Below are 113,315 nucleotides of genomic sequence, written 5' to 3'. Positions count from 1 at the left end.
CCGCACCCCCGTTCGCGCCCTTGCGGGCGCGCTGGTCACGCTGCCAGAGCTTGTACGCCAGCATGGTGAGCGCGGTGGAGATCAGCACCCAGAGCATCTGGTACCAGTAGAAGAACGGGATCCCGATGAACGCGGGGTCCGTCTTGGCGTACGAGCCGACCCACAGCATCGCCACGAAGGGCGCGACGAGACACAGGGCGATGATCACCCGGGCCGGTGTCACCACCGGTGGTCTCACTTCAGGCGTTTCGGACATGCCACGGCTCCGTCCCCTCGCTGATCACCTGTAATGCGCAGGCAATCTAGGTGACGGTGTCGTGACAGTGGAAGACCTCGTCCGCATATCGGTATATCGATTCAGCGAACGTGCCGGGCCCTCGGGCGGCCGGCGCCCTCGCTGCGCTACTCCGCGGGCCGCTTCAGCCGGGCCACGAACTTGTACCGGTCCCCGCGGTACACCGAGCGCACCCACTCCACCGGCTTGCCCTCGCGGTCCAGCGAGTGACGGGAGAGCATCAGCATCGGCAGGCCCACGTCGGTGCCGAGCAGGCCCGCCTCGCGCGGGGTCGCCAGGGAGGTCTCGATGGTCTCCTCGGCCTCGGCGAGGCGGACGTCGTAGACCTCGGCGAGCGCGGTGTACAGGGAGGTGTACTTCACCAGCGAGCGCCTGAGGGCCGGGAAGCGCTTGGCCGACAGGTGGGTGGTCTCGATCGCCATCGGCTCGCCGTTGGCCATGCGCAGCCGCTCGATGCGCAGCACGCGCCCGCCGGCGGTGATGTCGAGCAGCTCGGCGAGCCGGTCGTCCGCGGTGATGTACCCGATGTCCAGCAGCTGCGAGGTCGGCTCCAGGCCCTGGGCGCGCATGTCCTCGGTGTAGGAGGTGAGCTGCAGGGCCTGGGAGACCTTGGGCTTGGCCACGAAGGTGCCCTTGCCCTGGATGCGTTCCAGCCGGCCCTCCACCACCAGTTCCTGCAGGGCCTGGCGCACCGTGGTGCGGGAGGTGTCGAACTCGGCGGCCAGCGTGCGCTCGGGCGGGACCGGTGTGCCCGGCGCCTGGGTCTCCGTCATGTCGAGCAGGTGCTTCTTCAAGCGGTAGTACTTGGGCACGCGCGCGGTACGGGTTGTGCCGGCCTCGTTCTCCGCACTGCTGACGTCGGTGCTCATGCTCTGCCTTCCCGGCTCCGGTGCCGAAAGCGACCGACATCCCATCGGCCACGGTCACATCGTGGCACGGGTTGCCGTGTCAGCACTCCACCCGCACGCTCCGTGATCTCCTCTATATACCGTTGCACCCGCTGTTGGTCTAGTCCACAGGAGGGTGAGGGAGGGCGCGGGAGGGGTGCGGAGACCGGATCCCGGGATCGGTTCCCGAGATCAGATCCCCTGCCACTCCGGCTTGTTGGCATAGGTGTGCCGGAAGTAGTCGACCAGCTTGAGCTTGGACGCGGCAGCCTCATCGACGACCACCGTGGCGTGCGGGTGGAGCTGGAGCGCCGAGGCGGGGCAGACGGCGGCGACCGGACCCTCGACGGTCGCGGCGACCGCGTCCGCCTTTCCCTCGCCGGTGGCGAGCAGCACCAGGTGCCGCGCCTCCAGGATCGTCCCGATGCCCTGGGTGATGACGTGGTGCGGGACCTGCTCGATGTCCCCGTCGAAGAAGCGGGCGTTGTCGATCCGCGTCTGCTCGGTCAGCGTCTTGATCCGGGTGCGCGAGGCGAGCGAGGAGCACGGCTCGTTGAACCCGATGTGCCCGTCGGTCCCGATGCCGAGCAGTTGCAGGTCCACCCCGCCGGCCTCGGCGAGCGCGCGGTCGTACGCCTCGCACGCCGCCTGGACGTCCTGGGCCGTGCCGTCCGGGCCCATGAACGCGTCCATGCCTATGCCGAGCGGCTCCAGCACCTCACGGCGCAGCACCGAGCGGTAGGACTCGGGGTGGTCCGCGGGCAGCCCCACGTACTCGTCGAGCTGGGCTATCCGCGCCCGGGAGGCGTCCACGGCGCCGGAGCGGACCTTGGCGGTCAGCGCTTTGTAGATGGGCAGCGGGGTGGAGCCGGTGGCCACGCCGAGCAGGGCGTCGGGCTTGCGTCGCAGCAGCTGGGCCATGGCCTCGGCGATCAGCTCGCCGCCCGCCGCGGCGTCCGGAACGATGACAACTTCCACGCTGGGCCTGCCTTCTGAGAGGGCTCTGTGCGTCTCTATGTGGTTTAGACCAATCTAACAGAATCGGCGTTCGAGGGCGCGTGCGAGGACCCGGGGAGAGGCCGGGGAAGTCGGGGAGACGGTGGGGGAGAAGCTCGGGAAGGGCGGGGGAGAGCTTCAGGTGAGGGAGCCTCCCGTCGCGTCCAGCCAGTGACCGGTCACCCAGCGGCCGTCCTCCGAGACCAGGAAGGCCACCACGTCCGCGATGTCCGCCGGCGTGCCCACCCGGCCCAGCGCCGAGTGAGCGGCGGCCTGCTGCCACGCCTCGTCGCTCGCGCGCAGCCACGAGGCGTTGACGTCGGTGTCCACGATGCCGGGCGCCACCGAGTTCACCGTGATCCCGCGGGGGCCGAGCACCTTGGACAGGTCCCGGGTGAAGACGTCCAGGGCCGCCTTCGTCATCGAGTACGCCATCAGGTCGGGCATCGCGGCGGTCCGGGACAGGCCGGACGATATGGTGACCACCCGCCCGCCGTCCCGCAGTCGCTCCGCCCCGAGCCGGGTGAGGAGGAACGGGGCCTTCACGTTCACCGCGAAGAGCCGGTCGTACTCCTCCTCCTCGATCTCCGCGAACGGGCGGGAGGTGCCGATGCCCGCGTTGTGCACGAGGATGTCCAGCCCGTCCGCGTGCCGGTCGAACTCCGCCCACAGCCGCTCGGCGTCCCCGGGCGTGCCCAGCTCCACCCCGACCGGGAACGCCGAGCCGCCGGCCTCCTCGATCGCCGCGACCGTCTCCTTCGCGGCGCTCTCGTTGCTCCCGTAGTGCACCGCCACCCGCGCCCCGTCGCGCCCCAGCCGCTCGGCGATCCCCCGCCCGATGCCCCGGCTCGCGCCCGTGACCAGCGCTGTCTTCCCCGTGAGCGCACCCATGTCTGTCCCTCTCATTTGTCTAGCGGTCGCTACAAAAAAACCGTACACCACCCCGCCGACAGTTTTCTAGGGCTCGCTATAAAATGGTCCGCATGGCGACGCGTCAGGACACACCAGCGAAGGGGCGGGGCCGGCCGCGCTCCTTCGACCGGGCCACGGCACTGGAGAAGGCGCTGATGACCTTCTGGGAGCACGGGTACGAGGCCACCTCGGTCTCCGACCTCACCCGGATCATGGGCATCGGCGCCCCCAGTCTGTACGCGGCCTTCGGGGACAAGCGCACCCTGTTCGACGAGGTCGTCCGCGTCTACACCAGCACGCACGGAGCCTTCACCGACCGCGCCCTCGCCGAGGAACCGACGGCCCGTGCGGGCGTCGCGCGCATGCTCCGCGAGGCCGCCGCCGAGTACACCGACCCCGCCCACCCGCACGGCTGCCTGATCGTCCACGCCGCCACCAACTGCACCAACCCCGAGGTCGAGGCGCTGCTGCGCGAGCTGCGCAACGCCAACATCGCCCGGCTGGAAGCCCGGATCCGGGCCGACATCGCGGCCGGCCTGCTGCCCGCCGGCACCGACGCCGCCGCCCTCGCCCGGCACGCCGGTGCGATGATCCAGGGCATGTCCCAGCAGGCCCGCGACGGCGCACGCCGGGAGGAACTGGAAGCACTCGCGGAAATTGCCATGACCATCTGGCCCCACGACTGACCCGGGCGGGCTAGGCTGCGTGGCATCGCGTGCCGGTGCCCTCGCGGCGGGACGCCTCCGCACCATGGACACGCCCTCGTGGTCTAGTCCACAATCGAGTAGAACAAGCCTCCGTCTTCCCCGCACAGGAAGGCGGACAGAGGAACCGGCGCTCTCTGCCCTGACTGCACCGGCTCCTCGACTTCGGCCGACCGGGACCGCACACCCCACGGCCGATGATGCTCCGGGCTGCGGTGCCGGGAGGGTTGAGGGTCCCTTCCAGGCGCCGCGGCCCGCGGGTGTTTTTTCGGCCATCCACGAGGCCCCGGGTACGCTCGCAGACGTGCCCTCCATGAACGAACTCGTACGCCAGCACACCGCCCTCGACGACTCCGACCTCGAGTGGCTCCACCTGCTGGTCTCGGAGTGGCAGCTGCTCTCCGACCTCTCCTTCGCCGACCTGGTGCTGTGGGTCCCCACCCGGGACGGCACCCGGTACGTCTCGGTCGCCCAGATGCGGCCCAACACCGGCCCCACCTCCTACCAGGACGACATGGTCGGCCACCTGGTCCCGCGCGGCCGGCGGCCCATGCTGGACGCCGCCCTGGACGAGGGCCGGATCGTGCGCGAGGGCGACCCGGAGTGGCGCGAGGAGGTCCCCGTACGGGTCGAGTCCATTCCCGTACGGCGTGAGGGCCGGGTCCTCGGCGTGATCGCCCGGAACACCAACCTGCTCACCGTGCGCACCCCGAGCCGGCTGGAGCTGACCTATCTCCAGAGCGCCTCCGACCTGGCGCAGATGATCGCGGCCGGCTCCTTCCCCTTCCCCGACCAGCAGGTCGACATGGACGCCTCCCCGCGCGTCGGCGACGGCCTGATCCGGCTGGACGCGGACGGTATCGTCCAGTACGCCTCGCCGAACGCCCTGTCCGCCTACCACCGGCTCGGCCTCGCCGCCGACCTGGTCGGCCACCACCTCGGGCAGACCACCGCCGAACTCGCCCCGACCCGGGGGCCGGTGGACGAGGCGCTGGCCAAGGTGGCCAGCGGCTGGGCGCCACGCGAGTTCGAGATCGAGTCGGGCGACGGCGTCATCCAGTTCCGGGCCATTCCGCTCAAACCCAAGGGGACGCGCATCGGTTCGCTGGTGCTGCTGCGGGACGTCACCGAACTGCGGCGCCGCGAACGCGAGTTGATCACCAAGGACGCCACCATCCGGGAGATCCACCACCGGGTGAAGAACAACCTCCAGACGGTGGCCGCGCTGCTCCGGCTCCAGGCCCGGCGCATCGAGTCCGAGCGCGGCCGGGAGGCGCTGGAGGAGGCGGTCCGCCGGGTCGGCTCCATCGCCATCGTCCATGAGACGCTGTCTCAGAACCTGGATGAGCGGGTGGAGTTCGACGACATCGCCGACCGGGTGCTCGCCATGGTGGCCGAGATCTCGCCGGGCAAGGTGACCGGCCGGCGCAGCGGACGGTTCGGGATACTCGACGCCGAGGTCGCCACCCCGCTGTCCATGGTGCTCACCGAGGTCCTGCAGAACGCCCTGGAGCACGGCTTCCGTGAGGGCGACACCGGCACGGTCGAGGTCTCGGCGGTGCGGGGCGGCACCACCAAGGAGGCCCGGCTGCTGGTCACCGTCCAGGACGACGGGGTCGGCCTGCCCGAGGGCTTCGACCCGCACCGCTCGGGCAACCTCGGCCTGCAGATCGTACGGACCCTGGTGGAGGGCGAGTTGGGCGGAACGTTCGACATGCTGCCGGCACCGGAGCGGGGGACCCGGGTGATCCTCGACATTCCGGTGCGGGCGCAGAAGTAAGCCCGCCGGCTGCCGACGACCCGGTTGAACGGCATCCCGGCCCCGAACAGCATTGAGCCCCGGGCCACTTGGTGTGAACCGGGGCTAAAGCTCGAAGCTATGCGCATCGGGGGATACTGCGCGCTGCGGCTCGGGGGCGGGAGATGCGTACGTGCTGTGCGCGCCGCCAAGCTCAGGCTGTCAGCAGGGGTGGGTATGTCAGGCGGAGGCCTGACGAGCCCGGTTGCGGGCGGCGCGGCGCTTCATGGCGCGGCGCTCGTCCTCGCTGAGACCACCCCAGACGCCGGAGTCCTGGCCGGACTCAAGCGCCCACTGCAGACACTGCTCGATCACCGGGCAGCGACGGCAGACGGCCTTGGCTTCCTCGATCTGCAGCAGCGCAGGACCGGTGTTGCCGATGGGGAAGAAGAGCTCGGGGTCTTCCTCGCGGCAAACGGCGTTGTGACGCCAGTCCATGGCTGCTACCTCTCCTTGGTATTACGTGCAAGTTGCTTGTGAATGTGAACGCTTTCACGAATCCCTCAACAAGTGAAGGGCCGACCGTCGGGTCTTCACCCGGCGTGGTCCTGTGTTTGAAGAGGGGTTCCGGTGATCAGTGGAGGCCGGTGTTGCGGGCCGTCCCGATCGCCACGTAGAGACTCGCAAACCTCAGCGACGGATACAACCCCTTCCGGAAAGTTTTTTTTGATTCCTCGGTGTCGACTAGGTCACAGCCGTACTTCCATGGGGTGGATCCTGGCCTAAACGTTCGAGTGAAAGGACTTTCGCCCGTTCCGCTCACACAATCACACGCAGTGCACGGCGTACGCCTGTGAACGTCACGCTCGTACGCAGCCCCAGGTGGTCACCGTCCATCTGCAGGGGCAGAGGCACCTTCGAATGCAAGGTGAACTGGTCCAGATCGTGCAGCGAGAGGGCGTGCTTTCCCTGTGGTCCCCGCTCGGGGGACGAAGTGAGCAACTGGGTGCCATACCGGGCAACCGCGGCGGTCGACAGGCGGCTGAGACCGAGTACGTCGATGCCGGTGTCGAACGAGGCCTTAGGCGACGTATACATGGGGCGATTGCCGAGATACGTCCACGGGGACGTGTTCGAGACTATGGCGACGACCAGATCCTGGACCGGGTCCGCGCCGGGCCGCTCCAGTGTGATCGTGCCGTGCCGGCGGTTCGGCTCGCCGAGGAACTGCCGGACCACCTGACGGACGTAGAGCGCGTGCGTCGACTTCTTCCCGCGTTCGCGCTGCTGCTCGACCCGGCCCACCACGCCCGCGTCGAACCCGAGCCCGGCGTTGAAGGTGAACCAGCGGGCCGGCACCGCCTCGTCCTCGGTGCCCGGCGTGCCCGAGGTCAGCCCGAGGCCGACGACCCGCTCGCTGCCCTCGCGCAGCGCGTCCAGCAGTGCGCCGGTGGCCTCGACGGGGTCGTTGGGCAGGCCCAGGGCGCGGGCGAAGACGTTCGTGGAACCGCCGGGGACGACGGCCAGACCGGGCAGGCGGTCCGGGGCGGGGCCGGCGTGCAGGAGGCCGTTGACGACCTCGTTCACCGTGCCGTCGCCGCCGAGGGCCACCACCAGGTCGATGTCGTCGCTCTCCGCCGCCTGCCGGCCGAGGTCGCGGGCGTGGCCGCGGTACTCGGTGGTGACCGCCTCCAGCTTCATCTCGCTCGCCAGCGCGTGGATCAGCACATCACGTCTGCGTGCGCTTGTGGTGGTAGCCGCCGGATTGACCACGAGAAGTGCACGCATGCATGGCAGCGTACCTACTGGGGGGTACCCGGCCCAGACCGAGGTAGGGATCCGGTAAGAGACCGGGGCGTGAGCCTGGACACTCGGGGGCGCGGGGCGCGGCCGGGCGCCGGAGGGGGAGGGCTACCCTGCTGGGGTGAGCAGTCAGCAGAACCCCGCCCCGGACACCGCCGAAGCCGCCGCAGCCGACCCGGCGGCCGAGCCGCGCCCGCGCCGGCTGACGTACGCGGCGGCGCTGGCCGGGCTGGAGGGCGTCGCCCTCCTGGCGGGCGGCCTGTGGGTGCTCGTCCTCGGACTCTCCGGCGACCCGGACGACCGGCAGCAGGCCGTGACCCTCGGGATCACCCTGGCCGCCCTCGCGCTGCTGCCGCTGCTCGCCGCGCGCGGTCTGCTGCTGCGGCGCGGCTGGAGCCGGGGCCCCGCGGTGATCACCCAGGTCATGGCCCTTCCGGTGGCCTACAACCTGCTCCACTCCGACGGCGTGGCCGTCCCCGTGGGTATCGCCGTCACGGCGGTCGCCGTGGCGGCGCTGGTGCTCCTCGTCAACGGCGAGACGACCCGGGCCCTCGGGATCAAGGGACCGGGCCGGTCCGAGTAACGCCCGCCGAGCGGGCCTACTCCTCGACGAGGAGCTTCTCCCGCAGCTGGGCCAGTGTGCGGGCCAGCAGCCGGGAGACGTGCATCTGGGAGATGCCGACCTCCTGCGCGATCTGCGACTGGGTCATGTTCCCGAAGAAGCGCAGCAGCAGGATCCGCTTCTCGCGCGGCGGCAGGTCCTCCAGCAGCGGCTTGAGGGACTCGCGGTACTCCACGCCCTCCAGCGCCTCGTCCTCGGCGCCCAGGGTGTCGGCGACCGCCGGCGACTCGTCGTCCGTGTCGGGGACGTCCAGGGACAGCGTGGAGTACGCGTTGGCGGACTCCAGGCCCTCCAGGACCTCCTCCTCGGAGATGGCGAGTTTCTCGGCCAGCTCGTGGACCGTCGGGGAGCGGCCGTGCAGCTGGGACAGCTCGGCCGTCGCGGTGGTCAGCGCGAGCCGCAGCTCCTGCAGCCGGCGCGGCACCCGGACCGCCCAGCCCTTGTCGCGGAAGTGCCGCTTGATCTCGCCGACGACGGTCGGGGTGGCGTACGTGGAGAACTCCACGCCGCGCTCGGGATCGAAGCGGTCGACGGACTTGATCAGCCCGATCGTGGCGACCTGGGTGAGGTCGTCCAGCGGCTCGCCGCGGTTGCGGAAGCGGCGCGCCAGGTGCTCCACGAGCGGCAGGTGCATACGGACCAGCTGGTTGCGCAGCTCCGCGTACTCCGCGCTGCCCTCCCGCAGGGTGCGCAGCTCGATGAACATCGCCCGCGCCCCGCTGCGGTCCTGGGCGTCGTGCTGCACGGCCTGTACGGCCTCCGTGCCCGGCGCGTCGTCCTCGGCGTTTCGCTCGTGCTCGCTCATCGTCCCGCCCGTAGCCCTTCCCCGAGCCCTCGCCCCCGCGCGGACCCCGGTTCCGGCGCCGTCGCGTGCCTGGGGTGGCGTGCCCTCTGCGGCATCGTCACCGCCGGCCCGCGCGGAGTCGTCCTCCGGGTGCGGCCTGGCCTGCTCGGGGATGCCGTCGATGCCGTCCGCCATGCGCCGGGAACCGTCCCGGGGGCTCGCCCCGGAGGTCTCGGCGTTGGTCGACCAGGGGGCACCCCCGTCCCCGGTCGGCAGCTCCCGTGTGCCGCGCTCTTCGTCCCGCACCGGCCCGTCCCCGTTCCTCACGCCGGCCCGGGGCCGGCGCCGCGCTGTTTGTAGAGGCTGATCGAGACCGTCTTGTCCTCGTCCACGGCGGAGGAGACCTTGCCCGCGAGGGCCGACAGCACGGTCCAGGCGAAGGTGTCCCGCGAAGGGGCGTGGCCGTCCGTGGTCGGCGCGGACACCGTGACCTCCAGCGAGTCGTCCACGAGCCGGAAGACACAGCTGAGCACCGAGCCGGGCACGGCTTGCTGGAGCAGGATCGCGCACGCCTCGTCCACGGCGATGCGCAGATCCTCGATCTCGTCCAGGGTGAAGTCCAAGCGGGCCGCCAGACCGGCCGTGGCCGTCCGCAGCACCGACAGGTAGGCACCCGCAGCCGGCAGCCGGACTTCCACGAAGTCCTGGTTCGCCGCGGGCTCGCCTGCGATCTGGGACACCCTCACCTCCATGGTGGTACAAGCTTTACGGGGCCGAGGGTCGCCCCCCGGGGTAACGCGTACGTGGTTCAAGCGGTGACGCTATCGCGCTCCGAACGTTGCTGTCCCCGGGACCCCAACCCCCTGGCGTCACTCACAGTAAAGCTGTGGATACGCTCCGTGTCTAGAGGGTTTGCGGGCCCAAAAGGGAAGAGCGCGCGCCGGGTTGACGTACCCAGACGTCAGACGCTCGAACCGTCGTGCGGCAGCCGCCGCATGCAGTGTCACACGAGAAGGCGGTCAGGCGGGACGGTCTCGCTCACACGAGCGCATCCCACCAGGTCACACGAGCACGTGGTCGACGAAACACCACCGCCAGTCCTCGCCGGGTTCGAAGGTCCGCATCACCGGGTGACCGGACTTCTCGTGGTGCTCCGTCGCGTGCCGTCCCGGCGAGGAGTCGCAGCAGCCGACGTGGCCGCAGGTGAGGCACAGCCGCAGCTGGACGGGGTGGGTGCCGTCCCGCAGGCACTCGGGACAGGTCGGTTCGAGGGGTTCCGGTTCCGGGTGCGGCAGCGCGGCGGCGTGCGTGCACTGTTTCATGATTGCCAGATTACGACGGGTGTGCGGGTGGCCGCGCGAAGACGAGGGTGGGCGAGGACCATGGACGTGATGCCGCTGCTGTTGCTGGTGGCGGGCAGTGCCGCGGTGGCCGCGGCGGCCCGGCGCACGCCCGCGCCGGCGCCCCTGCTGCTGGTCGCGGTGGGACTGGCGGTCTCGTACATCCCCGGGGTGCCGTCCTACACCCTCGATCCGCACATCGTCCTGCCGCTGCTGCTGCCCCCGCTGCTGTACACCTCGGCGAGCGACAGCTCCTACCTCGACCTGCGGGCGCAGCTGCGGCCGGTGGCGCTGCTCTCGGTGGGCTATGTGCTCTTCGCGACCGTCGTCGTCGGCTGGGCCGCCTATCTGCTCGTCCCCGGTCTGTCGCTGACCGCCGCGCTGGTCCTCGGCGCGGTGGTGGCACCGCCGGACGCGGTGGCCGCGACGGCGGTCGCGCGCCGGGTCGGCCTGCCCTCCCGGATCACCACCATCCTCCAGGGCGAGTCCCTGCTGAACGACGCCACGGCGATCACCGCCTACAAGGTCGCGCTCGGCGCCGCCGTCGGCGAGGGGGCCACCTGGGCCGGCGGTATCGGCGAGTTCGCGCTCGCCGCGGTCGGCGGTGTCGGCGTCGGCCTCGTCCTCATGGCGCCCCTGCACTGGCTGCGCACGCACCTGACCGAGCCCCTGCTGCAGAACACCCTCTCGCTGCTGATCCCGTTCGTCGCCTACGGGGCCGCCGAGGGGGTGCACGCCTCCGGGGTGCTCGCGGTCGTGGTCGTCGCCCTGTACCTCGGCCACCGCGCGTGGGAGGTCGACTTCGCCACCCGGCTCCAGGAGGAGGCGGTGTGGAAGATGGTCGCCTTCGTGCTGGAGTCCGCGGTCTTCGCCCTGATCGGCCTGCAGCTGCCGATCGTCCTCAAGCGGCTCGGTGAGTACGAGGGCACCTCCGCCGCCTGGTACGCGCTCGCCGTCTTCGCGGTCGTGGTGGTGGCCCGGTTCGTCTGGGTCTACCCGGCCACCTTCCTGCCCCGGCTGCTGTCCGCGCGCATCAGGGAGCGCGAGGAGAACCCCACCTGGCGGGGTGCGATGGTCACCTCGTGGGCCGGCATGCGCGGGGTCGTCTCCCTGGCCATCGCCTTCGCGATCCCGCCGACCATGCCCGACGGTCCCCGCAACCTGATCCTCTTCCTGACCTTCACCACCGTCATCGGCACCCTCGTCGTCCAGGGCGTGACGCTGCCGCCCCTGATCCGGCTGCTGCGGTTCCCCGGCCGCGACCGGCAGGCCGAGACGCTCGCCGAGGCCAATGCCCAGGCGCAGGCCTCCCGGGCCGCCGAGGCCCGGCTGGACGACCTCCTCTCCGACGAGCGCAACGCCCTGCCGCCGCCGCTCGCCGACCGGCTGCGCATGGTCCTGGAGCGCCGCCGCAACGCCGTCTGGGAGCGGCTCGGCCAGGTCAACCCGATCACCGGCGAGTCCGTGGACGACACCTACCGCCGGCTGTCCCGCGAGATGATCGGTGCCGAACGCGAGGTCTTCGTCAAGCTCCGTGACCTGCGCTACATCGACGACGAGATGCTGCGCGCGCTGCTGAGACGCCTGGACCTGGAGGAGGCGGCGGCCTTCAGGGAGGCCCACTAGCGTTCCGGGGCGGCCGACCAGGGGGCGGCCCGGGGCTCCGGGAACGGCCGTCCCGTGACGACGGCGGCGATCGCCGTCCCGCGCGCGAAGGCGCCCTCCTCCGCCAGGGTGACGAGTCCGTACAGCAACTTGGCGACATAGAGACGTTCCACGGGCAGTCCGTGCCGCTGCTCGAAGTCCTGTGCGAACGCCTCCAGTTCCGGTGTCGTCCGGGCGTAACCGCCACAGTGGAAGCGGTCGTCCAGGGACCAGGTGCCGCTGCGGGCACCGAAGGCACGTTCCTGCAGGGTCTGTACGTCGGCTTCCAGGAAGCCGCCCTTCAGGACCGGCATGCCGAGCGCCCGCTGGCCGACCGCCAGCCCGGCGGCGAGTCCGGCGAGGGTGCCGCCGGTGCCGCAGGCGACCGCGACGACCTCGGCGTGGCCCCGCAGCTCCGCACCGAGGTCACGGCAGCCGCGCACCGCCTCCGCGTTGCTCCCGCCCTCGGGCACGACGTACGCGCCCTCGGCGCCGGCCGCGCGCAGGATCGCGGCCAGGGTCTCCGGCTCCGACTTGCGGCGGTACGTCGACCTGTCCACGAAGTGCAGCCGCATGCCGTCGGCCGCGCACCGGGCCAGGGACGGGTTGAGCGGGCGGTCCGCCAGCTCCTGCCCGCGGACCACACCCGTGGTGGGCAGGCCCAGCAGGCGGCCCGCCGCGGCGGTGGCCCGCAGGTGGTTGGAGTAGGCCCCGCCGAAGGTGACCAGCGCGCGGCCGTGCGCCGCCGCGATGTTCGGCATGAGCTTGCGCCACTTGTTGCCGATGACGTGGGGGTGGATGAGGTCGTCCCGCTTGAGCAGCAGCCGGATGCCGTGCCGCTCGAACCGGCTGTCCCGCACTTCCCGGAGGGGGGAGGGGAGACGGGGGCTGAGGGAGTCCGGGCTGGTCACGGTCTCATTGTCGCCCGGTGCGGGGGCTGGGCGGGACGGGGCGCCCGCCCGCGCCGGCCCCACCCCCTAGTCCTTCAGCCGCTCCCGCACCCGCTCCCTCAGCCACGACATCGTGAAGCCCCGCGGATCCACCTTCCCCGGCTGCCACTCCCGGTGGCCGATGACCGATCTCTCGGTCCAGCCGTGGGCGCGGCACAGCGCCGCGGCGACCCGCTCGATCGCGTCCAGCTGTTCCACCGGCCACGGGTCCTCCCCGTCGCCGAGGTTCTCGCACTCGAAGCCGTAGAAGTGCCGGTTGCCGTCGGTGTTCGCCTCGTTGTCCGGCGGCAGCCCCTTCTCGGCGATCACCGCGCGCAGCACCTCGTCGTCACCGAGCCCGGCGTGGTTGGCGCGGCCGTAGCCGACCAGGTGGACCGTGCCGTCCTTCGTGATCACACCGTGGCACAGCGGCCCCGGCAGATCGTCGTAGCCGTCGCGGCACAGCTCCACCGTGTGCTCGCTGCCCCGGGTCACCGAGTGGTGGATCATCACACCGTGGACGGGCCCCCAGGGGCCCTTGTGATTGCGGTTGTGGTGCTGCCAGTCGCCGACCTCGACGACCGTGACGCCCTCCGCCCGGAGCGCGTCCAGAAACCCGCTCGCCGACATGGGTGGGGCCATGCCCGACTCCTTCGTGCCGTGCCCGTCCGGCCGCCGATCGCGGCCGGATGTCCTGCCTGCTTCTACCGAAACCGGACGTCCCGGTACACATCGTTCGCATGGTGTGCGAGCCGATCCGGACAGCCGGCGCAGGCCGGGCGGGGGGGCGGACGGGCCGGGGCCGGTCTGGGCGGGCCTGGGCGAGGTCCCTCTTTGTGCCCGGTAATCCGATGATCCATTCCCGCTCTTTCGGGTAATGGCGCCACCACAGTCCGTGCTGGAAGGCTCGGACGCGAGACCGGTGCTCGTGCGCATCGGCACCGGGCATGACATGGGAGGCATTTCTTTATGTCGGTAGGCGAAGAGGTCCGCACGGATCAGGGCAGGCCGCAGCAGTCCCTCGGGACAGCGGCAGCGCGGAACCTGGCCACCACCACCAAGTCCGTTCCGCAGATGCAGGAGATCAGCTCCCGCTGGCTGCTGCGCACACTCCCCTGGGTCGACGTCCAGGGCGGCACCTACCGGGTGAACAGGCGGCTGACCTACGCCGTCGGCGACGGCCGCATCACCTTCGTGAAGACCGGCGACCAGGTCGAGGTCATCCCGAACGAACTGGGCGAGCTGCCGGCCCTGCGGGCGTACGAGGACGAGGAGGTGCTGACGGAGCTGGCCCGGCGCTGCCGTCAGCGCGACTTCGCTCCCGGCGAGGTGATCGCCGACTTCGGCAACCAGACGGACGAGGTCTACCTGCTCGCCCACGGCCGCGTGGAGAAGGTCGGCACGGGCCCCTACGGCGACGACGCCGTGCTCGGCGTGCTCGCCGACGGCGCCTACTTCGGCGACCAGGCGCTGCTCGACCCGGAGGCGATCTGGGAGTACACCGTCCGCGCGGACACCCCGACCACGGTGCTGATCCTCAGCCGCCAGGACTTCGAACAGGTCGCGGAGCGCTCCGACTCGCTGCGCGCGCACCTCGAACGCCTGCGCTCGATCCCCGAGCAGCGGACCAACAAGTACGGCGAGAAGGAGGTCGAGCTGGCGGCCGGCCACTCCGGCGAGCCCGACATCCCGCACACCTTCGTGGACTACGAGCCACGGCCCCGCGAGTACGAACTGAGCATCGCCCAGACCGTGCTGCGCATCCACTCGCGTGTGGCCGACCTCTACAACCAGCCGATGAACCAGACCGAGCAGCAGCTGCGGCTCACGGTCGAGGCGCTGAAGGAGCGCCAGGAGCACGAGCTGGTCAACAACCCGGAGTTCGGCCTGCTCAGCAACTGCGAGTACGACCAGCGGATCCAGCCGCACGACGGCGTGCCCAGCCCGGACGACCTGGACGAGCTGCTCAGCCGCCGCCGGGGCACCAAGCTCCTCCTGGCCCACCCGCGCGCGATCGCCGCGATCGGACGTGAGCTGAACAAGCGGGGACTGGTCCCGGAGACCATCGACATCGCCGGCAACCGCATCCCCACCTGGCGCGGGGTGCCGATCTACCCGTGCAACAAGATCCCGATCAGCGCGGCCCGTACGACCTCCGTCATCGCCATGCGTACCGGCGAGGCCGAGCAGGGTGTCATCGGCCTGAGGCAGTCCGGCATCCCGGACGAGATCGAGCCGAGCCTGTCGGTCCGGTTCATGGGCATCAACGAGCAGGCCATCATCAAGTACCTGGTGACGGCGTACTACTCGGCCGCCGTGCTGGTGCCCGACGCGCTCGGCGTGCTGGAGAACGTCGAGATCGGCCGGTGGAGGTGACGTCTCCGCACGTCGCGGCCGTGTCCCCGCCCGCCGGGGCGGGTAGGCCCTCCGGGTATGCGTCCGGCAAGGCCGGTGACGCCGGCCTGCGCGGACCTGACGAGGGGGAGGCATGGCCGAGTTCATGACGGAGACCGAAGAGCGTTCCTCCGGTGTGCCGCGTCCCGGCACAGCGGGGGAGCCGCCGGAGAAGACCGGGGAAGGCGCCGGCCCGGCCGACCCGCAGGAGGCGGCGGCACAGCTGGAGCGCACCCGTGCCCTGGTCGACCCGGAGCTGCGCGCGGCCGTGGAGTCGCTGCCCGGCTCCATGCGCCGGATCGGGCTGTACCACTTCGGCTGGCAGCACGCCGACGGCAGCCCGGCGGCGGGCAACGCGGGCAAGGCGATCAGACCGGCGCTCGTGCTGGCGGCCGCCGCCGCGCTCGGCGGACCGGCGGCCCGGACGGCGGCGGTCCGGGCCGCGGCGGCGGTCGAACTGGTCCACAACTTCACGCTGTTGCACGACGACGTGATGGACCGGGACACCACCCGCCGGCACCGGCCGACGGCCTGGGCCGTGTTCGGTGACACCGACGCGATCCTCGCCGGGGACGCCCTCCAGGCGCTGGCCCTGCGGCTGCTCGCCGAGGACCCGCACCCGGCCTCCGTCCCGGCCGCGGCCCGGCTCGCGGCCTGTGTCGTGGAGCTGTGCGAGGGCCAGCACGCCGACACCGACCTGGAGCGGCGCGCACCGGACGCGGTCGGCCTGGACGAGGTGCTCGCCATGGCCGAGGCCAAGACCGGCGCTCTGCTGGGCTGTGCCTGCGCGCTCGGCGCGCTGTACGCGGGCGCCGACGACGAGGACGTGGCCGCGCTGGACGGCTTCGGCCGTCAGGCCGGGCTCGCCTTCCAGCTGATCGACGACGTCATCGGCATATGGGGTGACCCGCGGCACACCGGCAAGCCGGCCGGCGCGGATCTCGCCGCCCGCAAGAAGTCCCTGCCGGTGGTGGCGGCGCTCACCTCCGGCACCCCGGCGGCGGCCGAACTCGCCGAGCTGTACGGCAGGCCGTACCGCGCGGAGGAGGCGGAGGCCGGGGAGATCGCGCGCACCGCGCTGGCGGTGGAGCGGGCCGGCGGCCGGGACTGGGCGCAGGCCGAGGCGGCCGACCGGATGGCCCGGGCCATGCAGGAGCTGGCCCGCGCGATCCCCGATCCCGAGGCGGCGGGCGGACTGCTGGCGCTCGCCGAGTTCGTGACCCGCCGCACCAGCTGACGGCCGCCCGTTCCGGCGGCCGGGAAGAACCCGGAGTCCCCGGCCCGTGCGGCTCCTGACCCCGCACGGTCACCGGGGACTCCGGCCTGTCCCCGCAAACCCCTTGCGTCACGACAAATGAAGTACTACAAATGAACCACTACAGTTGGAGCGAATGAAAAGAGACCCGCTTGCGCAAGCTCTCGTACGTCGTCGCCTGTTCGATCGACGGATTCATCGGCGACGAGCACGGTGACGGCTCCGCGATGTACCGCTTCCTGGACGAGGAGTTCCTGGACTACCTCAGGACGGAGTTGCCGGACGCCCTGCCCACCCACGTCCGCAAGGCGTTCGGCATCGATCACCTGGGGAACAAGCGTTTCGACACGGTCGTCCAGGGCCGGGGCAGCTACGACCTGGCCCTGCGGGAGGGCATCACCAGCCCCTACGGCCACCTGCGCGAATACGTCGCCTCCCGCACCCTCGGCGCCTCGCCCGACCCGAACGTCGAGATCGTCGCCGACGACCTGACCGGCCGCGTCCGCGCGCTGAAGGCGGAGGACGGCGGGCTCGACATCTGGCTGTGCGGCGGCTCGCGGATCGCCGGAGCCCTGCTCGAGGAGATCGACGAACTCGTCATCAAGACCTACCCGCTCGTCTACGGCAAGGGCATGCCGATGTTCGGCGCCGGTCTGGACCTCACGGAGTTCACCCTGGAGTCCCTGCGCACTTTCGGCAGCGGCGCGCTGGTGCGGACGTACGGCAGGAAGCGCTGAGGCCCGCGCCGACCTACCCTGAGGACATGGACAGCGAGGGACACGTCTGTCCCGTGTGCGGACAGCCCGTCGAGACGGTCGTCAAGCGGCACAAGACCCTGGGCGCCTGGGTGCCGGTCTGGGTCGCCGGTCCGTGCCGCAACCCCGACTGCGCGGCGTACGCCGAGCCCGGCCGGCCCAGCGACTCGGCCCGGGCCGCCGACTCCGCCCGGCCTGCCGGTTCCGAGCGGGCCGGCTCCGACCGACCTGCCGACTCCGACCCTGCCGGCGCCGACGCTCCCGCCGGAGCGCCGGTCCGGCCGGGTGACGGTGGTCCGGAAGACCCGTCGGCGGCGGGCGCGGAGAACCGCGCCCTCTGAAAACCGTTCAGGGGCCGTCGGGGGACGCCGTAGCGTGGGCCCATGCCGAAGCTGCCGTACATCGTCCACATCACCGAGCGCTCCCTGTGGGAGGCGGCGCGCGAACGCGGCGCGTACGAGATGTCCACCCGGGGCCGCACCCTTCAGGAGGAGGGCTTCATCCACTTCTCCACCCGCGACCAGCTCCCGCGCATCGCCGAGTTCCTCTACGGCGGTTACGACGGCCCGGACCAGCTGGTCGTCCTGGTCGTGGACCCGGCCCGGGTCGGGGCGCCGGTGAAGTACGAGGCCGCCGAGCCGGGCGGGGAGGAGTTCCCGCACGTGTACGGCCCCGTGCCGGTCGAGGCCGTGGTGGACGTGGAGAACTGGGGGTGACCTGGGGCTGACCTGGGGCTGACCCGAGGGGAAGCGGCTCTATCCGACGCCGGCCGGCAGGCCGCCCGTCTCCGGGTCGCGGCCGGTCAGGCAGTACGTGCCGCCGGCCGGGTCGCGCATCACCGTCCAGTGGGTGCCCTCCCGTACGGCGACGGCGCCCAGTTCCTCGTGCCGGGCGCGGACCGCGGCGGTGTCCGCGCAGGCGAGGTCCAGGTGAGCGGAGGCCGGGCGTTCCCCGTCCAGCCGCTGGAGCAGCAGCCGGTGCGGGAGGCCCGCCGGCGGGCGCAGCACGGCGAACTCCGGCCGGGAGCCCGCCAGCAGGTCCCAGCCGGTCAACCCGGCCCAGAACGCGGACTCGGCGTCGTACCGGGACGGCGGGATGTCGAGGCACACCTGGTCCAGGCGGCTGCCGGACACCACCGGTGGCCGTACCGTCTCGCCGTGCCAGGGCACGGCGCAGAACAACTGACCGCCGGGGGAGCGCAGTACGGCCCAGTCACCGTGGTCCGCCACCGGATCCGCGCCCAGTCGCCGGGCGAGCGCGATCAACTCCCGTACGTCCTCGGTGCACAGGTCGACATGGGCGCCGCCGTCGCCCTCGGTGACGCCCTGGAGCTTCACGCCCGGGTCCGTCCCCTCGGGCAGCAGCGTCACGAACTCGCCGTCGTCGCCCCGGAACGCGGACAGCCGGGTGCCGGTGGCGGCCGTCCAGAAGGCGCACGCGTCGGCGAGGCGCGCGGCGGGGCGGTCGGCGAAGGCGTAGGTCCAGCGGATCGTCATCCGGGGAGTGTAGGCGGGAAGTCCCCGGCGGACTCGGGGATTTCAGTCCGCGGGCCGCTCCAGGAAACGGAGCTGGTTGCCCGCCGGGTCCCGGAAGGCGCAGTCGCGGACCCCGTACGGCTGGTCCATCGGCTCCTGGAGGACGTCGGCGCCGGACTCCCGTACCCGCTCGTAGAGCGCGTCGCAGTCGGGCGTGGTGAAGATGACCCCGCGCAGCAGGCCCTTGGCGAGGAGTTCGTTGAGCGCCTGCTTGTCCGCGGGGGAGGCGTCCGGGCTCGCGTCCGGCGGCTCCAGGACGATCTCCACGTCCGGCTGGAGCGGGGAGCCCATGGTCACCCAGCGCATCCCCTCGAAGCCCACGTCGTTGCGGATCTCCAGACCGAGCACATCGCGGTAGAAGGCGATGGCCTTGTCGTGGTCGTCCACGGCGATGAAACATTGCGCGAGTTTCACGTCCATGGACTCACCCTAGAACCGGCGGGCGCACGGCGCTTCAGTACGGGCGGCGGCGGGGCCGGGTCAGCCGGCGGGCCACGCAGGGCGGGATCGCGGCGCTCTCCTCGTGGTCGCGGGCGCGGTAGGCGCTCGGCGTCTCGCCGACCAGCTCGGTGAACCGGGAGCTGAAGGAACCGAGCGAGGTACAGCCGACGGCCAGGCACACCTCGGTCACGGTGAGATCGCCCCGGCGCAGCAGCGTCTTGGCCCGCTCGATCCGTCGGGTCATCAGATAGCTGTACGGCGTCTCCCCGAACGCCTTGCGGAAGCTGCGCTGGAAGTGGCCCGGGGACATCAGCGCGTCACGGGCCAGCACGGTCATGTCGAGCGGCTCGGCGTACTCCCGGTCCATCCGGTCGCGCACCCGGCGCAGCCGTCTCAGGTCCTCCAGGGCGGTCATTGCCCCAGCTTCGCACAGGACCGGTCAGCCTCGACCGCGTCGCTGCGGCCGGCGACCCGGGCCCCACGACGACCACCCTCGCCCCGGACTGGCTCGCGGCCGACCCCACCCACTCCTCCGCCGGGGGCTGACGCGTCGGCCGGGCCGCTGCGGCCGGGCGGAAAAGACCGCACCCGGTCCGTCATGGACGCCGTGTGCGGCGGCCTGGGGACCGGGTGCGGGGAGGGAGACGCCGCGGTCAAAGCAACCGCGGGTCAGAAGGCGTGAGAAAGATCAGGCCTTCTTGGTCTCCCAGAAGATCTTGTCGATCTGGGCGATGTAGTCCAGCGCCTTCTGGCCCGTCGCCGGGTCGGTGGACGCCTTGGCGGCCGAGAGGGCCTTCAGGGCGTCGTTGACCAGCTGGTGCAGCTCCGGGTACTTCTCGAAGTGCGGGGCCTTGAAGTAGTCGCTCCAGAGCACGGAGACGTGGTGCTTGGCCAGCTCCGCGCGCTGCTCCTTGATGACGGTGGCGCGTGCCTGGAAGTGAGGGTCGTCGTTACCGGCCATCTTCTCCTGGACGGCCTTCACCGACTCCGCCTCGATGCGGGCCTGGGCCGGGTCGTACACGCCGCAGGGCAGGTCGCAGTGGGCGCTGACCTTGACCTTGGGGGCAAACAGGCGGGAAAGCATGGAGCATTCCTTCCTCGTGATCGTCTTCTCAGGTGCGACATTACTCCCTGGGGAAGGCGATTTCTCGGGTGCCCCCTAGGGCTTAGGACAAAAGTCCAGGGTGAGACTGAGACTGGTGGAGGAACGGACCGGGGAGGTGCCGGGGATGCCGGAGCTGTCGCAGGAGACCGAACGGGGGAGGGCCGGGGCGCCCTTCGGGATCGCCGAGGTGACGGGGCCGTCCATGGTGCCCACGCTGCACCACGGGGACCAGCTGCTGGTGCGGTACGGGGGTGTGGTCAGGCCCGGTGACGTCGTGGTGCTGCGCCATCCGTTCCAGCAGGACCTGCTGGTGGTCAAGCGTGCCGTGGAGCGGCGCGAGGGCGGCTGGTGGGTGCTCGGCGACAACCCGTACGCGGGCGGGGACAGCACGGACTACGGGGTGGTGCCCGAGGAGCTGATCCTCGGGAAGGCCTTGTTCCGGTTCCGGCCGGTCAAGACCGGTCAGCGGTCGCCGCTCGCGCTGCTGCGCTGGGCGCTCTCGGCGGCGAGGCCGCTGCTGCCCGACCGGTCGGCCTCCAGGCGCTTGCGGGCCCGGTAGGCGGCCACGTTGGCGCGGGTGGCGCAGCGGTCCGAGCAGTAGCGGCGGGAGCGGTTGGTGGAGGTGTCCAGGTAGGCGTTGCGGCAGGGGGCGGCCTCGCACAGGCCGAGGCGGTCGACGCCGTACTCGGTGAGGTGGAAGGCCAGGCCCATCGCCGCGATCGCCGCGTAGCCGGCGGTGGCGTTGGACGGGTGGTCGGCCAGGTGCATGTGCCACAGGGGGCGGCCGTCCTCGTCGCGGTGGTCGTGCCCGGAGATCTGCGGGCTGACCGGGAACTCCAGCAGCAGGGAGTTCAGCAGGTCCACGGCCAGCGTCTCGTCGCCCTTGTCGGCGGCCTCGAAGACCCCACGCAGCCTGGCCCGGACCGAGCGGAAGCGCGTGACGTCCGCGTCGGTGGCGCGGCGGGCCGCCGACGAGTTGTCGCCGAAGAGATCGCGGACGGCCTCGACCGTGGTCAGGGTGTCCTTCCCCCGGGCCGGTTCCTCGCTGTTCACGAGACGTACGGCGTAATCCGAGTAATAGGCCAGTTCCACTTGTAGTCCTTACGGGCGCGCATTATCGTCGGGTCTGCGGTCGGTAACAGCCGGTCGTGCTTCCAGGGTATTACGCGAACCGAGGGGAGTCGGAGTTCCATGACCACGAGTGCCGGAACCGACTGGGCAGCCTGGCAGGAGAGCTGGGACCGGCAGCAGGAGTGGTACATGCCGGACCGCGAGGAACGCTTCCGGATCATGCTCGACATGGTCGAGGCGTTCGTCGGTACGGCCCCGCGCGTGCTCGACCTCGCCTGCGGCACCGGCAGTATCACCGTCCGGCTGCTCCGCCGCTTCCCCGAGGCCACCAGCACCGGCGTCGACCTCGACCCGGCGCTGCTCGCCATCGCGCAGGGCACCTTCGAGGGCGACGACCGGGTCTCCCTCGTGACCGCCGACCTCAAGGACCCGGACTGGCCGGCGAAGCTGCCGTACGACTCGTACGACGCCGTACTGACCGCAACGGCCCTTCACTGGCTGCACAGCGAACCCCTCGCGGCCCTCTACGGTCAGGTCGCGGAGCTGGTCCGCGACGGCGGTGTCTTCATGAACGCGGACCACATGATCGACGACACCACGCCCCGGATCAACGCGGCCGAACGCGCCCAGCGCCGCGCCCGCATGGATCAGGCCAAGCGGGACGGCGCCCTGGACTGGGCCGACTGGTGGCAGCTGGCCGCCCAGGACCCGGTCCTCGGCGAGCCGACCGCCCGCCGCTTCGAGATCTACGGCGAGCACGCCGACGGGGACACGCCGCCGGCCGCCTGGCACGCGCGCGTCCTGCGCGACAAGGGGTTCGCCGAGGCTCGCCCGGTGTGGTGCTCGCCCTCCGACACGCTGCTGCTCGCCCTCAAGTAGGACCTCAAGCGGAGAGGGCGGTACGGGAAGCCCGTACCGCCCCTCTCTGTGTCGAGTCTCAGAGCACCTTAGACAGGAACGACTGCGTCCGCTCGTGCTGCGGGTTCGTCAGGACGTCCCGCGGGTTGCCGGACTCCACCACCACACCGTCGTCCATGAACACCAGGCTGTCGCCCACCTCGCGGGCGAAGCCCATCTCGTGGGTGACGACGACCATGGTCATCCCGGACTCGGCGAGGTCGCGCATGACGTCCAGGACGTCACCGACCAGCTCCGGGTCCAGGGCCGAGGTCGGCTCGTCGAACAGCATCAGCTTCGGGTCCATGGCCAGCGCCCGGGCGATCGCCACGCGCTGCTGCTGGCCGCCGGAGAGCTGCGAGGGGTAGTGCCCGGCCCGGTCGGCCAGGCCCACGCGCTCCAGCAGCTGCATGGCGCGTTCCCTGGCCTGCGTCCGGTTCACGCCCTTGACCTGCACCGGCGCCTCGATGACGTTCTCGACGGCCGTCATGTGCGGGAACAGGTTGAAGCGCTGGAAGACCATGCCGATGTCCCGGCGCTTCATGGCGACCTCGCGGTCACGCAGCTCGTACAGCTTGTCGCCCTGCTGGCGGTAGCCGACCAGCTCGCCGTCGACGTACAGCCGACCGGCGTTGATCTTCTCCAGGTGGTTGATGCACCGCAGGAAGGTCGACTTGCCGGAACCGGAGGGGCCGATGAGGCAGAACACCTCGCCCGGCTTCACCTCCAGGTCGATGCCCTTGAGCACCTCCACCTGGCCGAAGGACTTGTGGACGCCCTCGGCCTTGACCATCGGGACGGTGCTCTGCGGCGCCGCGTCCTGGGTCTTGCTCAGCTTGTCGGTCATGCCATGCCTCCCTTGGGCCGGCCCAGGGACAGCATGTTCGTCTTCACTTTCTGCCACGGCGTCGGCGGGAGCTGACGGCTGGAGCCGCGTGCGTAGTACCGCTCGATGTAGTACTGGCCCACGCTCAGCACCGAGGTCATGATCAGGTACCAGGCCGCCGCGAGGAAGTACATCTCCACCGGGGCACCGGAGTTCTGGCCGATGTCCTGGGCGTAGCGGAAGAGTTCGGGATACTGGACGGCCGCCACGAGCGAGGTCGTCTTCAGCATGTTGATCACTTCGTTGCCCGTCGGCGGCACGATCACGCGCATCGCCTGCGGGATGACCACCCGGCGCAGCGTCTTGCTGTGGCTCATGCCGAGCGCGTGGGCCGCCTCGGTCTGGCCCTCGTCCACCGCGAGCAGGCCGGCCCGGCAGATCTCGGCCATGTACGCCGCCTCGTTCAGACCCAGGCCGAGCAACGCCGTCAGCAGCGGCGTCATGAAGTTCGACCAGTAGTCCTTGTAGAACGGCATCAGGTTGATGTACTCGAAGACCAGGCCCAGGTTGAACCAGAGGAACAGCTGGACCAGGACCGGGGTGCCGCGGAAGAACCAGATGTAGAACCACGCGATGGACGAGGTCACCGGGTTCTTCGACAGCCGCATCACGGCGAGCAGGATGCCGCCGACGATGCCGATCAGCATCGACAGCACCGTCAGCAGGAGGGTCTTGCCGACACCGGTCATGATCCGGTCGTCGAAGAAGTAGTCCGGTACCGCGTTCCAGTTGATCCTGCCCTGGCCGAACGCGTAGATGATCGCGACGAAGATCGCGATGGCGATGACGGCGGAGACGTACCGCCCGTAGTGCCGGACCGGGATGGCCTTGATGGCCTCCGCGCCGGCCGGGGGCGTGTCCTTCGGCCCCGCCGTCTTGTCGATGTCAGTCACGGGTATTGCCTCTCAGTGGCCGCTGGCTGCCGCGGGTCACTTGCCGCCGTTGATCGCGGACTCCTTGACGGCGCCGTCCTGGGCGCCCCACTTCTCGAGGATCTTCTGGTACTCGCCGTTCTTGATGATCGCGTTCATCGCGGCCTGGAGGGCGTCCCGCAGCTGCGTCTCCGTCTTGGAGACCGCGATGCCGTACGGGGCCGCCTCGACCTGGTCGCCGACGACCTCGAAGTCCTTGCCGCCGCCGGAGGTCTTCACCGCGTACGCGGCCACCGGGAAGTCGGCGGACACGGCGTCCGCGCCGCCCGAGCGCAGCCGGGTCTGGGCCTGCTGGTTGTCGTCGAAGGCCTCGATGGCGAGCTTCTTGCCGCTCGGACACTTCTTGGCCTGCTGCTTGGCCAGGTCCTCCGAGGTGGTGCCGCGCTGCACGGCGAGCTTCTTGCCGCACAGGTCGTCCCAGGTGGTGATGCCCTTGGTGTCGCCCTTGCGGGTGTAGATCGACACACCGGCGGTCAGGTAGTCGACGAAGTCGACGCCCTCGCCGACCTTCTTGCCGGTGTCGGGGTCGACGCCCTCCTGACGGTTCTTGTTGTCCGTCATCGCCGACATCGCGATGTCGTAGCGGTCCGAGCGCAGACCGGTGAGCAGGGCGTCGAAGGTGCCGTTCTGGAACTCGAACGTCACCCCGAGCTGCTTGCCCAGCGCCGCCGCCAGGTCCGGGTCCAGGCCGACGACCTTGCCGGTGGAGTCCTTGTACTCCACGGGGGCGTAGGCGATGTCCGAGCCGACCCGGATCTTGCCCTTGCTGCGGATCTCCTGGGGGAGCTTGTCGGCGAGCGGTGCGCTGCTGGTGGACGCGCTGCCGGAGTCGTTGTTCTTGTCCTTGGTCTGGTCACCGCAGCCGGTGATCAGCAGGGCCCCTGCGACCGCGATCGCACCGGCCGCGGCCAGACGGGAGCGCGCTGCGGTCGTACGACGGGTGGAGCTTGCGGTCATCGTGGTTCCTCCGGCGGAAGCGAAGAGTTGCCGATGGGTCGACGGAAACACACACCTTCGGGTGTCGCGACCTCGTGGGTTTACGGCATCTTGCCATTCGGACTACGCCATTCAGGGGAGTCGCTATGTCAAAATCGGATAACGGGTGACCCCCCGAACCGGATCAGGTCGGTACATCCTTGGTCCCCACCGGCGAACATCTGCGGGAATCCAGCGCTCCGGCCGGAAAATCTTCGGCGCGTCTCACCATGTGATCACCCGCCCTCCGGGCCCCATCGGTCGGCCTTGGGCGTTTTCGCGCCGTTCCGGTCCGTCGGCCGCGCGTCACCTGCGTGTCGCTTTGCGGTTCCGGGATGTGACCTTGCACCTAATGGACTCGTCCTGGGCACCGTCCGTCCGGTAAGAAGGTTCTTTACACCCCTCATCCGGGGCTCAGGGCGCGTGTGCGGCGCGCCCGTCGCGTATGAGCTCGTACGTATCCGCAATCGAGCCGTACGCGGTGCCCGCCCACCCCTCACCAGGAGTGGTCGACCCTCAAACCATGCATACCTAAGGGGTAAAACAAAGTGGCAGCGGAGATCGTCAATCCTCGCAGCGACGGCACAACGGATCAGGACGGCGGGGCCGAGCCCCTCGATTCCTTCGATCCGGTGTTCGCGCTGCACCGCGGCGGCAAAATGGCCGTGCAGGCCACCGTGCCGGTCCGTGACAAGGACGACCTTTCCCTCGCGTACACGCCCGGCGTCGCTCGCGTGTGCACCGCGATCGCGGAACAGCCGGAGCTGGTCAACGATTACACATGGAAGTCGAGCGTGGTCGCCGTCGTCACCGACGGTACGGCCGTGCTCGGACTCGGGGACATCGGTCCCCAGGCCTCCCTCCCCGTCATGGAGGGCAAGGCGATCCTCTTCAAGCAGTTCGGCGGCGTCGACGCGGTGCCGATCGCGCTCGACTGCACCGACGTGGACGACATCGTCGAGACCGTCGTCCGGCTCGCTCCCTCCTTCGGCGGAGTGAACCTGGAGGACATCTCGGCACCCCGGTGCTTCGAGATCGAGCGCCGGCTCCAGGAGCGCCTGGACATCCCGGTCTTCCACGACGACCAGCACGGTACGGCCGTCGTGACGCTCGCGGCGCTGCGGAACGCGGCCCGGCTGAGCGGGCGCGAGATCGGGCAGCTGCGGGCCGTCATCTCGGGCGCCGGCGCGGCCGGTGTCGCCATCGCCAAGATGCTGGTCGAGGCCGGCATCGGGGACGTGGCGGTCGCGGACCGCAAGGGTGTCGTGTCGGCCGACCGCGAGGACCTGACCCCGGTCAAGCGCGAGCTGGCCGGCTTCACGAACAAGGCCGGCCTCACCGGCTCGCTGGAGGACGCCCTCGCGGGCGCGGACGTCTTCATCGGCGTCTCCGGCGGTACGGTCCCGGAGGAGGCCGTGGCCTCCATGGCCGAGGGCGCCTTCGTGTTCGCGATGGCCAACCCGAACCCCGAGGTGCACCCGGAGGTCGCGCACAAGTACGCGGCCGTCGTCGCCACCGGGCGCTCGGACTTCCCGAACCAGATCAACAACGTGCTGGCCTTCCCCGGGATCTTCGCGGGCGCGCTGCAGGTGCGGGCCACGCGGATCACGGAGGGCATGAAGATCGCCGCCGCGGAGGCGCTGGCCGCGGTGGTCGGCGACGATCTCGCCGCCGACTACGTGATCCCGTCGCCGTTCGACGAGCGGGTCGCCCCGGCCGTCACCGCCGCGGTTGCCGCCGCTGCTCGGGCCGAGGGCGTCGCCCGTCGCTGACGCTGCACCGAATGGCCCCGTCCGTATGGGCGGGGCCGTTTTTTTGCCCGCGCGCCCGCCCGAGCGGGTGACGGCGAGGTGCGCTCCGGGGCGCCGGCGCGGTGCTGCGCCGCATGGGTGCCGATGCGCAAGAGGGCATGTGTCACAGGGGGCCCTGGTTCCCCCGGCTGCACCGTGCACTTATCGTCGGCACCATGTTCGCTGTCTACGCCGCCCGAATCGACCGCGACCAGCCGCTCACCGGCCTCGAGTTGGGGGAGCGTCCGGCTCCCGAGGCCCGTCCCGGCTGGAGCACCATCACGGTGCGGGCCGCTTCCCTCAACCATCACGACCTCTGGTCCCTGCGGGGCGTCGGCCTCCCGGAGGGCCGGCTGCCGATGATCCTCGGCTGCGACGCCGCCGGTGTCGACGCGGACGGCAACGAGGTCGTCCTGCACTCCGTCATCGGCCAGACCGGCCACGGCGTCGGCCCCGACGAGCCGCGCTCCATCCTCACCGAGCGCTACCAGGGCACCTTCGCCGAACAGGTCGCCGTGCCGACGTGGAACGTGCTGCCCAAGCCGAAGGAGCTGTCCTTCGCCGAGGCCGCCTGTCTGCCGACCGCCTGGCTGACCGCGTACCGGATGCTGTTCACCAACGCCGGTGTACGACCCGGTGACTCGGTCCTCGTGCAGGGCGCGGGCGGCGGTGTCGCCACGGCCGCGATCGTCCTCGGCAAGGCGGCGGGGCTCCGGGTCTTCGCCACCAGCCGGGACGAGGCCAAGCGGAAGCGGGCCCTGGAGCTGGGCGCGGTGGAGGCCGTGGAGCCCGGGGCGCGGCTGCCGCAGCGGGTGGACGCCGTCATCGAGACCGTGGGCGCCGCCACCTGGTCCCACTCGGTGAAGTCCCTGCGGCCCGGCGGAACGCTCGTCATCTCCGGTGCCACCAGCGGGGACCGGCCCTCGCACGCCGAGCTGACCCGGATCTTCTTCCTCGAACTGAAGGTGGTCGGCTCCACCATGGGCACCAAGGACGAGCTGGAGGACCTGCTCGCCTTCTGTGCCGCGACCGGGGTCCGGCCTGTTATCGACGAGGAGTTGCCGCTGGACCGGGCCCGCGAGGGCTTCGAACGGCTGGCGTCCGGGGAGCAGTTCGGGAAGATCGTGCTCACCAATTCCTGAGCTCCCCGGCTACGACCGGAGTTCGGTCGGGTGTTTGGTCGGGTGTTTGGTCGGGAGTTGGGCTGAGAGGCGGGTCCGGGGTACGGGCCCGCCTTTCGCTTGGCCGGCTTGTCAACTGTGGTTGACGGGCGGGGTCTGTCAACCTAGATTGACATCATGAGTGAGGCAACCGATCTCGCCGAGCGCGCCGGTGACCGGGATCCGCGGGTCGGGCTGCGGGCCGTGGCCGCGCTGCGCCGGCTGCTGGAGCAGCTGGAGGCGGTACAGGTGCGCAGTGCGCGCAATCAGGGCTGGTCGTGGCAGGAGATCGCCGCGGAGCTGGGTGTCAGCAGGCAGGCCGTGCACAAGAAGTACGGGAGGCGTTGATGTTCGAGCGGTTCACCAAGGACGCCCGGGCGGTGGTCACGGGAGCGGTCGAGCACGCGCGGAGCGGCGGGGCGCGGACGGTCGGTGCCGAGCACCTGCTGCTCTCCCTGCTCGACCGTGAGGGCAGCCGGGCCTCGTTCGCACTGGCCGCGCTCGGGCTCGCGGAGCCACGGGAGCGGGAGCCGGTACGACGGGCCGTGCGCGAGGCGCGGCGCCGGGCGGGGCTGACCCGGGCCGACGCGGAGGCGCTGGCGGGGCTGGGGATCGATGTGTCGGAGATCGTGGCCCGGGTGGAGGAGGTGCACGGGGTCGGTGCGATGTCAGGTGACCTGGAGGAGCGGGGGCGGCTCGCGGGGCGTCGGCCGACCTTCGGCCGGGCGGCCAAGGATGTGCTGGAGAGGTCCCTGCGGGTGGCCCTCGCCCGGCATGACCGGCGCATCGGGGACGAGCATCTGCTGCTGGCGTTGACGGTGGTGCCGGGGGTGGCGGGGGAGGTACTGGCCGACCACGGGGTGACGTTCGAGTCGGTGACGAGGGTGTGCCCGCCCGCCGAGGCGGCTCGCTCGGCCGGGGAGTGAGCCGGCCGGGGTCCCGAGCGTGGGCAGGACCCCGGCCGCCGGGCGCCTTGCCCGCCCACCCGGAGTGTTCGGCTCCCCCGGCTCCCCGGCTCGTTCGGCTTGTTCGGCTTGTTCGGCTTGTTCGGCTGGAGGGTGGGCGGGGCCCGGCGCGGGCCGTGGGTCAGCGGGCGGGGGTGTGGAGTATGGCCGCGATGCGGGCGGCGGCTGTGGACAGGTGCCGGCGGGCCTCGCGGAGCTGGGTGGGGCTGACGCCGTGGTCGCGGGCCGTGTCGCGGATGTCGTCGCGGAAGCGGTCCAGCAGGCGGTCCAGGTCGCGGGCCGGGTCGCCGGTGGACTCCTCGTGGGCCCAGGAGGGCTCGTACTCGGCGGGGAAGTCCTCCGGGGCCGAGGTGTAGTGGACGTCCGAGGCGGGGGCAGGCCCGGATGTCTCGTCGGTGGGGTGGGCGAAGCCCCAGTTGCCGCCGAACCCCTTACCGGCGTCCTTGCCGAAGTCCCTCCCGAACTCGCCGAAGTCCTTGGCCAGTTCCGTCAGGCCCTCGCGCAGGCCGGTCGGCCAGTCGCCGCGGGTGAAGTGGTCCTGGACCCGGTCCTGAACACGGCGGGCGATGCGCTGGATCTCCTCCTGCGCCTGGGCCCGCGCCCGTGCCTGCGCCTCCTGGGCCTGACGGCGGGCCCGCTGGGCCTCCTCGCGGGCCCGGCGGCTCTCGTCCTTGGCGCGCCGTGCCTGCTCCTTCCACTCCTGCTTGACCCGGCGCATCTCCTCCTTGGCGGCCTTCCACGCCTCCTGGTCGCTCGGCTCGCCGTACTCCCCGTAGGAGGGCTCGCCTCCGGTGCCCTGCGCGCCCCGGCGGGCCTCGGAGGCGGCGGCGCGCACCTCGCGGCGCAGGTCGCCGGCCGCGCCGCGAACGTCGGCCCTTATCTCGGCGGCCAGTTCCGCGACCGACTCGCGGATCTCCAGCTCCAGGTCGGCCAGCTCGCCGCTGCGGTCGGCCAGTTCGGCGCGGCCGGCGTCCGTGATGGCGTACACCTTGCGGCCGCCCTCGGTGGTGTGCCGGACCAGGCCCTCCGCCTCCAGCTTGGCCAGGCGGGGGTAGACCGTGCCGGCGGAGGGGGCGTAGAGGCCCTGGAAGCGCTCCTCGAGGAGTCTGATCACCTCGTAGCCGTGACGCGGGGCCTCGTCGAGCAGCTTGAGGAGGTACAGACGGAGGCGGCCGTGGGCGAAGACGGGAGGCATGTCAGAGCACCTTCTTGTCGGTCGTGCCGTCGGCCGGGGCGCCGCCGCTACCGGTGGTCGCATCGGTGGCGGTGGCGTTCTGGCCGGAGACGGAATTCTCTCCCGGGGTGGCCGTGGAGCGGCCGGGCGGGTGGGGTGCGTCGGGGGCCGGGGGCTTCGGGGGCTCGGTCTCCCAGGGGGTGCTCTCCTCGTCGTCCCGGGGCGGGCGGCGCAGCAGGGCGATCGAGCCGGAGACCGTGGTGGCGCGCAGTTTGCCGGTGCCCGCGCCGAGGCGGCCGGTGATCTTGTGGGTGCCCCACTGGCCGTGCACGCGCAGTCCGTCGAAGGCGTTGGAGATCGTGCCGCTCGCCGTGTTCGCCTCCACCTCGGCGTCCGCCGGGTGCGGCAGGCGGATGGCGATCTCGCCGGAGACGCTGGTGAGGCCGATGTCCGTGGGGCCGTCCGGGTCCAGGTCGACGATCATGGAGCCGCTGACGGAGTCGGCGCGCACGGAGGTGCCGGAGCCCTCGACCACGGTGAGGTCGCCCGAGACCGAGTGGAAGCGGAGGTCGCCGGTGACCGCCTGGGCCTCCAGGTTGCCCGACACGGTGTCCGCGCGGACGGGGCCCGAGACGCCGACGAGGGTGGTGTCACCGGTGACTCCCTTCACCACGGCGGGGCCGCGGATGCCGGAGACGACCGCTGCGGCGCTGACCACGCCCACCTCCACTCGGGTGTCGGCGGGGACGGCCAGGGAGACGACGGCGGTGCGGCGCCAGCCCTTGTGGTCGAGCCACTTGAGGAAGCCCCTCCAGGGGAGGTCGTCGTAGGCCACGGTGAGGGTGCTGCCGCGCTGGGTGACGACCAGGGGTGGGCCTTCCAGGTCCGAGACCTCCAGGCGGGCGGGGCCGTCGTCCGTGCCGACCACGTTGACCGTGCCGTTGACGATGCGGACGTGGAGGTCTCGGACCGGGGTGTCGAAGGTCAGCTTCTGGGGTTCGGTGACGGACCACTCGGACATGGGGCCTCCTCGGCCGGTCACGGTTGTGCGGGCGACGCGCCATATCGCGTCCACTGCTAAACACGATATATCGCGGCTTGGGGAAGTCAAGACACTCTTTCGAGGGCGCTTGCGCGCGGGCGCTGCTTCTGGGTGTGCGGCGCCTGGGGTGGTGTTTCGGGGGGTGCGCCGGCGTGGGTGGGGGTGTGCGCGGGGGTGGTGGCCGGAACCGTGCGGGCTGTGGGGGGCGGGGCGGGGGAGATGTCCTCGACCGGGTCTGCTTGGGCGCCCTGCGCTGGTGCCGGCCGGGGGTCGGGTCGCTTGCCCGCGCTTGCGGGGTGCCGCTGCGCCCACCCGTGCCGCCCCAGCGGCACGACTGCCCGCAGCCACGGGGTAGGGGATGCCCCTGGGGGCATGGGTGCCTGCGGCTACGAGGTGGGGGGCGCTGCTGGGTGGGGGTGGCCCAATGGCACGGCTGCCCGTGGCTGCGCGGCGTGGTGGTCGCGGTCTCGGATGGTGTGGGGCCGCTGTGGGTGGGGGGCGGATGGCCGTGGGTGGGGATGGGGGATGGGGCGCATACGCTGGGGGGAGTTGTTGGCAGGCTGATGTTTACGCAGGAGACGTGGCCCTATGTACTTCACCGACCGCGGTATCGAGGAGTTGGAGAAGCGGCGTGGCGAGGAAGAGGTCACCTTTGAGTGGCTCGCGGAGCAGCTGCGGACGTTCGTGGATCTGAACCCGGACTTCGAGGTGCCCGTGGAACGGCTGGCCACCTGGCTCGCGCGGCTCGACGACGAGGATGACGAGTAGGCGCCCGGCCGGAGTGGGCGTCCGGCCCGATAGACCCCTCCCCCTCTTTCTTCCCGGGGGTTAGCCTTCTCCTCCCATCGGCGAACGGGGGCGTCATGGCTGGAGGAGTCGAACGTGTGCGTCTGGACGACGGGACCGTCGTCTGGGCGAGGATCAGTGCCGCCGGCGAGGAGGCGCTGGACGAGGGGGGCTACTGGGACACCGGACTCGGTGACCGGGTCATCGACATGGCGGGGGGACTGGCCGGCACGGTCGGAGGCGTCGTGCGCTCCCTGCGCGCCGGTCTGGACACACCGGCCCCCGTCGAGGTCTCCGTCAGCTTCGGAATCGAACTGACGGCGCAGTCCGGCAAGATCGTGAGCGCCATCGCCGAGGGCGGCGGCACCTCCTCCCTCACCGTGTCCCTGACCTGGACCGAGCCGGCCACGGCGGCGGGCGGCGCGGACCCGGCGGTGCCGGGCGGTGGTGTCGTACCGCCGCGGTCCCCGGCCCCCGGCGTCGTATGAGCGCCTACGACGAGATGGTGCGCCCCTCGCTCGCACGCATCGGCGCACGGGGTGACGGGTATGCAACGGACCGTGACTCGTACTGGGGGTCGGGGTTCTTCATAGCCCCGGGTTGGCTGTTGACCTGCGCCCACGTCGTGGGAAAGGGGGGAGCCGCGGTGTGCCGAGGGGAGAGCGCCATGGGCGTGACCTGGCAGGAGCGCACCGCCGCCGGCGCCTGGGAGCCGCGTACCGGCACCGGGACCGCCGTCGTCGTCGCGCCCCGCCCCGCTGGTGCGCCGGCGCGCGACCCCTGGCCCTTCCCCGACCTCGCGCTCGTCCGCGTGACCGGTGCCGACGACGTGCGCTGCCTGTGGCTCGGCGACCGGGAAGCGGGCCCGCGCACCCCCCTCGGGCTCTACGGCTGGTCGGTGCAGACCGGCGAGCTGGGCATCCGGCACGGCACCGGCGAGCTGGCCGGGTCCGACGCGCGCGCCCTGCTGCTCGCGGGCAGCCTGCCCATCGGCGGACTGTCCGGCGGGCCGGTGCTCGACCTGCGGCACGGCTCCGTCATCGGTGTGATCAAGGGGCGCCGGCGCGAGGAGGGCGTCGCCGTCCCGGTCACCGCGCTCTACGAACTGCTGGACTCCCGCGAGGCGGGACGCACGGTCCGCGACGTGCTGCGCGCCCACGACCTCCACCACGCGAGCCTCCTCGACACCTCCCCGCCGTACCCGGACTGGACCGCCTTCCAGGCCGCCCTGCCCGGTCACATACCCTCCGGCTCCGCGCTCACCACCGAACTGCGCACCCGGCTCTACGGCCATCTCGCGCAGCTGCCGCCGCCGGCCGGAGCCGGCGAGGTCGTCCATCTCGTGGAGGACGTCAAGGCACAGGTGCGCGGCGAACGCCTGCCGTCGCTGGTGCTGCGGCACGTGCGGACCTGGCGCGAGGGCGCCGCGCTGCTGTACGGCCTGCGCACGCTGGACCCCGGCGGCGGCGGAACGCTGGTCGACCTGGACGCCGTACTGCTGTACGCGGCCCGCGTGGCCCGCCGGACCGCCCGGGAGCGCGCCGCGGAGGTGGACGCGGGGCGGCTGCGGGCGTTCACCGAGTGGATCGCCGGACAGGCCGCCGGCCACCGGCACTGGGCCGTCGGCGAGGCCATCCGCGCCCTGCTGGAGGGTACGGAGGAGGCTCCGCCGCCCGTGGCGCCGGTGGCGAACGGTGCGGTCGGCGTGCCCGCGCCGGCCGGCTCCGTCGAAGCGCCGTCTTCCGTCGAGTGCCTCGCGGGTACGCCGGCGCCCACCGAGCCCGCCGGAGCGCCACGCCCGGACCTCAGGGCCACCCCGGTGCCCCTACCGATACCGGCACCGGCACCCGACGAAGCCCCTTCCCCCGACACCCGCACCGACGTCCTCGTCAAGGTCGGCCCGGCCACCTACGGCCGGCACCCCTGGAGCGTGCAGCTGATCTACGGCGGGCGGGACGTCACCCCGGTCGCGGGCGACGATCTGGGCGCGCGGCCGGAGGAGTTGGCGCAGGTGCTGCGGGAGCCGTTGGCGCAGGCGCTGTGCCAGGGGGACCACGGGGAGCATCTCGCCGCGATCGAGGTGTTCCTGCCCCGCAAGCTGTTCGACCTCCCGGTGGACGACTGGCAGTTGCTGCCCGACGCCCAGGTCGCCGGCGAGGGCGACGAGGGCGACGAGGACGACGACTTCCTGGACGAGCGGTCCCTGCCGCTCGGGATGCGGCGGACCGTCGTGATCCGGGAGGTCCGGCGCAACAGCCTGCCGCCCTCCCCGGAGTGGCGCCGGCGCTGGAAGGGGGTCCGGCGCGGGCCGCTGGCGCACGGGACCCTGCACGGCCGGCCCGCCGCCGAGGGGCATCCGCCGGGGGCCGGGTCCGGCGGCAAGTACCCGTACTACGGCGCCCTGTCGGCGATGAGCGACACGTCCGTGCCCGTCTACTGCGGTCCCGTCGGCAGCGGCGAGGGCTATGCGGCGATGCGGGACGCGCTGCGCTCCGGGCACTCGGTGGTCCTGTGGCGCCGCGACCGGCATGATCATGGCGAATGCGGGGACTTCCACCAGCAGGCCGCGACGCTGCTGGGGCTCGCCGGGCACGCGGACGGGCTGCACGGACCCGTCCGTGACCTGCGCATCCGCCTGGCCGACCCGGACACCGCCCGGGCGCACGGCCTGCGCGGGAAGATCGCCGTACTGTTCGACCCGCCGGACCGGTCGCCGTACGGGACGGAGAGCATGCGTCCGCCGCCGCTGGCCGCGCCCGGTGGTTGAGGCGCCGGCCGCCCCGCCGTTCCCGGTGGACACACCGTCAACTCCGCCGAGTCGTCCGGGTGTTCGCCGGAAAGGGACAAGGGGCGCCGCGCGTCGCGAACCTCGGCGGGCGCGGCCGGCGGGCGGTAGCCTCGTACGTCGGACGGCCGGGCCCGCTGCATGATCACCAGAGCCGGGAGGAGCCCAAGGTGAACGACTGGCGGATCTACCGCGGAGTGGGTCAGCCGCACGACGGCATGCGGCGGTTGCCGGCACCGCCGCCCTGGCGCGACTTCGCCGCCTCCCGGGACGGCGCGGACAGCGGCCCGGAGGACCCCAGCAGCGCCCGCCGGCTCGGGGTGCGCCGCCGCCTGGTCGAGAACTACGCGCCGCGGCCCGCCGAGGTGGACGCGGTCAACGCGGCCCTCTATCTGCGCCGGCCCCTGCTGGTGACCGGCAACCCGGGGACGGGCAAGTCGACCCTGGCGTACGCGATCGCCCACGAACTCGGCCTCGGCAAGGTGCTGCGCTGGCCCATCGTCAGCCGTACCACCCTCCAGGACGGCCTGTACCGGTACGACGCCATCGCCCGGCTCCAGGACGTCCAGCTGGAGCGTGCCCGCGGGGACGACCGCGGGGCCGCGGCCTCCGGTATCGGCTCCTACATCCGGCTCGGGCCGCTCGGCACCGCGCTGCTGCCCGCCGACGAGCCCCGCGTGCTGCTCATCGACGAGCTGGACAAGAGCGATCTCGACCTGCCCAACGACCTGCTGAACACCCTGGAGGAGGGCGAGTTCTCGATCCCCGAGCTGGAGCGGCTGGCCGACCGGGAGCCCGTGGTGGAGGTGCTCACGCACGACGGCGACCGGGTGGCCGTGCACGGCGGGCGGATCGCCTGCACCGCCTTCCCGGTGATCGTGCTGACCTCCAACGGCGAACGCGACTTCCCCGCCCCGCTGTTGCGCCGCTGCGTCCAGCTGGAGCTGGACCCGCCCGGCGAGGAGCAGCTCACCGCCATGGTCGAGGCACACCTCGGCAGCGACGGCGTCGCCGCGGGCGCGGACCTGATCCGCCGGTTCCTGGAGCGCGAACCCGGCGAGGTGCTCGCCGCCGACCAGCTCCTCAACGCCCTCTTCCTCACCCAGCACGATCCGCACGCACAGGGCCTCACCCGGGAGCGGATCGCCGAGATGCTGATGCAACCGCTCGACCGTACGAGGTGAGAGGCGGATGCCGGGGATGCGCCTGGACGAGCTGATCGGCAAGCTGCGCCAGGGCGGGCTCCAGCCGACCGCCGAGGACGTGGCGGACGCGCTCTGGCTGGCCCGGCGGCTCGGCACGGCCCCGGCCGGGGACCACCCGGGCCCGTCCGACACCGCTCCGGAAGGGCCGCCGGGCCCGGGAGGCGTGCCGTCGGACGACCACCCGCCGGACGGCCAGACGGACGACCACCCGCCGGACGACCACACGCCGGCCGACTTCGCCGGCGCGCAGGCGTCCCGCGCGGGCGCGCCCGCCCCCGCCGTCCCCCTGCACACCCCGGCCCACGCCCTGCGCGTCCGGACCGACGGCGGCGCGCCCGCCCCGGCCGACGGCGTCCCCGCGACCTTCCCGGTGCGCGCCCCTGCCGCGGGCGCCCTGCCCGGACTCCTCGGCCTGCAGCAGGCGCTGCGTGCCCTCGGCCGCTACCGCACCGCCTCCGTACGCGGTCAGGACGAGCGGATCGACGAGGCCGCCACCGCCGACCGGGCCGCCGCCAGCGGCATCCTGCTCCCCGTCACCCGGCCCGGCCGCCGCCGGCGCTGCGACGTCCAGCTGCTCATGGACACCGGCCCCGCCATGGCCGTCTGGGGCGAGATGGTCGAGGAACTGCGCCAGGCCTGCCAGCAGTCCGGTGCCTTCGCCTCCGTCCGCGTCCACCACCTGTACGCCGACGACGCCGGCACCCCGCTCGTCGGTACGACCGCCGGTCCCGGCCGGCGCACCCGGCTGCGCCCCGCCGACGAGCTGCACGACCCCAGCGGGCGCCGGCTCACCTTCGTCATCAGCGACTGCGTGGGACCCCTGTGGCAGAACGGCACCGCGCAGCGCCTGCTGCACGGCTGGCCGCGCACCGCCCCGCTGGCCGTGGTCCAGCCGCTGCCGCCCCGGCTGTGGGGCCGTACCGCGCTGCCCGCCGAACCCGGGCTGCTGCTCCGCACCGGCGAGACCGGCGGGCGCCTCGACTTCCTGCCCGAGGACGAGCCGTGGGAGGAACCGCCGCCCGGCGCCCGGCCCGTGCCGGTGCTCCAGCCCACCCCGGAGGCGTTCGAGGCCTTCGCCCGGCTGCTGGCCGGCACCGGACCGACCCGTGAACACGCCTGGGCCGGCTACGCCCACCCCGCCGGCGCACCGGCCGCCGCCGGCCTCCTGCCGCCGGCCCGCAGCGACGACGACCTGCTGCGCGCCTTCCGCGCCGGCGCCTCGCCCGGCGCGCTGCGGCTGGCCGTCTACCTCGCCGCCGCGCCCCTCACCCTGCCCGTGATGCAGCTGGTCCAGCGGGCCATGCTGCCCGACACCGGGCCCATGGAACTGGCCGAGGTGCTGCTCGGCGGACTGCTGCGGCAGCTGCCCGGCACCGAGGACCAGCCGTGCTTCGCCTACTCGCCCCGGATGCAGGACCTGCTGCTGTCCTCCCTCGACCAGGACACCGCCGGGCTCGTCCTCAAACACTGCTCGGCCTATGTGGAACGGCACTTCGGCAAGGGCACCCGCAACTTCGCCGCCCTGGCCGCGGCCCGGCTCGCCGACCACGACCCGGCCGCCGGCACCGGGCGGCTCGCCGAGGACGGTACGGCGCGGGACGGCACCGGCAGCGTGGAGGCCGAGCTGTTCGCCCGCATCCCCGCGCGCGTGCTGCGGTTCTACCTGCCGGACCTGGTCACCCCCGACCCGCTGACCGAGGCCGAACGGCTGCTCGCCCGGTGGCGGCAGCTGGCCGACCCGGAGCTGCTGCGCAGGGCCCGGGAACAGGCCCGCGTCGCCACGGCGGGCACCACCCCGGTCGGCGAATCCGGCCGCACGGCCCGCGCCCTGCTGGTCCTCGGCCGTGTGCTGCGCGCGGAGGCCGGCACGGCGGGCGCACGCGCCGAGGGGCGGCGCGCCGGGCTGCTGCGGGAGGCCGAGGCCGAACTCGCCACCGCCTACGCGGCGGCCCCCGCCGACAGCCGGGAGCGGGCCGAGTCCGCGCTCGAACTGGCCGCCTGCCGACGGGAGTCGTGGCAGCTGACGGCCGACCCGGACCACCTGGCGGAAGCCCTGCGCACCCTGGACGCCGACACCCCGCCCTGGCCGCACGCCGCCGCCACGGCCCGTACCTGGCAGACCCGCTCCGAGGAGGGCGCCGACGGACCGGGCGAGACCGGCGCCGAGGGAGCCGTAGCGCCGAGTGGCGGTGCGGCCGGAGTGGTTCGGCGGCTGCCCGGGGGCCTCGGCGGACCCGGTGACGGCGTGGGCGCTGCCCTGTCGGCGGCCGGTGACCGGGGGCCGGACGGCGTGGCCGGAATCCCGGTCGGTCAGGACAGCGGTCGCCACGGCGTGACCGGCCCGGGAGCCGCCGCGGCACAGCCCGTGCCCTGGGAGGTGGCCGCGCACCGGGCCCGGCTGTTGCTGCGCGGGCGGATCCTGCTCGATCTGCGGCGGCCCGGTGCCGCCGTGGCCGAACTGCGCGAGGGCTGCGCGCTGTCGGTGCGGGAGCGGGTGGCCGACGCCGTGCGGGGTTCCGCGCTGCTCGATCTCGCGCGGGCGCTGCGCGGGGCCGGCGCCGAGGACGCCGAGGTCCGGCAGGCGCTCGGCGATGCGCTGCGCGCCGCCGGGGACGACCCGGAGCTGCTGCTGCCCTGCCTGGCCGCGCTGGCCGCGTTCCACGACGCCGTCGGGGAGGCCGGGGAGGCCGACGCGGCGTACGAGCGGGCCGCGCTGCTCGCGCCCGCCGACGGGCCCCTGCGCGTCCGGCTGCTCACCGCGTGGGGCGAGTCGCTGCTGCGGCGGGCCTCCGCCGGTGACGGCGCCGGTGTGGTGGACCGGGCCGAGTACGTGCTGCGCGAGGCGCTGACCTCGCTGCCCGCCCGGTCCGCGCACCGCGGCCGGCTCCAGGGCCTGGTCGGCAGCGCGCTCGCCCAGCGCTTCCGCCATCTCGGTTTCCTGCCCGACCTGTTCGAGAGCCGGCATCTGCTGGGCCAGGCGGTCCGTGCGGCGACCGACGCGGCCGTACGGGCCGAGGCCTGGCTCCAGCTCGGCCGGGTGCGGCTGGAGGGCTGGTATCACGCGGGCGCCCCGGTGCTGATGGAGGCGCTCCAGGCGTACGAGAACGCCGAGCGGGAGGCGGCGGCCGCCCACGGCGGCGACCCCGGCTCGGTGACCGCCGCCCGCGCCCGGTACGGCTGCGGGGCGGTGCTGGCGCTGATGGGACGGCCCGGCGCGGCCCGTGGCGCGTTCCGGGCGGCCCGGGAGCAGTGGCAGCGGCTCGTCGGGGCGCTGCGCGAGGTCGACTGGGCCGATGTCGAGCTGGCCCGGCGCGCGGAGGCGGAGCCCCCGGCGGTGGTGGACCGGCGGTCGCTGCCGGAGCCGGCCTGGCGGGAAACCGCGCCGCCGTGGTGGCCGTGGGCCCAGGACTGGGCCGACGCGACCGAACTTGACCGGAGTTGACCGTCCAGGGTTTCTGCTTCCGGCCTGTCGGGAAGAAGTCGGCAGCCACTGCGGCTGCGCGGGGCGGGCGTAGGGCAGGGAGGAGCCGAGGTGGGGGAGTTCACGACACGGGTGGCCGGCCTCGGCGAGGACGTCTCGCAGGTCGCGTTCCCGCCCGACCTCACCGACATCGACCTGCGGACACTGCGTGCCCTGGACGATCCGGCGGTGCTCGCCGCCGTCGCCGGGGTGCTCGCCGACCCGGAGGGGCTGTGCCGGGTCTGGTACACCACCGGAGACGACGACCTCGTGCCGGGCCGGCCCGGGCGAGCGTTTTCGGCCGGTCCCGCGCGGCAGCCCTTACACGGCGAGGACACCGTGGCATGACCGCCGGAGCCGTGGGGCCGGTGGAGCCGGTCAGCCCCGTCGGCCCGGTCCCGCCCGCGACCCTCGACGCCCTGGCCCGCACCCGGCCGCTGCCCGCGGCCACCGCCGCCCTGCAGGCCGCCCTGCACACCCGGCGGATGCTGCTGCTGAAGTCCCTCCTGGTCCGGGTCGACCGCGCCGGCGGCACCCTGCCCGCGGCGGTACGGCGGCGGTACGAGGACGACTGGGCACTGCTGGAGCGGGCCGAGCGGACCGACGCCACGGCCGTACGCGCCGTGCTCGACTACCCGACGACCGGCGCCTGGCTGGCCGCGGCGCTCGCCGCGCCCGACGGCCCGGACCTCGCGGACGGCGTCGCCGGTCTGGGCGCGGTGGCCGTCGCCGCCGCGCTGCGCGCCGGCTGCCGGTTCACCACCACCCGGGCGCTGCCGGCCGGCACCCTGGCGCTGCCCGGCATCGGGCTGCTGCGCTGCGCCCCGGGCCCGGTCCGGCTGTCCGGCCGGGCCGGGGCGCTGCGGATCACCGATGCCGCCGGCCGGACCCTGCTGCTGCCCGGCCCCGCCCCGGCCGGCCCGGGGACCCGCTGGACCGCCGACTCCTCCCCGGTCGGCCCGGGGACCCGCTGGTCCGCCGACTCCTCCCCGGCCGGGCTCGGCACCCGGTGGACCGCCGACTCCGTCCCGGCCGGGCCCGGAACTCGCTGGTCCGCCGACTCCGCCCTGGCCTGGTCGGCGCTGCACACCCTGCCCGGCGGCACCGCCGTACTCGACGACGTCGACCCCCACCGGGTGCCCGCGGGCGGTATCGGACCGGCGGCGCTGCCCGCGGCCGAGCGCCCGTACACCGACCCCGCCGCGTGGGCCGCCCGCTGGCGGGACGCGCAGGCCCTGCTGGCCGCGACGCACCCCGCCCGGGCCGCCGAGACCCTCGCGCTGGTCCGTACCGTCGTCCCGCTCGCGCCGCCCGCGGGCACCGGACCGGCGCTGAGCGCCACCGTGCGGACCGCGCCCGGCGCCGTCCTGGCCCAGTTGCCGGCCGACCGGCGGGAGCTGGCCGAACTGCTGGTGCACGAGACCCACCACACCAAGCTGGCCGTGCTGGACGAGCTGGTCCCGCTGTGGCGGCCCGGCGGCAGCCTGCACCGGGTCGGCTGGCGGCGCGATCCGCGTCCCGTCCCGGGCGTGCTCCAGGGCGCGTACGCCCACCTGGCCCTCATGGACCTGTGGTGGCGGGCCCGCACCGGACCCGCCCGGTCCTGGCGGCGGCGCGCCGCCGAGCGGTTCGAGGTGTGCCGGGAGCAGGTCGCCGAAGCCTTGTCCGTGCTGACTGAGTCCGATGAACTGACCCCGTACGGAAGGGAGTTCGTCCGGCACATGGGCAGCCACCACGCACGCCTCGGGGTGAGCGCCCATCCGCCGGGCTGACGCTCCGTAGAGGGAGTATTGCGTTACGTTATGCGTGCGGCCGCCCACGAGAGAAGGCGGCCGCGGTGGAACAGGGAGCGGCGATGGCGGAACAGCGGCGGCCGGGCGCGAACGGTACGGCGGCACCCGAGCATGTGCTCGTGGTCTTCCCGGGGTACTACCGCTCGTGGGCGGCGTGGATCGCGCAGTGCCTGGAGCGGCACGGGCACCGGGCCACCCTGCAGCGCTGGGACCCGCCGCGCGAGGTGCCGCTGGAGGACTCGCTCGGCGACCTCCTCCTGGCCAGCGGACAGGTGCTGCTGGTCCTCAACGACTGGTTCTTCGAGCTGGGCCCGCGCCCGCCGGGCGAGTGGAACGACGCGCTGCGCGGCTTCGTCGCCGCCCACGCCGACCGCTTCGCCGCGGTCAACCTCACCAACCGGCCGCTGCTGCCCGCCACCGCCGTCCTCGAACCGGCCAGCCTGTGGGCGCTGAGCGAGGAGGCCGCCGAGGAACGCCTGCTGCGCCGGCTCGGCCTCGAACCCCTCGCCCGGCCCCGCACCCTGCCCGGCCGGATCCGCTACCCCGACGAGCGCTGCGAGATCTGGGGCGAGGTGCCCCGCCGCAACCCGCGCTTCACCGGCCGCGACGACCTGCTGGGCGAACTCCACCAGCGGCTCGCCGACGCCGAGCGCGGCGCGTCCGCCTGCACGCTCGTCGGCATGTCCGGCATCGGCAAGACCCAGCTGGCCGCCGAGTACGCGCACCGCTTCAGCACCGACTACGACCTGGTGTGGTGGGTCAACAGCGACGACCGCACCATCCAGCGCGACCGCCTCGGCGAACTCGCCGTCGAACTCGGCCTGCGCATCGGCAGCGAGCCCGGCGAACGCATCCGCGCGGTCCGCAACGCGCTCAGGCGCGGGGAGCCGTACGCGAACTGGCTGCTGGTCTTCGACGGCTGGGACGACACCGACGGCGTCACCTCGCTGCTCCCGCAGGGCACCGGGCACGTGCTGATCACCTCCCGCAACCGGGGCTGGAGCGAGCACACCGACGTGCTGAAGATCCCCGCCTTCCTGCGCCCCGAGTCCACCGCCTACCTGATGCGCCGCGCCCCGCACATCACCGCGCGTGAGGCCGACGAGGTGGCCGCCGAGTTCGGTGACGTGCCGCTGCCGCTGGTGCAGGCCGCCTCCTGGCTCGGCGAGTCCGGCATGGAGGCCGCCGAGTACCTGCGGATGGTGCGCGAACGCCGGCTGTCCACCGTCGACGAGCCCGTCACCGGCGAGGGCTTCCCGCAGTCCTCCCTCACCTCCTGGGCCATACTGCTCAACCGGCTGCGCCGCTCCCAGCCCCAGGCCATCGAGGTGCTCGGACTGTGCACCTCCTTCGCCCCCGGACGCATCCCGCTCGGCCTCATCCGCGCCTACCCGCGCGCCGAGCTGCCCGAGGAACTGCGCTGGATGGCCACCGACCTGCCCGCCTGGACCCGGGCCCTGGACACCCTGGTCAACTACTCGGTGCTCACCCGCGAGACCCGCGGCCCGCTCGCCGCCGAGATGGGCCCGCACCAGGAGTCGGTGCACATGCACCGGCTCGTCCACGACATCGTCTCCAAGCTGACCAGCGACGGCAGCCACGAACTGCACCGGCGGGCGGTGCGCACCCTGCTCGCCGAGGCCGACCCCGGCAACCCCGCCGACAGCCGCAACTGGCCGCGCTACGCCGAACTGCTGCCCCACCTCGAACCCTCCGGCGCGCTGGAGAGCCGGCAGCCGCGCGTGCAGGAGCTGGTGCTGAACTGTCTGCGGTACTGCACCCGCAGCGGCGAGTACAGCAACGGCCTGGAGCTGGCCCAGCAGGTGCGCGCGCACTGGTCCCGCTTCATGGACCCCATCGACCAGCCGATGCTCGACCTGGCCACCCAGGAGGGCAACATGCTGCGCAACAGCGGCCGCTTCCGCGAGCTGTACGAGCTGCACCGCGGCGTGCTGCAGCAACTGCGGGCAGCGCCCCGGCGCAACGAGATCGGCGAGCTGGTCAGCAAGAGCGCCATCGCCTCCGGCCTGCGCTCCCTGGGCCGCTACCAGGAGGCGTACGACCTCCAGTGCGAGGTCCTCGACGGCAACGAACGGCTCCTCGGCCCGGACGAGCCGCCCACCCTGGTCGCCCGGCACAACCTCGGGGTCACCCTGCGGATGCTGGGCAGGTACGCCGAGGCGCTCGACCTCGACCTGGAGACCCTGGCCCGGCGCGAGAGCGTGCTGCGCGCCCGGCACATCAACACCCTGCACTCGGGCAACGCGGTCACCCACAGCCTGCGCCTGCTGGGCCGTTACCGGGAGGCGCTGGCCCGCCAGGAACCCGTCGTACGGCTCCATGTGCAGGTGCTCGGCCCGCAGCATCCGCAGACCCTCGAGGCCCGCTCCCAGCTGGCCATGTGCCGGCGCCGCGAGGGCGGCCACGCGCCGGACGTCGGGCCCGGCATGGCCGGCCTGCTGGACCAGCTGACCCAGCTGCACGGCCGTGAGCACTACCGCACCCTGGCGTTCCTCACCAACTACGGCAACTACCTGCGGGAACACGGTGACCTCAGCCAGGCCCGCGACCTCATCGACGAGGCCGAGGCCGGCTACCGGACCCTGCTCGGTCCCGCGCACCCGGTGGCCACCGGGATGCTCTCCAACACCGGGCTGGTGATGCAGGCGGCCGGCGAGCGCGGCGAGGCCCTGTCCATGTTCGAGTCCGCCCTCGCCGGCCTCGGCGCCACGCTCGGCCCGGACCATCCGTGGGTCCTGGGCTGCGCCCTCAACGCGGCCGGCGCGCGCAACTTCAACGGCCGGATCGAGGACGCGACGGAACTGAGCCGGGACACCCTGCGCCGCTCCCGCCACACGCTGGGCCACGAGCACCCGCTGACCCTCTCCTGCCAAGTGGCGCTGGCCGCGGACCTCCGCGCGGCCCACGAACAGGACGAGGCCGGGAAGCTGGAGGAGGACGCCTTGCTCGCCCTCACCCGCACACTGGGCGCCCAGCACCCCCACACCATCTCGGCCCGCCAACGCGTCCGCCCGTACTGGGACTTCGAGGCCTACCTGGGCTGAAGCGCCCCATACGCAGGCGAAGGGCCCGGTACCGAGCAGAAACTCGGTACCGGGCCCTTGCCTTCGGCTGACCGCCGGAGGCACTACGCGTCGAAGACCTCGCGCACCAGCTGCTCCTGCTCAGCCTGGTGCCGCTTCGCGGAGCCCACCGCCGGGGACGACGAGTGCGGGCGCGAGATGCGGCGCAGGCGCTCGCCGGCCGGGATGTCCGCGCCGACCGCCAGGTCCAGGTGGTCGATCAGGTTGAGCGCGATGAACGGCCAGGCACCCTGGTTCGCCGGCTCCTCCTGCGCCCACAGGTACTTCTCGGCGTTCGGGTACTTGTTGACCTCCGCCTGAAGCTCCGCACCCGGCAGCGGGTACAGCCGCTCGATGCGGATGATCGCCGTGTCCGTGGCACCCCGCTTCTGCCGCTCGGCCTCCAGGTCGTAGTAGACCTTGCCGGCGCAGAAGACGACCTTGCGCACCGCGGCCGGGTCGACCGTGCTGTCGCCGATGACCGGGCGGAACTCGCCCGTCGTGAACTCCTCCGCCTTCGAGGCCGCGGCCTTCAGGCGCAGCATCGACTTCGGGGTGAAGACGACCAGCGGCTTGTGGTGCGGGTTGTGCACCTGCCACCGCAGGAGGTGGAAGTAGTTCGACGGCGAGGTCGGCATGGCGACCGTCATGTTGTTCTGCGCACACAGCTGGAGGAACCGCTCGGGACGCGCGGACGAGTGGTCCGGGCCCTGGCCCTCGTAGCCGTGCGGCAGGAGCAGGACGACGCCGGACGTCTGGCTCCACTTCTGCTCCGCCGACGAGATGAACTCGTCCACGACCGTCTGCGCGCCGTTGACGAAGTCGCCGAACTGCGCCTCCCACATCACGAGCGCGTCGGGGCGGGCCAGCGAGTAGCCGTACTCGAAGCCCATCGCCGCGTACTCGGAGAGCAGCGAGTTGTAGACGTTCAGCCGGGCCTGGTCCTCGGAGAGGTACTGCAGCGGGGTGTACTCCTCGCCGGTCTCCCGGTCGATCAGCACCGCGTGCCGCTGGCCGAAGGTGCCGCGCTGGGAGTCCTGGCCCGCGAGGCGGACCGGGGTGCCCTCCAGCAGCAGGGAGCCGATGGCCAGGGTCTCGCCCATGCCCCAGTCGATCGTGCCGTCCTCGACCATCGCCGCCCGGCGCTGCAGCTGCGGCTGGAGGCGCGGGTGGACGGTGATGTGGTCGGGGATGTTGACCTGGGACTCGGCGATCCGCTTGACGACCTCCGAGGAGACCGCGGTCGGGACCGCGACCGGGAAGCCGTCCTGGGGTGCCTGGACGTCGCCGACGGCCGGCTGGGAGGTGGCCTCGCGGACCTCGGTGAAGACCTTCTCCAGCTGGCCCTGGTAGTCCTGCAGGGCCTGCTCGGCCTCTTCCAGGGTGATGTCGCCGCGACCGATGAGGGACTCGGTGTAGAGCTTGCGCACCGAGCGCTTCTTGTCGATCAGGTCGTACATCAGCGGCTGGGTGAAGGCCGGGTTGTCCGACTCGTTGTGACCGCGGCGGCGGTAGCAGATGAGGTCGATTACCACGTCCTTGTTGAACGCCTGGCGGAACTCGAAGGCGAGCCGCGCGACGCGGACGACGGCCTCGGGGTCGTCACCGTTCACGTGGAAGATCGGGGCCTCGATCATGCGCGCGACGTCCGTCGCGTACATCGACGAACGCGAGGACTCGGGCGCGGCGGTGAAGCCGACCTGGTTGTTGATGACGATGTGGACCGTGCCGCCGGTGCGGTAGCCGCGCAGCTGCGACATGTTCAGGGTCTCGGCCACCACGCCCTGGCCCGCGAAGGCCGCGTCGCCGTGGATCGCCACCGGCAGGACCGTGAAGTCCGTGCCGCCCTTGTTGATGATGTCCTGCTTGGCGCGGGCGACGCCCTCCAGGACCGGGTCCACCGCCTCCAGGTGGGAGGGGTTGGCGACCAGCGAGACCTTGATCTGCTCGCCGTCCAGGCCGGTGAAGGTGCCCTCGGCGCCCAGGTGGTACTTCACGTCGCCGGAGCCGTGCATCGACTTCGGGTCGAGGTTGCCCTCGAACTCGCGGAAGATCTGCGCGTACGACTTGCCGACGATGTTGGCCAGCACGTTCAGCCGGCCGCGGTGGGCCATGCCGATGACGACCTCGTCCAGGCGGGACTCGGCCGCGGAGTCGATGACCGCGTCCAGCAGCGGGATGACGGACTCGCCGCCCTCCAGCGAGAAGCGCTTCTGGCCGACGTACTTCGTCTGCAGGAACGTCTCGAAGGCTTCCGCCGCGTTCAGCCGGCGCAGGATGCGCAGCTGCTCCTCGCGCTCCATCTTGGAGTGCGGGCGCTCCACGCGGTCCTGGATCCACTTGCGCTGCTTGGGGTCCTGGATGTGCATGAACTCGATGCCGGTGGTGCGGCAGTACGAGTCGCGGAGCACACCGAGGATGTCGCGCAGCTTCATCATCGACTTGCCGGCGAAGCCGCCGACGGCGAACTCGCGCTCCAGGTCCCACAGGGTGAGGCCGTGCTCGACGATGTCCAGGTCGGGGTGCTTGCGCTGCTTGTACTCCAGCGGGTCGGTGTCGGCCATGACATGGCCGCGCACCCGGTAGGAGTGGATCAGCTCGAAGACGCGGGCGGCCTTGGTGACGTCGTCGTCGTGCGAGGCGTCGATGTCGCGCAGCCAGCGGACCGGCTCGTACGGGATGCGCAGCGCCTCGAAGATGTCGTCGTAGAAGCCGTTCTCGCCGAGCAGCAGGTTGGCGACGGTGCGCAGGAACTCGCCGGAGGCGGCGCCCTGGATGACCCGGTGGTCGTAGGTCGACGTGAGCGTCATGACCTTGGAGACGCCGAGCTTGTTCAGGGTGTCCTGGCTGGTGCCCTGGAACTCCGCCGGGTAGTCCATGGAGCCGACGCCCATGATCACGGACTGGCCGGGCATCAGACGCGGCACGGAGTGGACGGTGCCGAGGCCGCCGGGGTTCGTGAGGGAGACCGTCACACCGGTGAAGTCGTCCATCGTCAGCTTGCCGTCACGGGCGCGGCGGACGATGTCCTCGTAGGCCTGCCAGAACTCGAAGAAGTTCAGCGTCTCGGCCTTCTTGATGGCGGCCACGACGAGCTGGCGGTCGCCGTTGGGCTTCACCAGGTCGATGGCCAGGCCGAGGTTGACGTGCGCCGGCTTGATCAGGGTCGGCTTGCCGTCCTTGACGCCGTACGACCAGTTCATCGACGGCATGGCCTTGATGGCCTGCACCATCGCGTACCCGATGATGTGCGTGAAGGAGATCTTCCCGCCGCGGGCGCGCTTGAGGTGGTTGTTGATGACGATCCGGTTGTCGAACAGCAGCTTCACCGGGACGGCGCGGACCGAGGTGGCGGTCGGCATCTCCAGCGAGGCGTCCATGTTCTTCGCGACCGCGGCGGACGGGCCGCGCAGCGTGATCAGCTCGGGACCCTCGGGGGCTTCCTTCGCGGGGACGGCCTTCGCCTTGGGCTGAGCGGGCGCCTGTGCGGGCTGCGCCGGCTTGGCCGGGGCGGGGGCGGCCTTGGCCGCGGGAGCCGGGGCCTGAGCGGGGGCCGCGGCGGGCTTCGCGGGAGCCGGGGCGGCGGCCTGGGGGGCCGGGGCCGGGGCCGCGGGCTGGGGCTTCGGGGCCGTGGTGGTCTCTGCGGCCCCCGTGGCCGCAGTACCCGCCGGAGCCGGGGTGGCAGGAGCCCCCGGCTTGTAATCGGCGAAGAAGTCCCACCAGGCGCGGTCTACCGAATTCGGGTCCTGGAGGTACTGCTGATAGATCTCGTCGACGAGCCACTCGTTCGGACCGAACGCGGCAGCGGGGTTCTTCCCGGCTTGGTCGTCGGTGGAGATGCTCGAGTTACTGGGGGACTGTGGCGACACGGCGGCAACCGCCCTCTTCCGCTTCACAAGGTGATGGACAGCGGGAATAAAGGCTACGCCTCCATGGCCGGGAAGGTCAGGTCGAGCAAGGTCATCGTCGTGTAAGTCACATCAAGAATCTTGTTTCAGGGCTTGAAATGGCGGGAAACAAGCGTGGTTCCGCATGTGAGAGGGTGCGCGGGCCCGGGCCCGGCGCGTCTTCGTTCGACGGGTGGCGCGGGCCTGCCCCGATCACACGTGTCCAGCTGCGCGGAGCGGCAGCGACCGTCGTGGATCTTGTGCTTCCGGTTCGGACTTTACGTCAACTTGGGACGGAAGTCAGTCCCGGAAGAGTGACGATGATCCGGCAGCCCCGCTCGGATTCGGCCACACCGATCCGGCCGCCGTGCAGATCCACCGCCCACCGGGCGATGGCCAGCCCCAGCCCCGTACCGCCGTCGCTGCCCGGACCGTGCGGCCGGGTGACGGCACCCCGGTTGAACCGCTCGAACACCCGGTGCCAGTCGGACCGGGGTATGCCGGGGCCCTCGTCCAGGACCTCCAGTTCCAGCGACTCCGGCTGCGGTCCGCGCCGCGCCCGCACGGTCACCCGGCCGTGCGGCGGGCTGTGCTTGACCGCGTTGTCGATCAGGTTGGCGACGACCTGGTGGATGCGCTCGGGGTCGGCGTGCGCGGTCAGCTCCGGCGGGGAGACGTCGAGGTGCAGATGGACGTCCGTGCGCGTGTGGCTGCCGGAACCGGAGGCGATGCCCGCGCGGGCGGAGGCGACCATGTTGGCCTCCTTCAGCACGCCCGACAGATACGGCCACACCTCGAACCGGCGCAGCTTCAGCGGTACGACGCCGTTGTCCAGCCGCGACAGGTCCAGCAGGGTCTCCACCAGGCGGCCGAGCCGCTCGGTCTGCTTCAGGGCCGTCCGCATGGTCTCCGGGTCGGCCTCGGTGACCCCGTCCACGATGTTCTCCAGCACCGCGCGCAGCCCGGCGATGGGCGTGCGCAGCTCGTGGGAGACGTTCGCGACCAGCTCCTTGCGCTGGCTGTCCTGGGCCTCCAGCTCGTCGGCCATGACGTTGATCGTCTGGGCCAGGTCGCCGAGTTCGTCCCGCCGGTTCTCGCGCACCCGGCGGGTGTAGTCGCCCTGGGAGATGGAGCGGGCCACCGCGTTCATCTCGTCCAGCGGCATGGTGAGCGAGTGCGCCACGAACTGCGTGATCAGCAGCGTGGCGATCATCGAGAACACCGTGATGAAGCGCAGCTCCGTCTTGGTGTGCACCGCGACGATCGACAGACCGGTGGTGATCAGCACCGAGATGACGACCAGCGCGCCCAGCTTGGTCTTGATCGAGAACGGGCGTACGCCGCCCCAGGGGTCCTCGCCGAGGTTCCCGGGGCTCCTCCGTGCGGTCCGGCGCCCGTCGCCGCTCACGGGGTCGGTGTCTCCAGCGCGTAGCCCACGCCGTGCACCGTACGGATCCGCTCGGCGCCGATCTTCCGCCGCAGCGCCTTGATGTGGCTGTCGACCGTGCGGGTGCCGGAGGCGTCCGCCCAGTCCCACACCTCGGCCAGCAGCTGCTCCCGGGAGAGCACCGCGCGCGGGGTGTTCGCCAGGCACACCAGCAGGTCGAACTCGGTGGGCGTCAGGTGGACGTCCTCGGACTTCACCCGCACCCTGCGCTGCGCGTGGTCGATCTCCAGCTCGCCGAGGCGCAGGATGCCGGAGCGGGGCGTGGCGGCGGCCAGCGCGGCCCGCTCCACCCGGCGCAGCAGCACGTGCACGCGTGCCGCCAGCTCCCGCATCGAGAACGGCTTGGTCATGTAGTCGTCGGCGCCGACGCCGAGCCCGACCAGCATGTCCGTCTCGTCGTCCCGCGCGGTCAGCATCAGCACCGGCACCGGCCGCTGGGCCTGCACCCGCCGGCACACCTCCAGCCCGTCGAAGCCGGGCAGCATGATGTCGAGGATCAGCAGGTCGGGCTGCCAGGCCTCGGCCGTGTCGACCGCGGCCGGACCGTCGGCCGCCGTTTGCACCAGAAATCCCTCGGCGCGGAGCCGGGCCGCGATGGCGTCGACGATCGTGGGATCGTCCTCGACGACCAGCACCCGGCGCTGTGCGCCCGGGGTGGTCGTCGCCGCGCCGCTCTGGGAGGTGTGTGTCTGCTCCATCGCCCGCCCCTGTTGTTGCTTTCCGGAATCCGTGGGGTGATCCCATGTCTGCGTTTGACGCTTGAATGATCCGCGTCAGGGCAGCACATTACGGGGACTCACCGCGCTGTCGCTATCCAGGTCGGACACCGAGGTGGACGGCGTCCGGAACGCCCCGGGCAACCGGCACCTCTTCGGTACGCACCTGCTGGAACCCGGCATTCCGCAAGCTTCCTTCAAATTCCGGAGAGGGCTCGGCGGACCACACCGCGAGCACTCCGCCGGGCCTCAACACCCGTGCGCACGCGGCGAGTCCGGCCGGCGAGTAGAGGCTGTCGTTGTCCTCCGTGACGGTCCAGCCGGGCCCGTTGTCGATGTCGAGGCACAGCGCGTCGAACGTGTCCGATGTCTCATTGACGTATCTCACGAGATCCGCTTCCACGATCGTGGTCCGCGGGTCGGCGAGCGCGCCCGCGGACACCTCGGCCAGCGGTCCGTCCCGGTGCCAGCCGATGACGGCGGGCTCCCGCTCCACCACGGTGATCCGTCCCCACCGGGGGTCGGCGGCGGCGTGTGCGAGCGAGAACCCCACGCCCAGCCCGCCGATCAGCACCTCGGGCGCCGGCCGCCCGTCCAGCGCGGCACGGGCCGCGTCGACCAGCAGCCGCTCCGAACGGCCGTCGGAGGTGTCCATCAGGAAGCAGCCGTTGGCGATGATCTGCAGCAGCGCGCCGTGTCTGCGCAGCACCACCTCGCCGTACGGGCCGTCGCGCCGGTCCAGGACAACAGGAGAGTCGTACACGGCAGTCATGCCCCCATCCTGCTTGAACGGCGCTGGGCATTCACGGGAATTGCGCATGACGCCCCGGACGTGTGCCGCGGGCCGGGGCCCGGACGCGGCCGGCCGGTGAGAGGTTGCTGTGAAACCGCTCTCGCGTGGCGTCGGTCATAGACAGCGGCACACCGAGCGCGAAGGGTGGGGCGTGACGGAAGGAGCGCCTCACCGTGGAACGGAGCACGAAGGGCCCCGCGCAGGAGGCGTCCCCGCCCGCGCCGGGCACGCCCCTTCCGGACGGCACGGCCGCCGCCGTGCCCCCGGTCCTCGCGGGCCTGCTGGACGGCATACCCCGCCAGCGCGCCGCCGCGCCCCCCGCTCCGGCCGCGCCCCCGCCCCGCCCGCTGCCCCGCCCCTGGCACCTGCTGCCGACCCCCGCCGGCACCCCGTTCACCTTCGCCTACGCGGCCGTCCTGGCCGTCACCTCCCTGGTCGCGACCCTGGCCGACCCCGGCCTGGTGCACACGCTGTACCAGGACTCCAGTACGGACGTGGCCCACCTGGTACGCACGCCCGTGCTGGTGCTGCTGGCGAGCGCGCTGTGGATCGCGGGCGGGATCGTCTCGCCGTACGCCGTCGCCTTCGTGCTGGTGCTCACCGCGCTGGAGCGGCGGACGGGCGGGCTGCGGGCCGCCGGAGTCTTCCTGGCCGGCCATGTCCTGGCCACCCTCGCCACCGAGGTCCCGGTGGGCCTCGCCGTCCTCGTCGGCCACCTGCCCGAGACCTCGCTGCACCGCCTGGACTACGGCATCAGCTTCGGCGTGGCCGCCAGCACGGGGGCCCTGGCGGGCCTGCTCCGCCCGTGGCTGCGCTGGCCCCTGCTGGCAGTGGCGGCCGGCGCGCTCCTGAACGACCTGCTGGCGTACGCCGATCCCCTGACCGACTGGGGCCATCTGATCGCCCTGGCGATCGGCGTATCGGCCTGGCCTTTCGTACGCCGCCGGCACCAGGCGACCTGAGGGGTGCCCGCAGCTCGTCCCCCTTTGGCGCACATGATCGCTCACAGCGAACACACACTCGGGAACAATGCGAGGCGCCAGAACATTGAGTCGGCATAGCTCAAGTTGACTGCCGAAGGGGAGATCATGGCTGCTGAGTCACCGGCGTTCACGCTGACCCTGCCCGTGCTGCCGCTCGACGACGAGGTCGTGCTGCCCGGGATGGTGGTTCCGCTGGACCTGAGCGACGCCGAGGTGCGGGCCGCGGTGGAGGCCGCGCAGGCCGCCGCCCGCTCCGAACCCGGAAAGCCCAAGGTGCTGCTGGTGCCGCGCATCGACGGCACGTACGCGAAGACCGGCGTCCTCGGCACGGTCGAGCAGGTCGGCCGGCTGGCCGACGGTGACCCGGGGGCCCTGATCCGCGGCCGGAGCCGGGTCCGCATCGGCGCCGGCACCACCGGCCCGGGCGCCGCGCTCTGGGTCGAGGGCGCCCGCGTCGAGGAGAGCGTGCCGGAGCCGCTGCCGGGTCAGGTGGCGGAGCTGGTCAAGGAGTACAAGGCGCTCGCCACCACCTGGCTGAAGAAGCGCGGCGCCTGGCAGGTCGTGGACCGCGTCCAGGCCATCGACGACGTGTCGGCGCTCGCCGACAACTCCGGCTACTCGCCGTTCCTGACCACCGAGCAGAAGGTCGAACTGCTGGAGACGGCCGATCCGGTGGCCCGCCTCAAGCTCGCCACGCAGCAGCTGCGCGACCACCTCGCGGAGCAGGACGTCGCCGAGACCATCGCCAAGGACGTCCAGGAGGGCGTCGACAAGCAGCAGCGCGAGTTCCTGCTGCGCCGTCAGCTGGAGGCCGTGCGCAAGGAGTTGCGCGAGCTGAACGGCGAGAAGGAGGGAGAGGAGTCCGACGACTACCGCGCCCGCGTCGAGGCCGCCGACCTGCCGGAGAAGGTCCGCGAGGCCGCCCTGAAGGAGGTCGACAAGCTGGAGCGCGCCTCCGACCAGTCGCCGGAGGGCTCCTGGATCCGCACCTGGCTGGACACCGTCCTGGAAATGCCGTGGAACGAGCGGACCGAGGACGCGTACGACATCCAGGGCGCGAAGGCGGTGCTGGACGCCGAGCACGCCGGTCTGGAGGACGTGAAGGAGCGCATCACCGAGTACCTGGCCGTGCGCAAGCGGCGCACCGACCGGGGCCTGGGTGTCATCGGCGGGCGGCGCGGCGGTGCCGTACTCGCCCTGGTCGGCCCCCCTGGTGTCGGAAAGACCAGCCTGGGGGAGAGTGTCGCGCACGCCATGGGCCGCAAGTTCGTCCGGGTCGCCCTCGGCGGCGTCCGCGACGAGGCCGAGATCCGCGGTCACCGCCGTACGTACGTCGGTGCGCTGCCCGGCCGGATCGTGCGCGCGATCAAGGAGGCCGGGTCGATGAACCCGGTGGTCCTGCTGGACGAGATCGACAAGGTGGGCTCCGACTTCCGGGGCGACCCGGCCGCCGCCCTCCTCGAAGTGCTCGACCCGGCGCAGAACCACACCTTCCGGGACCACTACCTGGAGGTCGAGCTGGACCTGTCCGACGTGGTCTTCCTCGCCACCGCCAACGTCCTGGAGGCGATCCCGGAGGCTCTCGCGGACCGGATGGAGATCGTCCGCCTGGACGGCTACACCGAGGACGAGAAGGTCGTCATCGCCCGCGACCACCTGCTCCCGCGCCAGCTGGAGCGGGCCGGCCTGGACAAGGACGAGGTCACGCTGGACGAGAGCGCGCTGCGCAAGCTCGCCGGCGAGTACACCCGCGAGGCGGGCGTGCGGACCCTGGAGCGGTCCATCGCCCGGCTGCTGCGGAAGATCGCCGCCCAGAACGAACTCGGCGAGCGCGAGCTGCCGTTCACCGTCACCGACGGCGATCTGCGCGCGCTGATCGGCCGCCCGCACCACGTGCCCGAGTCCGCCCAGGACCCGGCCGAGCGCCGGACGGCCGTGCCCGGCGTGGCGACCGGCCTCGCGGTCACCGGCGCCGGCGGCGACGTGCTGTACGTGGAGGCCTCCCTGGCCGACCCGGAGACCGGCGCGGCGGGGCTGACCCTGACCGGCCAGCTGGGCGACGTGATGAAGGAGTCGGCGCAGATCGCCCTGAGCTTCCTGCGCAGCCACGGCGCCGAACTGGAGCTGCCGGTGGCCGACCTGAAGGACCGGGGCGTGCACATCCACTTCCCGGCGGGCGCGGTGCCGAAGGACGGCCCGAGCGCGGGCATCACGATGACCACGGCCCTCGCCTCGCTGCTCTCCGGCCGCCTGGTCCGCACCGACGTCGCCATGACCGGCGAGGTCTCGCTGACCGGCCGGGTGCTGCCGATCGGCGGCGTGAAGCAGAAGCTGCTCGCCGCCCACCGCGCCGGGGTGACCACCGTGATCATCCCCAAGCGCAACGAGCCCGACCTGGACGACGTCCCGGCCGAGGTGCTGGACAAGCTGGACGTCCACGCCGTGACCGATGTCCGCCAGGTCCTGGAACTGGCGCTCGCGCCCGCCACGAGCGACGCGGCGCCGGAGGTTCCGGTAGCGGCGTGACGACCGCTTCCGGATGAGGGAGGGCCCGGGTTCCGTGACGGAGGCCCGGGCCTTCCCCGTGCGTGCCGGCCACGCCCTCGCCATGGGCCCGAAAAGGGATCACTCGGTAGAATTCAGACGTGACGTGGGCTCCCGAGAGCGCCTCCGGCCTGATCGGGGCCGAGATCGCGGGCTACCGGGTGGAGCGCGAACTCGGCCGTGGCGGGATGGCCGTCGTCTACTGCGCCAAGGACCTGCGCCTCGGCCGTACGGTCGCCCTGAAACTGCTCGCCCCCGAGTACACCCGCAACGAGGCCTTCCGCAACCGCTTCGCCCAGGAGTCCCGGGTGGCCGCCGCCATCGACCACCCCAACATCGTGCCGGTCTTCGAGGCCGGCGAGGCCGACGGGGTGCTGTACATCGCCATGTGCTTCGTCGCCGGCCTCGACCTGCGCGCCCTGCTCGACCGCGAGGGCCCCCTCCCGGTGCCGGCCGCGCTGCGCATCGCCGCCCAGCTCGCCTCCGCGCTCGACGCGGCCCACGCCCGCGACCTGGTGCACCGGGACGTCAAGCCCGGCAACGTGCTGATCGCCAAGGGCGTCGACAGCGACCACCCGGAGCACGTGTACCTCACCGACTTCGGGCTGGCGAAGAAGTCCCTGTCGCTCACCGGGTTCACCACGGCGGGCGAGTTCGTCGGCACGCTGGACTACGTGGCACCCGAGCGGATCGCCGGGCGCCCGGTGGACGGCCGGTCCGACCAGTACAGCCTCGCCTGTGTGGTCCACGAGACCCTCGCGGGCGCCCCGCCCTTCCAGCGGGCGGACCACCTCGAGCTGCTCTGGGCCCACCAGTACGACCCGCCGCCCGCGCTGAGCACGGAGCGGCCGGACATCCCCGCCGCGGCGGACGAGGTGCTGCACCGGGCCCTGGCCAAGATTCCCGACGACCGCTACGACACCTGCCTGGAGTTCGTGGCGGCCCTGCGCGGCGCCGTCGGCGGGGCCGGCCGGGGCGGATCCACGCCGGTGTCGGCGGACCTGCCCCCGGCCGGCGCCTGCGCGGGCCCGGGCGCGGCGCGGGCCGAGACGCCCCCGCCGCCCGAGCCGCCCGAGCCTCCCGAGCCGCCCTCCTGGGCCGGTCCCGTGCTCCGGACGCCCCACTAGGGGCCGCGTCCCCCGCCGTCAAGTCCCGAGTCCTCGGAACATGACCCAGCCCTGCCGTTCCGGCGTACTTGAAGTGCGGGCCGCACCGGAGACACCGGACACCGACCAGGACCCGCGGAACGAGGCAGGAGAGAACCGTGAAGCACGTGATCAGGACCCGAGTGGTGAGCCAGTGGATGCGGGGAAGGCGGCTGGCCGCGATCGTCGTCTCGGCCGGTGCCGTTGCCGGAGGGGTGATGCTGCCGGCCGTCACCGCGAGCGCGGCCCCCGCGCCGACGGTCGCCCAGGCACCGGCGCACAAGGACCACGACCACCACGACCACCACGGCCACCACCACAAGCACTACTACTGCTGGTGGCACCAGGGGTACCACCAGTACGTCTGCAAGTGGGTCTGGGACGACCACTAGGCCCGGCCGACCCCCCCACCCCGCCGGTGCGGCCCACTGGACGTGTGGGCCGCAACGAGGCAGGAGAGAACTGTGAAGCGCATGATCAGGACCTGGGCGGAGCGCGGCTGGCTGCGGGGCAGGCGGCTGGCAGTGATCGCCGTCTCGGCCGGTGCGGTCGCTGGAGGCGCTCTGCTGCCCGCCGTCTCACCGACGGCGGTCCACGCCCCGGCGCACGAGCACCAGCACCAGGAGCACCACGGGGACTCCTTCTCCTGGGACTTCTCCTGGGACTTCTCCTGGGACTAGCCGCCCCCGCCCCGCCGCTCCCCGCGGCGGGGCGGGGGCGCGTCCGTGTGCGGGGTCAGAGCGTGGTCAGCGACTGCTCCGCCCACACCGTCTTGCCCACCCGGTCGTGCCGGGTGCCCCAGCGATCGGCGAGCTGGGCGACCAGCAGCAGGCCCCGGCCGCCCTCGTCGAAGATCCGGGCCCGCCGCATGTGCGGGGTGGTGCCGCTGGAGTCGTAGACCTCGCTGATCAGTTTGGTGCCCTGGTGGATCAGCCGGAGCCGGATCGGCGGGCGGCCGTACCGGATGGCGTTGGTCACCAGCTCGCTGACCATCAGCTCGGTGGTGAACGAGGCCTCCTCCAGGCCCCAGACGGACAGCTGGTCGGTGGCGTACCGGCGGGCCAGGGAGACGACCGTGGGCTGGTCGTCCAGCTGCCAGGAGGCGACCAGATCCTCGTGCAGCGCCCGGGTACGGGCCACCAGCAGGGCGATGTCGTCGTCGGGACGGTGGCTGAGCAGGTCGGTGAGGACCCGGTCGCACACCGAGTCCAGCGACTTCGCGGGGCGGCCGAGGGCGACGAACATCTTGTCCAGCGCCTCGTCGATGTCGTGGTCGCGGGCCTCCAGCAGACCGTCGGTGTAGAGGGCGAGCAGGCTGCCCTCGGGCAGTTCCGTCTCGAACGCCTCGAAGGGCAGCCCGCCCAGCCCGAGCGGCGGCCCCGCGGGCACGTCCAGGAAGCGGACGGTGCCGTCCGGGGTCACCGTGGCGGGCGGCGGATGCCCGGCCCGGGCCATGGAGCACCGGCGCGAGACCGGGTCGTAGACGGCGTACAGACAGGTCGTGCCGATGCCGCCGGCGGAGTCGGCGTCCGGGTCCGCGGTGCCCTCGTCGGCGGCGAGCCGCAGCACCAGGTCGTCCAGGTGGGTGAGCAGCTCGTCGGCCGGCAGGTCCACGTCGGCCAGGGTGCGCACCGCCGTGCGCAGCCGGCCCATGGTGGCGGAGGCACGGATGCCGTGGCCCACCACGTCGCCCACGACCAGTGCCACCCGCGCCCCGGACAGCGGGATCACGTCGAACCAGTCGCCGCCCACGCCGGCCCGGGTCGCGGCCGGCAGATAGCGGGTGGCGATCTCCAGGGCCTCCTGCTCGGGCAGCGTGTGCGGCAGCAGGCTGCGCTGCAGGGCCATGGTGGTGGTGCGGGACCGGGAGTAGCCGCGGGCCTGCTCGATGCCGGCGGCGGCCTTGGCGGCGAACTCCTCGGCGAGCCGCAGCTCCTCCGGGCCGAAGGGACCCCGTTCCGGGTGCCGGCCGAACAGGGCGACGCCGAGCGTGCCGCCCGGGGCGCGCAGCGGCACCGCCAGCAGGGCGTGCGCCCCGGACGCGCGCAGCCACGCGGCGCCCGGGTCCAGCGCCGCCCACTGGGCGACCGCCGGGTCCGCCGTGTCGTACAGCTGCGGGCCGGCCAGCGTCAGACAGCGGGCGGGCGGCGAGTCGGCCGGGCAGACGACCGCCTCGCCGACACCGGTGCCCACCGCGGACCCCGCGCCGTCCGGGACCGCGCGCAGGGCGGCCCGGCGCAGCACGAACTGTTCCGGCCCGGGGCGGCCGGCCTCGGTGCCGGTCAGCGGGGAGTCCAGCAGGTCGACGGTCATGGCGTCGGCCAGCCGGGGGACGGTGACCTCGCCGAGCTCCTGGGCGGCGCGGGTCTGGTCCGCCGCCGTCCCGACGGCCGAGTCGGACTCGGCGGGGGGACGGGGCCGGACGGCGGCCTCCTGGGACGGCTGCGCCACGGACAGGCAGACGGCCCGTACCCGGCCGTCGGCGTCCTTGAGCGGGGTGAGGGTGGTCCGGCCGAGGTCCGGGCCGAGCCGGCCCCGCGCCTCCTGCGGCCGGCCGGACTCCAGCGCCAGCCGCATCGCCCGGTGGGCCTCCTCGCTCGATGCCCCCGGCACGATGTGGGCGAGGCTCAGCCCGCGCATCGCCGCCTCGGGCAGGGCCAGGGCGCGCTCCAGCCGGCGGTTGGCGCGCACCAGGCGCAGCTCCGCGTCGAAGATCGCCAGGGGAAAGGGGGACTGGAGGAACGTCCACTCCTCCAGCGGTTCGCCCCGGGGCGGCTGGGGCCGGGCCGTCACGGCGCTCACCACGAGCCAGTCGGTGGCCCCGGTGCCCGAGGTGCGGCGGTGGGCGAGCACGCCGAGTTCCAGGTGCCGGCCGTCCTGGTGGCGCAGCGGGAGGGTGCCGTTCCAGCGGGTGCGGCCGGCCAGCATCCGCCGGACCGCCGCGGCGTCGGTGGCGAGCAGTGCGGTGGCGGGCCGGCCGACCACCGCCGGGGAGTCGTAGCCGAGCAGTCGCCGCGCGCCCTCGCTCCAGCCGGTCAGGATGCCCTGTTCATCGATGGTGGCCGTGGCCGTGTACGTCGACTGTCGCTCCATCGCCGCTCATCTCGCCCTTGCTCGGCAGGCTCTCCTGACCAGCATGATCCCGGGCGGCGCGGAGCACCAACGCAGCGCGGCGCAACCGACGGCCCCCGCCGGCGGGGGCCGTCGCCCGGGAGGAGTGGTGTGTCAGCCGAGTGCCAGTGCCTGGACCCGGTCCAGTGCTCCGTTGAACTTGTCGTGGTCGCCGACGGTGGGGCCGGACGAGGTGTACTGCCACATGGTGTAGTACGACCACCCGGCCGGCAGCGTCCCCGGGTCGGAGGCGTAGCGGGCGATCCACAGCGGGTTGTTCGCCGCGAAGCCGCCGTAGTTGCCGGTGCACTGGGTCCACCAGGTGGTAGCCGTGTAGATCACCGGGTACCGGCTGGTGCGCGACTTGTAGGTGTTGACGAAGTCGGTGATCCAGCCGACCATCTGGCTCGCGGTCTTGCCGTAGCAGGCGGCGCCGTACGGGTTCCACTCGATGTCGAGGGCGCCGGGCAGGGTCTTGCCGTCGCGGGACCAGCCGCCGCCGTGGTCCACGAAGTAGTTGGCCTGGGTGGCGCCGCTGGTGGTGTCCGGGGTGGCGAAGTGGTAGGCGCCGCGGATCATGCCGACGTTGTAGGAGCCGTTGTACTGCTGGGCGAAGTACGGGTTCGTGTAGTACGTGCCTTCCGTCGCCTTCGTGTACGCCCAGCGGACCCCGCTGTTCCACAGGGTCGACCAGGCGACGTTGCCCTGGTAGCCGGAGACGTCGACGCCCTCGGTCTGGGTGACGTCACCGGTGGTGGGCGTGCCGGCCTGGCCGTCGTGGGCGAGGACGCCCATGCCCATGTAGGCGGAGCCGCGGCTGGGCGTGCTCGCGGCCCGGGCGGAGGCGAGGGGGAGGGCGAGGGAGAGCGCCGCGAGCAGGGCCGTGAGGAGGACGGCGAGGGGACGCGGGCGGAGGGAGCGGGGGCGGGGGGAGCCGGGTCTGAGCACGGGCATGGCGTGCCTCCGGGGAGTGGGGTGGGGGGAGAGAGCTGTGTGGGGGGCTCACGACGCCGGCGCACCCACTGGCGTGGGCATGCCATTAAGGGCGTGGTAAAGAAGCTACGCACGTAGATACGGCGTGGGAAGGGGGTCCGGAGGACGCCGTTGGTCTACGCCTGCGAAATACTGACGGAGCTGGGGCTATGACGACTTTTGACAGAAACTTTCAGGACCGCGAAACCGAGCAGGGGTGCTGACGTGCACGAGGACGGAAACGACGGCGCGCACGGCGCCGCCGGCCAGATGACGCCCAGTGGTGCAGACCAGGAATTCCTGGCACTGGAGCGCGAGTTGACCGTGCTGCTCCGGCGCGCCCGCGCCAACCAGGGGGAGATGGCCCGGGAGGTCCACCCCGACCTGGAGTCCTCCGCGTACGGCCTGCTCATCCGGCTGGACGAACTCGGCGGTCAGCGGGCCACGGAACTCGCCGCCTACATCGGCGTCGGCAAGGCCACCATGTCCCGCCAGCTGCGGGCTCTGGAGGACCTGGGCCTGATCGCCCGCGAACCCGACCCCGCCGACGGCCGCGCCTGGCTCGTCACCCTCACCGAGGAGGGCCGCCGCCGCGTCGGCACGGTCCGCGAGGCCCGCCGCGCCCGCTACGTCCGCCAGCTGGCCCACTGGGACCGCCGCGAGGTCGCCGAACTGGCCCGGCTGCTCCACGAGCTGAACGGCGTCATGGCGAAATAACCCGGCCCCGGGGACGCCGCACTCACAGCTCCACGAAGACCACCGTCGCGTCGTCGTGCGTCTTGCTCCGCCCCAGGAACGCCCGCTCCTGGCGGTCCGCCGCCTCCAGCTCCCGTACCCGCTCCACCAGCGACCGGGCGCCGTCCTTGGCCACCACGTCGAACAGGGCCGTCCAGTCGCCCTCCCGGAACTTCTCCGTCCAGCGGGTCGCGCCGTCCGTCAGCGCGGCCAGCGCCCGGACCTCGCGCCGGGGCAGGACGCCGGTGACCGCCCGGGCGGCCACGGCGGGATCGGCGGCGGCCGTGAAGAAGCCGCCGTCCTTGTTGCGCAGGTTCGCGTCCACCAGGGCGTCGGTGGCGAGCGCGGCGCGCGGCAGTCGGGCCAGCCGGTCGTCCAGCACCGGGGTGACCGCGCCGTCGGCCCCCTGCACCAGCAGCGCCGAGTCGGACAGCACCAGGTACTCGACCTCGGCGGCGGACCAGCGGGTCAGGACGACGGTTGCCTGGGGGGTTCGTGGGTGAGAAAGGTCACAGGTGTCCGCGTGGGCGTCGGCCGTGCGCCGGATCGCCCGCGCGAGAATCTCCGGGAGCGTCAGATCTCGGCCGGAAACGGTCAGTTCGGTCAGCGCCCCGCCCAGGCGCGCGGTGAACCAGGGGACCGGATGGAGACAGCCCGTCCCACCGCTGGGCGGCGTCACCCCGTCCAGGACGATCACGCAACCGCCCTGTCCGGAGGCGGGTAGTCCGACACCGGCGAAGTCCTCGTTGGGGCGGGTCGCGTCGCCGGGTTCCGAAACGAGATCAGTGCGCATCCGGCCAGTCTGCACGAGCCCTTCACACCCGCTGCCAAAGGCCGGCGACCACTCGGCGAATTCTTGTGACCCCGCAGGTCAGGCGCCTGGTTTGGGCGGGAATGGGGCACTCCGGGAAGACGTGGTGGCGAATACTGCCAAAGCCTGCCGCGCGCGTCCAACCGGCCCACCGTTCAACAGCGCCGCACACGCCAGAGGAACTTGCCCGCCAACTCCCCTCCGATGTTCACTCCTTCGGGTGGCGGGTCAGGTGATGCGCGACCACTGCCCACCGGCGCTGGGAGGGTCGGGAACCGTACGAACCGGGTGTACGCACCACTTGGCACCGAGATGACGGGGTGCCACCCGGGCCCCTGGGTAGACGAGTTCAGGAATGCGAGCACCGGTGCAGAAGAAGCGGCCTCGGCGCACAGGCAGGCAGACGGCCCCCGAGGGGACCGTCCCCCAGACCCCCGTGGGCTCCGGCCGCCCCACCCATGTGCGCACCCGGCTGATCGTCGCCGTCGCCGTGGTGGCCGCCGCCGTGGCGGGAGCCGGCGCGCCCGCGCTGCTCACCGCCTCCGGGGACATCAGCGACTCCCAGGAGCTGGTGACGCTCGCCGCCCGCACCCAGGACGCGCTCACCCTCGCGCACTCCCTCGCCGACGAACGCGACGAGGTCACCTCGTACATCGCGGCCGGCCGGCCCAAGTCCAAGGCGCCCTCGGAGGACCGCAGCGCCCGCGTGGACCGGCAGGTCGAGGAGCTGCGCGCCGACACCGACACCCCGGCGGACCTGCGCACCACCCTCGACGGCATCGACGCGCTGCGCCGGGCCGCGCTCACCGGCAAGACCACCGCCCTGCAGACCCACCAGGCGTACTCGGCGACGATCACCGCACTGCACCGGCTCGCCGAGCAGCTGGCCGAGCAGATGCCCCCGCGGGCCGGCTCCGGCGCCCACGCCCTGGCCGAACTGGACTCCGCCGTCCAGCAGTCCGCCGCCGCCCGCGGCCTGCTGCTGGCCGCGCTGAACATCCCGTCCCGCACCCAGACGGTGATCGACCCCGCCACCGGCCTGCCCACCACCTCCGCCACCAGCAGCGCAGCGGACCGCAAGCAGCGCGACGCGCTCACCGTCGCCGCCCAGCAGGCCCGGCTGCGCGCCGACGCGGCCCTCGCCGACTTCCGCGCGACCGCGCCCAAGGCCGCCGTCGACTCCTACACCTCCACGGTCACCGGCCCCGAGGTCAACTCGGCCGAGAAGTACCTGTCGACGCTCACCGACCAGCCCACCCTCGCCGACAGCGAGCTGACGACCAGCACCAAGAAGCTGGACGCGGCCCTGTCCGCCCGCGTCGACCTGATGCGCGGCGCCGAGTCCGCGCTCTACGACCACCGCACCAAGGACCTCGAAAAGCTCCGGGACGACGACGTCACCGCCCTGGAGATCCGGGTCGCGGTCCTCGGCGCGCTGCTGCTGGTCGCGGTCGGCATCGCCACCGCCATGGCCCGCAGCCTGACCCGCCCCCTGTCGGTGCTGCGCCGCGGCTCGGCCCGCCTCGCCGAGGCCGAGGACCCGACGGCCCAGGACCCGATCGCCTTCACCGGCCGCAACGACGAGTTCGCCCAGGTGGTCCGCTCGGTCAACGCCCTGCACGCGCACGCGGCGGCCCTGCACGAGCGGGTCGCCACCCTCGAAACCGACCGCAAGCACCTGGTGGGCCAGCGGCAGAAGATGGCCGACGCCCGCGAGGAGCTGCGCGCCGAACTCTCCGACTCCGCCGCCCAGCTGGAGCGGCTGCGCACCAGCATCGGCTCCACCTTCGTCAACCTGGCACTGCGCACCCTGGGCCTGGTCGAGCGCCAGCTGGCCGTCATCGAGGGCCTGGAGGAGCGCGAACAGGACCCGGACCGCCTCGCCACCCTCTTCAAGCTCGACCACTTCGCCACGGTCATGCGCCGGCACAGCGAGAACCTCCTGGTCCTCGCCGGCACCGAGCACGTCCAGCAGCACCCCGGCCCGGTGCCGCTGGTCGACGTGGTCCGGGCGGCGGTCAGCGAGATCGAGCGGTACGAGCGCGTCCGCATCGCGGCCCTGCCCCCGCACGCCCACGTGGCCGGCTTCGCCGCCGACGACCTCTCCCACCTGCTGGCCGAACTCATGGAGAACGCCACCTCGTTCTCCCCGCCGGACCTGCCGGTGGAGGTCTCCGGCTGGCTCCTGGAGTCCGGCGAGGTGATGCTGTCGGTCCAGGACGAGGGCATCGGCGTGTCGGAGGACCGCCTCGCCCGCCTCAACGCCCGCCTCGCCGACTTCGACCCCGAGTCCCCCTACGACCAGGAGGGCGACGAGGGCCTCGGCCTCGGCCTGTACGTCGTCGCGCGCCTCGCCCACCGCCACGGCGTCCGCGTCCAGCTGCGCGAGCAGAAGCAGGGCGGCATCGCGGCGGTGGTCGTCCTCCCGTCCGGCCTCCTCACCGAGGCCCCGCCCACGGCCCTCCCGCCCCGGACCACCGCCCCCGGCGCCACGGGCACCCTCACCCTCCCCGGCGCCGACGCGGAGGCCAACTCCAACGTCCTCCCCACCCGCACGAAGCACCAGGACCCCCTGGTCGCCCTGGCGGAACACGCCGTACGGGAGGCCACCGAGGACGGCCACGAACAGGCCGACCAGCCCGCCGAGACGACGATGGAGCTGCTGCTCCCGGAGTCCCCGGCGGAGCACCCGGCGGTCGCCGACGGCGATGACACCCCACAGGGGCCGCCCGCACCCGACGGTGAAGCCCGCACGGGTGCCGCCGGTGGCAGCACGGACGCCGAAGGCGAAGCCGAAGCGAACGAACCCGCCGAAGCGCCGCAGGGCGAGGCGGAGGAGGAACGGCTCACCAGCAAGGGCCTCCCCAAGCGCACACCCAAGATCACCACCCCTGCCACCCCGCCCCGCCAGCGCAGCGCCTCCGTCGACGCGGAAGCCCTGCGCCGCAGGCTCGGCGGCTTCCGTCGCGGCGCCGAGGCCGGCTACCGCGACGTGGAGGTGGAGATCGCCGAACAGACGGCCAACACCAAGCGGCCGACCAGCCACGCACACGCCGAAGAAACCACGGGGGGCACAGCCGAGGAGGCAAGCAGTTGACCGCGCCCACTACCTACGGACTGAGCAGTGAAGCCCGCAACCTGCACTGGCTGCTGACCAACCTGGTCGAGGAAGTACCCGGCATCCAGTCCGTCGCCGTGGTCTCCTCCGACGGGCTGCTCCTGCTGTCGTCCGACCCGGGCCACACCGAGCAGTCCCGCCAGGCCCGACCCGCGAAGGGCCCCCGGGGCTCCTCCGCCGACCTCGCCACCATCGTCTCCGGCATCGGCAGCCTCACCGTCGGCGCCGCCAAACTGCTGGAGTTCGGCGGGGTCAAGCACACGATGGTCGCGATGGAGGAGGGCAGCCTGTTCGTGATGTCGATCAGCGACGGCTCACTGCTCGGCGTGCACGGCTCCGCCGAGTGCGACATGAGCGTCGTGGCGTACCACATGGCGCTCTTCGTCGGCCGCGCCGGCCACGTCCTGACGCCCGAACTCCGCAGCGAACTCCGCAAATCCCTGGAGGCCGAGTCGACGGGGAGCACCCGATGACCGGCACCTCGAAGAAACCGGGGAAGACGCAGCTCCCGGTCCGCGGCGGCGACCGCAAGCCCGCCCGCGTCCGCCCCTACTCGCTCACCGGCGGCCGTACCCGCTTCGGCCACGTCCTCCTCGTGGAGACCTTCGTGGCGGCGCTGGAGGCCCCGGAGGAGCGGAAAGAGCTGACGAGTGCGCCGCTCTCCGCCCGGGTCATGCCGGAGATGCGGGCCATCGTCGAACTGTGCCGCCGTATGCGCACGGTGGCCGAGATCGCCGCGCTGCTGAAGATGCCGCTCGGCGTGGTCCGCGTGCTCCTGAGCGACCTCGCGGACCAGGGAAAGATCCGTGTGTACGGCACCGGAACCGGTCACGGCACCGGCCGCCCGGACCGCGCTCTGCTGGAAAGGGTGCTGAGTGGACTCCGCCGTCTCTGACGCCACCGCCTCCTTCGGGGGCACCCCCCTCGTCGCCGGGTTCGCCGAGCCGGACGAGGACCTGAAGTCCTGGCAGACGGACCGAACCCGCGCGCCCATCGCGACGAAGATCGTGGTGGCGGGCGGCTTCGGCGTCGGCAAGACCACCCTCGTCACCTCCGTCTCGGAGATCACGCCCCTGCAGACCGAGGCGCTGATGACCGAGGCCAGCGAGGGCACCGACGACCTGTCGGCCACGCCGGGCAAGCTCACCACCACCGTGGCCATGGACTTCGGCCGCATCACGCTCGACGACGACCTGGTGCTCTACCTGTTCGGCACGCCGGGCCAGCAGCGGTTCTGGTTCATGTGGGACGACCTGGTGCGCGGCGCGATCGGCGCCGTCGTCATGGCCGACACCCGCCGTCTGAAGGACTGCTTCCCGGCGCTGGACTACTTCGAGAGCTGCGGACTGCCGTACGTCGTCGCGGTCAACCACTTCGACGGCAGCGAGCGGTTCGAGCCGGAGGACGTGCGCGAGGCCCTCACGATTCCTCCGCACATACCTGTCATGATCATGGACGCGCGGCGCCGGATCTCGGTGATCGAGACCCTCCTGGCCCTGGTGGCCCACGCGCTGGACGAAACCCCCGAGTAGTCCACGAACCGTCCCCAGCCCCCCGTAGGAGGCACCACCCGCATGCGGAAGATACTCGTCGTCGGGGCCGGCCAGTCCGGCCTCCAGCTCGCCCTCGGTCTGCAGTCGCACGGCTACGAGGTCACCCTCATGTCGAACCGGACCGCGGACGAGATCCGCTCCGGCCGCGTCATGTCCACGCAGTGCATGTTCGACACGGCGCTGCAGCACGAGCGTGACCTCCAGCTGAACTTCTGGGAGTCCCAGGCCCCGAAGATCGAGGGGATCGGCGTCTCGGTCGCCGCGCCCGGCTCGCACGACCCGGGCCCGACCCAGCGGGCGATCGACTGGGTGGGCCGGCTGGACGGGTACGCGCAGTCGGTCGACCAGCGGGTGAAGATGGCCGGCTGGATGGAGACCTTCGCGCAGCGCGGCGGCCAGCTGGTCATCCACGGCGCGGCCGTCGGCGACCTGGACTACTTCTCCCGCACCTACGACCTCGTCCTGGTCGCCGCCGGCAAGGGCGAGCTGGTGTCGATGTTCGCCCGCGACCCCGAGCGCTCCCCGTACGCCGAGCCGCAGCGGGCGCTGGCGGTGTCGTACGTCCACGGCCTCGGCCCGCGCCCGGAGCACCCGGAGTTCGACGCGGTCCGCTGCAACCTGGTCCCCGGCGTCGGCGAGCTGTTCGTCATGCCGACCCTGACCACCTCCGGCCGCGCCGACATCCTGTTCTGGGAGGGCATACCCGGCGGCCCGCTGGACGTCTTCAACGGCGTCAAGGACCCGGCGGAGCACCTCTCCCTGACCCTGGAACTCATGGAGCGGTTCACGCCCTGGGAGTACGCCCGGGCGACGAAGGTCGAACTCACCGACGCCGGCGGCACGCTGGCCGGCCGGTACGCCCCGACCGTCCGCAACCCCATCGGCCGGCTGCCCGGCGGCGGGCTGGTCCTCGGCGTGGCCGACGTGGTCGTCGCCAACGACCCGATCACCGGCCAGGGCTCCAACTCGGCGTCCAAGTGCGCGGCCGCGTACCTCGCGTCCATCCTCGAGCACGGTGACAAGCCGTTCGACGAGGAGTGGATGCGGCAGACGTTCGACCGGTACTGGGCCACCGTCCAGCACGTCACCAAGTGGACGAACGCGATGCTGGCGCCGCCGCCGGAGCACGTGCTGAACCTCATCGGCGCGGCGGGACAGCTCCAGCCGGTGGCGGATCGATTCGCCAACGCGTTCAACGACCCGGCCGACTTCGAGGACTTCTTCTACGAGCCCGAGAAGACGGCCGCCTACCTGGAGTCGGTGGCCGGGGCCTGACGGGGCCGTCCCCCTTTTGACACCTCTCACCGGCGGAGGGAGGCTGGGGGGAGGGGCCGGAGGGGGACGAGCCACGTAGGAGTTCCCATGGACGGTCGACGCGTACGCCTGGCGGTGCTGACGCCCCTGACGGTGTCGGCGTTGACAGTGCCGGCGTCGGCGGTCGCGGTGACGTCCGCCGCCCCGTCGGTCGCGGCGACGTCGCCCACCTGCGGTGTTTCGCGGGCCGACGGCATGATGCACCTGGAGGTCGTCGGCGAGGACTTCGAGCCGGACAAGGCCGTGTTCATCGAGTCCGCCCACGGAGCCGAGGGCACCGTGCGGACCGGTGCCGACGGCGCGTTCTCCGCGACGATCAGCCATGCCGCCGGCACCGTCAGTGCCCGGCAGGCAGGCGGTCCCGAGGTCAGGTGCGGCACGGCCGAGCAGGGGGCGCGCATGAACGCCCGGGAGCAGTACGCAGCGGGCTACAAGGCGGGTTACGCCGCCATGAAGAACGACTGCGACGTCCGGGACCTCAAGCGCGTCCCGGTCAACGACAACTTCCGGAACGGGTTCCGGGACGGCGCAGTCGCGGCGGAGAAGAAGTTCTGCGCGGACTAGGGGGTTTCGACCTGATCCGAACGAACCCCCCTAGCCCCGCCCTGTCGGACCGGGACGCACCGCGCCGAGGATCGGGTAGCCGGCGATCGGGGAGACCGTGACCTTCTCGCCCGGCCTCGGTGCCTGCACGACCCTCCCCTCGCCCACGTACATCGCCACGTGCGTCGCCTCGGGGAAGTACACGACCAAGTCGCCCGGCCGGAGCTGCTTCAACGGGACCCGCTCCAGCTGCTCCCACTGCTCCTGGCTGGTGCGCGGGATCGGGGTCCCCGCGTGGGCCCAGGCCTGCGAGGTGAGGCCCGAGCAGTCGTACGCGTCGGGGCCCTTCGCCCCCCACGCGTACGGCTTGCCGATCTGCTCCAGGGCGTAGTGGACCGCGCGGTCGCCCGCCGGTGAGGCCGGGCGGTCGGCGGGGAGGGCGCCCGCGGTGGTGAGCCTCCGCTGGGCCTCGGTGACCCCCTGCTGTTCCAGGCGGGCGATCGCGGCGAGCTGGTCCGGGGTGAGGCCGGCCAGCAGGCGTTCCACGTCGGCGAGTCTCGTCCGGACGTCGTCGCGCTGCCGTTTCTGCCGGCCGGCCAGGGCGAGCTGGGTGTCGAGGGCCTTGCGGGCCGCGCGGGCCAGCGCGTCCTTGCGCTTCTCGGTGGTCGCCAGCCGGGTCACCGTACGGACCCGCTCGCGTGCCAGCCGGCCGATGAGGTGGCCCTCGTCCAGCGCGTGCTGCGGGTCGGGTGCGAGCAGGAGCCGCACGTACGGGCCGAGGCCGCCGCTGTTCTGGTACTGCTGCCGGGCCAGGCGTCCGGCGTCGGTCCGGCTGCCCTGCAGGGCGAGCCGGGCGCGGGACAGTTCGCCGTCGAGCCGGGCCACCTCGGCGCGCTGCCGCTCCAGCTGCTCGGTCGTGGCGTTGTAGGTCTCCGTGGCCTGTTCGGTCTGCCGGTACAGCCGCTGAAGGTCCGTCAGCAGCTGGGCCACGGACCGCTGCGGGTCCGGCGCGGCCACGGCCGGTACGGGCACGAGAACGGCCTGGGCCGCCACCGTGGCCGCACAGGCCAGCCGCAGGAGGCTTCCTGACACGTCATCACCTCTGATGGTGGGATAGTCGCAAAGGTGATAATCGGACGCGTCGGTACGGGGTGGGGGCCAGGCCCGCGCGGTGCGGCGCGGCGGTTTCACCCGTTCGGTCTCGACCAGGGCCACCTGAGCCTGCCGCCGGACCTGTCGTCGGGGTCGTACGCGTACTTCCACCCCTGGACCAGCCCGAGCCTCCTGCTGTGCCCCCGGGGCACGCGCCGGTAGACCAGCACGGTGGGTGGCCCGCCCTCCGGGTCCGGGACGGGGATGCGGTACGTCTTCGGGGGGTGCCCGGTGGGACCGAGCAGGACGGGCAGTACCCGCCCGTCCATGGGGCCGCCCTCGAAGGGGGTGTCCTGACTCTTCACACGGTCAGTCTCGGCCATCCTCGGCGAGCGCGCCGACGAGGGCGGCGGTCTGCGGATCGCGGGCCGCGGTGACAGTGAGGACGGCCACGAACTGCTCCACCAGCCAGTCGCGCAGCTCCGCGGCCGGGGGCTGCTTGTCCTCGTCCAGCCAGATCAGGGAGGCCGCCTCGACGGCCGTGATCCACATCCGGACGGTCATGCGCAGCCGCGGGCCGGGCTCGGTGATGCCGAGGTGCTGGTAGATGTGCTCGGCGGCGGACCGGCGCACCCCGTCCACGATGGCCGTGGTGCGGGAGGTCTCCACCACGCTGCCGCCCTGGAGCAGAGCGCTGAAGCCGGTGTCGTGCTGGTCCACGAAGGCCAGGTAGCGGTCCAGGGCGCGGGACAGACGGGGCAGCAGGGGGCCCTCGCGGGCCTCGTCGAAGCACTGCCGCAGTTCCTCGGCGGCGGAGCGCAGCGCGGCCTCGTACAGCTGCTGCTTGCCGCCGGGGAAGTACCGGTACACCAGCGGTCGGGACACCCCGGCCGCCTCCGCCACGTCGTCGAGGGAGACGTCCTCGGGCGCGCGGTGCGCGAAGAGGGAGAGCGCGGCGTCGAGGAGCTGACTTCGTCGCTCCTCGACGCTCAGGCGGCGGTATGCGGGGGTGGCCGACGGGGTCATGGCCAGCAGCCTAATCGCCGTGGGGGTGCGGCCACGGCGGCGGCTGCGGGTCCGTTGACCTATGCCAGCAGGCCCGACGACCTCCACAGTCGCCGCCCGACCCCCCGCAACACCCCGATGTCGTCCAGGAAGTCCGTCAATCGCTTCGCGCCCGTCTGCATGACCTCCCTGCGGTGGGCGCTGGCCTTCACCTGGGCCATGGCCTCCCGCTTGTCCAGGCCCACGTTGGTGTAGACGTCGGGGTTGACGAAGGCGACCGAGAAGACGCGGGCGAACTCGCCCGAGGTGACCCGGGTGAACTCCTGGGACCACTTCGGGGCCGTCACCATCTGGCGGCGCAGCTCCTCGCGGGCGTACCGGACGTGCCGGGCCTCCTCGACCACGTGGATGCGGGTGACCCCGCGGATCAGGGGCTGCACCCGCTCGTCCGGGAACGTCAGCCGCTGCATCCAGTCCAGGACCTCCTCGCCGAGCAGCGTGGCGGTGAAGGAGCCGGGGGTCGTGGAGATGGTCTTGAAGAGGCGGCCCAGGTTCTGGTGGACGCGGCTCACCGGGTACCAGGGCGTGCCCCCGTGCGAGATCAGCCGGGCGAACATCTTCGAGTGCCGGCACTCGTCCTCGATCTCGGTGAGCGCGTACCGCACGTGCGCGCTCGTCGCCGCCTTGTCGTAGATGTGCCGGACGAGCAGCTGCATCAGGATGAGCTCGAACCAGATGCCGAGCGAGGCCAGCGCGGCGGCCTCGTGCTGGGAGAGCAGGATGCGCTGTTCCTCGCTCATCCGCTTCCACAGGGGGGTGTCGTAGAGGGACACCAGCTCCGGCGGCCAGAACCACTTGCCCTCCTCGAAGGGCGCGTCCCAGTCCAGCTCCTTGTCCGGGTCGAAGGAGTGCTTGGCGGAAGAGACGAGCAGCCGTTCGGCCACCTGTTCCCGGTCCTTGAGCAGGCCGAGCGCGTCGCGCAGCCCGTCCAGCGCGTCCGCTTCCGTCAGGGTCGTCATGGCTCCCTCACTTCGTTACCCGGGGGTAGTGGTCCTGCCTCTTATGAGACTGCTTGTCAGCAAGGCCGTCAATCCCTCCGGCATGACTTGTTGACCCGGCGTCTACGTGTGAGCCTGCCGGGTATGCCGACGCACGACCTCTACGCCAACGACCCCGAAGACCCCCACTGGGAGGTGCCCGCCGCCGGCGCGGCACGGTTCAGCTGGGAGTACGACGACGGACGCGACCGCCTGCTCGCCCTGTACCAGAAGGGCAAGGACAAGCAGTGGGACGGGCGGACCCGGATCGACTGGGACCTGGAGGTCGACCCGTACGACGCCCTCGGCACCCCCGAGGAGGCGATGTCCCTGTACGGCACCCCGTACTGGGCCAAGCTCTCCGAGAAGGACAAGGGCGAGCTGCGCCGGCACTACGCCTCCTGGCAGTTCAGCCAGTTCCTGCACGGCGAGCAGGGCGCGATGATCTGCGCCGCGCGGATCGTGGAGTCGGTGCCCGACCTCGACGCCAAGTTCTACTCCGCGACCCAGACCATGGACGAGGCCCGGCACGCCGAGATCTACGGCCGGTTCCTGCACGAGAAGATAGGCCTCGTCTACCCGATCAACGACAACCTCCAGTCGCTGCTCGGCGACACCCTGCGCGACAGCCGCTGGGACATGCCCTACCTCGGCATGCAGGTGCTCATCGAAGGGCTGGCGCTGGCCGCCTTCGGCATGATCCGGGACACCACGGACAAGCCGCTGCCCCGGCAGATCCTGACCTACGTCATGCAGGACGAGGCCCGGCACGTCGCCTTCGGCCGGATGGCGCTGCGCGACTACTACCGGCAGCTCACCGACGCCGAACTGCGCGAACGCGAGGAGTTCGTCATCGAGGGCTGCTATCTGATGCGCGACCGGCTGCGCGGGGTCGAGGTGCTGGAGAACTTCGGCATCCCGAAGGCCGAGGCGGAGGCGCTGAGCGAGCGCTCCGAGTTCCTCCGGCTCTTCCGGAAGCTGCTGTTCAGCCGCATCGTGCCGTGCGTCAAGGACATCGGCCTGTGGGGCAAGCGGCTCCAGCAGGCCTACGCCGACATGGGCGTGTTCGAGCTGGGTGACTCCAACCTGGACCTGCTGATGGCCCAGGACGAGGAGCTGGCCGAGCAGCTGGACGCCGAGCGCTTCGCCGCCGAGGAGCGGGAGCGGGTGGCCGAGGTGGAGGCGGCGATCGAGTCCGGGGCGGCGGAGGGCTGACCGGGACGGGGTGCGGTGCCGGTCGTGTCACCCGGGTGCAGTAGCGTGCTGGCGTGTCCATGCCTCAGCCGCCGCAGAACCCGGGCCCGTACGGCCAGCAGCCTCCTCACGGCCAGCAGTCCCCGTACGGCCAGCAGCCTCCTCACGGCCAGCAGGCCCCGTACGGCCAGCAGGCCCCGGGGCCGTACGGCTCGCCGTACCCGCCCCAGCAGCCCTACCCGCAAGCGCAGCCGTACCCCGGCTGGGGCGTGCCGCCCATGGCCCCGCCCCCGAAGAAGCGGCGGGTCGGGCTGGTGCTCGGCATCGTGGGCGGTGTCGTCGCGGCCGGGATCGCGCTGCTCCTCGTGATCGGCACGGTGGCCGAGAGCGGTTTCCCCGCGGCGAAGAACAAGCTGACCCTGCCCCACACGCTGCTGGACGAGAAGTACACCCTCGCCGAGGACCTCTCCGACACCGAGGGGAAGAAGATCGAGGACGAGGCCGACGGCGCCTGGGACGCCAAGGACATCCACGCCGCCGTCGGCCACTACAGCCCGGGCGGCGACGACACCCAGGGCGTGCTGATCGTGTCCGGCATGTACGGCCGGTTCAAGAACGAGTCCGAGGTCCGGCGCAACATGCTCAAGGGCGCCGGCGAGGCCGACGGCGTGACGGTCGCGGAATCCGCCGAGGACGTCACCCCGTCCGGCGCGGACACCACCGTCAGCTGCGAGGTGCTCACCCAGAAGCAGGCCGGGACGACCCTCACGTACCCGATCTGCGCCTGGGCCGACGGCAACACGGCGGCCGTGGTCGGCGAGATCAGCCTCTCCCAGAAGGACCCCGCCGACGTGGACATGGAGGCCGCCGCCCGGAAGACCCTCCGGATCCGCTCCGAGATGCTCCGGCCCGTCGACTGACCGGCTCACCGCCGCAGCACCGCCCGCATCACCTCCCGCGCGATCGGCGCCGCGTCCCCGCCGCCGCTGATCTCGCCCCGGTCCGCGGAGGCGTCCTCCACCACCACCGCCACCGCCACCTGCGGCTCCGGCGCGCCCTCCGCCTGCGCCCAGGAGACGAACCAGGCGTACGGCACCCCCGAGTTGCCGACCCCGTGCTGCGCGGTGCCGGTCTTGCCGCCGACCAGCGCGCCCGGGATGGCCGCGTTGGTGCCGGTGCCCTCCTGCACCACACCGGCCATCAGCTCCATCAGCCGGGCCGCGGTGTCCGGCCGCATCACCTGCCGCCCCGGCCGGGCCCCGCTGCCGGAGACCGTCTCGCCGCCGTGCCGGGTGGTCCGCTCCACCAGGTACGGCGGACGCAGCCGGCCGCCGTCCGCCACCGCCGCCGCGACCATCGCCATCTGCAGCGGGGTGGCCCGCGTGTTGTACTGACCGATCGAGGACAGCGCCAGCTGCGCCCGGTCCACCTTGGTGTCGAAGGTGCTCGGCGACACGGCGAAGGGGATCCGCAGGCCGGTGTCGTTGAACCCGAACGCCTGCGCCGTGGTCGCCATGTCCCGCACCCCCACGTCCACGCCCAGCTTGGCGAAGACCGTGTTGCAGGACCACTCGAAGGCGTCCCGCACCGAGGCGTCCCGGCAGCCGTCGCCCTCGTTGGTCAGCCGGGTGGTGGTGCCGGGCAGCCGGTAGGGGTCGGGGGAGTCGGTGCGCTCGTCCAGGTCGGTCACCACGCCCGCCTCCAGCGCCGCCGCGGCGGTGACCACCTTGAACGTCGACCCCGGCGGATACGTCTGCCGTACCGCCCGGTTCAGCATCGGCTTCTCCGGGTCGTGGCCCAGCCGGTCCCAGGCCGCCGACACCGCCTCGTTGTTGCCGGACAGCACCCCGGGGTCGTACGACGGGCTGGTCACCAGCGCCAGCACGCGGCCCGTGGCCGGCTCGACCGCGGCCACCGCGCCCTTGCGGCCCGCGAGCCCCCGGTACGCCGCCTCCTGCGCCCGCCGGTCCAGGGTCGTGACGACATCCCCGCCGCGGTCCGGCGCACGCGTCACGTCCTTCCACAGCGGCAGCGGCGTGAGCATCGGATCGGTGCCGGAGAGCACCCCGTCCTCGGCGTGCTCCAGGAACGTGGTGCCGTACGTCTGCGAGGAGAAACCGGTGACCGGCGCGTACAGCGGGCCGTTCAGGTAGGTGCGTTCGTAGCGCAGCTGCTCCCCGGTGTCCACCGACCCGGTGACCGGCACCCCGCCCACCAGGATGTTCCCGCGCGGCTGCTGGTAACGGGCGATCGTGGCACGGCGGTTGGCCGGATTGGCCTCGTACTCCCGGGACTGCACGACCTGCACCCGGGTGGCGTTGGCCAGCAGGGCCGCCAGCAGCAGGGCGCAGAAGACGCAGGCGTGCCGGATGTACTTCGCCATCGGGCGCCCGCTGTCGGGGAGGCCGCCGTACTCGGTCACGGCGCCTCCCGGCCGTCGTACTGGCTGCGCGCCGAGTCGCTCACCCGGACCAGCAGCGCCACGATCGCCCAGTTGGTGACCACCGAGGAGCCGCCCTGGGCGAGGAACGGCATCGCCATGCCGGTCAGCGGGATCAGCCCGGTGACCCCGCCCGCGATCACGAACACCTGCAGCGCCACGATCGAGGCCAGCCCGACCGCGAGGAGCCGGCCGAACGGCTCGCGCAGCGCGAGGCCCGCCCGGTAGCCGCGCTCCACCAGCAGGGCGTACAGCAGCACGATCCCCGCCAGGCCCGCGAGGCCCAGCTCCTCCCCGGCGGTGGCCAGGATGAAGTCCGACTTCGCGGCGAAGCCGATCAGGATCGAATGGCCGAGCCCCAGCCCGGTGCCGAGGATCCCGCCGGCGGCGAAGGCGAACAGCGACTGGGAGAGCTGGTTGGGTCCCTGCCCGGCCTCGATGGTGGCGAACGGGTGCAGCCAGTCCTCGATCCGCCCGCCCACATGGGGTTCGAGACGCCCCACGGCGACGGCGCCGAGCACCGCCAGCACCAGCCCGACCGCGATCCACCCGGTGCGCCCGGTCGCCACGTACAACAGCACCACGAACAACCCGAAGAACAGCAGGGAGGTCCCCAGGTCCCGCTCCAGCACCAGTACGCCCACGCTCAGCAGCCAGATCGTCAGGATCGGCCCGAGCACCCGCCCGGTCGGGAACTGCAGCCGCCACAGCCGGCGGCCGGTGTACGCGAGCGCGCTGCGGTTGGCGGCCAGGTAGGCGGCGAAGAACACCGCGAGCAGCACCTTCGCGAACTCGCCCGGCTGGATGGAGAACCCGGCGATCCGGATCCAGATCCGGGCCCCGTTCACCGCCGGGAACAGGATGGGCGCCGCCAGCAGGGCGAGGGCGGCCACCACGCAGACGTACGCGTACCGCTGGAGCACCCGGTGGTCGCGCAGCACCAGCACGACCCCGATGAACAGGCCCACCCCCAGCGTCGACCACACCAGTTGGGTGGGGGCCGCCTGGTCGCGCGGTGTCTCCAGGTCCAGCCGGTAGATCAGCACCAGGCCCAGCCCGTTGAGCAGCACACCGATGGGCAGCGGCAGCGGATCGGCGTACGGCGCCCGGATCCGCACCGCGAGATGGGCGAACAGGGCCAGCAGGCCGAGCCCGGCTCCGTACCCGACGGCGCCGGGCGGGACGGTACCCGTCCGCGCCAGCCCCACCGCGCAGTAGCCGTACACGGACAGCAGGACGGCCAGCACGAGCAGGGACAGTTCGACACCCCGGCGCCGGGGAAGGCGCGGGGCGCGCGCGGGAGCGGGGGCCGCCAGGGTGGTTCCGGCCTTCGTCATGCCCGGAACCTACCGAAATAGGGCGTCTTGTGTCCGGTGTTAGTGGGCCGGGCGCGCCCCTACGGGCAACGTCAGCGTCGCCACCGCGCCCCCGTCCACCGCGTTGGCGAAGCCCAGCGTGGCGCCCAGTACCTCCGCCTGCCCCACCGCGATGGTCAGCCCCAGCCCGTGTCCCTTGGCCCCGCCCTCCGTGCGGAACCGCTGCGGCCCGTGAGCCACCAGGTACTCCGGATACCCGGCCCCGTGATCCCGTACGGTCACCACCGGCCCGTCCACGGTCAGCACCACCGGAGGCGCCCCGTGCTTGTGCGCGTTGGCCACCAGATTGCCGAGCACCCGCTCCAGCCGCCGCCGGTCGGTCTCCACCCGGACGTCCCGCAGGACCCGCACCTCGGTGTCGGTGCCCGAGGCCCGTACCACCCGCTCGGCCAGCGCGCCCAGCGCCTCCGTGCCGACCGCCGGCCGCTCCCGCCCGGTGTCCAGCCGGGAGATCTCCAGCAGGTCCTCGGTGAGCGTGCGCAGCGCCGCCACCCGGTCCCGCACCAGCTCCGTCGGCCGCCCGGGAGGCAGCAGCTCCGCCGCCGCGTGCAGCCCGGTCAGCGGGGTGCGCAGCTCGTGCGCGACGTCCGCGGTGAACCGCTGCTCGCTCAGCAGCTTGCCCTGCAGCGAGGAGGCCATCGAGTCCAGCGCGGCGGCGACCGCGGCGACCTCGTCCTGCGGCCGGGTCGGGTCCTTCGTACGGGGGTCGTCGACCCGGGCGTCCAGATCACCGGCGCTGATCCGCCGGGCCACCCGCGCGGTGCCGTGCAGCCGCCGGGTCACCCGGGTCACCGCGAACACGCCGACCAGCACGGTCGCGCCGATCGCCAGCCCCGACGACCACAGGATCGACCGGTCGAGACCGTCGATGGTGCGGGCCTGCTGCGAGTAGTCGACCTCCACGGCCAGCGCCCGGTGCCCGGCCACCGGTCCCGCCGCCCACATGGTCGGGCGCCCCCGGTAGGTGGCGACCATCGTGCCGCGCTCCCCGGCCGCCGCCATCGTCCGCAGCGGCGCGGGCAGCCCGTCGGGGTCCACCCCGGCACCCGGCAGCAGCGTGTCCCCGGCCTCGTACGCCTGGGTGGCGTCGGCGAGCCGGGACAGCGCCAGGTCGCGGGCCTGGCCGACGGTCTGGTTGGTCACCGAGACATGGACGAGCACCCCGAGCAGCGCCGCCAGCGCACAGCACATCACCGTGATGAACGCGGCGGCCTTGACGGCGAGGGCCCCGGCCCAGGGGGGCAGCGTGAGCCTCATCGCGGGCTCTTCGCGGTGTCCGCCGGGGAGGGCGAGGGGGACGGGGTCTTGCCGTGCCGGCCGTCGCCGACGTGCAGGTACTCGTCGCTGGAGAACACCATCGCGCGCTGGCCCGGGTCCCACACCCAGGTGGTGCGGTACTCGTAGCCGGAGATGTCGGCCGGCGAGCGCTCGATCAGCGCCCGGCCGGCCAGCTCCACCCCGACGATCGCGTCGTTGTCGGCCAGCACCTGCACGAGCCTGTGCCCCTCGACGGTGTAGACCCGCACCGCCGTCTGGTTGGTCGGATACAGCCGGAAGCCGAGCGTCAGATCGGCCCGGCCGTCCCCGGTGAGATCCCGGTAGTACGGCTTGAGCAGCGGACACCGCGCCCGCTTCCCGCCCGGCCGGCACTCCTTCATCCGGTCCACCGTCGCGTGGTACGCCCCCTTCGACCCGTAGTCGTCGGGGCGCGCCGCCAGCTCCGCCTCGACGACGTCCACCGGGTCCACCTTCCGGATGTCGTCGCCGGGCACCCTGATCCCCTTGACGGTCTCCCGGGTCGCCACGTCGTAGGGGTAGGCCGGGCTCGACGCCGGCCGCAGATCGGGCCAGAGCCTGGCCGGGCTGACCGCGGTCGGGGTCGGTCCGGCGCCCTGCAGGGCACCGGTGTCCCCGCAGGCCGCCGCCGACGCCGAGAGCAGGGCGACGGCGGTCACGGCGAGGGCGGTGCGCGCGGCACGACGGACTGGCATCTTTACATTCTGACCGAAGTGCGCTTTGTACTGCTTCGTACGCCCGGTGTGACGCGAGCGCGGCTGCGGTGCGGAGGAGAGGCTACTCGGCCAGCTCCTCCAGCAGCCGCACGGTCGCCAGACCCGCCCGCAGGTACTCCACGAACAGCTCGTTGTGCAGCGCCCACGCCGAACGCCGGGCCCGGATCAGCTGGATCGCCTGGTCCGCCGAGTCACCCCGCTGGACCAGTGCGTGCGCGATGACCAGCCCCGAGCGGTTGTAGCCGTGGTAACAGCGCACGAGCACCCGGCGGCCGGCGTCCAGCGCCTCGTTCACCGCCCGCGCCAGCCGGATCACCCCGGCGAGCTGCGTCCCGTCCAGCGGCCCGTCCGGTATCGGCCACACATGGTGCTCCACCTCCGGACCGGGCCCGTACCCCGGCAGCCGCAGCAGCGACTGCACCAGGTCGAACTCGTCTCGTACGACGGCGAACTCCAGCCGTCCGGAACGGCCCCGGAACTCGTGCCCGCCCATCCACAGACCGGGCACGATCTCGTTCCACGGGCTCTCCGGAGCCGGCACGTCGGGCTGCATTCCGCGGGTCCGCAACGGCGCCTCCCCAACTCCCCTCGCAGGGCCGCCCTCCACGGTAACCGGTCTTGCCCCGGGAGCACCCCGCCTGTTCCCATGGTCGAGGGGTGATGGCGCATGAGCGGACTGCGCGTGGTGCCGGCCTTCCGGCACGGCCGGGAGCGGCTGTACGTCTGCCGCGAGGACGGATCCAACGTCGCCTGGTACGACCGTGAGACGGGCCGGGTCAACCTGCTCGGCGAGGACAGCAGGGACGAGGTCCTCCACGCCCTGAAACCCTTCCTGACCGGCCCGGTCACCGTCGGCCCGCCCCCGGTGCCCACCCCCGCGGAACTCGCCCGGCTCACCCTCCACCCCGACGACGACCTGGCACCCAACCGCCCCGGCGAGGCCCTGCTCGTCACCCTCGACCGCGACCCCGGCCCCACCCACCGGCTGCGCCCCGACCCGCGCCGGCGCGCCCTGACCGCCGAGCAGACCGTAGGCGAGGCCCTCGACGGCCTGGAGGGGGCCGGCTGGCACACCCTGCACTCCCTCCCCCTGCCCGGCGGCGACCGCATCCACCACCTGGCGATCGGCCCCGGCGGCCTGTTCGCCGTGCACGCCCTGTACGCCCGCAGGACCCGGGTCCTGGTCGCCGACCCGATGGTCACCCTGGGCCGTCGCGAGCCCGAGCCGCTGCTGCGCCGGCTGCGCTCCGACGCCGACCGCGCCACCTACGCCCTGACCGCCGAGGTCCGCCCGCTGCTGGCCCTGGTCGGCCCGGCCGAGGTGACCGTCACGGCCGAGCCGCGCGGGGTGCGGATCCTGACGGACACCGAGCTGACGGACCTGGGCCGGCTGGGCGGGGTGCTCAAACCGGCGGACGTGGAGGCCCTGCACGGGATGGCCCGTGACCGGAACACCTGGGGGAGCGCCTAGCGCCGCTCAGGGGAGGGGGGCGGCTTCCGCCGGGTCTGTCAGGGGGGCCATCAGATCGCCGAGGTCCTGGAGCCGTGGGGCGATGTCCTCCGGCCGGAACTCCAGCTGCCCCGGGCTCCGGCAGTCGGCGACCTCCTCCCAGGTCACCGGCGCCGACACCAGCGGGATCCGGCGGGCGCGCACGGTGTACGGGGTGGCCGTGGTCTTGCGGGCCGCGTTCTGGCTCCAGTCGACGAACACCTTCCCCGGCCTGAGACTCTTCGTCATCCGGTGCACCACCAGCCGCGGCATCGCCCGCTCCGCCTCCACGGCCAGCGCCTTCGCGTACTCACTCGTCCGTTCGGAGGAACCCCCGCGCACCGCCGCCAGCAGATGCAGCCCCTTCGACCCGGCCGTCTTCGGGTACGCCTCGATCCCGTCCGCCGCGAGCCGCTCGCGCAGCCACAGGGCGACCTCGCAGCAGTGCACGACCGTCGCGGGCGCGCCCGGATCGAGGTCGAAGACCAGCCGGTCGGCCTCCTCCGGCCGCTGCACCAGCCACTGATGGGTGTGGAACTCGGTGACCAGGTTCGCCGCCCAGACCAGGCTGGGCAGATCCTGCAGCACCACCATCCGGGCCGGACTCTCCGCCGAGGACCGCGGCACCTCGGCGGTGGTGACCCACTCGGGCGTACCCGGCGGCACGTTCTTGGTGAAGAACAGCTGCCCCTCGGGGCCGTCCGGATAGCGCAGGAAGGACACCGCCCGGTCCCGCAGATGCGGCAGCAGGGCCGCGGCGGTCGTCGCGTAGTAGTGCAGCAGCTCCCCTTTGGTGAAGCCGGTCTCCGGATACAGCACCTTCTCCAGGTTGCTGAGCGCGACCCGGCGCCCCTCCACCTCTGTGATAGGCGTCATAGGATGACAATCCCAGACAAAGCGGAGAAATCTCCAAAGGAAGGGTGCGGCACGTGCGGTCGATATGGAACGGCGCCATCTCCTTCGGGCTCGTCAGCATCCCGATCAAGCTCGTGAACGCGACGGAGAGCCACGCCATCGCCTTCCGCCAGATCCATACCGAGGACAACGGCCGCATCCGCTACCGCAAGGTGTGCGAACTGGAGGACCGGGAGGTCAGCCAGGCCGAGATCGGCAAGGGGTACGAGGACGCCGACGGCTCGATCATCCCGATCACCGACGAGGACCTGTCCCACCTGCCCATCCCGACCGCCCGCACCATCGAGATCGTGGCCTTCGTGCCGGGCGACCGGATCGACCCCCTCCAGATGGGCGCGGCGTACTACCTCGCGGCGAGCGGGGCGCCCGCGGCGAAGCCGTACACCCTCCTGCGGGAGGCCCTCAAGCGCAGCAACAAGGTCGCCATCGCCAAGTACGCGCTCCGCGGCCGGGAGCGACTCGGCATGCTCCGGGTCGTCGGCGACGCCATCGCCATGCACGGCCTGCTCTGGCCCGACGAGGTCCGGGCCCCGGAAGGCGTCGCCCCGGATGTGGACGTCACCATCCGCGACAAGGAACTCGACCTCGCCGACGCCCTGATGGACACCCTCGGCGAGGTCGACCTGGCCGACCTGCACGACGAGTACCAGGAGGCGCTGGAGGAGGTCATCGCCGCGAAGGCCTCCGGCGAGGCCCCGCCCGAGGCCCCCGCCCCCGCCGCCGGCGGCAAGGTCCTCGACCTCATGGCCGCCCTGGAGAGCAGCGTCCGCGCCGCCCGCGAGTCCCGCGAGGCCGGCACCGCGGAGGCCGAGGTCAGACCCCTGCGACAGGGCCGGGCCGCGCCCAAGGAGACGGGGGGCAAGAAGTCGACCTCCACGGCGAAGAAGACGACCCCGGCGAAGAAGGCCGCCCCCGCGCGCAAATCGACGTCCAAGGCGGGGGAGGGGGCGGCGAAGAAGACGACGAAGAAGACGACGGCGAAGACCGCGACGGCGAAGAAGACATCGTCGCGCAAGCGGCCGGCGTGAGGTGTGCTTCAGGGGGGTGCCGGTCCGGTGCACGACTACGGGCACATGGTGGCCGCTCGCGCGGTTCCCGCGCCCCTTGGGGACGCCGGCAGCGGAGGGCGGACGTGCCGCTGGGACGGCGCCCGCCCGGCAGCCTAGTCGAGAGGGTTGGGCCGGCCGTGCCGGCCCAGCAGCACCAGTCCGCCTCCGGCCACCGCCAGAGCCGCCAGCACCGTGCCGAAGATCGTCGCCCCTGTCGTCAGCCCCACCCCGTCGCTGAGATAGCCCGCGGTGACGGGGAGGAGCCCGGCGGGAAGGTAACCCCCCACGTTCAACGCAGCGTTGGCCTCGGCCAGGCGGCCCCCCGGTACCGTCGAGTTCAGCAGGGACAGACCGCCCAGTTGCCCCATGCCCTGCCCGGCCCCGCCCAGCAGCGCGGCGGCGCCCAGCGCGGGCACCGAGCCGGTGTGGACGGCGATGACGAGCGCGAGCATGCCGAGGGCGGTGGCGCCGGCCCCGGCGAGCAGGACCGTGCGGCGGCGCAGTCGCCGTACCGCGAACTGCACACCCGTCGCGCTGAGGAACATCGCGAACGCCAGCACGCCGGACACCATCCGGCTCCCCGTCCCCAGCAGGTCCGACAGGAGGGAGGGGCCGAGCGACAGGACGAAGGACGTGGCGGTGATGCCGGGCGCGAAGACGGCGATGCCGAGCGCGAGCGACCGACCGGCGCCCCGCGGCACACCCGGCACACGGACCCAGGCCCCCGTACCGCCGGTGCCGCTACGCCGTACCGGCATCCGCAGCACCACCGCGACGGCCGAGCCGAGCAGCACCGCCTCCACCCCGAACACGGTGACCGTGGGCGCCGGCAGGGTCTCGGAGAGGACGCCCGCGAGCAGCGGCCCGAGCCCCGCGCCGAACACCATCGCGCAGGAGGCGAGCAGCGCCGCGAGCCGGCGGCGGGCGGGGCCGGCCACGTCCGTCACCGCGGCCATGCCCGCCGATACCATGGCCCCGACCGCGATACCTGTGCACAGCCGGGCGACGATCAGCGCGGCCACGCCACCGGCGGTCGCGAAGACCAGGCAGGCCACGAGGGCGAGCCCCAGCGCGGGCAGCAGTACGGGCTTGCGGCCGATCCGGTCGGAGAGCACGCCGGACACCAGCAGGGAGCCGAGCAGCCCGGCGATGTAGCAGGCGAAGACCACGGTGAGCATGCCCTTGCCGAAGCCCATCTCGCGCTGCCACAGCACGTAGAGCGGGGTGGTCGCGTTGGACAGCACGAACACCGCCGTCACGGGCCAGGCGGCGAGCCAGATCCAGCGGACGGGCACCTCACCGCGGTGCGCTGAGGCAGCCGCACGCACCGCAGTGGCCGTCTCCGTCTCCGTCTCCGTCATGACACAGTCCTCCCCGGGAAGTCCGACAGTACGAGTCGACTCGTACTTGTACGTGTGAAGTCGAACTTAACATGCAGTACGATCGAAGTCGTACAGGAAGTCGAGGACATGAAGCCGGGGAGAGGGAGCCGCAATTGACCATCAAGGTGCTGCCGGAGCCGCCCGGCCTGCCCGACCCGCTGCCCGAGCCGGCCGTCTCCGACCTCCGGCTGGAGACGGTGCTGGGCGCGCTCAGCGACCCACTCCGACTGCGGATCGTCCGCAAACTGCTGCTGGAGTCGGAGGAGTTCGACCACACCTGCGGCTGGTTCGGCCTGGACCGCCCCAAGTCCTCACTCACCCACCACTTCCGGGCCCTGCGCGAGGCCGGCATCACCCGCCAGCGCCAGTACGGCCTCGAGCGCCGCAGCCACGTCCGCGTGGCCGACCTGAACACCCGCTTCCCCGGCCTACTGGACCTGGTGGCGGCATGGACCCCGGCGGCCGACGACTGAACCGGCGACCGGCTGACTGCAGTGTTGGCTCACGCGCAACCAGTGCGCGTTAGGCACCTGCGCTGGTCAACCGCATGATCGTGCTGGTCGAGACGAAGGTGAGAGCGAGGGGTTATGTGGGCTCTAAGCGTTCTTGTCTCTACGGCGAGGGATGACAAGGTCGAACCCGGCGTCGATCAACGGGGTACCGCGGCGCGATCACCGCTTAGGCGTCGGACGTATCCCCACAGTTGACGAGGGGCAGTGCCCCCAACTTTCATCAGGCCGATCCGCCGAGCTGCACCGGATATGTCGGTCGGCCCAATCTTCGCAGCCAACAGCTCGTCGACAGCCGTCCCCCCGCCTGGGTCCGCCATTGGTAGCTATTTACGGCTGGCGAGGCTCGTGATCAGAGCCGGTCATTTTTCATCAAATTACGCCAAGGTTGACCCTTTTGAGGTAAGTATTATCAACTTAGGTTCCAGTGCAAGAGATTACTAACCGGGATTACCAACTGTGCTTTACGGTTTGGTTGTTGCCACGTCGACTAAGTGCGTGGCTGATCCCATTGGGGGGCTCGCGTGACCATTGCCGTCGACCCGCTGCGACTGTCGAAGCCGCAGGACTCCAGCACGTATCTCGCCATCAAGACGCCACAGGGGGGACGCACGGTCTTCAGCGTTCGTGTTCCACTCCTCGACCTCCCGACGATCCTCCCCGTCCCCGACCCGAACAACGTCGACAAAGACAACCGCAAGGTCGACCGCCTGCACGCCAAGCACTTCGGTGAGTACCTCGACACCAAGCAGGACTGGGTCGCCCCAGCGCTGCTGGCTCGGGACGGCGGAGGATGCACCTTCGAGAAGGTGGATGACCAGGGCGCCGTCGGCTACCTCACCGTTCCGTGGGCAATCGGCGGCGTCTCCAGTCTGCGGACCATCGACGGTCAGCACCGTGTGCTCGGCGTCGCAATTGAGAAGCAGCGCATCACCGATGCCATCTCCGCCGTAGACCGCGAAATGGCTCGCAAGGTCAGCCCTGAGAAGTTCGCGAAGCTTGAGGCCGAACGCGAGAAGCTCATCGGACAGATGAACCGCCTCAAGGCCGAGTACGTCGGCCTGGACATCTATGTCGAACCAGACCCGATCAAGGCTCAACAGATGTTCGTGGACGTCGCCGACAACGCCAAGGGCATCAGCAGCGCCGTCCGCGCCCGGTTCGACAGCTACAAGGTAGCCAACCGCACCTTGTCCGACGTCATCGACCATCCGCTGCTGAAGGGCCGAGTCGACGCCGAGCAGGACCGCATGACGCTCAAGAATCCCAACTTCATGGGGGCCAAGCACGTCGCCGACATCACCCGAGCCGTCATCGCTGGTGCCGGCGGCCGGATCAGCAAAAAGGCTGAGCAAACTCTCACCGACGGTGAGGTGATCGAGCAGGTCAAGGACTTCCTTGACGTTATCTCCAACGCCTTCACTGCCCTCGCCTCGCTTACGGAGGACGACCCCGAAGCGGAGCGTCAGCCTGGTGAGCTCACCATGGCCCAGGAGGTCCGCCGGACCTCGCTCCTCGGCTCGGTGGGCATGCTCCGAGTTCTTGGCGGTGTGTTCCGAGAGCTCCGGGGAGGTGAGAATCCGACCGAGCTCGACGACATCACCGACTTCTTTAGGCGTCTCGACCCGCACATGGCCGCTCCGGTCTCCGAGGCCAGCATTTGGCGTACTACCGCGGCCAACGTGGACTTCGAGCCTAATGCATCAGCCCCGATCATGCGCACGCAGAACATCGTTCACTTGGTGGGCGTTATCGCGAGCTGGTACAAGAAGGCGCCCGACGCGCTGTAAGGGGAGTATTCGGGAGGAGGGCGCTGCTTTTGAAGCGGCGCCCTTTGCGTCTCTGATGGGAGCGTGTTAGCACCCTCGCGGTTGCAGAGTTCGGAGCGAGCGAGTTGAACCGCAGAGCCTCGGGTCAGTTGGCGCCTCAGTCAGGCGATGCAAGTTGCATGTAAATATTTCCCACCATGAGAAGTTCGCCTAAGGGGCGATGGTGACCGGAATCGGGCGATCGACCGACTGAGGACGTTCGGCGTGTGCCCATCCCGCCCCAGCTCGTCGCCGTGCTGCGCGAGCACCTGGCCACGTTCGGCACGGCGGATGACGGGCGGCTCTTCTTCAGCGAGAAGGGCTCGGTTGTCCCGTCCTCGACCTACTACCGCGTATGGCAGGAGGCTCGACTCCTGGCGCTCCCACCGGCCGTCGCTGCCTCTCCGCTCGCGAGTAGGCCGTACGACCTTCGGCACTCGGCGCTGTCGACGTGGCTCAACGCGGGTGTCGACCCCACGGAGGTTGCCGAGCGCGCCGGCAACAGCGTTGAGGTCCTGCTGACGTGCTACGCGAAGTGCCTCGACGGACGGCAGGACGTCGCCAACCGCCGCATGGAGGACCTGCTCCGTGAGTACGAGTCCCTGTGGTCTTGTGGCCCCGTCTCGCTTGCTGCTGGCATATCTGCAACGTCAACGCGGGAGCACAGGGGGCCTTGTGGAACTGCACGTCACGCGCTGGAAGCGGTACGGGCATGATCGTCTGTACGCCAACCTGCCTGATGGCACCGCGGCCGGTTGGGCGGACGTCACGACGGGGGACATCACGGTTTTGCGGGCCGAGTGTCGTGACGACGTGATCGCCGTGCTCACAAAGCACTTACAGAATCTCACCGAGCCTGTCTCGCCAGACAGGGTGTCGGAGGCTCAGGCGCGTCCGATGCTGCCGCCTCTGACGCCAGCCGACGATCTGGCCGTCAACCCTCCCGGGCAGTCCTTGCGTGATCTCCTCGCCGAATCCGGCCCGGGGCTGATGGAGCGAGTCGTCTCGCGGCTTCTGCGGCGGCCCTCGGAATGGGACTCCTGGCGAAAGGGATTGGCGGGGGAGCGGCGAGTGGGAGCCGAGTTGAACCGATTGGGGCGCCACGGCTGGCGCATCCTGCACTCCATCCCCTCGGCTAACAAAGTGGATATCGATCACTTACTGATCGGGCCTGGTGGAGTGTTCAGCGTCAATACGAAGCACCACGACAAGAGGGCCGTATGGGTCGGGGACGATTCCGTGAAAGTCGATCACGGGAAACCGGCGCCCTACGCCCGCAAGAGCCGGGCGGAGGCCAAGCGGGTCGCCCGAGTGCTTGAGCGCTATTGCGACTTCCCGGTACCGGTGGAGCCGGTGCTCGTCTTCGTGGGCGTCACCGAGCTCAAGGTGGTCGCTACGCAGCTCGATGTCCGGGTGTACCAGGAGCGCCAGGTGTCGGCCCTCGGTCCGCTCTCAGGCGTTCTCACGGCCGACCAGGTGGAGCAGGTGTACGGCGTCGCTCGCCATCGCCAGACTTGGAGTCGGGCCTGAGCCGTTGCGTCTCAGCGAGGTGCCGACCTTCCCTGCGGGGCCTGTGGCCGGCCTCCAGGGGGTGGCCATCGTCGGAGCTGGGTGCCCTGTCAGTGCCGTCTCTTACCCTCCGCTCTTGAAAGGCTGTTCGAGTGGAGAGGGGACGCGGATGGGTGGCAACGCATGGAGACACACGGGCCCGTATCAGCGTGATCTGGCGGCCGCGTTCCGGCAGGAGCAGGAAGACGAGCTGGCGCGGGACAACCACGGCTTCGAGGGGCGGTCCGTCGAGGAACTGTGGCGCGACCCGGAGTGGCAGGAGTACATCTTCACCGGCGGCACGGGCTCCGTGTTGGACTTCCCTCTCATGATCGAGGCCGCGGACACGGATGACGGTCCGTTCATGCGGCCGCTGACCGATGACGAGGTGCGAGCGTGGGCTCCACACGGCCGGCCCACCTACGAGGAGTGGGACGCCGCGCTCGGCTCCGAGCAGTTGGACTTCCCACGCCGCGCCCGGGGGAACTGCACAGTGCTCTACCGCGACGGTAGGCCCGCGCAGATCGCCTACTGGGGGGTCACCGCCGACTAGGGGAGTGGGTACCGCCTTGCGATGTGGCCCCACACCTGTCCCGGGTCCGGGGCCACATCGTTTTGCGGGGCTCACCTGGGAGAACGCTCCAAGATCCCGTCCACACCTCGTCCACAGACCCCGGCATACGCCCGCTCCAGGCCGCATACGCCTGCGCATACGCGAAGACCCCGTCCGCAGCGAACTCGCTGATGGCGGGGTCTTTAGGCACTTCATGCGAAGTGCCCCCGGCAGGATTCGAACCTGCGCACACGGCTCCGGAGGCCGTTGCTCTATCCCCTGAGCTACGGGGGCGTGTCGGCTGCGGAGCTTCTCGCTCGCGGCGACGTGTAGAACATTAGCAGGTCCGCGGGGGTGATCAGGAACCCGTTTCCCCGGGCGGGGGTGGGCGCGTCCCCGGTAGGGGGTGGAAGTGGGGAAAACCCGGACGCGGTGGCCGGTCCGGACCTACTCTCGACTTGTGCCAGGCGCTCCGGGCCGGGTGCTTGTTGTGGACGACAACAAGGTCATCCGGCAGCTGATCAGGGTCAACCTCGAACTGGAAGGGCTAGAGGTCGTGACCGCGGCCGATGGTGCCGAGTGTCTGGACGTGGTGCACCAGGTGCGGCCGGACGTCGTGACGCTCGACGTGGTCATGCCCCGGCTGGACGGGCTCCGCACCGCCGCCCGGCTCCGGGCCGATCCCCGTACGCACCACCTGCCCCTCGCGATCATCAGTGCGTGCACGCAGTACGAGGTCGAGACCGGCCTCGATGTCGGCGTGGACGCCTTCCTCGCCAAGCCCTTCGAGCCCGCCGAGCTGGTACGGCTCGTGAAGCACCTCATCGAGCGGCGGACCGGACATGAGGGCCGTGGGGGAGCGGCACATGGGGGAGATCCCGGTGGGGGAGATCTCGGTGGAGGAGATCCCGGTGGAGGAGATCAGGGCGGGGGTGGTGGCGGGGAGATCGACGGTGACGGGGCGTCTCCCGATGGTGTGCCCGGTGGGATGTCCTTCGGCGGGTAGGCCGGTGCCACTCGGTGAGCAGACCACCGCACGGTCGGAGCCCCACCCATAACCGGCTCGCACCCCCACCCCCCTCCTCCCCTACGCTTGTCCCGTGACCCCCGTCGAGCTGTCCCGGACCGTGCTGCGCGCGGTGCGTTGTGCTGTCGATGACGGGGAGCTGAGTGTGACCGTGCCCGAGCGGGCCGTGGTGACCGAGCCGGGGCCCGGGGGGTGCGGGGATTTCGCCACCACCATCGCGTTGCAGCTCGCCCGGCCGGCCGGGCAGCCACCGGGGCGGGTCGCCGAGATTCTGCGGGGCCGTCTTGTCGGTGCCGAGGGGATCCGGGACGTCGTCGTCACCGGGGCCGGGTTCCTCAACATCAGTCTTGAAGAGCAGGTTGATCCCGTCGTGGGGCTCGTGCGGGAGATCCGGGAGCAGGGCGTCCGGTACGGGCACGGTGACGCCCTCGCCGGGCAGGTCGTCGCGCTGCGGGTGCCGTACGAGGTGCGGGCCGAGGTCGTCGCCGACGCCGTCGTACGCCTTGTGGCGGCCCAGGGCGGGCGGGCCGCCGTCGAGCACGGGGAGCCCGCCAACCTGCGGCCCGTGCCGGCGCCGGAGGATCCCGCGCCGCTCGGGCCCGATGCCGCCCGGTGGGCGCTGCTCCACCCCGCCCCGCACGACCGGCCCCGGATCACCGCCGATCACCTGGTCCAGCGGGAGGGCAATCCGCTGTTCCGGGTGCGGTACGCCCACGCCCGCGTCCGCTCCGTCAGCCGTAACGCCGGCCGGCTGGGATTCGCCGCGGAGGCCGGTCCGCTGGGGGGCGTCAAGAGTTCCCTGTTCAGCCCGCTCGCCGATCACCCTCGCATCCTCGCCGGGGCCGCCATCCACCGTGCCCCGGACCGGCTCGCCCGGCATCTCGTCACCGTCGCCGATGCCGTGCTGCCCCTGCTGCCTTCCGTGCTTCCCGTCGGTGAGGAGAAACCCTCGGCCGCCCACCGGGCCCGGCTGGCGCTTGCCGAAGCCGCCGGGACGGTGCTGGCCGGCGGCCTGTCCCTGCTCGGCATCGACGCACCCGAACATCTCTGAGGCGCCAGAGCAGATGTGCCCCCGGAGAGAGACAGAGAGTCTGAGAGCCACGTCATGAGCCGTTCCGCCCATCCCGCCGGGCCCCGCCACGCCGACGTCCTGCCCGAGGGGCACTACTCCGCTCCGCCCGCCGACCTCAACGCCCTGGACCCGAAGGTGTGGGCGCAGACGGTGACGCGCGGCGACGACGGTGTGGTCACGGTCGGCGGGATTCCCGTCAGCCGGCTCGCCGAGGAGTACGGCACGCCCGCCTACATCCTCGACGAGACGGACTTCCGGGCCCGTGCGCGTGCCTGGCGCACCGCGTTCGGCCAGGACGCCGATGTCTTCTACGCCGGGAAGGCCTTCCTCTCCCGGGCCGTCGTGCGGTGGCTGAACGAGGAGGGGCTCAATCTGGACGTCTGCTCCGGCGGCGAACTGGCCACCGCGCTGTCCGCCGGGATGCCCGCCGACCGCATCGCCTTCCACGGCAACAACAAGTCCGCCGAGGAGATCACCCGGGCCATCGAGGCCGGTGTCGGGCGGATCGTTCTCGACTCCTTCCAGGAGATCGTGCGGGTCGCCCATGCGGCGCAGGCGCTCGGGAAGCGGCAGCGGGTCCAGATCCGCATCACCGTGGGTGTGGAGGCGCACACCCACGAGTTCATCGCCACCGCCCACGAGGACCAGAAGTTCGGCATTCCGCTCGCCGGCGGGCAGGCCGCCGAGGCCGTGCGGCGGGCGCTGCAGCTCGACGGGCTGGAGCTGATCGGGATCCACTCCCACATCGGGTCGCAGATCTTCGACATGTCGGGCTTCGAGGTGGCCGCCCACCGGGTCGTGGGGCTGCTGAAGGACATTCGCGACGAGCACGGGGTCGAGCTGCCCGAGATCGATCTCGGGGGCGGTCTCGGGATCGCCTACACCAGCGACGACGATCCCCGGGAGCCGCACGAGATCGCCAAGGCGCTCACCGAGATCGTCACCCGGGAATGCGAGGCCGCCCGGCTGCGGACGCCTCGGATCTCCGTCGAGCCGGGGCGCGCCATCGTGGGGCCGACCGCCTTCACGCTGTACGAGGTCGGTACCGTCAAGCCGCTCGACGGGCTGCGGACCTACGTCTCCGTCGACGGCGGCATGTCGGACAACATCCGCACCGCGCTGTACGACGCCGAGTACAGCGTCGCCCTCGTGTCCCGGACCTCCGACGCCGGGCCCATGCTCGCGCGCGTCGTCGGCAAGCACTGCGAGAGCGGGGACATCGTGGTCAAGGACGCGTTCCTGCCGGCCGACCTGGCACCGGGTGACCTGGTCGCCGTACCGGCCACGGGTGCCTACTGCCGGTCCATGGCCAGCAACTACAACCACGTGCTCCGGCCGCCCGTCGTCGCCGTACGCGACGGCGAGGCCCGGGTGATCGTCCGGCGTGAGACGGAGGAGGATCTTCTGCGTCTCGACGTCGGCTAGCAACAGCAGCCGGTAACCGGAAAAGGGGCGGGAAGATCTCCGGTCTCCCCGGCCCCAGCAAATGAAATACACGTCTCACGATCCGGACGAAGGGTAGAAACTCCCGTCCGGTGAGTGAGACTGGTCCAACCGTAGACGGTATGAGGAAACGAGGTCGGATGATGCGTACGCGTCCGCTGAAGGTGGCGCTGCTGGGCTGTGGGGTTGTCGGCTCAGAGGTGGCGCGCATCATGACGACGCACGCCGACGACCTCGCGGCCCGGATCGGCGCACCGGTCGAGCTGGCCGGCGTCGCCGTGCGGCGGCCCGGCAAGGTGCGTGAGGGCATCGACCCGAGCCTGGTCACCACCGATGCCACCGCCCTCGTGAAACGGGGCGACATCGACGTCGTGGTCGAGGTCATCGGGGGCATCGAGCCGGCCCGGACGCTCATCACCACCGCCCTCGAGCACGGCGCCTCCGTCGTCTCCGCCAACAAGGCCCTGCTCGCCCAGGACGGGGCCGCCCTGCACGCCGCGGCGGAACAGAACAACAAGGACCTCTACTACGAGGCCGCCGTCGCCGGTGCCATCCCGCTGATCCGGCCGCTGCGCGAGTCGCTCGCCGGCGACAAGGTCAACCGGGTGCTCGGCATCGTCAACGGCACCACCAACTTCATCCTCGACAAGATGGACAGCACGGGGGCCGGCTACCAGGAGGCCCTCGACGAGGCCACCGCCCTCGGGTATGCGGAAGCCGACCCGACCGCCGACGTCGAAGGGTTCGACGCCGCCGCCAAGGCCGCCATCCTCGCCGGGATCGGCTTCCACACGCGCGTGCGCCTGGACGACGTCTACCGCGAGGGCATGACCGAGGTCACCGCCGCCGACTTCCGCTCCGCCAAGGAGATGGGCTGCACCATCAAGCTGCTCGCCATCTGCGAGCGCTCCGCGGACGGTACGTCCGTCACCGCGCGCGTGCACCCCGCGATGATCCCGCTCACCCACCCGCTCGCCTCCGTGCGCGGCGCGTACAACGCCGTTTTCGTGGAGAGCGACGCCGCGGGACAGCTGATGTTCTACGGCCCCGGCGCCGGCGGTTCGCCCACCGCCTCCGCCGTCCTCGGCGACCTCGTCGCCGTCTGCCGCAACCGGCTCAACGGTGCCACCGGGCCCGGCGAGTCGGCGTACGCCGACCTGACCGTCTCCCCGATGGGCGAGGTCGTCACCCGGTACCACATCAGCCTCGACGTGGCCGACAAACCGGGCGTGCTCGCCCAGGTCGCCACCGTCTTCGCCGAGCACGGCGTGTCGATCGACACCGTTCGGCAGCAGGGCAAGGACGGCGAGGCCTCCCTCGTCGTCGTCACCCACCGGGCCTCCGACGCCTCCCTCTCCGGGACCGTCGAGGCACTGCGCAAGCTCGACACCGTGCGGGGTGTCGCCAGCATCATGCGGGTTGAAGGAGAGTAACCAGCAATGACCCACCAGTGGCGCGGAATCATCGAGGAGTACCGGGACAGGCTGCCGGTATCCGACACCACGCCGGTCGTGACGCTCCGCGAGGGCGGCACGCCCCTCGTGCCCGCGCAGGTGCTCTCCGAGCGCACGGGCTGCGAGGCCCACCTGAAGGTGGAGGGCGCCAACCCGACCGGGTCCTTCAAGGACCGCGGTATGACCATGGCCATCAGCAAGGCCAAGGAGGAGGGCGCGAAGGCCGTCATCTGCGCCTCCACCGGCAACACCTCCGCCTCCGCCGCCGCGTACGCGGTGCGCGCGGGCATGGTGTCGGCCGTCCTCGTGCCGCAGGGCAAGATCGCCCTCGGCAAGATGGGCCAGGCCCTCGTGCACGGCGCGAAGATCCTCCAGGTCGACGGCAACTTCGACGACTGCCTCACCCTGGCGCGGGCACTGAGCGAGAACTACCCCGTGGCGCTGGTGAATTCGGTCAACCCGGTGCGTATCGAGGGCCAGAAGACGGCCGCCTTCGAGATCGTGGACATGCTCGGCGACGCGCCCGACATCCACGTCCTCCCGGTCGGCAACGCGGGCAACATCACGGCCTACTGGAAGGGCTACAAGGAGTACGCCGCCGACGGCATCGCCACCAAAACCCCTCGAATGTGGGGTTTCCAGGCGTCCGGCAGTGCCCCGATCGTGCGCGGCGAGGTCGTGAAGGACCCCTCCACCATCGCCACCGCCATCCGCATCGGCAACCCGGCCTCCTGGCAGTACGCCCTGCAGGCCCGCGACGAGTCCGGCGGGGCCATCGACGAGGTGACGGACCGTGAAATCCTGCGCGCCTACCGCCTGTTGGCCGCGCAGGAGGGCGTCTTCGTGGAGCCCGCCTCCGCCGCCTCCGTGGCCGGTCTGCTCAAGGCCGCCGAGCAGGGCAAGGTCGACCCGGGCCAGCGCATCGTGTGCACCGTCACCGGCAACGGCCTGAAGGACCCCGACTGGGCCGTCGCCGGCGCCCCGCAGCCGGTCACCGTCCCGGTCGACGCGGCCACCGCGGCCGAGCGCCTGGGCCTCGCCTGAGCGCCCGGCACCGGGGTTCTCCCTGACAGGGAGCACAGGGGGCTTACGACACGCATCGTGCGCCTCCTGTGCGCCCTATGTCGCCACAGAACCTTCCTTCGATAGGCTGTAGAGAAACCCGCCCGCTGCATATGCCCTCGCACATGGGCGGCGCCGCGCCCTCTGCGCGGCCTGAGGGTCTCCCGTACGTATATCGAGTGTCTTCGACAGTCACGCAGCTCAAGGAGAGTCAACGAGCGATGGCCGGTCCAGCGTTCCGAGCCGCCGCCGTCCGGGTGCGCGTTCCCGCCACCAGCGCCAACCTCGGTCCGGGCTTCGACGCCCTGGGCCTCGCGCTGGGGCTCTACGACGACGTGGTCGTCCGGGTGGCCGACTCCGGGCTGCACATCGACATCGCGGGCGAGGGCAGCGAGACCCTCCCGCGGGACGAGAGCCACCTCCTCGTCCGTTCCCTGCGCACCGCCTTCGATCTGCTGGGCGGGCAGCCCCGCGGCCTGGAGATCGTCTGCGCCAACCGGATCCCGCACGGCCGGGGCCTCGGCTCCTCCTCCGCCGCCATCTGCGCCGGCATCGTCGCCGCCCGCGCGGTGACCATAGGCGGCGAGGCCCGTCTGGACGACGCCGCCCTGCTGGAACTGGCCACCGAGATCGAGGGCCATCCGGACAACGTGGCCGCCTGTCTGCTCGGCGGCTTCACCCTGTCCTGGATGGAGGCCGGCACCGCCCGGGCCATCAGGATGGAGCCGCACCATTCCATCGTTCCGGTGGTTTTCGTGCCCGGAAAGCCGGTTCTGACCGAGACCGCGCGCGGCCTGCTCCCGCGCACCGTGCCGCACGTCGACGCCGCCGCCAACGCGGGCCGCGCCGCCCTGCTCGTCGAGGCCCTGACCAGGCGCCCCGAGCTGCTGCTGCCCGCCACCGAGGACCGTCTGCACCAGGAGTACCGCGCCCCGGCCATGCCGGAGAGCGCCGCGCTGGTGGAGCGGCTGCGGGCCGACGGCATTCCGGCCGTGATCTCGGGCGCCGGGCCCACCGTCATGGCCCTCGCCGACGCCGACAGCGCCGACAAGGTCTCTCACCTCGCGGGTGAGGGCTGGGCCGCCAACCGGCTGGACCTGGATGTCCAGGGAGCGAGCGTGCTGCCGCTTGCGACCTGACACACGGTTGCCGGATTTGGAGAGGGGGAATGTTTGTTGGATCCGGTAGTGTTAACCTCAAGTCTGCACCCGACCCCACCATGGCGAGGTGCCTCGTGTCCCCGTCCGGGACAGACATTCTTCCGGGAGCCTCCCGCGCCACTCCGTGTTCCTTGCGTCGTACCTGGGCAGTACGTCGTATGCGAGTACTGAGCGGGCCGCCGGGCACGCTTCGGAATCGGTGCTACCACGTCACGTGACACTGGGTGCCACGGCTCGCGGAAGCGCCATCACCGCACATTTCTTCCGCCGCTTTGGCGGACCACCGCCCCGGCACGGTTCGCAGAAGACAGGACCGTAGCCGGACAGCACAACCGGTCGCCGAGCCAGACAGGCCGACGTCCGCTCCAGGGAAGGACCCTTCGTGAGCGACACCACCGATCTGATGGGCGCACGTGTCGAGGAGACCGCTGCCGCGCCCGCCACGGACGCCTCCGCGCCTGCCACCGGTGCCGGCTCCCGGCGGCGCCGCGGTACCGGCCTCGAGGGCATGGTGCTGGCCGAGCTGCAGCAGGTCGCCTCGGGCCTCGGGATCAGGGGCACCGCGCGGATGCGCAAGAGCCAGCTGATCGAGGTCATCAAGGAGGCGCAGGCCGCCGGGGGCGCCCCCGCCGCCAAGGCCGACACCGCCACCGAGACCAAGCCGAAGCGCCGGGCCACCTCCAAGGCCCGCACCGGCGAGGCCGCCGAGAAGAAGGCGGAGAAGGCAGCCGAGGCCCCTGCCGAGAAGGCCGTGGCCCAGCAGCAGATCGAGATCCCCGGCCAGCCCTCCCCCAAGCTCTCGGCTCCGCTCGAGCAGGGAGGTGCCCCCACCGACGACGCCCCGACCGAGCGCCGTCGCCGCCGTGCCACCGCCGAGGCGGGCAGCCCGGCCGCGAGCGGCGCCGAGACCGTCGCCGCCGAGGCCAAGACCGAGGCCAAGACCGAGACGCCCGCGCAGCAGCAGCCGCAGGCGCAGCAGCAGGGCGAGGCCAAGGGCGATGCCGGTGACGGCGAGGGCCGTGGCCGCCGGGACCGCCGTGAGCGCGGCCGGGACCGCGACCGGCGCAACAAGGGCGACGAGCAGCAGGGCGGCCAGCAGCGTCAGCAGCAGGGCCAGCAGCAGGGCGGCCGCCAGGACCGTCAGCAGGACGACGACGACTTCGAGGGCGGCCGGCGTGGCCGTCGCGGCCGCTACCGCGACCGCCGTGGCCGCCGTGGCCGTGACGAGATCGCCGAGCCGCAGGTCGCCGAGGACGACGTCCTGATCCCCGTCGCGGGCATCCTGGACATCCTCGACAACTACGCCTTCATCCGGACCTCCGGCTACCTGCCCGGCCCGAACGACGTGTACGTCTCCCTCGCCCAGGTCCGCAAGAACGGCCTGCGCAAGGGTGACCACGTCACCGGTGCGGTCCGCCAGCCGAAGGAGGGCGAGCGCCGCGAGAAGTTCAACGCGCTGGTCCGCCTGGACTCCGTCAACGGCATGGCGCCCGAACACGGCCGTGGCCGCCCGGAGTTCAACAAGCTGACCCCGCTCTACCCGCAGGACCGCCTGCGTCTGGAGACGGACCCCGGCGTCCTCACCACCCGCATCATCGACCTGGTCTCGCCGATCGGTAAGGGCCAGCGCGGTCTGATCGTGGCCCCGCCGAAGACCGGTAAGACCATGATCATGCAGGCGATCGCCAACGCGATCACCCACAACAACCCCGAGTGCCACCTGATGGTCGTCCTCGTCGACGAGCGTCCGGAAGAGGTCACCGACATGCAGCGGTCGGTCAAGGGCGAGGTCATCTCCTCGACCTTCGACCGTCCGGCCGAGGACCACACGACCGTCGCCGAGCTGGCCATCGAGCGGGCCAAGCGACTGGTCGAGCTGGGCCACGACGTGGTCGTGCTGCTCGACTCGATCACGCGTCTGGGCCGTGCCTACAACCTGGCCGCCCCGGCCTCCGGCCGCATCCTGTCCGGTGGTGTCGACTCGACCGCGCTCTACCCGCCGAAGCGGTTCTTCGGTGCGGCGCGGAACATCGAGGACGGCGGCTCGCTGACCATCCTCGCCACCGCCCTGGTGGACACCGGGTCCCGCATGGACGAGGTGATCTTCGAGGAGTTCAAGGGCACCGGCAACATGGAGCTGAAGCTCGACCGGAAGCTCGCCGACAAGCGCATCTTCCCGGCGGTGGACGTGGACGCGTCCGGTACCCGTAAGGAAGAGATCCTGCTCGGTGCCGAGGAGCTGGGCATCGTCTGGAAGCTCCGCCGCGTCCTGCACGCGCTGGACCAGCAGCAGGCGATCGAGCTGCTTCTCGACAAGATGAAGCAGACCAAGTCGAACGTCGAGTTCCTGATGCAGATCCAGAAGACGACCCCGACGCCGGGCAACGGCGACTGACGGTTCGTCCCGGGCAACAGGCCCAGGGCAGCAGAAGCCCAGGCAAGAAGGCCGCCCCTCGTCCACCAGTGACGGGGGGCGGCCTTCTGGCGCTGTGAGAGGTGGGAGCGCACCACGCGCCCCTCCCGTCTCACTTCTCCCTGGGGGGACCTCCCTTGCCCATGCCCCTGCCCGGGCGGCACAGACGACGCCTGCGCCTCGCCGTGCCCCTCGCCGCCGCCGTAGCGCTGCTGACCACCTCGGCCGGCACAGCGACCGCCCTGCCGGAGCCCACCGCCCAGCCCGTCACGGGCCAGCCCTCCCAGGCCACGCTGGAGGCGCGCATCGCCGGGGCCGTGCGGGCCGGCGCGCCCGCCAAGAGCAGCAGCCCCTCCGCCGTGTCGCCGAAGATCATCGGTGGCAGCGAGACCACGATCTCCTCGGCGCCCTGGATGGCTCAGCTCTGGTACCACGACACCAAGGGCACCAGCGACACCGGCGACGACCTCGACTTCTTCTGCGGCGGCTCGGTGGTCTCCCCGTCGAAGATCCTCACCGCCGCGCACTGCGTCCGGGACGAGAACGGCAAGGCCTACAACTGGAAGGCCTACGGCGCGGTCGTCACCGGCACCGACCAGCTGCCCACCACCGACTCCTCCGGCAACGCCGACCTGCACGGCGGCCAGGCCACCGGCGTCCTGCGCCAGTGGAACCACCCGTCGTACAACCCGGCGGAGATCGACAACGACATCGCCGTGCTCACCCTGGCCGTCCCGGTCAAGGCCACGCCGATCCGCATGGTCACCTCCGGCGACACCGCCTCCTACGCCGCCGGCACCAGCGCCAAGGTCTACGGCTGGGGCCGTACCAGCTCCACCAGCTCGGCGATCTCCCAGACGCTGAAGACGGCCACGCTGCCGATCCAGTCCGACACCACCTGCGCGGGCGCGTACGGCTCGGACTTCGTCAAGGGCCACATGGTGTGCGCGGGCCCGCCGGCCAGCGGCAGCGACAGCGGTACGACGTCGGCCTGCAACGGCGACTCCGGCGGACCGCTCGTCGTGAACGGCCGGATCGCCGGCGTGGTCTCCTGGGGCGTCCAGGACTGCGTGGCGAAGGGCGCCTACAGCGTCTTCAGCAAGGTCACGACGTACGTCGGCGCGGCCTACCCGCAGCTCGACGACACCAACCTGAGCCAGTTCAACAGGGTCTACGACGGCAAGGCCGACCTCTTCGTGCGCAAGTCCTCCACGAAGGTCGGGTACGAGAAGGACTCCAAGGGCACGTCCTTCGGCGCGGCGGTCTCCTGGGGCGACTGGACCGGCGTCAACCTGGTGCTGCAGACGGACCTCAACCGGGACGGCTACCAGGACCTGGTCTACCGGGTCGCCTCCACCGGTGACGTGTACTGGGAGCACGTCGTGCTCAACAGCAGCCGCACCCAGGGCACCTGGACCACCACCAAGATCTTCACCGGCTGGAAGACCCGCACCCGGATCGTCACCCCGGGCGACATCACCGGCGACTACCTGCCCGACGTGCTCTCCGTGGACTCCGGCGGCACGCTGTGGATCTACCCGGGCAAGGGCAACGGCACCTTCGGCTCCCGGGTGCAGGTCGGCACCGGCTGGAACCAGTACAACATGGTGCGCGGGCACGGCGACTTCACCGGCGACGGCAGGGCCGACCTGCTCGCCCGCAAGTCCAGCACCGGCGACCTGTACCTGTACAAGGGGACCGGGAAGTCCGGCACCGGCGCCTTCGCCACCCGGATCAAGGTGCGCAGCGCCTGGACCGGTTACAACGCCTTCGACGCGGTCGGCGACGTGAGCGGTGACGGCAAGGCCGACTTCCTGGCCCGCACCTCCGGCGGCACGCTGTACCTGTACAAGGGCACCGGAAAGGCCACAAGCGAGATCTTTGCCACAAGGATCTCCGTCGGCACCGGTTTCCAGGCGTACGACCTGTGGGGCTGAACCCGCAGGTGAGCGCCGTCCGCGTGGACTGAGTGACTACACACAGTGCCCATCGCCGTACGCGATGGGCACTGTGCGTTGTGCAACCCTTTCCCGAGTTTCTCCGTCTGACCAGGCGGAGCGACGATGGAGCGGTGACGACCGCCCGACCCTGACCGCAGGGGGTACCCGACCGCCGAGACCTAGGAGCGATGTGGCCGCCGAGAGCACTCAGCCCGCCATAACCGAGCCGGGCACGGCCCCGCGCAGCCGGGGCAAGGGCCGCCGACGCAAGGCCCCCAGCACGGGCCGCAAGGCGCTGCGCGCGACGGCCTGGACGGCCGCGGGCGTGGTCGTCCTGGGCGGGGCCGGCGCCGGGTACCTGTACTTCAAGCTCAACGGCAACCTCCACAGCGTCGACATCAACCAGGCCCTCGGCACCGACCGGCCCACGAAGATCGACAACGGCTCCGAGAACATCCTGGTCCTCGGCTCGGACACCCGCTCCGGCAAGAACAAGAAGCTCGGCGGCGGCACGGACGACGGCAGCGCCCGCTCGGACACGGCGATGATCGTCCACGTGTACAAGGGCCACAAGAAGGCCAGCGTGGTCTCCATCCCCCGGGACACCCTGGTGGACCGCCCCCGGTGCACCGACACCAAGGGCACCGCCCACCCCGCCGCGTCCGGCGTGATGTTCAACGAGGCGTACTCCACCGGCGGCGCGGCCTGCGCGGTGAAGACGGTCGAGTCGATCACCGGCATCCGCATGGACCACTACCTGGAGGTCGACTTCGAGGGCTTCCAGAGGCTCATCGACGACCTCGGCGGGGTCGAGGTCACCACGACCAAGAGCATCAAGGACCCGCAGAGCCACCTGGACCTGGGGGCCGGCACCCACACCCTGAACGGCGAGCAGGCCCTCGGCCTGGTCCGCACCCGGCACGGCGTGGGCGACGGCTCCGACCTCGGCCGCATCCAGCTCCAGCAGGCCTTCGTCAAGGCGCTGATCGACCAGGTCAAGCACGTCGGCGTCTTCACCAGCCCGAAGAAGCTGTACGACCTCGCCGACACCGCCACCAAGGCCGTCACCACCGACTCCGACCTCGGCTCGGTCAACTCCCTGATCGACTTCGCCAGCGGTCTCAAGGGCATCAGCTCGTCCCACATGAAGATGGTCACGATGCCCGTCCAGTACGACCCGGCCAACCCCAACCGCGTCCTGCTGGAGAAGACCAAGGCCCAGTTGGTCTGGAACGCCCTGAAGGACGACAAGCCGATCCCGAAGGCGGCCACGAAGGGCACGGCCACGGGCGAGGCCAAGGGCGTCGTGACCAACTGAGAGGCGCCCCCCCCGCCCGCCTGAGGGCGGCCCCCTCACCCGCAGGAATAGAACAGGCGCACCCCCGGTTTGGGAGGATGGCGCCAGTCCTGGCAGACTGGTACGTCGGCTCCGGTTCACGCTCCCGCATCCCGCGGTGGCGACCCGGCGCCCTCCCGGAACCTAGGAGACACCTTGAAGCGCGACATCCACCCCGCGTACGTCGAGACGCAGGTCAGCTGCACCTGCGGCGCGTCGTTCACCACCCGTAGCACCATCGAGTCCGGCACCATCCGGGCCGAGGTCTGCTCCGAGTGCCACCCGTTCTACACGGGCAAGCAGAAGATCCTCGACACCGGTGGCCGTGTGGCCCGCTTCGAGGCCCGCTTCGGCAAGGCTGCCGCCGGCTCCAAGAAGTAGCGAGCCCCATTTCGCCGGTCCACGGTCACGCCCTCGCGGGGGTGTGCCCGGGACCGGCGTTTTTGGTCGATCGCCCTTCCCCTCACCGCAGTACAGGAGCCCAAGATGTTCGAGGCCGTCGAGGAACTCGTCGCCGAGCACGCCGACCTGGAGAAGAAGCTCGCCGACCCGTCGGTCCACGCCGACCAGGCGAACGCGCGCAAGCTGAACAAGCGCTACGCCGAGCTGACCCCGATCGTCGCCACGTACCGCTCCTGGAAGCAGACCGGCGACGACATCGAGACCGCGCGCGAGTTCGCCGCCGACGACCCGGACTTCGCCGCCGAGGTCAAGGACCTGGAGAAGCAGCGTGAGGAGCTGACCGAGAAGCTCCGCCTGCTGCTGGTCCCGCGCGACCCGAGTGACGACAAGGACGTCATCCTGGAGATCAAGGCGGGCGCGGGCGGCGACGAGTCGGCGCTGTTCGCCGGCGACCTGCTGCGCATGTACCTGCGCTACGCCGAGCGCGTCGGCTGGAAGACCGAGATCATCGACGCCACCGAGTCCGAGCTGGGCGGCTACAAGGACGTCCAGGTCGCGGTGAAGACCCGCGGGCAGACCGAGCCCGGCCAGGGCGTGTGGGCCCGGCTGAAGTACGAGGGCGGGGTGCACCGGGTGCAGCGCGTCCCGGCCACCGAGTCCCAGGGCCGTATCCACACCTCCGCCGCCGGTGTCCTGGTGACCCCCGAGGCCGAGGAGGTGGACGTGGAGATCAACCCCAACGACCTCCGCATCGACGTCTACCGGTCCTCCGGTCCGGGCGGCCAGTCCGTGAACACCACCGACTCCGCCGTGCGCATCACGCACATCCCGACCGGAGTCGTCGCCTCCTGCCAGAACGAGAAGAGCCAGCTCCAGAACAAGGAGCAGGCCCTGCGTATCCTGCGCTCCAGGCTGCTCGCCATGGCCCAGGAGGAGGCGGAGCGGGAGGCCGCCGACGCCCGCCGCAGCCAGGTCCGCACCGTGGACCGCTCCGAGAAGATCCGCACCTACAACTTCCCGGAGAACCGCATCTCGGACCACCGCGTCGGCTTCAAGGCGTACAACCTGGACCAGGTCCTGGACGGCGACCTCGACGCGGTGATCCAGGCCTGCGTCGACGCCGACTCGGCGGCGAAGCTCGCCGCCGCGTAAGCACGTACGCACGTACGGGCTCAAGCACGAGCACGAGTACGACACGGAGGACTCGCGTGAACCTGCTGCTCGCGGAGGTGGCCCAGGCCACCCAGCGGCTGGCCGACGCCGGCGTGCCCTCGCCGCGCACCGACGCGGAGGAGCTGGCCGCGTTCGTGCACGGCGTGAAGCGCAGCCAACTGCACTCCGTGAAGGACGCCGACTTCGACGCCCGGTACTGGGAGGTCATCGCCCGGCGCGAGCAGCGCGAGCCGCTGCAGCACATCACCGGACGGGCCTACTTCCGTTACCTGGAACTCCAGGTCGGCCCCGGGGTGTTCGTGCCCCGGCCGGAGACCGAGTCCGTGGTGGGCTGGGCCATAGACGCCGTGCGCGCCATGGACGTGGTCGAGCCCTGCATCGTCGACCTGTGCACCGGCTCCGGCGCCATCGCGCTCGCCCTCGCCCAGGAGGTCCCGCGCTCGCGCGTGCACGCCGTGGAGCTGTCCGAGGACGCCCTGGTGTGGACCCGCAAGAACGTGGCGGGCTCCCGCGTCGACCTGCGCCAGGGCGACGCGCTGACCGCCTTCCCGGACCTCGACGGCCAGGTCGACCTGGTCATCTCCAACCCGCCGTACATCCCGCTCACCGAGTGGGAGTACGTCGCCCCCGAGGCCCGCGACTACGACCCGGAGATGGCGCTGTTCTCCGGCGAGGACGGCCTCGACCTCATCCGGGGCATCGAACGCACCGCGCACCGGCTGCTGCGCCCGGGCGGGGTCGTCGTGATCGAGCACGCCGACACCCAGGGCGGCCAGGTGCCGTGGATCTTCACCGAGGAGCGGGGCTGGGCGGACGCGGCCGACCACCCCGACCTCAACAACCGTCCGCGGTTCGCCACGGCCCGCAAGGCGCTGCCGTGAGCATCCCGCAGACTTCAACCCCGCAGTACGTGTACGAGGAGGCCAGCTAGACATGGCACGGCGATACGACACCAACGACGCGACCGACCGCGTGACGGGTCTGCGCGAGGCCGCGTCCGCCGTCCGCCGGGGCGAGCTGGTGGTGCTGCCGACCGACACGGTGTACGGCATCGGCGCCGACGCGTTCTCCTCCGAGGCCGTCGCCGACCTGCTCGACGCCAAGGGCCGGGGCCGCAACATGCCCACCCCCGTCCTCATCGGCTCCCCGAACACCCTGCACGGCCTCGTCACGGACTTCTCCGAGCCGGCCTGGGAGCTGGTCGACGCGTTCTGGCCGGGCGCCCTGACGCTCGTCGCCAAGCACCAGCCGTCCCTCCAGTGGGACCTCGGCGACACCCGCGGCACGGTCGCCGTGCGCATGCCGCTGCACCCGGTCGCCATCGAGCTGCTCACCGAGGTCGGCCCGATGGCCGTCTCCTCGGCGAACCTCACCGGCCACCCGGCGCCCGAGGACTGCGACGCCGCCCAGGAGATGCTCGGCGACTCCGTCTCCGTCTACCTCGACGGCGGCCCCACCCCGGGCAACGTGCCGTCGTCCATCGTGGACGTCTCACGCGGGGTGCCGGTGCTGCTGCGCGCGGGTGCGCTCTCCGCGGAGGAGCTGCGCAAGGTCGTACCCGACCTTGAGGTGGCGAATTGACGGCCCCTGAAGCGGGGCGTGGCATAGGCGGCGGCGGGGGCTACAGCGCGGAGGAGACGACGACGTTCGGGTTCCCCCGCGACACCTTCCGCATCCTCCACGTCAGCACCGGCAATGTGTGCCGCTCGCCCATCACCGAGCGGCTGACCCGCCACTTCGTCGCGGAGCGGCTCGGCGTACTCGGCGGCGGGCTGATCGTGGAGAGCGCCGGCACCTGGGGCCACGAGGGGGCGCCCATGGAGTCCCACGCGGAGACCGTGCTGGCCGAGTTCGGCGCGGACGCCACCGGATTCACCGGCCGCGAGCTGCTGGACGAGCACGTGATCAAGGCCGACCTGGTGCTGACCGCCACCCGCGACCACCGCGCCCAGGTCATCTCCATGGGCCACTCGGCGGGCCTGCGCACCTTCACCCTGAAGGAGTTCACCCGGCTGGTCCGGGCGATAGATCCGGCCACTCTGCCGCCGCTGGAGGACGGTGTGGTCCTGCGGGCCCGGGCGCTGGTGCGCGCGGCGGCGGCCCTGCGCGGCTGGCTGCTCGCCCCGACCGCCGAGGCGGACGAGGTGTACGACCCGTACGGCGCCCCGCTGACCTTCTTCCGGTCCATCGGCGACGAGATACGGGACGCGCTGGATCCGGTGGTGACCGCGCTGACGGGTGTACCGGCGCGTACGTAGCGCGTGCGTAATCCGACATAAACGGCGTAACAACCGCGCGTGCGCCGCAACCCGGGCCTACATTGGGGATACGTCACCGTCGACCGCCCGGGAGCCCGCCATGTCGGTCACCCCTACCCTCGAGACCGACGTCCTGCGGCGGCAGGACCCGGCGATGGCCGAGATCCTCCTGGCCGAGCTGGAGAGGCAGTCGACCAGCCTCCAGCTGATCGCCGCCGAGAACTTCTGCTCGCCGGCCGTGCTCGCCGCCCTCGGCTCCGCGCTCGCCAACAAGTACGCCGAGGGCTACCCCGGCGCCCGGCACCACGGCGGCTGCGAGCTGGTCGACGTCGCCGAGCGCGCCGCCATCGACCGCGCCAAGGCCCTGTTCGGCGCCGAGCACGCCAATGTGCAGGCCCACTCCGGCTCCTCGGCCGTCCTGGCCGCCTACGCGGCCCTGCTGCGCCCCGGGGACACCGTGCTCGCGCTCGGCCTGCCCTACGGCGGCCATCTCACACACGGCTCACCGGCGAACTTCTCCGGCCGCTGGTTCGACTTCGTCGGCTACGGCGTGGACGCGGAGACCGGGCTGATCGACCACGACCAGGTGCGCCACCTGGCGCGCAACCACCGGCCGAAGGCCATCGTGTGCGGCTCGATCGCCTACCCCCGCCACATCGACTACGCCTTCTTCCGCGAGGTCGCCGACGAGGTCGGGGCCTATCTGATCGCGGACGCGGCGCACCCGATCGGGCTGGTCGCCGGTGGCGCCGCCCCGAACCCGGTGCCGTACGCGGACATCGTGTGCGCGACCACCCACAAGGTGCTGCGCGGCCCGCGCGGCGGGATGATCCTGTGCGGCGCCGAGCTGGCCGAGCGCGTCGACCGGGCCGTCTTCCCCTTCACCCAGGGCGGCGCCCAGATGCACACCATCGCCGCCAAGGCCGTCGCGTTCGGCGAGGCGGCAACACCGGCGTTCGCCGCGTACACCCATCAGGTGGTCGCCAACGCCCGGGTGCTCGCCGGTCACCTGGCCGCGGAGGGCCTGGTCGTGACCACCGGCGGCACGGACACCCACCTGATCACCGCGGACCCGGCCCCGCTCGGCGTGGAGGGCCGTACCGCGCGCGGCCGGCTCCTCGCGGCCGGACTGGTGCTGGACTGCTGTGCGCTGCCGCACGGCGACGGCCGCGGCCTGCGCCTGGGGACGGCCGCGGTGACCACGCAGGGCATGGGCGAACCGGAGATGGTGCGGATCGCGGCGCTGCTGGCGGCCGTGCTGCGCGGCGAGACGGAGCCGGCCGCGGCACGGGAGGAGGTGCGCGCGCTCACCGGCCAGTTTCCGCCGTACCGGGGCTGAGCCGGGGCGGCCGGCCGGGACGCACGGCCGGTCGCGCAACCGTCGTCGCTACCCGGAAGTCCTCATTTATATGCGTCCATCGCTAGGGTGTGGGTCTGTGATGGCCAGCGAGACCTGTGGGGAAGCCCGTGCGTGAATACCTGCTGACGCTCTGCACAACAGCTGCGGTGACGTATCTGCTGACGGGGCCGGTACGGAAGTTCGCGATCGTGGCCGGAGCGATGCCGGAGATCAGAGCCCGGGACGTGCACCGGGAGCCCACTCCGCGGCTCGGCGGGATCGCCATGTTCTTCGGGCTGTGCGCGGGCCTGCTGGTCGCCGACCACCTGACCAACCTCAACGAGGTCTTCGCCAAGTCGAACGAGCCGCGGGCGCTGCTCTCCGGCGCGGCGCTGATCTGGCTGATCGGTGTCCTGGACGACAAGTTCGAGATCGACGCGCTGATCAAACTGGGCGGCCAGATGATCGCCGCGGGCGTGATGGTCATGCAGGGTCTCACCATCCTGTGGCTGCCCATCCCCGGGGTCGGCAACGTGGCGCTGACCCAGTGGCAGGGCACGCTCCTCACGGTCGCCCTCGTGGTCATCACGATCAACGCGGTGAACTTCGTCGACGGCCTGGACGGCCTCGCGGCGGGCATGGTGTGCATCGCGGCGGGCGCGTTCTTCCTGTACGCCTACCGGATCTGGTACTCGTACGGCATCGAGGCCGCCGCCCCCGGCACGCTGTTCGCGGCGATCCTCATGGGCATGTGCCTGGGCTTCCTGCCGCACAACATGCACCCGGCACGGATCTTCATGGGCGACTCCGGCTCGATGCTGATCGGCCTGGTGCTGTCGGCCGGCGCGATCTCCATCACCGGTCAGGTGGACCCGGACGCGCTGGCGCTGTTCACCGGGTCGGAGAAGGCGGCGGTGCACCAGACGGTCCCCGTCTACATCCCGCTGCTGCTGCCGCTGACGATCATCGCCGTACCGGCCGCCGACCTGGTCCTGGCGATCGTGCGCCGCACCTGGCGCGGCCAGTCCCCGTTCGCCGCCGACCGCGGCCACCTCCACCACCGCCTGCTCGAGATCGGCCACTCGCACAGCCGGGCCGTGCTCATCATGTACTTCTGGTCGGCGCTGATCGGCTTCGGGGCGCTGGCGTACTCGGTCAACTCGGCGTCGATGTGGATCGTGCTCGGCGTGGTGTTCCTCAGCGCGGTGGGCCTGGTCCTGCTCCTGCTGCCCCGCTTCACCCCGCGGGCCCCGCGCTGGGCGGAGGCCTTCGCGCCGCCGCGCTACCGCCGTCGCCGGGCCGTCGCCCCGGCCGCGTCGTCGGCGGCCCTGTCCGCCGCGCAGAGCGGGTCCGCGCCGGCGAGCGGGGCCTGTGACGGCCATGAGACCGAGGAGCGCAGCACGCCGGTCGCGGCCGGTGTGGCCTCGGCCAACGGAGCCACCGCCATCGGCGGCCGTTCCCGCTTCCGGGGGACACCGCGCTGACACAGGGCACGGGAATTTAATTCCGGGGTTCGCTCTGCCGCCCTTGCGTGACATTATGCGCCGCCACTATGTTGTGGCGGTGGCTACTCAAATAATGTCCTCGTCGGAATTACTGTCCTATGTGCGCGACGTCTCCCTCCGGGACGACGAGATACTGCGCGGCCTGCGCGAGCTGACCGGTGAACTACCCATGGGCCAGGCCATGCAGGTCATGGCCGAGGAAGGACAGTTGCTCGGTTTCCTGGTCGGCCTGACGGGCGCCCGTCAGGTCCTGGAGATCGGCACGTTCACCGGATACAGCACCCTGTGCATGGCCCGCAGCCTCGCACCCGGCGGACGCGTCCTCACCTGCGACATCAGTGACAAATGGCCCGACATCGCCCAGGAGTACTGGACGAAGGCGGGCGTGTCCGACCGTATCGACGTCCGTATCGGAAATGCCGTCGAAACCCTTGCCGGACTGCTCGGCGAAGGAAAAGCGGGCACCTTTGATTTCGCCTTCGTCGACGCGGACAAGGCGAATTACCGTCGCTATTACGAATTGTCGCTCGAGCTGGTGCGTCCGGGTGGACTCGTCGTCCTCGACAACACCCTTTTCTTCGGCCGGGTCATCGACCCGGAAGCCCAGGATCCCGACACCGTCGCGATCCGCGAGCTGAATTCCTTCCTGCACAACGACCACCGGGTGGAGATATCACTCCTCCCGATGGCCGATGGCATCACGCTGGTACGCAAGAAGGCATGCTGAGCACGCCGGTCAGTGCACCGGACCCGCGGTGGCCACACGGTGGTCCGCGGCCAGGTCCGGTGCGCTGATCCGGATCGTCGCGTGCGGCTCACGACGCGCCGGCACCAGGTGCAGCCGTCGCAGATCCTCCGCCGCCGCGTCGGGCAGCGCGTCCTGGCACGCACAGGACTCCTCGCCGAGACCGGCGAACCGGTAGGCGATCTCCATCATGCGGTTGCGCTCCGTGGGCCGGAAGTCGGCCACCAGGTGGGCACCCGCCCGGGCGGCCTGGTCGATCAACCAGTTCAGGATCGCCGCACCCGCCCCGAACGACACCACCCGGCAGGACGTCGCCAGCAACTTGATGTGCCAGACATCCGGCAGCGTCCGCAGCAGCATCACCCCGACCGCACCGTGCGGACCGAAACGGTCGGCCATGGTCGTCACCAGCACCTCGTGCCCGGGATCGGCCAGCAGCTCGCGCAGCGCCGCGTCGGAGTAGTGGACGCCCGTCGCGTTCATCTGGCTGGTGCGCAGCGTGAGCTCCTCCACGCGCGACAGCTGCTCCTCGGTCGCCCGGCCGATGCGCATCTCCAGCTCCAGCGAGCGCAGGAACTCCTCCGTCGGCCCGCGGAAAGCGGCCTGCTCCTCCTCCCGCCGGAAGCCGGCCTGGTACATCTGGCGGCGCCGCCGCGCGTCCACGGTGACGTTCCGCGGACTGAACTCCGGCAGGTCCGCCAGCTCCAGCACCTGGTCGGCGGTGTAGCAGCGGACCTCCGGCAGGTGGAAGGAGACCTCGGCCCGCTCGGCGGGCTGGTCGTCCACGAACGCGATGGTGCCGTGCGCGAACTTCAGCCGCTCCGCGATGTCCCGCACCGAGTCCGACTTCGGCCCCCACCCGATCCGCGGCAGCACGAAGTACTCGGCGAGCCCCAGCTCCTCCAGCTTGGCCCAGGCCAGGTCGTGGTCGTTCTTGCTGGCGACCGACTGCAGAATGCCCCGGGAGTCCAGCTCGATGATCAGCTCCCGCACGCCGTCCGGCGGGCGCACCGCGTCACCCTCCGACAGGGTGCCCTGCCAGAGCGTGTTGTCCAGGTCCCAGACCAGGCACTTCACCGTGGTCGGCACGTCAGACATGAAGATCCTCCAGGATGGTCACTGTGCCGTCGCCACGGCGTGCTGCGCCAGAATCAACTGGCAGATTTCATTGCTGCCTTCGATGATCTCCATCAGCTTCGCGTCCCGGTACGCGCGCGCCACCACATGACCGTCCCGCGCCCCGGCCGAGGCCAGCACCTGCACGGCCGCCGCGGCACCACGGGCCGCGTGCCCGGCGCTGACGTGCTTGGCCAGCACGGTCGCCACGACCTGATCCGGGGAACCGGCGTCCCAGCACGCGCTGGCATGCGCGCACGCCTGGGCCGCGACCTGCTCGGCCGCGTACAGGTCGGCGAGGTGCCCCGCCACCAGCTGGTGCTCGTGCAGCGGCTTGCCGAACTGCACCCGCGAGGCGGCGTGCCGCGCCGCGGCGTTCCGGCAGGCGCGCAGGATGCCCACACACCCCCAGGCCACCGAGATACGGCCGTAGGCGAGGGCGGTGGTGACCAGCAGCGGCAGCGGCATGCCCGGCGTGCCGAGCAGACTGGACAGCGGCAGCCGCACCGAGTCGAAGCGCACGTTCGCATGCCCGGCCGCACGGCAGCCCAGCGGATCGGCGACCCGCTCCACGTGCACGCCGGGCGCCGAGGCGGGCACCACGACGACCGCCGCACCGCCCTCGCACTGCCCGAACACGACCAGCAGGTCGGCGTAGTGGGCAGCGGTCATCCACACCTTGTGGCCGGTGACCACGACGGAATCGCCCGACACCTCGATCTTGGTGGTCATGGCGGTCACGTCGGAGCCGGCGCCGCTCTCACTGAAGCCGACCGCGGCCAGCCTGCCGCCGACCAGCTCCGGCAGCAGCGCGGCCGACTGGTCGGGGTTGGCCAGCCGCTGGATCGTCCAGGCGGCCATGCCCTGCGAGGTCATCACACTCCGCAGCGAGCTGCACAGGCTGCCCGCGTGCGCCGTCAGCTCACCGTTGTCCCGGCTGCTGAGACCGAGTCCGCCCAGCTCACCGGCGACCTGTGCGCACAGCAACCCCCGCTCCCCGGCGGTGCGCAGCACCTCCAGGGGGATCTCGCCGGACAGATCCCATTCCTCGGCCCGCCCGTCGACGAGGGAGTCGAGGAGAGCGAACCCGTCGGCGAGCCGGTCGCCGGCAGCGGGATCGCCGACGTGCCGGTCAGGCATGGCCGACCGCGGCCGACCCGGCCCGCAGCCGCAGCACCAGCTCCGTCATGCGCTGCACGGTCCGGAAGTTGTCCAGCTTGAGGTCCGCGCCCACGATGGCGACCTGGTAGGTCTGCTCGAGGTGGACGACCAGTTCCATGGCGAACATGGAGGACACCAGACCGGAGGCGAACATGTCCTGGTCCGGCGTCAGGGTGGTCCTGGTCTTGGCCTCCAGGAAGCCCAGCAGCTCCCGTTCGACGGACTCGGCGCTCAACTCGGCGCCCTGCGGGGTGGGTTCAGTGCTCACCGCAACACCTTTCGGCTTTCAGAGTGACTTTCAGAGGGGTCTTCGGCTCTCGGCACGCGTGTCTCGCTCCGCGTGTCTCGATCCGCGGGTCTCGGCACGCGTCGCTCAGTACGCGTAGAAGCCCCGGCCGGACTTGCGGCCGAGGTCACCCTGGCGGACCTTCTCCAGCAGCAGGTCGGCGGGCTTGCAGGAGGGGTCGCCGGTGCGTTCGTAGAGAACCTGGAGGGAGTCGGCCAGGTTGTCCAGGCCGATCAGGTCGGCGGTGCGCAGCGGGCCGGTCGGGTGCCCGAGGCAGCCCTCCATCAGCTCGTCCACCGCCTCCACCGTCGCGGTGCCCTCACCGACGATCCGCGCCGCGGCGTTGATCATCGGATGCAGCAGCCGGCTCGTGACGAAGCCCGGCGCGTCTTGCACGATGACCGCCTTGCGGTTCAGCGCGGACAGCAGCTCGACCACGGCGGCCACGGCGGCGTCACCGGTCTGCGGACCCCGGCTGACCTCGACCATCCTGATCAGGTACGACGGGTTCATGAAGTGCGTGCCGAGCAGTTCCTCGGGCCGGTCGACCGACCGGGCCAGCTCGGCGATGGGGATCCCGGACGTGTTGGAGATCAGCGGCGTCCCGGGCCGTACGGCCGCCGAGACCTCGGCCAGCACCTTGGCCTTCTCCGCCGGCAGCTCCACGATCGCCTCGATCACCGCGGTCGCGTCCGCCACGTCCGCCAGGGACACACTGGTCGTCAGCTCGCCGGGCGCCGTGCCCGCGGGCAGCGCGCCCATGAGCTGAGCGTGCCGCAGCTGCTGCTGGATCCTGACGCGCGCCGCGCTCAACGTCGTGTCGTCGACGTCTACCAGGACGACGGGGATGCCGTGTCCGAGCACCAGGGCAGCGATCCCCGAACCCATCACCCCCGCACCCACGATGGCGACTTGACGGGTTGTTGGTTCACTCATCGTGCCGGACACACTCCTTCACGCTCGCCAGGCCGGCTCGCTACGGCTGTCAGGGACGGGGGGGCATGCTCGTGTGCGCGGGCCGTGATCGCGGTCATCACCGGTGAAAGCGGCGGACGACACGGGGCTTGCTGCACAAGTACGGGACAGGGGACGGGCGTTCACCGGGAGGAAGAGGCACCGGAAACGGGCCGTGCTCCAGGGAGGCCGAGACCCCCTGGGGCCCTGTCGCCCACAACTGGACGCCTGGACCGAGTCGGTGACGCGGAGTCATGCGCGCACCGGGACTTCCCCCTTGATCGTTCACCGCAACCTAACACGCGGTCCGAGGCAGGGGGAAGGACGGCCGGGCGCCCGTTCCGCGCAGCGAACTCGCAACGCCACTCGGCCTGTCGCACCCAGGCGTGAGGTGCGACACAGTTCGCAGGTGTGGCAGCGTGGTTTTCGGTCACGGCGGTGGCCGAACCACGCCGTCGGCGACGTCGAAGAGCCGTCTTCGGCCATCTCCGCGCGGGCCGAACTTTCTTGACTCCGGATCACCTGGCCGGGTTAGGGTGCGAACGGCTTGCAGGATGTACGTCGCTGTACCCGAAGGGCGCCGTCGTCCTCCTGGAGAGACAGCGCGGATGCAATGTCCGCTTTCCATGCTAGACGGGGGATCTTTACAGTATGTCGGTCGGCATGCGCGCCTTAACTGATGATTACATCGCCATCATCGGTACTTCTTGCCGTTTTCCGGGCGTGTCCAGTGCAGCCGAATTCTGGCAGTTGTTGCAGGACGGGCGTTCCGTCGTCCCCGGAAAGCTGGAACGAGTCGAAGAATTCGACCCGGGTTTCTTCGGAGTTTCCCCGCGCGAGGCCGCCGCGATGGACCCGCAGCAGCGTCTCGCGCTGGAATTGGCGTGGGAAGCGCTGGAGGATTCCGGCATCGCTCCACCGAGCCTCCAGGGCCGCTCGACGGGTGTGTTCGTGGGCGCCATGTGGGACGACTACGCGATGCTCACTCACCGTCAGGCACCGGACGCCGTAGGCCAGCACGCCATGACCGGCCTGGCCCGCAGCATCATCGCCAACCGCGTCTCCTACGTCCTTGGCCTGCGCGGACCCAGCATCACCATCGACACCGGCCAGTCCTCCTCCCTCGTCGCCGTGCACCAGGCCGCCCAGGCGCTGCGGACCGGAGAGTGCACCCTCGCCCTGGCCGGCGGCGTCAACCTCGCCCTCGCCCCCGAGAGCACCGAACGCTCGGAGAAGTTCGGCGGACTTTCCCCCGACGGGGAGTGCCGGACTTTCGACGCGCAGGCCAACGGATATGTCCGTGGAGAAGGCGGCGGAATCGTCGTCCTCAAGCGGCTCTCCGACGCCCTCGCCGACGGCGACCGCATCCTCTGTGTCATTCGCGGAAGCGCGGTGAACAACGACGGGGGCGGACCGGGACTCACCGTCCCGCACCAGGCGGCACAGGAAGAAGTCATCGGTCTCGCGTGTGCACGCGCCGGCATCGACCCCGCCGCTGTTCAGTATGTCGAACTCCACGGAACCGGTACGCGCGTGGGCGACCGGATCGAAGCGGCGGCACTCGGAACCGCATTCGGCAGGGAGCGCCCGAGCGGTAATCCGCTGCGCGTCGGATCGGTGAAGACGAATCTCGGACACCTGGAAGGCGCGGCCGGTGTCGCCGGTCTCATAAAGACCGTTCTGTCGATCAGGCACAGGCTCGTTCCGGCGAGCCTCAACTTCACGGAACCCCCGGCCGACATCCCACTGGATTCGCTCCGGCTACGTGTGCAGACCGAGCTGGGAACCTGGCCGCGGGAAGCCGATTCGCTCGTTGCGGGTGTGTCGTCCTTCGGCATGGGCGGGACGAACGCGCATGTGATCGTGGAGGAGGCTCCCGAGTCGCCGGTTGGGGCCGGTGTGGGTGCGGTTGTGGTGCCGTCGGTGGTGCCGTGGGTGGTGTCCGGGCGCGGTGCGGGGGCGTTGCGGGCGCAGGCGGAGCGGTTGTTGTCCCGTGTCGGCGGCGAGGGTGTTTCGCCGGTGGATGTGGGTTGGTCGCTGGCGGGGCGGGCGGCTTTGGAGGACCGGGCCGTGGTGGTCGGCTCCTCGGGTGAGGAGTTGGTGGCGGGGCTGGAGGCGTTGGCGCGGGGTGAGTCCGTGCCGGGTCTGGTCACCGGTGGTGTGGCGGGTGGCCGGCTGGCGGTGCTGTTCTCGGGTCAGGGCTCGCAGCGGCTGGGGATGGGCCGGGAGCTGTACGAGCGTTTCC

Annotated in this window: 104 protein-coding genes, 1 tRNA gene and 1 pseudogene (1 of these 106 running past the window's edge); 62 read left to right on the top strand and 44 right to left on the bottom strand. The window is 71.7% G+C overall.

Annotated elements, in window-relative coordinates; genetic code table 11:
* The 4 genes from ACZ4U1_RS27540 to ACZ4U1_RS27525 all read right to left on the bottom strand — a co-directional run.
* Positions 1–256 carry the 5' portion of a DUF3311 domain-containing protein gene (locus ACZ4U1_RS27540; protein ID WP_467906843.1) on the bottom strand. It extends 8 nt beyond the left edge of the window, so 256 of the gene's 264 nt are visible here — the first part of the coding sequence; its start codon is at positions 254–256; its stop codon lies beyond the left edge, outside the window.
* A gap of 146 nt (positions 257–402) precedes the next feature.
* Positions 403–1,164, bottom strand: a complete 762-nt coding sequence (locus ACZ4U1_RS27535) for a GntR family transcriptional regulator (protein WP_467906842.1) — start codon at positions 1,162–1,164, stop codon at positions 403–405.
* 210 nt (positions 1,165–1,374) lie between these two features.
* On the bottom strand, positions 1,375–2,160 hold the full coding sequence (gene nagB, locus ACZ4U1_RS27530; protein ID WP_467906841.1) for a glucosamine-6-phosphate deaminase: 786 nt from the start codon (positions 2,158–2,160) through the stop codon (positions 1,375–1,377).
* Positions 2,161–2,316: 156 nt separating this feature from the next.
* Positions 2,317–3,069, bottom strand: coding sequence for an SDR family oxidoreductase (locus ACZ4U1_RS27525; RefSeq protein WP_467906840.1), 753 nt, complete (start codon positions 3,067–3,069; stop codon positions 2,317–2,319).
* Positions 3,070–3,161: 92 nt separating this feature from the next.
* Between ACZ4U1_RS27525 and ACZ4U1_RS27520 the strand changes: the two genes are divergently transcribed.
* The gene (locus ACZ4U1_RS27520; RefSeq protein ID WP_467906838.1) at positions 3,162–3,776 is read left to right on the top strand and encodes a TetR/AcrR family transcriptional regulator; all 615 of its coding nucleotides are present in this window, start codon (positions 3,162–3,164) and stop codon (positions 3,774–3,776) included.
* Positions 3,777–4,107: 331 nt separating this feature from the next.
* Positions 4,108–5,574: a sensor histidine kinase gene (locus tag ACZ4U1_RS27515; RefSeq protein WP_467907038.1), complete on the top strand. Its 1,467-nt coding sequence runs from the start codon at positions 4,108–4,110 to the stop codon at positions 5,572–5,574.
* Between the two features lie 198 nt (positions 5,575–5,772).
* Here ACZ4U1_RS27515 and ACZ4U1_RS27510 read toward each other — a convergent pair whose 3' ends face one another.
* The gene (locus ACZ4U1_RS27510) at positions 5,773–6,030 is read right to left on the bottom strand and encodes a WhiB family transcriptional regulator (RefSeq protein ID WP_003992873.1); all 258 of its coding nucleotides are present in this window, start codon (positions 6,028–6,030) and stop codon (positions 5,773–5,775) included.
* Between the two features lie 321 nt (positions 6,031–6,351).
* Positions 6,352–7,320 (bottom strand): diacylglycerol/lipid kinase family protein, encoded by a 969-nt coding sequence (locus ACZ4U1_RS27505; protein ID WP_467906836.1) that lies wholly within the window; start codon positions 7,318–7,320, stop codon positions 6,352–6,354.
* Positions 7,321–7,456: 136 nt separating this feature from the next.
* On the opposite strand from ACZ4U1_RS27505, the gene ACZ4U1_RS27500 reads away from it, so the two are divergent.
* Entirely contained in the window at positions 7,457–7,918 is a 462-nt protein-coding gene (locus ACZ4U1_RS27500) for a hypothetical protein (protein WP_467906834.1), read from the top strand.
* Positions 7,919–7,934: 16 nt separating this feature from the next.
* Here the strand turns inward: ACZ4U1_RS27500 and ACZ4U1_RS27495 are convergent, their stop codons facing one another.
* From ACZ4U1_RS27495 to ACZ4U1_RS27485, 3 genes are all read right to left on the bottom strand, one after another.
* Positions 7,935–9,047: an RNA polymerase sigma factor SigF gene (locus ACZ4U1_RS27495; RefSeq protein ID WP_467906832.1), complete on the bottom strand. Its 1,113-nt coding sequence runs from the start codon at positions 9,045–9,047 to the stop codon at positions 7,935–7,937.
* 17 nt (positions 9,048–9,064) lie between these two features.
* A complete protein-coding gene (locus ACZ4U1_RS27490) occupies positions 9,065–9,481 on the bottom strand; it encodes an ATP-binding protein (RefSeq protein WP_009190566.1) in 417 nt (138 codons plus the stop codon).
* Positions 9,482–9,802: 321 nt separating this feature from the next.
* Positions 9,803–10,063, bottom strand: coding sequence for a UBP-type zinc finger domain-containing protein (locus tag ACZ4U1_RS27485; protein WP_356161233.1), 261 nt, complete (start codon positions 10,061–10,063; stop codon positions 9,803–9,805).
* A 60-nt stretch (positions 10,064–10,123) separates the two neighbouring features.
* On the opposite strand from ACZ4U1_RS27485, the gene ACZ4U1_RS27480 reads away from it, so the two are divergent.
* Positions 10,124–11,707 carry a Na+/H+ antiporter gene (locus ACZ4U1_RS27480; protein WP_467906830.1) on the top strand — a complete coding sequence of 528 codons (1,584 nt, stop codon included), beginning with the start codon at positions 10,124–10,126 and terminating at the stop codon, positions 11,705–11,707.
* Here ACZ4U1_RS27480 and ACZ4U1_RS27475 read toward each other — a convergent pair.
* Both ACZ4U1_RS27475 and ACZ4U1_RS27470 read right to left on the bottom strand, forming a co-directional pair.
* Positions 11,704–12,636: a 1-aminocyclopropane-1-carboxylate deaminase/D-cysteine desulfhydrase gene (locus ACZ4U1_RS27475; protein WP_467906828.1), complete on the bottom strand. Its 933-nt coding sequence runs from the start codon at positions 12,634–12,636 to the stop codon at positions 11,704–11,706. The genes ACZ4U1_RS27480 and ACZ4U1_RS27475 overlap by 4 nt on opposite strands.
* 66 nt (positions 12,637–12,702) lie before the next feature.
* Positions 12,703–13,296 carry an N-acetylmuramoyl-L-alanine amidase gene (locus ACZ4U1_RS27470; protein WP_467906826.1) on the bottom strand — a complete coding sequence of 198 codons (594 nt, stop codon included), beginning with the start codon at positions 13,294–13,296 and terminating at the stop codon, positions 12,703–12,705.
* A 327-nt stretch (positions 13,297–13,623) separates the two neighbouring features.
* Here ACZ4U1_RS27470 and ACZ4U1_RS27465 point away from each other — a divergent pair, with 327 nt between their 5' ends.
* The 5 genes from ACZ4U1_RS27465 (at position 13,624) to ACZ4U1_RS27445 (ending at position 17,774) form a co-directional block, all read left to right on the top strand.
* Positions 13,624–15,030, top strand: a complete 1,407-nt coding sequence (locus ACZ4U1_RS27465) for a family 2B encapsulin nanocompartment shell protein (RefSeq protein ID WP_467906824.1) — start codon at positions 13,624–13,626, stop codon at positions 15,028–15,030.
* Positions 15,031–15,142: 112 nt separating this feature from the next.
* Positions 15,143–16,285, top strand: coding sequence for a family 2 encapsulin nanocompartment cargo protein polyprenyl transferase (locus ACZ4U1_RS27460; protein ID WP_467906822.1), 1,143 nt, complete (start codon positions 15,143–15,145; stop codon positions 16,283–16,285).
* A 170-nt stretch (positions 16,286–16,455) separates the two neighbouring features.
* Positions 16,456–17,040 carry a dihydrofolate reductase family protein gene (locus ACZ4U1_RS27455; RefSeq protein WP_467906820.1) on the top strand — a complete coding sequence of 195 codons (585 nt, stop codon included), beginning with the start codon at positions 16,456–16,458 and terminating at the stop codon, positions 17,038–17,040.
* A gap of 26 nt (positions 17,041–17,066) precedes the next feature.
* The gene (locus ACZ4U1_RS27450) at positions 17,067–17,399 is read left to right on the top strand and encodes a hypothetical protein (RefSeq protein ID WP_467906818.1); all 333 of its coding nucleotides are present in this window, start codon (positions 17,067–17,069) and stop codon (positions 17,397–17,399) included.
* Between the two features lie 42 nt (positions 17,400–17,441).
* Complete coding sequence (locus ACZ4U1_RS27445; protein WP_467906816.1) at positions 17,442–17,774, top strand: DUF952 domain-containing protein; 333 nt, start codon at positions 17,442–17,444, stop codon at positions 17,772–17,774.
* A 39-nt stretch (positions 17,775–17,813) separates the two neighbouring features.
* Here the strand turns inward: ACZ4U1_RS27445 and ACZ4U1_RS27440 are convergent, their stop codons facing one another.
* The 4 genes from ACZ4U1_RS27440 to sodN form a co-directional block, all read right to left on the bottom strand.
* Entirely contained in the window at positions 17,814–18,554 is a 741-nt protein-coding gene (locus ACZ4U1_RS27440) for a VOC family protein (protein WP_467906815.1), read from the bottom strand.
* A 42-nt stretch (positions 18,555–18,596) separates the two neighbouring features.
* Entirely contained in the window at positions 18,597–19,013 is a 417-nt protein-coding gene (locus ACZ4U1_RS27435) for a VOC family protein (protein WP_467906813.1), read from the bottom strand.
* Positions 19,014–19,047: 34 nt separating this feature from the next.
* Positions 19,048–19,449: a helix-turn-helix transcriptional regulator gene (locus ACZ4U1_RS27430; protein WP_467906811.1), complete on the bottom strand. Its 402-nt coding sequence runs from the start codon at positions 19,447–19,449 to the stop codon at positions 19,048–19,050.
* Positions 19,450–19,722: 273 nt separating this feature from the next.
* Complete coding sequence (gene sodN / locus ACZ4U1_RS27425; RefSeq protein WP_030339082.1) at positions 19,723–20,118, bottom strand: superoxide dismutase, Ni; 396 nt, start codon at positions 20,116–20,118, stop codon at positions 19,723–19,725.
* Between the two features lie 145 nt (positions 20,119–20,263).
* Here sodN and sodX point away from each other — a divergent pair, with 145 nt between their 5' ends.
* The gene (sodX, locus tag ACZ4U1_RS27420; protein WP_467907037.1) at positions 20,264–20,698 is read left to right on the top strand and encodes a nickel-type superoxide dismutase maturation protease; all 435 of its coding nucleotides are present in this window, start codon (positions 20,264–20,266) and stop codon (positions 20,696–20,698) included.
* Here the strand turns inward: sodX and ACZ4U1_RS27415 are convergent.
* Complete coding sequence (locus tag ACZ4U1_RS27415) at positions 20,602–21,231, bottom strand: CGNR zinc finger domain-containing protein (RefSeq protein WP_467906809.1); 630 nt, start codon at positions 21,229–21,231, stop codon at positions 20,602–20,604. The genes sodX and ACZ4U1_RS27415 overlap by 97 nt on opposite strands.
* Before the next feature lie 99 nt (positions 21,232–21,330).
* Here ACZ4U1_RS27415 and ACZ4U1_RS27410 point away from each other — a divergent pair, with 99 nt between their 5' ends.
* The gene (locus ACZ4U1_RS27410) at positions 21,331–22,089 is read left to right on the top strand and encodes a class I SAM-dependent methyltransferase (protein WP_467906807.1); all 759 of its coding nucleotides are present in this window, start codon (positions 21,331–21,333) and stop codon (positions 22,087–22,089) included.
* A gap of 58 nt (positions 22,090–22,147) precedes the next feature.
* On the opposite strand, the gene ACZ4U1_RS27405 is transcribed toward ACZ4U1_RS27410, so the two are convergent.
* Genes ACZ4U1_RS27405 through ACZ4U1_RS27395 form a run of 3 tightly spaced genes read right to left on the bottom strand, consistent with a single transcriptional unit; the run spans position 22,148 to position 24,882 of the window.
* Complete coding sequence (locus ACZ4U1_RS27405; RefSeq protein WP_467906805.1) at positions 22,148–22,954, bottom strand: amino acid ABC transporter ATP-binding protein; 807 nt, start codon at positions 22,952–22,954, stop codon at positions 22,148–22,150.
* Positions 22,951–23,886: an amino acid ABC transporter permease gene (locus ACZ4U1_RS27400; protein ID WP_467906803.1), complete on the bottom strand. Its 936-nt coding sequence runs from the start codon at positions 23,884–23,886 to the stop codon at positions 22,951–22,953. Before ACZ4U1_RS27400 ends, ACZ4U1_RS27405 begins: the two co-directional genes overlap by 4 nt.
* A gap of 36 nt (positions 23,887–23,922) precedes the next feature.
* On the bottom strand, positions 23,923–24,882 hold the full coding sequence (locus tag ACZ4U1_RS27395; protein WP_467906801.1) for an ABC transporter substrate-binding protein: 960 nt from the start codon (positions 24,880–24,882) through the stop codon (positions 23,923–23,925).
* A gap of 566 nt (positions 24,883–25,448) precedes the next feature.
* On the opposite strand from ACZ4U1_RS27395, the gene ACZ4U1_RS27390 reads away from it, so the two are divergent.
* From ACZ4U1_RS27390 to ACZ4U1_RS27375, 4 genes are all read left to right on the top strand, one after another.
* Entirely contained in the window at positions 25,449–26,672 is a 1,224-nt protein-coding gene (locus ACZ4U1_RS27390) for an NAD(P)-dependent malic enzyme (protein ID WP_467906800.1), read from the top strand.
* Between the two features lie 194 nt (positions 26,673–26,866).
* Positions 26,867–27,832 carry a zinc-binding dehydrogenase gene (locus ACZ4U1_RS27385; RefSeq protein ID WP_467906798.1) on the top strand — a complete coding sequence of 322 codons (966 nt, stop codon included), beginning with the start codon at positions 26,867–26,869 and terminating at the stop codon, positions 27,830–27,832.
* A gap of 156 nt (positions 27,833–27,988) precedes the next feature.
* Positions 27,989–28,198 carry a helix-turn-helix domain-containing protein gene (locus ACZ4U1_RS27380; RefSeq protein ID WP_030339104.1) on the top strand — a complete coding sequence of 70 codons (210 nt, stop codon included), beginning with the start codon at positions 27,989–27,991 and terminating at the stop codon, positions 28,196–28,198.
* A complete protein-coding gene (locus ACZ4U1_RS27375; RefSeq protein ID WP_467906796.1) occupies positions 28,198–28,776 on the top strand; it encodes a Clp protease N-terminal domain-containing protein in 579 nt (192 codons plus the stop codon). The genes ACZ4U1_RS27380 and ACZ4U1_RS27375 overlap by 1 nt, the downstream gene beginning before the upstream one ends.
* A 160-nt stretch (positions 28,777–28,936) precedes the next feature.
* Here ACZ4U1_RS27375 and ACZ4U1_RS27370 read toward each other — a convergent pair whose 3' ends face one another.
* A complete protein-coding gene (locus ACZ4U1_RS27370) occupies positions 28,937–30,010 on the bottom strand; it encodes a PadR family transcriptional regulator (RefSeq protein ID WP_467906794.1) in 1,074 nt (357 codons plus the stop codon).
* A 1-nt stretch (position 30,011) separates the two neighbouring features.
* A complete protein-coding gene (locus ACZ4U1_RS27365; protein WP_467906792.1) occupies positions 30,012–31,010 on the bottom strand; it encodes a DUF4097 family beta strand repeat-containing protein in 999 nt (332 codons plus the stop codon).
* A gap of 609 nt (positions 31,011–31,619) precedes the next feature.
* On the opposite strand from ACZ4U1_RS27365, the gene ACZ4U1_RS27360 reads away from it, so the two are divergent.
* The 8 genes from ACZ4U1_RS27360 to fxsT all read left to right on the top strand — a co-directional run bounded on the left by ACZ4U1_RS27360 (position 31,620) and on the right by fxsT (position 44,125).
* Positions 31,620–31,799, top strand: a complete 180-nt coding sequence (locus ACZ4U1_RS27360; RefSeq protein WP_003992906.1) for a DUF6104 family protein — start codon at positions 31,620–31,622, stop codon at positions 31,797–31,799.
* A gap of 116 nt (positions 31,800–31,915) precedes the next feature.
* A complete protein-coding gene (locus tag ACZ4U1_RS27355; protein WP_467906790.1) occupies positions 31,916–32,305 on the top strand; it encodes a CU044_2847 family protein in 390 nt (129 codons plus the stop codon).
* Positions 32,302–34,584: a VMAP-C domain-containing protein gene (locus ACZ4U1_RS27350; RefSeq protein ID WP_467906788.1), complete on the top strand. Its 2,283-nt coding sequence runs from the start codon at positions 32,302–32,304 to the stop codon at positions 34,582–34,584. The genes ACZ4U1_RS27355 and ACZ4U1_RS27350 overlap by 4 nt, the downstream gene beginning before the upstream one ends.
* Positions 34,585–34,772: 188 nt before the next feature.
* Complete coding sequence (locus ACZ4U1_RS27345) at positions 34,773–35,786, top strand: AAA family ATPase (protein ID WP_467906787.1); 1,014 nt, start codon at positions 34,773–34,775, stop codon at positions 35,784–35,786.
* A 7-nt stretch (positions 35,787–35,793) separates the two neighbouring features.
* Positions 35,794–39,249, top strand: a complete 3,456-nt coding sequence (locus ACZ4U1_RS27340; protein ID WP_467906785.1) for an SAV_2336 N-terminal domain-related protein — start codon at positions 35,794–35,796, stop codon at positions 39,247–39,249.
* Positions 39,250–39,339: 90 nt separating this feature from the next.
* Entirely contained in the window at positions 39,340–39,615 is a 276-nt protein-coding gene (locus ACZ4U1_RS27335; protein WP_467906783.1) for a hypothetical protein, read from the top strand.
* Positions 39,612–41,039 (top strand): aKG-HExxH-type peptide beta-hydroxylase, encoded by a 1,428-nt coding sequence (locus tag ACZ4U1_RS27330; protein WP_467906781.1) that lies wholly within the window; start codon positions 39,612–39,614, stop codon positions 41,037–41,039. Before ACZ4U1_RS27335 ends, ACZ4U1_RS27330 begins: the two co-directional genes overlap by 4 nt.
* Before the next feature lie 83 nt (positions 41,040–41,122).
* A complete protein-coding gene (fxsT, locus tag ACZ4U1_RS27325) occupies positions 41,123–44,125 on the top strand; it encodes an FxSxx-COOH system tetratricopeptide repeat protein (protein ID WP_467906779.1) in 3,003 nt (1,000 codons plus the stop codon).
* A gap of 83 nt (positions 44,126–44,208) precedes the next feature.
* Here the strand turns inward: fxsT and ACZ4U1_RS27320 are convergent, their stop codons facing one another.
* The 4 genes from ACZ4U1_RS27320 to ACZ4U1_RS27305 form a co-directional block, all read right to left on the bottom strand.
* Entirely contained in the window at positions 44,209–48,012 is a 3,804-nt protein-coding gene (locus tag ACZ4U1_RS27320; protein ID WP_467906777.1) for a multifunctional oxoglutarate decarboxylase/oxoglutarate dehydrogenase thiamine pyrophosphate-binding subunit/dihydrolipoyllysine-residue succinyltransferase subunit, read from the bottom strand.
* Positions 48,013–48,313: 301 nt separating this feature from the next.
* Positions 48,314–49,438 (bottom strand): HAMP domain-containing sensor histidine kinase, encoded by a 1,125-nt coding sequence (locus ACZ4U1_RS27315; RefSeq protein ID WP_467906775.1) that lies wholly within the window; start codon positions 49,436–49,438, stop codon positions 48,314–48,316.
* The gene (locus ACZ4U1_RS27310; protein WP_189306523.1) at positions 49,435–50,175 is read right to left on the bottom strand and encodes a response regulator transcription factor; all 741 of its coding nucleotides are present in this window, start codon (positions 50,173–50,175) and stop codon (positions 49,435–49,437) included. The genes ACZ4U1_RS27315 and ACZ4U1_RS27310 overlap by 4 nt, the downstream gene beginning before the upstream one ends.
* 112 nt (positions 50,176–50,287) lie before the next feature.
* Positions 50,288–50,965 (bottom strand): spermine/spermidine synthase domain-containing protein, encoded by a 678-nt coding sequence (locus ACZ4U1_RS27305; RefSeq protein ID WP_467906773.1) that lies wholly within the window; start codon positions 50,963–50,965, stop codon positions 50,288–50,290.
* Positions 50,966–51,159: 194 nt separating this feature from the next.
* Here ACZ4U1_RS27305 and ACZ4U1_RS27300 point away from each other — a divergent pair, with 194 nt between their 5' ends.
* The 5 genes from ACZ4U1_RS27300 (at position 51,160) to ACZ4U1_RS27280 (ending at position 56,338) form a co-directional block, all read left to right on the top strand.
* A complete protein-coding gene (locus tag ACZ4U1_RS27300) occupies positions 51,160–51,948 on the top strand; it encodes a rhomboid-like protein (protein ID WP_467906771.1) in 789 nt (262 codons plus the stop codon).
* Between the two features lie 126 nt (positions 51,949–52,074).
* Entirely contained in the window at positions 52,075–54,495 is a 2,421-nt protein-coding gene (lon, locus tag ACZ4U1_RS27295; protein WP_467906769.1) for an endopeptidase La, read from the top strand.
* 119 nt (positions 54,496–54,614) lie between these two features.
* Positions 54,615–55,640, top strand: a complete 1,026-nt coding sequence (locus ACZ4U1_RS27290) for a serine/threonine-protein kinase (RefSeq protein ID WP_467906767.1) — start codon at positions 54,615–54,617, stop codon at positions 55,638–55,640.
* A gap of 146 nt (positions 55,641–55,786) precedes the next feature.
* A complete protein-coding gene (locus ACZ4U1_RS27285; protein WP_467906766.1) occupies positions 55,787–56,050 on the top strand; it encodes a hypothetical protein in 264 nt (87 codons plus the stop codon).
* A gap of 81 nt (positions 56,051–56,131) precedes the next feature.
* Positions 56,132–56,338: a hypothetical protein gene (locus tag ACZ4U1_RS27280; RefSeq protein WP_467906764.1), complete on the top strand. Its 207-nt coding sequence runs from the start codon at positions 56,132–56,134 to the stop codon at positions 56,336–56,338.
* Between the two features lie 55 nt (positions 56,339–56,393).
* Here ACZ4U1_RS27280 and ACZ4U1_RS27275 read toward each other — a convergent pair whose 3' ends face one another.
* Both ACZ4U1_RS27275 and ACZ4U1_RS27270 read right to left on the bottom strand, forming a co-directional pair.
* Positions 56,394–58,751, bottom strand: a complete 2,358-nt coding sequence (locus ACZ4U1_RS27275; protein WP_467906763.1) for a SpoIIE family protein phosphatase — start codon at positions 58,749–58,751, stop codon at positions 56,394–56,396.
* 132 nt (positions 58,752–58,883) lie between these two features.
* A complete protein-coding gene (locus ACZ4U1_RS27270) occupies positions 58,884–59,723 on the bottom strand; it encodes a lysozyme (RefSeq protein WP_467906762.1) in 840 nt (279 codons plus the stop codon).
* A 243-nt stretch (positions 59,724–59,966) separates the two neighbouring features.
* Here ACZ4U1_RS27270 and ACZ4U1_RS27265 point away from each other — a divergent pair, with 243 nt between their 5' ends.
* On the top strand, positions 59,967–60,458 hold the full coding sequence (locus tag ACZ4U1_RS27265; protein WP_467906761.1) for a MarR family winged helix-turn-helix transcriptional regulator: 492 nt from the start codon (positions 59,967–59,969) through the stop codon (positions 60,456–60,458).
* Positions 60,459–60,480: 22 nt separating this feature from the next.
* Here ACZ4U1_RS27265 and ACZ4U1_RS27260 read toward each other — a convergent pair whose 3' ends face one another.
* Positions 60,481–61,269, bottom strand: a complete 789-nt coding sequence (locus ACZ4U1_RS27260) for a protein phosphatase 2C domain-containing protein (protein WP_467906759.1) — start codon at positions 61,267–61,269, stop codon at positions 60,481–60,483.
* A gap of 385 nt (positions 61,270–61,654) precedes the next feature.
* On the opposite strand from ACZ4U1_RS27260, the gene ACZ4U1_RS27255 reads away from it, so the two are divergent.
* From ACZ4U1_RS27255 to ACZ4U1_RS27230, 6 genes are all read left to right on the top strand, one after another.
* The gene (locus tag ACZ4U1_RS27255) at positions 61,655–64,384 is read left to right on the top strand and encodes a sensor histidine kinase (protein ID WP_467906757.1); all 2,730 of its coding nucleotides are present in this window, start codon (positions 61,655–61,657) and stop codon (positions 64,382–64,384) included.
* A complete protein-coding gene (locus ACZ4U1_RS27250) occupies positions 64,381–64,878 on the top strand; it encodes a roadblock/LC7 domain-containing protein (protein WP_467906755.1) in 498 nt (165 codons plus the stop codon). The genes ACZ4U1_RS27255 and ACZ4U1_RS27250 overlap by 4 nt, the downstream gene beginning before the upstream one ends.
* A complete protein-coding gene (locus ACZ4U1_RS27245; protein ID WP_467906753.1) occupies positions 64,875–65,300 on the top strand; it encodes a DUF742 domain-containing protein in 426 nt (141 codons plus the stop codon). The genes ACZ4U1_RS27250 and ACZ4U1_RS27245 overlap by 4 nt, the downstream gene beginning before the upstream one ends.
* Positions 65,281–65,937 carry a GTP-binding protein gene (locus ACZ4U1_RS27240; protein ID WP_467906751.1) on the top strand — a complete coding sequence of 219 codons (657 nt, stop codon included), beginning with the start codon at positions 65,281–65,283 and terminating at the stop codon, positions 65,935–65,937. Before ACZ4U1_RS27245 ends, ACZ4U1_RS27240 begins: the two co-directional genes overlap by 20 nt.
* A 42-nt stretch (positions 65,938–65,979) precedes the next feature.
* Entirely contained in the window at positions 65,980–67,233 is a 1,254-nt protein-coding gene (locus ACZ4U1_RS27235; RefSeq protein WP_467906749.1) for a styrene monooxygenase/indole monooxygenase family protein, read from the top strand.
* 87 nt (positions 67,234–67,320) lie between these two features.
* Positions 67,321–67,836 (top strand): hypothetical protein, encoded by a 516-nt coding sequence (locus tag ACZ4U1_RS27230; RefSeq protein WP_467906747.1) that lies wholly within the window; start codon positions 67,321–67,323, stop codon positions 67,834–67,836.
* Between the two features lie 30 nt (positions 67,837–67,866).
* Here ACZ4U1_RS27230 and ACZ4U1_RS27225 read toward each other — a convergent pair whose 3' ends face one another.
* The 4 genes from ACZ4U1_RS27225 to ACZ4U1_RS27210 form a co-directional block, all read right to left on the bottom strand.
* Positions 67,867–68,907 (bottom strand): C40 family peptidase, encoded by a 1,041-nt coding sequence (locus ACZ4U1_RS27225; RefSeq protein WP_467906745.1) that lies wholly within the window; start codon positions 68,905–68,907, stop codon positions 67,867–67,869.
* Between the two features lie 95 nt (positions 68,908–69,002).
* Positions 69,003–69,290 (bottom strand): hypothetical protein, encoded by a 288-nt coding sequence (locus tag ACZ4U1_RS27220; protein WP_467906744.1) that lies wholly within the window; start codon positions 69,288–69,290, stop codon positions 69,003–69,005.
* A complete protein-coding gene (locus tag ACZ4U1_RS27215) occupies positions 69,277–69,933 on the bottom strand; it encodes a TetR/AcrR family transcriptional regulator (RefSeq protein WP_467906743.1) in 657 nt (218 codons plus the stop codon). The genes ACZ4U1_RS27220 and ACZ4U1_RS27215 overlap by 14 nt, the downstream gene beginning before the upstream one ends.
* Positions 69,934–69,992: 59 nt before the next feature.
* Positions 69,993–70,931 (bottom strand): AurF N-oxygenase family protein, encoded by a 939-nt coding sequence (locus tag ACZ4U1_RS27210; protein ID WP_467906741.1) that lies wholly within the window; start codon positions 70,929–70,931, stop codon positions 69,993–69,995.
* 123 nt (positions 70,932–71,054) lie between these two features.
* Between ACZ4U1_RS27210 and ACZ4U1_RS27205 the strand changes: the two genes are divergently transcribed.
* Complete coding sequence (locus ACZ4U1_RS27205) at positions 71,055–72,164, top strand: ferritin-like domain-containing protein (protein ID WP_467906740.1); 1,110 nt, start codon at positions 71,055–71,057, stop codon at positions 72,162–72,164.
* 59 nt (positions 72,165–72,223) lie between these two features.
* A complete protein-coding gene (locus ACZ4U1_RS27200) occupies positions 72,224–73,063 on the top strand; it encodes a hypothetical protein (protein ID WP_467907036.1) in 840 nt (279 codons plus the stop codon).
* A gap of 5 nt (positions 73,064–73,068) precedes the next feature.
* On the opposite strand, the gene ACZ4U1_RS27195 is transcribed toward ACZ4U1_RS27200, so the two are convergent.
* The 5 genes from ACZ4U1_RS27195 to ACZ4U1_RS27175 all read right to left on the bottom strand — a co-directional run bounded on the left by ACZ4U1_RS27195 (position 73,069) and on the right by ACZ4U1_RS27175 (position 78,539).
* Positions 73,069–74,526 (bottom strand): penicillin-binding transpeptidase domain-containing protein, encoded by a 1,458-nt coding sequence (locus ACZ4U1_RS27195; protein ID WP_467907035.1) that lies wholly within the window; start codon positions 74,524–74,526, stop codon positions 73,069–73,071.
* A gap of 35 nt (positions 74,527–74,561) precedes the next feature.
* Entirely contained in the window at positions 74,562–75,920 is a 1,359-nt protein-coding gene (locus ACZ4U1_RS27190; protein WP_467906739.1) for an FtsW/RodA/SpoVE family cell cycle protein, read from the bottom strand.
* Positions 75,921–75,959: 39 nt separating this feature from the next.
* Positions 75,960–77,216 (bottom strand): ATP-binding protein, encoded by a 1,257-nt coding sequence (locus ACZ4U1_RS27185; protein ID WP_467906737.1) that lies wholly within the window; start codon positions 77,214–77,216, stop codon positions 75,960–75,962.
* A complete protein-coding gene (locus tag ACZ4U1_RS27180) occupies positions 77,213–77,950 on the bottom strand; it encodes a hypothetical protein (protein ID WP_467906736.1) in 738 nt (245 codons plus the stop codon). The genes ACZ4U1_RS27185 and ACZ4U1_RS27180 overlap by 4 nt, the downstream gene beginning before the upstream one ends.
* 82 nt (positions 77,951–78,032) lie before the next feature.
* Positions 78,033–78,539 (bottom strand): protein-tyrosine phosphatase family protein, encoded by a 507-nt coding sequence (locus ACZ4U1_RS27175; protein ID WP_467906734.1) that lies wholly within the window; start codon positions 78,537–78,539, stop codon positions 78,033–78,035.
* 99 nt (positions 78,540–78,638) lie between these two features.
* Between ACZ4U1_RS27175 and ACZ4U1_RS27170 the strand changes: the two genes are divergently transcribed.
* Complete coding sequence (locus ACZ4U1_RS27170; protein ID WP_467906732.1) at positions 78,639–79,442, top strand: nuclease-related domain-containing protein; 804 nt, start codon at positions 78,639–78,641, stop codon at positions 79,440–79,442.
* Between the two features lie 6 nt (positions 79,443–79,448).
* Here ACZ4U1_RS27170 and ligD read toward each other — a convergent pair whose 3' ends face one another.
* Complete coding sequence (ligD, locus tag ACZ4U1_RS27165) at positions 79,449–80,336, bottom strand: non-homologous end-joining DNA ligase (protein WP_467906731.1); 888 nt, start codon at positions 80,334–80,336, stop codon at positions 79,449–79,451.
* 53 nt (positions 80,337–80,389) lie between these two features.
* Between ligD and ku the strand changes: the two genes are divergently transcribed.
* Positions 80,390–81,403, top strand: a complete 1,014-nt coding sequence (gene ku, locus ACZ4U1_RS27160; protein WP_467906729.1) for a non-homologous end joining protein Ku — start codon at positions 80,390–80,392, stop codon at positions 81,401–81,403.
* A 134-nt stretch (positions 81,404–81,537) separates the two neighbouring features.
* On the opposite strand, the gene ACZ4U1_RS27155 is transcribed toward ku, so the two are convergent.
* The gene (locus ACZ4U1_RS27155) at positions 81,538–82,785 is read right to left on the bottom strand and encodes an MFS transporter (protein ID WP_467906728.1); all 1,248 of its coding nucleotides are present in this window, start codon (positions 82,783–82,785) and stop codon (positions 81,538–81,540) included.
* Positions 82,786–82,919: 134 nt separating this feature from the next.
* Between ACZ4U1_RS27155 and ACZ4U1_RS27150 the strand changes: the two genes are divergently transcribed.
* The 5 genes and pseudogenes from ACZ4U1_RS27150 (at position 82,920) to ACZ4U1_RS27130 (ending at position 87,224) form a co-directional block, all read left to right on the top strand.
* Positions 82,920–83,279 (top strand): ArsR/SmtB family transcription factor, encoded by a 360-nt coding sequence (locus ACZ4U1_RS27150; protein WP_467906726.1) that lies wholly within the window; start codon positions 82,920–82,922, stop codon positions 83,277–83,279.
* A gap of 560 nt (positions 83,280–83,839) precedes the next feature.
* Positions 83,840–85,105, top strand: coding sequence for a DNA sulfur modification protein DndB (locus ACZ4U1_RS27145; RefSeq protein ID WP_467906725.1), 1,266 nt, complete (start codon positions 83,840–83,842; stop codon positions 85,103–85,105).
* Positions 85,106–85,323: 218 nt separating this feature from the next.
* Positions 85,324–85,722 (top strand): annotated as a pseudogene (locus ACZ4U1_RS27140) (tyrosine-type recombinase/integrase); the annotation flags it as partial.
* 76 nt (positions 85,723–85,798) lie between these two features.
* A complete protein-coding gene (locus ACZ4U1_RS27135; protein ID WP_467906723.1) occupies positions 85,799–86,653 on the top strand; it encodes a nuclease-related domain-containing protein in 855 nt (284 codons plus the stop codon).
* 148 nt (positions 86,654–86,801) lie between these two features.
* Positions 86,802–87,224, top strand: a complete 423-nt coding sequence (locus tag ACZ4U1_RS27130) for a hypothetical protein (protein WP_467906721.1) — start codon at positions 86,802–86,804, stop codon at positions 87,222–87,224.
* Between the two features lie 222 nt (positions 87,225–87,446).
* On the opposite strand, the gene ACZ4U1_RS27125 is transcribed toward ACZ4U1_RS27130, so the two are convergent.
* Positions 87,447–87,518, bottom strand: a tRNA-Arg gene (locus ACZ4U1_RS27125).
* A 166-nt stretch (positions 87,519–87,684) separates the two neighbouring features.
* Here ACZ4U1_RS27125 and ACZ4U1_RS27120 point away from each other — a divergent pair.
* The 17 genes from ACZ4U1_RS27120 (at position 87,685) to ACZ4U1_RS27040 (ending at position 107,535) form a co-directional block, all read left to right on the top strand.
* Entirely contained in the window at positions 87,685–88,230 is a 546-nt protein-coding gene (locus tag ACZ4U1_RS27120) for a response regulator (protein WP_467906720.1), read from the top strand.
* Between the two features lie 94 nt (positions 88,231–88,324).
* A complete protein-coding gene (nrtL, locus tag ACZ4U1_RS27115; protein WP_467906719.1) occupies positions 88,325–89,302 on the top strand; it encodes an ArgS-related anticodon-binding protein NrtL in 978 nt (325 codons plus the stop codon).
* 54 nt (positions 89,303–89,356) lie between these two features.
* The gene (lysA, locus tag ACZ4U1_RS27110) at positions 89,357–90,748 is read left to right on the top strand and encodes a diaminopimelate decarboxylase (RefSeq protein WP_467906718.1); all 1,392 of its coding nucleotides are present in this window, start codon (positions 89,357–89,359) and stop codon (positions 90,746–90,748) included.
* 161 nt (positions 90,749–90,909) lie between these two features.
* Entirely contained in the window at positions 90,910–92,199 is a 1,290-nt protein-coding gene (locus ACZ4U1_RS27105) for a homoserine dehydrogenase (RefSeq protein WP_467907034.1), read from the top strand.
* A 6-nt stretch (positions 92,200–92,205) separates the two neighbouring features.
* The gene (gene thrC, locus ACZ4U1_RS27100; RefSeq protein ID WP_467906716.1) at positions 92,206–93,264 is read left to right on the top strand and encodes a threonine synthase; all 1,059 of its coding nucleotides are present in this window, start codon (positions 92,206–92,208) and stop codon (positions 93,262–93,264) included.
* A 239-nt stretch (positions 93,265–93,503) separates the two neighbouring features.
* Positions 93,504–94,421: a homoserine kinase gene (gene thrB / locus ACZ4U1_RS27095; RefSeq protein ID WP_467906714.1), complete on the top strand. Its 918-nt coding sequence runs from the start codon at positions 93,504–93,506 to the stop codon at positions 94,419–94,421.
* 403 nt (positions 94,422–94,824) lie between these two features.
* A complete protein-coding gene (rho, locus tag ACZ4U1_RS27090) occupies positions 94,825–96,837 on the top strand; it encodes a transcription termination factor Rho (RefSeq protein ID WP_467906713.1) in 2,013 nt (670 codons plus the stop codon).
* Positions 96,838–96,998: 161 nt separating this feature from the next.
* Positions 96,999–98,792, top strand: a complete 1,794-nt coding sequence (locus ACZ4U1_RS27085) for a trypsin-like serine protease (protein WP_467906711.1) — start codon at positions 96,999–97,001, stop codon at positions 98,790–98,792.
* Positions 98,793–98,985: 193 nt separating this feature from the next.
* On the top strand, positions 98,986–100,113 hold the full coding sequence (locus ACZ4U1_RS27080) for an LCP family protein (RefSeq protein WP_467906709.1): 1,128 nt from the start codon (positions 98,986–98,988) through the stop codon (positions 100,111–100,113).
* A gap of 174 nt (positions 100,114–100,287) precedes the next feature.
* Positions 100,288–100,512: a 50S ribosomal protein L31 gene (gene rpmE, locus ACZ4U1_RS27075; protein ID WP_014675000.1), complete on the top strand. Its 225-nt coding sequence runs from the start codon at positions 100,288–100,290 to the stop codon at positions 100,510–100,512.
* Positions 100,513–100,617: 105 nt separating this feature from the next.
* The gene (gene prfA, locus ACZ4U1_RS27070) at positions 100,618–101,685 is read left to right on the top strand and encodes a peptide chain release factor 1 (RefSeq protein ID WP_392816816.1); all 1,068 of its coding nucleotides are present in this window, start codon (positions 100,618–100,620) and stop codon (positions 101,683–101,685) included.
* 56 nt (positions 101,686–101,741) lie between these two features.
* The gene (gene prmC, locus ACZ4U1_RS27065) at positions 101,742–102,587 is read left to right on the top strand and encodes a peptide chain release factor N(5)-glutamine methyltransferase (RefSeq protein WP_467906708.1); all 846 of its coding nucleotides are present in this window, start codon (positions 101,742–101,744) and stop codon (positions 102,585–102,587) included.
* A gap of 52 nt (positions 102,588–102,639) precedes the next feature.
* Positions 102,640–103,287, top strand: coding sequence for an L-threonylcarbamoyladenylate synthase (locus ACZ4U1_RS27060; protein ID WP_467906707.1), 648 nt, complete (start codon positions 102,640–102,642; stop codon positions 103,285–103,287).
* Positions 103,284–103,964, top strand: a complete 681-nt coding sequence (locus ACZ4U1_RS27055; RefSeq protein WP_467906705.1) for an arsenate reductase/protein-tyrosine-phosphatase family protein — start codon at positions 103,284–103,286, stop codon at positions 103,962–103,964. Before ACZ4U1_RS27060 ends, ACZ4U1_RS27055 begins: the two co-directional genes overlap by 4 nt.
* 100 nt (positions 103,965–104,064) lie before the next feature.
* Positions 104,065–105,303 carry a serine hydroxymethyltransferase gene (locus ACZ4U1_RS27050; RefSeq protein ID WP_467906703.1) on the top strand — a complete coding sequence of 413 codons (1,239 nt, stop codon included), beginning with the start codon at positions 104,065–104,067 and terminating at the stop codon, positions 105,301–105,303.
* 128 nt (positions 105,304–105,431) lie between these two features.
* Positions 105,432–106,787, top strand: a complete 1,356-nt coding sequence (locus tag ACZ4U1_RS27045) for an MraY family glycosyltransferase (protein WP_467906701.1) — start codon at positions 105,432–105,434, stop codon at positions 106,785–106,787.
* A gap of 79 nt (positions 106,788–106,866) precedes the next feature.
* Entirely contained in the window at positions 106,867–107,535 is a 669-nt protein-coding gene (locus ACZ4U1_RS27040) for an O-methyltransferase (RefSeq protein WP_467906700.1), read from the top strand.
* A gap of 9 nt (positions 107,536–107,544) precedes the next feature.
* On the opposite strand, the gene ACZ4U1_RS27035 is transcribed toward ACZ4U1_RS27040, so the two are convergent.
* From ACZ4U1_RS27035 to ACZ4U1_RS27020, 4 genes are all read right to left on the bottom strand, one after another.
* Positions 107,545–108,651, bottom strand: a complete 1,107-nt coding sequence (locus ACZ4U1_RS27035; protein ID WP_467906698.1) for an HAD-IIIC family phosphatase — start codon at positions 108,649–108,651, stop codon at positions 107,545–107,547.
* Positions 108,652–108,669: 18 nt separating this feature from the next.
* Positions 108,670–109,809: an acyl-CoA dehydrogenase family protein gene (locus tag ACZ4U1_RS27030; protein ID WP_467906696.1), complete on the bottom strand. Its 1,140-nt coding sequence runs from the start codon at positions 109,807–109,809 to the stop codon at positions 108,670–108,672.
* The gene (locus ACZ4U1_RS27025) at positions 109,802–110,098 is read right to left on the bottom strand and encodes an acyl carrier protein (RefSeq protein ID WP_467906694.1); all 297 of its coding nucleotides are present in this window, start codon (positions 110,096–110,098) and stop codon (positions 109,802–109,804) included. Before ACZ4U1_RS27025 ends, ACZ4U1_RS27030 begins: the two co-directional genes overlap by 8 nt.
* 105 nt (positions 110,099–110,203) lie before the next feature.
* Positions 110,204–111,052: a 3-hydroxyacyl-CoA dehydrogenase family protein gene (locus tag ACZ4U1_RS27020; RefSeq protein WP_467906692.1), complete on the bottom strand. Its 849-nt coding sequence runs from the start codon at positions 111,050–111,052 to the stop codon at positions 110,204–110,206.
* Positions 111,053–111,733: 681 nt separating this feature from the next.
* Between ACZ4U1_RS27020 and ACZ4U1_RS27015 the strand changes: the two genes are divergently transcribed.
* Positions 111,734–113,315 (top strand): type I polyketide synthase (locus tag ACZ4U1_RS27015; RefSeq protein WP_467907033.1); only part of this gene is annotated, 1,582 nt, incomplete at its 3' end.

This window comes from Streptomyces sp. NPDC028928, from assembly GCF_055564915.1.
This window is presented reverse-complemented; position numbering and strand designations above follow the sequence as displayed.

Bases quoted from the DNA above. Each gene is read 5' to 3' on its own strand.
- lon (WP_467906769.1), top strand. From the start codon at position 52,075: ATGGCTGCTGAGTCACCGGCGTTCACGCTGACCCTGCCCGTGCTGCCG.
- ACZ4U1_RS27340 (WP_467906785.1), top strand. From the start codon at position 35,794: ATGCCGGGGATGCGCCTGGACGAGCTGATCGGCAAGCTGCGCCAGGGC.
- ACZ4U1_RS27085 (WP_467906711.1), top strand. From the start codon at position 96,999: ATGCCCCTGCCCGGGCGGCACAGACGACGCCTGCGCCTCGCCGTGCCC.
- ACZ4U1_RS27220 (WP_467906744.1), bottom strand. From the start codon at position 69,290: ATGGCCGAGACTGACCGTGTGAAGAGTCAGGACACCCCCTTCGAGGGC.
- ACZ4U1_RS27370 (WP_467906794.1), bottom strand. From the start codon at position 30,010: ATGCCTCCCGTCTTCGCCCACGGCCGCCTCCGTCTGTACCTCCTCAAG.
- ACZ4U1_RS27310 (WP_189306523.1), bottom strand. From the start codon at position 50,175: ATGGAGCAGACACACACCTCCCAGAGCGGCGCGGCGACGACCACCCCG.
- ACZ4U1_RS27465 (WP_467906824.1), top strand. From the start codon at position 13,624: ATGTCGGTAGGCGAAGAGGTCCGCACGGATCAGGGCAGGCCGCAGCAG.
- ACZ4U1_RS27330 (WP_467906781.1), top strand. From the start codon at position 39,612: ATGACCGCCGGAGCCGTGGGGCCGGTGGAGCCGGTCAGCCCCGTCGGC.
- thrC (WP_467906716.1), top strand. From the start codon at position 92,206: ATGACCCACCAGTGGCGCGGAATCATCGAGGAGTACCGGGACAGGCTG.
- ACZ4U1_RS27200 (WP_467907036.1), top strand. From the start codon at position 72,224: ATGCCTCAGCCGCCGCAGAACCCGGGCCCGTACGGCCAGCAGCCTCCT.
- ligD (WP_467906731.1), bottom strand. From the start codon at position 80,336: ATGACGCCTATCACAGAGGTGGAGGGGCGCCGGGTCGCGCTCAGCAAC.
- ACZ4U1_RS27440 (WP_467906815.1), bottom strand. From the start codon at position 18,554: ATGACGATCCGCTGGACCTACGCCTTCGCCGACCGCCCCGCCGCGCGC.
- ACZ4U1_RS27515 (WP_467907038.1), top strand. From the start codon at position 4,108: ATGAACGAACTCGTACGCCAGCACACCGCCCTCGACGACTCCGACCTC.
- lysA (WP_467906718.1), top strand. From the start codon at position 89,357: ATGAGCCGTTCCGCCCATCCCGCCGGGCCCCGCCACGCCGACGTCCTG.
- ACZ4U1_RS27305 (WP_467906773.1), bottom strand. From the start codon at position 50,965: ATGACTGCCGTGTACGACTCTCCTGTTGTCCTGGACCGGCGCGACGGC.
- ACZ4U1_RS27395 (WP_467906801.1), bottom strand. From the start codon at position 24,882: ATGACCGCAAGCTCCACCCGTCGTACGACCGCAGCGCGCTCCCGTCTG.
- ACZ4U1_RS27505 (WP_467906836.1), bottom strand. From the start codon at position 7,320: ATGCGTGCACTTCTCGTGGTCAATCCGGCGGCTACCACCACAAGCGCA.
- ACZ4U1_RS27385 (WP_467906798.1), top strand. From the start codon at position 26,867: ATGTTCGCTGTCTACGCCGCCCGAATCGACCGCGACCAGCCGCTCACC.
- ACZ4U1_RS27470 (WP_467906826.1), bottom strand. From the start codon at position 13,296: ATGGCCCCACCCATGTCGGCGAGCGGGTTTCTGGACGCGCTCCGGGCG.
- ACZ4U1_RS27260 (WP_467906759.1), bottom strand. From the start codon at position 61,269: ATGCGCACTGATCTCGTTTCGGAACCCGGCGACGCGACCCGCCCCAAC.
- ACZ4U1_RS27410 (WP_467906807.1), top strand. From the start codon at position 21,331: ATGACCACGAGTGCCGGAACCGACTGGGCAGCCTGGCAGGAGAGCTGG.
- sodX (WP_467907037.1), top strand. From the start codon at position 20,264: ATGCCGGAGCTGTCGCAGGAGACCGAACGGGGGAGGGCCGGGGCGCCC.
- ACZ4U1_RS27485 (WP_356161233.1), bottom strand. From the start codon at position 10,063: ATGAAACAGTGCACGCACGCCGCCGCGCTGCCGCACCCGGAACCGGAA.
- ACZ4U1_RS27170 (WP_467906732.1), top strand. From the start codon at position 78,639: ATGAGCGGACTGCGCGTGGTGCCGGCCTTCCGGCACGGCCGGGAGCGG.
- ACZ4U1_RS27035 (WP_467906698.1), bottom strand. From the start codon at position 108,651: ATGTCTGACGTGCCGACCACGGTGAAGTGCCTGGTCTGGGACCTGGAC.
- ACZ4U1_RS27105 (WP_467907034.1), top strand. From the start codon at position 90,910: ATGCGTACGCGTCCGCTGAAGGTGGCGCTGCTGGGCTGTGGGGTTGTC.
- ACZ4U1_RS27195 (WP_467907035.1), bottom strand. From the start codon at position 74,526: ATGGCGAAGTACATCCGGCACGCCTGCGTCTTCTGCGCCCTGCTGCTG.
- ACZ4U1_RS27050 (WP_467906703.1), top strand. From the start codon at position 104,065: ATGTCGGTCACCCCTACCCTCGAGACCGACGTCCTGCGGCGGCAGGAC.
- fxsT (WP_467906779.1), top strand. From the start codon at position 41,123: ATGGCGGAACAGCGGCGGCCGGGCGCGAACGGTACGGCGGCACCCGAG.
- thrB (WP_467906714.1), top strand. From the start codon at position 93,504: ATGGCCGGTCCAGCGTTCCGAGCCGCCGCCGTCCGGGTGCGCGTTCCC.
- ACZ4U1_RS27450 (WP_467906818.1), top strand. From the start codon at position 17,067: ATGGACAGCGAGGGACACGTCTGTCCCGTGTGCGGACAGCCCGTCGAG.
- ACZ4U1_RS27020 (WP_467906692.1), bottom strand. From the start codon at position 111,052: ATGAGTGAACCAACAACCCGTCAAGTCGCCATCGTGGGTGCGGGGGTG.
- ACZ4U1_RS27520 (WP_467906838.1), top strand. From the start codon at position 3,162: ATGGCGACGCGTCAGGACACACCAGCGAAGGGGCGGGGCCGGCCGCGC.
- ACZ4U1_RS27245 (WP_467906753.1), top strand. From the start codon at position 64,875: ATGACCGGCACCTCGAAGAAACCGGGGAAGACGCAGCTCCCGGTCCGC.
- ACZ4U1_RS27460 (WP_467906822.1), top strand. From the start codon at position 15,143: ATGGCCGAGTTCATGACGGAGACCGAAGAGCGTTCCTCCGGTGTGCCG.
- ACZ4U1_RS27360 (WP_003992906.1), top strand. From the start codon at position 31,620: ATGTACTTCACCGACCGCGGTATCGAGGAGTTGGAGAAGCGGCGTGGC.
- ACZ4U1_RS27155 (WP_467906728.1), bottom strand. From the start codon at position 82,785: ATGACGGAGACGGAGACGGAGACGGCCACTGCGGTGCGTGCGGCTGCC.
- ACZ4U1_RS27525 (WP_467906840.1), bottom strand. From the start codon at position 3,069: ATGGGTGCGCTCACGGGGAAGACAGCGCTGGTCACGGGCGCGAGCCGG.
- ACZ4U1_RS27365 (WP_467906792.1), bottom strand. From the start codon at position 31,010: ATGTCCGAGTGGTCCGTCACCGAACCCCAGAAGCTGACCTTCGACACC.
- ACZ4U1_RS27190 (WP_467906739.1), bottom strand. From the start codon at position 75,920: ATGACGAAGGCCGGAACCACCCTGGCGGCCCCCGCTCCCGCGCGCGCC.
- ACZ4U1_RS27280 (WP_467906764.1), top strand. From the start codon at position 56,132: ATGATCAGGACCTGGGCGGAGCGCGGCTGGCTGCGGGGCAGGCGGCTG.
- ACZ4U1_RS27235 (WP_467906749.1), top strand. From the start codon at position 65,980: ATGCGGAAGATACTCGTCGTCGGGGCCGGCCAGTCCGGCCTCCAGCTC.
- ACZ4U1_RS27405 (WP_467906805.1), bottom strand. From the start codon at position 22,954: ATGACCGACAAGCTGAGCAAGACCCAGGACGCGGCGCCGCAGAGCACC.
- ACZ4U1_RS27275 (WP_467906763.1), bottom strand. From the start codon at position 58,751: ATGGAGCGACAGTCGACGTACACGGCCACGGCCACCATCGATGAACAG.
- ACZ4U1_RS27350 (WP_467906788.1), top strand. From the start codon at position 32,302: ATGAGCGCCTACGACGAGATGGTGCGCCCCTCGCTCGCACGCATCGGC.
- ACZ4U1_RS27380 (WP_030339104.1), top strand. From the start codon at position 27,989: ATGAGTGAGGCAACCGATCTCGCCGAGCGCGCCGGTGACCGGGATCCG.
- ACZ4U1_RS27510 (WP_003992873.1), bottom strand. From the start codon at position 6,030: ATGGACTGGCGTCACAACGCCGTTTGCCGCGAGGAAGACCCCGAGCTC.
- sodN (WP_030339082.1), bottom strand. From the start codon at position 20,118: ATGCTTTCCCGCCTGTTTGCCCCCAAGGTCAAGGTCAGCGCCCACTGC.
- ACZ4U1_RS27480 (WP_467906830.1), top strand. From the start codon at position 10,124: ATGGACGTGATGCCGCTGCTGTTGCTGGTGGCGGGCAGTGCCGCGGTG.
- ACZ4U1_RS27180 (WP_467906736.1), bottom strand. From the start codon at position 77,950: ATGCCAGTCCGTCGTGCCGCGCGCACCGCCCTCGCCGTGACCGCCGTC.
- ACZ4U1_RS27030 (WP_467906696.1), bottom strand. From the start codon at position 109,809: ATGCCTGACCGGCACGTCGGCGATCCCGCTGCCGGCGACCGGCTCGCC.
- ACZ4U1_RS27130 (WP_467906721.1), top strand. From the start codon at position 86,802: ATGGGTGGCAACGCATGGAGACACACGGGCCCGTATCAGCGTGATCTG.
- ACZ4U1_RS27535 (WP_467906842.1), bottom strand. From the start codon at position 1,164: ATGAGCACCGACGTCAGCAGTGCGGAGAACGAGGCCGGCACAACCCGT.
- ACZ4U1_RS27210 (WP_467906741.1), bottom strand. From the start codon at position 70,931: ATGACGACCCTGACGGAAGCGGACGCGCTGGACGGGCTGCGCGACGCG.
- ACZ4U1_RS27435 (WP_467906813.1), bottom strand. From the start codon at position 19,013: ATGGACGTGAAACTCGCGCAATGTTTCATCGCCGTGGACGACCACGAC.
- ACZ4U1_RS27445 (WP_467906816.1), top strand. From the start codon at position 17,442: ATGCCGAAGCTGCCGTACATCGTCCACATCACCGAGCGCTCCCTGTGG.
- ACZ4U1_RS27205 (WP_467906740.1), top strand. From the start codon at position 71,055: ATGCCGACGCACGACCTCTACGCCAACGACCCCGAAGACCCCCACTGG.
- ACZ4U1_RS27060 (WP_467906707.1), top strand. From the start codon at position 102,640: ATGGCACGGCGATACGACACCAACGACGCGACCGACCGCGTGACGGGT.
- ACZ4U1_RS27185 (WP_467906737.1), bottom strand. From the start codon at position 77,216: ATGAGGCTCACGCTGCCCCCCTGGGCCGGGGCCCTCGCCGTCAAGGCC.
- ACZ4U1_RS27270 (WP_467906762.1), bottom strand. From the start codon at position 59,723: ATGCCCGTGCTCAGACCCGGCTCCCCCCGCCCCCGCTCCCTCCGCCCG.
- ACZ4U1_RS27375 (WP_467906796.1), top strand. From the start codon at position 28,198: ATGTTCGAGCGGTTCACCAAGGACGCCCGGGCGGTGGTCACGGGAGCG.
- ACZ4U1_RS27430 (WP_467906811.1), bottom strand. From the start codon at position 19,449: ATGACCGCCCTGGAGGACCTGAGACGGCTGCGCCGGGTGCGCGACCGG.
- ACZ4U1_RS27230 (WP_467906747.1), top strand. From the start codon at position 67,321: ATGGACGGTCGACGCGTACGCCTGGCGGTGCTGACGCCCCTGACGGTG.
- prfA (WP_392816816.1), top strand. From the start codon at position 100,618: ATGTTCGAGGCCGTCGAGGAACTCGTCGCCGAGCACGCCGACCTGGAG.
- ACZ4U1_RS27215 (WP_467906743.1), bottom strand. From the start codon at position 69,933: ATGACCCCGTCGGCCACCCCCGCATACCGCCGCCTGAGCGTCGAGGAG.